The sequence below is a fragment of the Ruegeria sp. YKSE079 genome (assembly GCF_059612845.1).
Window position 1 is genome coordinate 57,672 of the sequence record NZ_JBXWRJ010000001.1, and the last position, 112,624, is coordinate 170,295.

Annotated in this window: 112 protein-coding genes and 1 pseudogene (2 of these 113 only partly in view); 63 read left to right on the forward strand and 50 right to left on the reverse strand. The window is 56.5% G+C overall.

Annotated elements, in window-relative coordinates:
• The 7 genes from AC2FMY_RS00255 to AC2FMY_RS00285 all read left to right on the forward strand — a co-directional run.
• A protein-coding gene (locus tag AC2FMY_RS00255) for an ABC transporter ATP-binding protein (RefSeq protein WP_496748337.1) crosses the window boundary here: on the forward strand, positions 1-1,058 show its 3' portion. The gene continues 4 nt to the left of window position 1, outside the view; only the last 1,058 of its 1,062 coding nucleotides appear in the window; the start codon falls outside the window, past its left edge; the stop codon is at positions 1,056-1,058.
• Position 1,059: 1 nt separating this feature from the next.
• Positions 1,060-2,136: an ABC transporter ATP-binding protein gene (locus AC2FMY_RS00260; protein WP_496748336.1), complete on the forward strand. Its 1,077-nt coding sequence runs from the start codon at positions 1,060-1,062 to the stop codon at positions 2,134-2,136.
• On the forward strand, positions 2,133-2,996 hold the full coding sequence (locus AC2FMY_RS00265; protein ID WP_496748335.1) for a carbohydrate ABC transporter permease: 864 nt from the start codon (positions 2,133-2,135) through the stop codon (positions 2,994-2,996). Before AC2FMY_RS00260 ends, AC2FMY_RS00265 begins: the two co-directional genes overlap by 4 nt.
• Complete coding sequence (locus AC2FMY_RS00270; RefSeq protein ID WP_496748334.1) at positions 2,993-3,790, forward strand: carbohydrate ABC transporter permease; 798 nt, start codon at positions 2,993-2,995, stop codon at positions 3,788-3,790. The genes AC2FMY_RS00265 and AC2FMY_RS00270 overlap by 4 nt, the downstream gene beginning before the upstream one ends.
• Before the next feature lie 8 nt (positions 3,791-3,798).
• Complete coding sequence (locus AC2FMY_RS00275) at positions 3,799-4,206, forward strand: DUF2160 domain-containing protein (RefSeq protein WP_496748333.1); 408 nt, start codon at positions 3,799-3,801, stop codon at positions 4,204-4,206.
• A gap of 69 nt (positions 4,207-4,275) precedes the next feature.
• A complete protein-coding gene (locus tag AC2FMY_RS00280) occupies positions 4,276-4,671 on the forward strand; it encodes a BlaI/MecI/CopY family transcriptional regulator (RefSeq protein ID WP_480751702.1) in 396 nt (131 codons plus the stop codon).
• Positions 4,658-5,758: a M56 family metallopeptidase gene (locus AC2FMY_RS00285; RefSeq protein WP_496748332.1), complete on the forward strand. Its 1,101-nt coding sequence runs from the start codon at positions 4,658-4,660 to the stop codon at positions 5,756-5,758. The genes AC2FMY_RS00280 and AC2FMY_RS00285 overlap by 14 nt, the downstream gene beginning before the upstream one ends.
• Positions 5,759-6,131: 373 nt before the next feature.
• On the opposite strand, the gene AC2FMY_RS00290 is transcribed toward AC2FMY_RS00285, so the two are convergent.
• The 6 genes from AC2FMY_RS00290 to AC2FMY_RS00315 all read right to left on the reverse strand — a co-directional run bounded on the left by AC2FMY_RS00290 (position 6,132) and on the right by AC2FMY_RS00315 (position 13,805).
• Positions 6,132-7,958 (reverse strand): BCCT family transporter, encoded by a 1,827-nt coding sequence (locus AC2FMY_RS00290; RefSeq protein ID WP_496748331.1) that lies wholly within the window; start codon positions 7,956-7,958, stop codon positions 6,132-6,134.
• Positions 7,959-8,046: 88 nt separating this feature from the next.
• The gene (locus AC2FMY_RS00295; RefSeq protein WP_480751658.1) at positions 8,047-9,057 is read right to left on the reverse strand and encodes an Ldh family oxidoreductase; all 1,011 of its coding nucleotides are present in this window, start codon (positions 9,055-9,057) and stop codon (positions 8,047-8,049) included.
• 12 nt (positions 9,058-9,069) lie between these two features.
• Positions 9,070-9,699, reverse strand: a complete 630-nt coding sequence (locus AC2FMY_RS00300) for a DUF3726 domain-containing protein (protein ID WP_496806840.1) — start codon at positions 9,697-9,699, stop codon at positions 9,070-9,072.
• On the reverse strand, positions 9,696-11,384 hold the full coding sequence (locus AC2FMY_RS00305) for a hypothetical protein (protein WP_496748329.1): 1,689 nt from the start codon (positions 11,382-11,384) through the stop codon (positions 9,696-9,698). The genes AC2FMY_RS00300 and AC2FMY_RS00305 overlap by 4 nt, the downstream gene beginning before the upstream one ends.
• 4 nt (positions 11,385-11,388) lie before the next feature.
• Positions 11,389-12,363 carry a membrane dipeptidase gene (locus AC2FMY_RS00310; RefSeq protein ID WP_496806841.1) on the reverse strand — a complete coding sequence of 325 codons (975 nt, stop codon included), beginning with the start codon at positions 12,361-12,363 and terminating at the stop codon, positions 11,389-11,391.
• Positions 12,363-13,805, reverse strand: coding sequence for an aldehyde dehydrogenase family protein (locus tag AC2FMY_RS00315; RefSeq protein WP_496747022.1), 1,443 nt, complete (start codon positions 13,803-13,805; stop codon positions 12,363-12,365). Before AC2FMY_RS00315 ends, AC2FMY_RS00310 begins: the two co-directional genes overlap by 1 nt.
• 123 nt (positions 13,806-13,928) lie before the next feature.
• Between AC2FMY_RS00315 and AC2FMY_RS00320 the strand changes: the two are divergent.
• The 8 genes and pseudogenes from AC2FMY_RS00320 to AC2FMY_RS00355 all read left to right on the forward strand — a co-directional run.
• Positions 13,929-14,039: pseudogene (locus tag AC2FMY_RS00320) on the forward strand (LysR family transcriptional regulator); the annotation flags it as partial.
• A 174-nt stretch (positions 14,040-14,213) separates the two neighbouring features.
• Entirely contained in the window at positions 14,214-14,783 is a 570-nt protein-coding gene (locus tag AC2FMY_RS00325) for a LysR substrate-binding domain-containing protein (protein WP_496747024.1), read from the forward strand.
• Between the two features lie 148 nt (positions 14,784-14,931).
• The gene (locus AC2FMY_RS00330) at positions 14,932-15,105 is read left to right on the forward strand and encodes a hypothetical protein (RefSeq protein ID WP_496747019.1); all 174 of its coding nucleotides are present in this window, start codon (positions 14,932-14,934) and stop codon (positions 15,103-15,105) included.
• A gap of 430 nt (positions 15,106-15,535) precedes the next feature.
• Complete coding sequence (locus tag AC2FMY_RS00335) at positions 15,536-15,793, forward strand: hypothetical protein (protein WP_496806842.1); 258 nt, start codon at positions 15,536-15,538, stop codon at positions 15,791-15,793.
• A gap of 174 nt (positions 15,794-15,967) precedes the next feature.
• Complete coding sequence (locus tag AC2FMY_RS00340; RefSeq protein WP_480751647.1) at positions 15,968-17,098, forward strand: efflux RND transporter periplasmic adaptor subunit; 1,131 nt, start codon at positions 15,968-15,970, stop codon at positions 17,096-17,098.
• 4 nt (positions 17,099-17,102) lie between these two features.
• Complete coding sequence (locus AC2FMY_RS00345) at positions 17,103-20,249, forward strand: efflux RND transporter permease subunit (protein WP_480751646.1); 3,147 nt, start codon at positions 17,103-17,105, stop codon at positions 20,247-20,249.
• Between the two features lie 27 nt (positions 20,250-20,276).
• Positions 20,277-21,968 carry an aspartate-alanine antiporter gene (gene aspT, locus AC2FMY_RS00350; RefSeq protein WP_496747012.1) on the forward strand — a complete coding sequence of 564 codons (1,692 nt, stop codon included), beginning with the start codon at positions 20,277-20,279 and terminating at the stop codon, positions 21,966-21,968.
• 13 nt (positions 21,969-21,981) lie between these two features.
• Complete coding sequence (locus tag AC2FMY_RS00355) at positions 21,982-23,610, forward strand: bifunctional aspartate transaminase/aspartate 4-decarboxylase (protein ID WP_496747010.1); 1,629 nt, start codon at positions 21,982-21,984, stop codon at positions 23,608-23,610.
• Here AC2FMY_RS00355 and AC2FMY_RS00360 read toward each other — a convergent pair.
• The 8 genes from AC2FMY_RS00360 to lpdA form a co-directional block, all read right to left on the reverse strand.
• Entirely contained in the window at positions 23,604-24,533 is a 930-nt protein-coding gene (locus AC2FMY_RS00360; protein WP_480751641.1) for a GlxA family transcriptional regulator, read from the reverse strand. The two genes, AC2FMY_RS00355 and AC2FMY_RS00360, sit on opposite strands and share 7 nt — an antisense overlap.
• 172 nt (positions 24,534-24,705) lie before the next feature.
• Positions 24,706-27,564: an aminomethyl-transferring glycine dehydrogenase gene (gene gcvP / locus AC2FMY_RS00365; RefSeq protein WP_480751640.1), complete on the reverse strand. Its 2,859-nt coding sequence runs from the start codon at positions 27,562-27,564 to the stop codon at positions 24,706-24,708.
• Positions 27,565-27,636: 72 nt separating this feature from the next.
• Positions 27,637-28,002: a glycine cleavage system protein GcvH gene (gcvH, locus tag AC2FMY_RS00370; protein WP_480751638.1), complete on the reverse strand. Its 366-nt coding sequence runs from the start codon at positions 28,000-28,002 to the stop codon at positions 27,637-27,639.
• Between the two features lie 16 nt (positions 28,003-28,018).
• Complete coding sequence (gene gcvT / locus AC2FMY_RS00375; protein ID WP_480751637.1) at positions 28,019-29,116, reverse strand: glycine cleavage system aminomethyltransferase GcvT; 1,098 nt, start codon at positions 29,114-29,116, stop codon at positions 28,019-28,021.
• Between the two features lie 29 nt (positions 29,117-29,145).
• Positions 29,146-29,559: a universal stress protein gene (locus AC2FMY_RS00380; RefSeq protein WP_480751636.1), complete on the reverse strand. Its 414-nt coding sequence runs from the start codon at positions 29,557-29,559 to the stop codon at positions 29,146-29,148.
• Positions 29,560-29,628: 69 nt separating this feature from the next.
• The gene (locus tag AC2FMY_RS00385) at positions 29,629-31,002 is read right to left on the reverse strand and encodes an alanine/glycine:cation symporter family protein (RefSeq protein WP_480751634.1); all 1,374 of its coding nucleotides are present in this window, start codon (positions 31,000-31,002) and stop codon (positions 29,629-29,631) included.
• Positions 31,003-31,027: 25 nt separating this feature from the next.
• The gene (gene lipA / locus AC2FMY_RS00390) at positions 31,028-31,969 is read right to left on the reverse strand and encodes a lipoyl synthase (protein WP_480751632.1); all 942 of its coding nucleotides are present in this window, start codon (positions 31,967-31,969) and stop codon (positions 31,028-31,030) included.
• Positions 31,970-31,980: 11 nt separating this feature from the next.
• Positions 31,981-33,363, reverse strand: a complete 1,383-nt coding sequence (gene lpdA / locus AC2FMY_RS00395) for a dihydrolipoyl dehydrogenase (RefSeq protein ID WP_496746996.1) — start codon at positions 33,361-33,363, stop codon at positions 31,981-31,983.
• 169 nt (positions 33,364-33,532) lie between these two features.
• Between lpdA and AC2FMY_RS00400 the strand changes: the two genes are divergently transcribed.
• A complete protein-coding gene (locus AC2FMY_RS00400; protein ID WP_480751629.1) occupies positions 33,533-34,147 on the forward strand; it encodes a helix-turn-helix domain-containing protein in 615 nt (204 codons plus the stop codon).
• A 90-nt stretch (positions 34,148-34,237) separates the two neighbouring features.
• On the opposite strand, the gene AC2FMY_RS00405 is transcribed toward AC2FMY_RS00400, so the two are convergent.
• From AC2FMY_RS00405 to AC2FMY_RS00430, 6 genes are all read right to left on the reverse strand, one after another.
• A complete protein-coding gene (locus tag AC2FMY_RS00405) occupies positions 34,238-35,335 on the reverse strand; it encodes a flagellar basal body P-ring protein FlgI (protein ID WP_496746989.1) in 1,098 nt (365 codons plus the stop codon).
• Complete coding sequence (locus AC2FMY_RS00410) at positions 35,332-36,333, reverse strand: flagellin (RefSeq protein ID WP_496806843.1); 1,002 nt, start codon at positions 36,331-36,333, stop codon at positions 35,332-35,334. The genes AC2FMY_RS00405 and AC2FMY_RS00410 overlap by 4 nt, the downstream gene beginning before the upstream one ends.
• Before the next feature lie 9 nt (positions 36,334-36,342).
• Positions 36,343-37,794, reverse strand: a complete 1,452-nt coding sequence (gene flgK, locus AC2FMY_RS00415; protein WP_496806844.1) for a flagellar hook-associated protein FlgK — start codon at positions 37,792-37,794, stop codon at positions 36,343-36,345.
• Positions 37,795-37,821: 27 nt separating this feature from the next.
• On the reverse strand, positions 37,822-39,117 hold the full coding sequence (locus tag AC2FMY_RS00420) for a flagellar hook protein FlgE (protein WP_480751623.1): 1,296 nt from the start codon (positions 39,115-39,117) through the stop codon (positions 37,822-37,824).
• A 102-nt stretch (positions 39,118-39,219) separates the two neighbouring features.
• Entirely contained in the window at positions 39,220-40,056 is an 837-nt protein-coding gene (locus AC2FMY_RS00425; protein WP_496746979.1) for a flagellar motor protein MotB, read from the reverse strand.
• Between the two features lie 95 nt (positions 40,057-40,151).
• The gene (locus AC2FMY_RS00430) at positions 40,152-41,489 is read right to left on the reverse strand and encodes a FliI/YscN family ATPase (protein WP_480751619.1); all 1,338 of its coding nucleotides are present in this window, start codon (positions 41,487-41,489) and stop codon (positions 40,152-40,154) included.
• Between the two features lie 87 nt (positions 41,490-41,576).
• Between AC2FMY_RS00430 and AC2FMY_RS00435 the strand changes: the two genes are divergently transcribed.
• Genes AC2FMY_RS00435 through AC2FMY_RS00475 form a run of 9 tightly spaced genes read left to right on the forward strand, consistent with a single transcriptional unit; the run spans position 41,577 to position 46,153 of the window.
• Positions 41,577-41,966, forward strand: a complete 390-nt coding sequence (locus AC2FMY_RS00435; RefSeq protein WP_496748578.1) for a FlgB family protein — start codon at positions 41,577-41,579, stop codon at positions 41,964-41,966.
• A gap of 14 nt (positions 41,967-41,980) precedes the next feature.
• Positions 41,981-42,367 carry a flagellar basal body rod protein FlgC gene (gene flgC, locus AC2FMY_RS00440; protein WP_480751616.1) on the forward strand — a complete coding sequence of 129 codons (387 nt, stop codon included), beginning with the start codon at positions 41,981-41,983 and terminating at the stop codon, positions 42,365-42,367.
• Positions 42,368-42,379: 12 nt separating this feature from the next.
• Positions 42,380-42,670 carry a flagellar hook-basal body complex protein FliE gene (fliE, locus tag AC2FMY_RS00445; RefSeq protein WP_496748579.1) on the forward strand — a complete coding sequence of 97 codons (291 nt, stop codon included), beginning with the start codon at positions 42,380-42,382 and terminating at the stop codon, positions 42,668-42,670.
• 3 nt (positions 42,671-42,673) lie between these two features.
• Positions 42,674-42,946: a flagellar biosynthetic protein FliQ gene (locus AC2FMY_RS00450; RefSeq protein WP_480751613.1), complete on the forward strand. Its 273-nt coding sequence runs from the start codon at positions 42,674-42,676 to the stop codon at positions 42,944-42,946.
• Entirely contained in the window at positions 42,946-43,656 is a 711-nt protein-coding gene (locus AC2FMY_RS00455) for a flagellar hook-basal body complex protein (protein WP_480751611.1), read from the forward strand. Before AC2FMY_RS00450 ends, AC2FMY_RS00455 begins: the two co-directional genes overlap by 1 nt.
• A 22-nt stretch (positions 43,657-43,678) precedes the next feature.
• Entirely contained in the window at positions 43,679-44,464 is a 786-nt protein-coding gene (gene flgG / locus AC2FMY_RS00460; protein ID WP_496748580.1) for a flagellar basal-body rod protein FlgG, read from the forward strand.
• On the forward strand, positions 44,464-44,880 hold the full coding sequence (flgA, locus tag AC2FMY_RS00465; RefSeq protein WP_496748581.1) for a flagellar basal body P-ring formation chaperone FlgA: 417 nt from the start codon (positions 44,464-44,466) through the stop codon (positions 44,878-44,880). Before flgG ends, flgA begins: the two co-directional genes overlap by 1 nt.
• Entirely contained in the window at positions 44,880-45,617 is a 738-nt protein-coding gene (flgH, locus tag AC2FMY_RS00470; RefSeq protein ID WP_496748582.1) for a flagellar basal body L-ring protein FlgH, read from the forward strand. The genes flgA and flgH overlap by 1 nt, the downstream gene beginning before the upstream one ends.
• Positions 45,618-45,625: 8 nt before the next feature.
• The gene (locus tag AC2FMY_RS00475) at positions 45,626-46,153 is read left to right on the forward strand and encodes a flagellar basal body-associated FliL family protein (protein ID WP_496748583.1); all 528 of its coding nucleotides are present in this window, start codon (positions 45,626-45,628) and stop codon (positions 46,151-46,153) included.
• 17 nt (positions 46,154-46,170) lie between these two features.
• Here the strand turns inward: AC2FMY_RS00475 and AC2FMY_RS00480 are convergent, their stop codons facing one another.
• The 9 genes from AC2FMY_RS00480 to AC2FMY_RS00520 all read right to left on the reverse strand — a co-directional run bounded on the left by AC2FMY_RS00480 (position 46,171) and on the right by AC2FMY_RS00520 (position 55,934).
• Positions 46,171-46,599: a hypothetical protein gene (locus tag AC2FMY_RS00480; RefSeq protein ID WP_496748584.1), complete on the reverse strand. Its 429-nt coding sequence runs from the start codon at positions 46,597-46,599 to the stop codon at positions 46,171-46,173.
• Positions 46,596-47,681: a flagellar type III secretion system protein FlhB gene (gene flhB, locus AC2FMY_RS00485; RefSeq protein WP_496806845.1), complete on the reverse strand. Its 1,086-nt coding sequence runs from the start codon at positions 47,679-47,681 to the stop codon at positions 46,596-46,598. The genes AC2FMY_RS00480 and flhB overlap by 4 nt, the downstream gene beginning before the upstream one ends.
• On the reverse strand, positions 47,678-48,451 hold the full coding sequence (locus tag AC2FMY_RS00490) for a flagellar biosynthetic protein FliR (protein WP_496748595.1): 774 nt from the start codon (positions 48,449-48,451) through the stop codon (positions 47,678-47,680). Before AC2FMY_RS00490 ends, flhB begins: the two co-directional genes overlap by 4 nt.
• On the reverse strand, positions 48,448-50,535 hold the full coding sequence (gene flhA / locus AC2FMY_RS00495) for a flagellar biosynthesis protein FlhA (RefSeq protein ID WP_496748594.1): 2,088 nt from the start codon (positions 50,533-50,535) through the stop codon (positions 48,448-48,450). The genes AC2FMY_RS00490 and flhA overlap by 4 nt, the downstream gene beginning before the upstream one ends.
• 7 nt (positions 50,536-50,542) lie before the next feature.
• Positions 50,543-51,259, reverse strand: coding sequence for a transglycosylase SLT domain-containing protein (locus AC2FMY_RS00500; protein ID WP_496748593.1), 717 nt, complete (start codon positions 51,257-51,259; stop codon positions 50,543-50,545).
• 133 nt (positions 51,260-51,392) lie between these two features.
• The gene (gene amaB, locus AC2FMY_RS00505; RefSeq protein WP_496806846.1) at positions 51,393-52,892 is read right to left on the reverse strand and encodes an L-piperidine-6-carboxylate dehydrogenase; all 1,500 of its coding nucleotides are present in this window, start codon (positions 52,890-52,892) and stop codon (positions 51,393-51,395) included.
• A gap of 18 nt (positions 52,893-52,910) precedes the next feature.
• Positions 52,911-54,017: a saccharopine dehydrogenase family protein gene (locus AC2FMY_RS00510; RefSeq protein ID WP_480751603.1), complete on the reverse strand. Its 1,107-nt coding sequence runs from the start codon at positions 54,015-54,017 to the stop codon at positions 52,911-52,913.
• A gap of 114 nt (positions 54,018-54,131) precedes the next feature.
• Complete coding sequence (locus AC2FMY_RS00515; RefSeq protein WP_480751601.1) at positions 54,132-54,560, reverse strand: Lrp/AsnC family transcriptional regulator; 429 nt, start codon at positions 54,558-54,560, stop codon at positions 54,132-54,134.
• A gap of 54 nt (positions 54,561-54,614) precedes the next feature.
• The gene (locus AC2FMY_RS00520) at positions 54,615-55,934 is read right to left on the reverse strand and encodes an MFS transporter (RefSeq protein WP_496806886.1); all 1,320 of its coding nucleotides are present in this window, start codon (positions 55,932-55,934) and stop codon (positions 54,615-54,617) included.
• Positions 55,935-56,133: 199 nt separating this feature from the next.
• On the opposite strand from AC2FMY_RS00520, the gene AC2FMY_RS00525 reads away from it, so the two are divergent.
• The 7 genes from AC2FMY_RS00525 (at position 56,134) to AC2FMY_RS00555 (ending at position 60,917) form a co-directional block, all read left to right on the forward strand.
• On the forward strand, positions 56,134-56,748 hold the full coding sequence (locus tag AC2FMY_RS00525) for a ribonuclease D (protein WP_480751600.1): 615 nt from the start codon (positions 56,134-56,136) through the stop codon (positions 56,746-56,748).
• The gene (locus tag AC2FMY_RS00530) at positions 56,745-57,713 is read left to right on the forward strand and encodes a KpsF/GutQ family sugar-phosphate isomerase (protein ID WP_480751598.1); all 969 of its coding nucleotides are present in this window, start codon (positions 56,745-56,747) and stop codon (positions 57,711-57,713) included. Before AC2FMY_RS00525 ends, AC2FMY_RS00530 begins: the two co-directional genes overlap by 4 nt.
• Positions 57,714-57,722: 9 nt before the next feature.
• Complete coding sequence (locus AC2FMY_RS00535; RefSeq protein WP_480751596.1) at positions 57,723-58,322, forward strand: LPS export ABC transporter periplasmic protein LptC; 600 nt, start codon at positions 57,723-57,725, stop codon at positions 58,320-58,322.
• 3 nt (positions 58,323-58,325) lie between these two features.
• Positions 58,326-58,817 (forward strand): LptA/OstA family protein, encoded by a 492-nt coding sequence (locus tag AC2FMY_RS00540; RefSeq protein ID WP_480751595.1) that lies wholly within the window; start codon positions 58,326-58,328, stop codon positions 58,815-58,817.
• Positions 58,817-59,575 (forward strand): LPS export ABC transporter ATP-binding protein, encoded by a 759-nt coding sequence (lptB, locus tag AC2FMY_RS00545; protein WP_480751594.1) that lies wholly within the window; start codon positions 58,817-58,819, stop codon positions 59,573-59,575. Before AC2FMY_RS00540 ends, lptB begins: the two co-directional genes overlap by 1 nt.
• 252 nt (positions 59,576-59,827) lie before the next feature.
• On the forward strand, positions 59,828-60,391 hold the full coding sequence (gene hpf, locus AC2FMY_RS00550) for a ribosome hibernation-promoting factor, HPF/YfiA family (RefSeq protein ID WP_480751593.1): 564 nt from the start codon (positions 59,828-59,830) through the stop codon (positions 60,389-60,391).
• A gap of 61 nt (positions 60,392-60,452) precedes the next feature.
• On the forward strand, positions 60,453-60,917 hold the full coding sequence (locus AC2FMY_RS00555) for a PTS sugar transporter subunit IIA (protein ID WP_480751592.1): 465 nt from the start codon (positions 60,453-60,455) through the stop codon (positions 60,915-60,917).
• Positions 60,918-60,987: 70 nt separating this feature from the next.
• Here the strand turns inward: AC2FMY_RS00555 and AC2FMY_RS00560 are convergent, their stop codons facing one another.
• From AC2FMY_RS00560 to AC2FMY_RS00570, 3 genes are read right to left on the reverse strand one after another with little or no spacing between them, the layout of a single operon-like run.
• Positions 60,988-62,487, reverse strand: coding sequence for a heme biosynthesis protein HemY (locus AC2FMY_RS00560; protein WP_496748371.1), 1,500 nt, complete (start codon positions 62,485-62,487; stop codon positions 60,988-60,990).
• Between the two features lie 10 nt (positions 62,488-62,497).
• Entirely contained in the window at positions 62,498-63,790 is a 1,293-nt protein-coding gene (locus tag AC2FMY_RS00565; protein ID WP_496806847.1) for a COG4223 family protein, read from the reverse strand.
• A gap of 52 nt (positions 63,791-63,842) precedes the next feature.
• Positions 63,843-64,556 (reverse strand): uroporphyrinogen-III synthase, encoded by a 714-nt coding sequence (locus AC2FMY_RS00570; RefSeq protein WP_496748704.1) that lies wholly within the window; start codon positions 64,554-64,556, stop codon positions 63,843-63,845.
• A gap of 96 nt (positions 64,557-64,652) precedes the next feature.
• Between AC2FMY_RS00570 and tsaD the strand changes: the two genes are divergently transcribed.
• From tsaD to AC2FMY_RS00590, 4 genes are read left to right on the forward strand one after another with little or no spacing between them, the layout of a single operon-like run.
• On the forward strand, positions 64,653-65,750 hold the full coding sequence (gene tsaD / locus AC2FMY_RS00575) for a tRNA (adenosine(37)-N6)-threonylcarbamoyltransferase complex transferase subunit TsaD (protein WP_496806887.1): 1,098 nt from the start codon (positions 64,653-64,655) through the stop codon (positions 65,748-65,750).
• Entirely contained in the window at positions 65,747-66,709 is a 963-nt protein-coding gene (locus AC2FMY_RS00580; RefSeq protein WP_496745217.1) for an NAD(P)H-dependent glycerol-3-phosphate dehydrogenase, read from the forward strand. The genes tsaD and AC2FMY_RS00580 overlap by 4 nt, the downstream gene beginning before the upstream one ends.
• Position 66,710: 1 nt before the next feature.
• Positions 66,711-66,980 carry a YciI family protein gene (locus AC2FMY_RS00585; protein WP_480752200.1) on the forward strand — a complete coding sequence of 90 codons (270 nt, stop codon included), beginning with the start codon at positions 66,711-66,713 and terminating at the stop codon, positions 66,978-66,980.
• Positions 66,980-67,402 carry an EVE domain-containing protein gene (locus tag AC2FMY_RS00590; protein ID WP_496745215.1) on the forward strand — a complete coding sequence of 141 codons (423 nt, stop codon included), beginning with the start codon at positions 66,980-66,982 and terminating at the stop codon, positions 67,400-67,402. The genes AC2FMY_RS00585 and AC2FMY_RS00590 overlap by 1 nt, the downstream gene beginning before the upstream one ends.
• A gap of 300 nt (positions 67,403-67,702) precedes the next feature.
• Here AC2FMY_RS00590 and ahcY read toward each other — a convergent pair whose 3' ends face one another.
• Positions 67,703-69,097 (reverse strand): adenosylhomocysteinase, encoded by a 1,395-nt coding sequence (gene ahcY, locus AC2FMY_RS00595; protein WP_496806848.1) that lies wholly within the window; start codon positions 69,095-69,097, stop codon positions 67,703-67,705.
• 113 nt (positions 69,098-69,210) lie between these two features.
• Positions 69,211-69,525 carry a hypothetical protein gene (locus tag AC2FMY_RS00600; RefSeq protein WP_480750012.1) on the reverse strand — a complete coding sequence of 105 codons (315 nt, stop codon included), beginning with the start codon at positions 69,523-69,525 and terminating at the stop codon, positions 69,211-69,213.
• Between the two features lie 207 nt (positions 69,526-69,732).
• Between AC2FMY_RS00600 and AC2FMY_RS00605 the strand changes: the two genes are divergently transcribed.
• The gene (locus AC2FMY_RS00605) at positions 69,733-70,326 is read left to right on the forward strand and encodes an HD domain-containing protein (protein ID WP_496745210.1); all 594 of its coding nucleotides are present in this window, start codon (positions 69,733-69,735) and stop codon (positions 70,324-70,326) included.
• 157 nt (positions 70,327-70,483) lie between these two features.
• Here AC2FMY_RS00605 and AC2FMY_RS00610 read toward each other — a convergent pair whose 3' ends face one another.
• From AC2FMY_RS00610 to AC2FMY_RS00620, 3 genes are all read right to left on the reverse strand, one after another.
• Positions 70,484-70,756, reverse strand: a complete 273-nt coding sequence (locus AC2FMY_RS00610) for a hypothetical protein (RefSeq protein ID WP_496806849.1) — start codon at positions 70,754-70,756, stop codon at positions 70,484-70,486.
• Between the two features lie 3 nt (positions 70,757-70,759).
• Positions 70,760-71,314 carry an ActR/PrrA/RegA family redox response regulator transcription factor gene (locus AC2FMY_RS00615; RefSeq protein WP_480750014.1) on the reverse strand — a complete coding sequence of 185 codons (555 nt, stop codon included), beginning with the start codon at positions 71,312-71,314 and terminating at the stop codon, positions 70,760-70,762.
• 85 nt (positions 71,315-71,399) lie between these two features.
• Positions 71,400-72,020, reverse strand: a complete 621-nt coding sequence (locus tag AC2FMY_RS00620; protein ID WP_496745206.1) for an SCO family protein — start codon at positions 72,018-72,020, stop codon at positions 71,400-71,402.
• A gap of 89 nt (positions 72,021-72,109) precedes the next feature.
• On the opposite strand from AC2FMY_RS00620, the gene regB reads away from it, so the two are divergent.
• The 12 genes from regB to AC2FMY_RS00680 all read left to right on the forward strand — a co-directional run bounded on the left by regB (position 72,110) and on the right by AC2FMY_RS00680 (position 87,222).
• On the forward strand, positions 72,110-73,507 hold the full coding sequence (gene regB, locus AC2FMY_RS00625) for a sensor histidine kinase RegB (RefSeq protein ID WP_480750016.1): 1,398 nt from the start codon (positions 72,110-72,112) through the stop codon (positions 73,505-73,507).
• Between the two features lie 70 nt (positions 73,508-73,577).
• The gene (locus AC2FMY_RS00630) at positions 73,578-75,092 is read left to right on the forward strand and encodes a PAS-domain containing protein (protein WP_496745204.1); all 1,515 of its coding nucleotides are present in this window, start codon (positions 73,578-73,580) and stop codon (positions 75,090-75,092) included.
• 41 nt (positions 75,093-75,133) lie between these two features.
• A complete protein-coding gene (tsaE, locus tag AC2FMY_RS00635) occupies positions 75,134-75,607 on the forward strand; it encodes a tRNA (adenosine(37)-N6)-threonylcarbamoyltransferase complex ATPase subunit type 1 TsaE (RefSeq protein ID WP_480750018.1) in 474 nt (157 codons plus the stop codon).
• Complete coding sequence (locus tag AC2FMY_RS00640; RefSeq protein WP_496745202.1) at positions 75,604-76,608, forward strand: aminoglycoside phosphotransferase family protein; 1,005 nt, start codon at positions 75,604-75,606, stop codon at positions 76,606-76,608. Before tsaE ends, AC2FMY_RS00640 begins: the two co-directional genes overlap by 4 nt.
• On the forward strand, positions 76,605-77,291 hold the full coding sequence (locus AC2FMY_RS00645) for a nucleotidyltransferase family protein (protein ID WP_496745200.1): 687 nt from the start codon (positions 76,605-76,607) through the stop codon (positions 77,289-77,291). Before AC2FMY_RS00640 ends, AC2FMY_RS00645 begins: the two co-directional genes overlap by 4 nt.
• Entirely contained in the window at positions 77,284-80,211 is a 2,928-nt protein-coding gene (addB, locus tag AC2FMY_RS00650) for a double-strand break repair protein AddB (RefSeq protein WP_496745198.1), read from the forward strand. Before AC2FMY_RS00645 ends, addB begins: the two co-directional genes overlap by 8 nt.
• Positions 80,208-83,570, forward strand: a complete 3,363-nt coding sequence (gene addA / locus AC2FMY_RS00655; protein ID WP_496806850.1) for a double-strand break repair helicase AddA — start codon at positions 80,208-80,210, stop codon at positions 83,568-83,570. The genes addB and addA overlap by 4 nt, the downstream gene beginning before the upstream one ends.
• Positions 83,571-83,630: 60 nt before the next feature.
• Positions 83,631-83,951 (forward strand): thioredoxin, encoded by a 321-nt coding sequence (trxA, locus tag AC2FMY_RS00660; protein ID WP_480750023.1) that lies wholly within the window; start codon positions 83,631-83,633, stop codon positions 83,949-83,951.
• A gap of 162 nt (positions 83,952-84,113) precedes the next feature.
• Positions 84,114-85,481 carry an MFS transporter gene (locus tag AC2FMY_RS00665; protein ID WP_496806851.1) on the forward strand — a complete coding sequence of 456 codons (1,368 nt, stop codon included), beginning with the start codon at positions 84,114-84,116 and terminating at the stop codon, positions 85,479-85,481.
• A gap of 97 nt (positions 85,482-85,578) precedes the next feature.
• Complete coding sequence (locus AC2FMY_RS00670) at positions 85,579-85,929, forward strand: Lin0512 family protein (RefSeq protein WP_480750025.1); 351 nt, start codon at positions 85,579-85,581, stop codon at positions 85,927-85,929.
• Positions 85,926-86,288: a Lin0512 family protein gene (locus AC2FMY_RS00675; protein WP_496745192.1), complete on the forward strand. Its 363-nt coding sequence runs from the start codon at positions 85,926-85,928 to the stop codon at positions 86,286-86,288. Before AC2FMY_RS00670 ends, AC2FMY_RS00675 begins: the two co-directional genes overlap by 4 nt.
• Positions 86,289-86,400: 112 nt before the next feature.
• Positions 86,401-87,222: a class I SAM-dependent methyltransferase gene (locus AC2FMY_RS00680; RefSeq protein WP_496745190.1), complete on the forward strand. Its 822-nt coding sequence runs from the start codon at positions 86,401-86,403 to the stop codon at positions 87,220-87,222.
• A gap of 101 nt (positions 87,223-87,323) precedes the next feature.
• Here the strand turns inward: AC2FMY_RS00680 and AC2FMY_RS00685 are convergent, their stop codons facing one another.
• Positions 87,324-87,518, reverse strand: a complete 195-nt coding sequence (locus tag AC2FMY_RS00685; RefSeq protein WP_480750028.1) for a DUF1127 domain-containing protein — start codon at positions 87,516-87,518, stop codon at positions 87,324-87,326.
• Between the two features lie 198 nt (positions 87,519-87,716).
• On the opposite strand from AC2FMY_RS00685, the gene hslV reads away from it, so the two are divergent.
• The gene (gene hslV / locus AC2FMY_RS00690) at positions 87,717-88,274 is read left to right on the forward strand and encodes an ATP-dependent protease subunit HslV (protein WP_480750029.1); all 558 of its coding nucleotides are present in this window, start codon (positions 87,717-87,719) and stop codon (positions 88,272-88,274) included.
• Between the two features lie 4 nt (positions 88,275-88,278).
• Here hslV and AC2FMY_RS00695 read toward each other — a convergent pair whose 3' ends face one another.
• The 3 genes from AC2FMY_RS00695 to AC2FMY_RS00705 form a co-directional block, all read right to left on the reverse strand.
• Positions 88,279-89,520, reverse strand: a complete 1,242-nt coding sequence (locus AC2FMY_RS00695; protein ID WP_480750030.1) for an MFS transporter — start codon at positions 89,518-89,520, stop codon at positions 88,279-88,281.
• A gap of 124 nt (positions 89,521-89,644) precedes the next feature.
• Complete coding sequence (locus tag AC2FMY_RS00700) at positions 89,645-91,084, reverse strand: adenylate/guanylate cyclase domain-containing protein (RefSeq protein ID WP_496806852.1); 1,440 nt, start codon at positions 91,082-91,084, stop codon at positions 89,645-89,647.
• A 229-nt stretch (positions 91,085-91,313) separates the two neighbouring features.
• Entirely contained in the window at positions 91,314-92,174 is an 861-nt protein-coding gene (locus AC2FMY_RS00705; RefSeq protein ID WP_480750032.1) for a LysR family transcriptional regulator, read from the reverse strand.
• A 116-nt stretch (positions 92,175-92,290) separates the two neighbouring features.
• Between AC2FMY_RS00705 and acdA the strand changes: the two genes are divergently transcribed.
• Positions 92,291-93,511, forward strand: coding sequence for a 3-sulfinopropanoyl-CoA desulfinase (gene acdA / locus AC2FMY_RS00710; RefSeq protein ID WP_496806853.1), 1,221 nt, complete (start codon positions 92,291-92,293; stop codon positions 93,509-93,511).
• Positions 93,512-93,535: 24 nt separating this feature from the next.
• Here the strand turns inward: acdA and AC2FMY_RS00715 are convergent, their stop codons facing one another.
• Together AC2FMY_RS00715 and AC2FMY_RS00720 are read right to left on the reverse strand one after the other, a co-directional pair.
• On the reverse strand, positions 93,536-94,384 hold the full coding sequence (locus AC2FMY_RS00715) for a class I SAM-dependent methyltransferase (protein ID WP_496745182.1): 849 nt from the start codon (positions 94,382-94,384) through the stop codon (positions 93,536-93,538).
• 125 nt (positions 94,385-94,509) lie between these two features.
• Positions 94,510-94,905: a DM13 domain-containing protein gene (locus AC2FMY_RS00720; protein WP_480750035.1), complete on the reverse strand. Its 396-nt coding sequence runs from the start codon at positions 94,903-94,905 to the stop codon at positions 94,510-94,512.
• 191 nt (positions 94,906-95,096) lie between these two features.
• On the opposite strand from AC2FMY_RS00720, the gene hslU reads away from it, so the two are divergent.
• From hslU to AC2FMY_RS00735, 3 genes are all read left to right on the forward strand, one after another.
• A complete protein-coding gene (hslU, locus tag AC2FMY_RS00725) occupies positions 95,097-96,404 on the forward strand; it encodes an ATP-dependent protease ATPase subunit HslU (protein WP_496745180.1) in 1,308 nt (435 codons plus the stop codon).
• Between the two features lie 140 nt (positions 96,405-96,544).
• Positions 96,545-97,651, forward strand: coding sequence for an alpha/beta hydrolase (locus AC2FMY_RS00730; RefSeq protein ID WP_496745178.1), 1,107 nt, complete (start codon positions 96,545-96,547; stop codon positions 97,649-97,651).
• Positions 97,648-98,868, forward strand: coding sequence for an MFS transporter (locus AC2FMY_RS00735; protein WP_496745176.1), 1,221 nt, complete (start codon positions 97,648-97,650; stop codon positions 98,866-98,868). Before AC2FMY_RS00730 ends, AC2FMY_RS00735 begins: the two co-directional genes overlap by 4 nt.
• On the opposite strand, the gene AC2FMY_RS00740 is transcribed toward AC2FMY_RS00735, so the two are convergent.
• The 3 genes from AC2FMY_RS00740 to AC2FMY_RS00750 are packed head-to-tail and all read right to left on the reverse strand — an operon-like array spanning position 98,865 to position 101,148.
• Complete coding sequence (locus AC2FMY_RS00740) at positions 98,865-99,452, reverse strand: Smr/MutS family protein (protein ID WP_496806854.1); 588 nt, start codon at positions 99,450-99,452, stop codon at positions 98,865-98,867. The genes AC2FMY_RS00735 and AC2FMY_RS00740 overlap by 4 nt on opposite strands.
• Complete coding sequence (gene mltA / locus AC2FMY_RS00745; protein WP_496806855.1) at positions 99,452-100,495, reverse strand: murein transglycosylase A; 1,044 nt, start codon at positions 100,493-100,495, stop codon at positions 99,452-99,454. The genes AC2FMY_RS00740 and mltA overlap by 1 nt, the downstream gene beginning before the upstream one ends.
• A complete protein-coding gene (locus tag AC2FMY_RS00750) occupies positions 100,492-101,148 on the reverse strand; it encodes a Tim44/TimA family putative adaptor protein (RefSeq protein ID WP_496806856.1) in 657 nt (218 codons plus the stop codon). Before AC2FMY_RS00750 ends, mltA begins: the two co-directional genes overlap by 4 nt.
• 108 nt (positions 101,149-101,256) lie before the next feature.
• Here AC2FMY_RS00750 and AC2FMY_RS00755 point away from each other — a divergent pair, with 108 nt between their 5' ends.
• Both AC2FMY_RS00755 and secB read left to right on the forward strand, forming a co-directional pair.
• Positions 101,257-101,757 (forward strand): FxsA family protein, encoded by a 501-nt coding sequence (locus AC2FMY_RS00755; protein ID WP_496806857.1) that lies wholly within the window; start codon positions 101,257-101,259, stop codon positions 101,755-101,757.
• A 54-nt stretch (positions 101,758-101,811) separates the two neighbouring features.
• The gene (gene secB, locus AC2FMY_RS00760; RefSeq protein WP_496806858.1) at positions 101,812-102,321 is read left to right on the forward strand and encodes a protein-export chaperone SecB; all 510 of its coding nucleotides are present in this window, start codon (positions 101,812-101,814) and stop codon (positions 102,319-102,321) included.
• Positions 102,322-102,348: 27 nt separating this feature from the next.
• Here the strand turns inward: secB and dnaQ are convergent, their stop codons facing one another.
• From dnaQ to AC2FMY_RS00780, 4 genes are read right to left on the reverse strand one after another with little or no spacing between them, the layout of a single operon-like run.
• Complete coding sequence (gene dnaQ, locus AC2FMY_RS00765; RefSeq protein ID WP_496806859.1) at positions 102,349-103,077, reverse strand: DNA polymerase III subunit epsilon; 729 nt, start codon at positions 103,075-103,077, stop codon at positions 102,349-102,351.
• Positions 103,070-103,663, reverse strand: a complete 594-nt coding sequence (coaE, locus tag AC2FMY_RS00770; protein WP_496745168.1) for a dephospho-CoA kinase — start codon at positions 103,661-103,663, stop codon at positions 103,070-103,072. Before coaE ends, dnaQ begins: the two co-directional genes overlap by 8 nt.
• Positions 103,660-104,493 (reverse strand): shikimate dehydrogenase, encoded by an 834-nt coding sequence (locus tag AC2FMY_RS00775; RefSeq protein WP_496745166.1) that lies wholly within the window; start codon positions 104,491-104,493, stop codon positions 103,660-103,662. The genes coaE and AC2FMY_RS00775 overlap by 4 nt, the downstream gene beginning before the upstream one ends.
• A complete protein-coding gene (locus AC2FMY_RS00780; RefSeq protein WP_496806860.1) occupies positions 104,490-105,089 on the reverse strand; it encodes a Maf family protein in 600 nt (199 codons plus the stop codon). The genes AC2FMY_RS00775 and AC2FMY_RS00780 overlap by 4 nt, the downstream gene beginning before the upstream one ends.
• Before the next feature lie 408 nt (positions 105,090-105,497).
• On the opposite strand from AC2FMY_RS00780, the gene hemJ reads away from it, so the two are divergent.
• The 7 genes from hemJ to AC2FMY_RS00815 form a co-directional block, all read left to right on the forward strand.
• Positions 105,498-105,947 carry a protoporphyrinogen oxidase HemJ gene (gene hemJ, locus AC2FMY_RS00785; protein WP_496745163.1) on the forward strand — a complete coding sequence of 150 codons (450 nt, stop codon included), beginning with the start codon at positions 105,498-105,500 and terminating at the stop codon, positions 105,945-105,947.
• Between the two features lie 124 nt (positions 105,948-106,071).
• Positions 106,072-107,343 (forward strand): transcription termination factor Rho, encoded by a 1,272-nt coding sequence (gene rho, locus AC2FMY_RS00790; protein ID WP_480750050.1) that lies wholly within the window; start codon positions 106,072-106,074, stop codon positions 107,341-107,343.
• A 31-nt stretch (positions 107,344-107,374) separates the two neighbouring features.
• The gene (mnmE, locus tag AC2FMY_RS00795; protein WP_480750051.1) at positions 107,375-108,661 is read left to right on the forward strand and encodes a tRNA uridine-5-carboxymethylaminomethyl(34) synthesis GTPase MnmE; all 1,287 of its coding nucleotides are present in this window, start codon (positions 107,375-107,377) and stop codon (positions 108,659-108,661) included.
• Positions 108,662-108,673: 12 nt separating this feature from the next.
• The gene (mnmG, locus tag AC2FMY_RS00800; protein WP_496745159.1) at positions 108,674-110,542 is read left to right on the forward strand and encodes a tRNA uridine-5-carboxymethylaminomethyl(34) synthesis enzyme MnmG; all 1,869 of its coding nucleotides are present in this window, start codon (positions 108,674-108,676) and stop codon (positions 110,540-110,542) included.
• A complete protein-coding gene (rsmG, locus tag AC2FMY_RS00805) occupies positions 110,539-111,162 on the forward strand; it encodes a 16S rRNA (guanine(527)-N(7))-methyltransferase RsmG (protein ID WP_496745157.1) in 624 nt (207 codons plus the stop codon). The genes mnmG and rsmG overlap by 4 nt, the downstream gene beginning before the upstream one ends.
• Complete coding sequence (locus AC2FMY_RS00810; protein ID WP_480750054.1) at positions 111,155-111,958, forward strand: ParA family protein; 804 nt, start codon at positions 111,155-111,157, stop codon at positions 111,956-111,958. The genes rsmG and AC2FMY_RS00810 overlap by 8 nt, the downstream gene beginning before the upstream one ends.
• Before the next feature lie 21 nt (positions 111,959-111,979).
• Positions 111,980-112,624: the 5' portion of a ParB/RepB/Spo0J family partition protein gene (locus tag AC2FMY_RS00815; protein ID WP_496806861.1), read on the forward strand. 252 nt of this gene lie beyond the right edge of the window; the window shows 645 of its 897 coding nt (coding positions 1-645); the start codon lies at positions 111,980-111,982; its stop codon lies off the right edge, out of view.

Consider the following 112,624-nt stretch of genomic DNA (forward strand, 5'->3'; position numbering starts at 1 on the left):
TTGAACTTCACGACGTCTCCAAGCGTGTGGGTCAGGTGACGCATATCAAACCTACAACACTCAAATTACAATCCGGACACTTCAATGTCTTGCTGGGCGCCACAGGTTCGGGCAAAACTTCTCTGATCAAAATGATGGCAGGCCTCGACCCACTGGCTGGCGGGCGCATCGTGATGGATGGGCTGGACGTAACTCGACTTAACACGCAAAAGCGCAACATCAGTCTCGTCCACCAGTTCTTTGTTAACTATCCGCATTTGACAGTGTTTGAAAATATTGCCTCGCCGCTACGCGTCGCAGGGATGGCAAAAAGCGAAATTGACGCGCGCGTGGAAGAGGCCGCCAACCTGTTGCAGCTACTCCCGATGCTTGGCCGTCGTCCTCAGGAACTGTCCGGGGGCCAACAGCAAAGAACAGCCTTGGCACGTGCAATTGCAAAAGAATCTCGCGCCGTATTTCTGGACGAACCGCTTGCCAACCTTGACTACAAACTGCGTGAAGAACTGCGGGAACAACTGCCAGAGTTGTTTGCTGGCCGCGGTGCGGTGGTTGTGTATGCAACCTCAGAACCGGAAGAGGCGCTGTTGCTTGGCGGGCAGACGGCGCTTATGGCGAACGGTTGCATCACGCAGTTCGGTCCAACTTCCGAGATTTACCGAAATCCGGAAAATCTGGCCGCCGCACAGGTCTTCTCTGATCCACCGATCAACTCAGCCCACATATCCAAACTTGGCTTGGAGGCAATTCTCGATGGCGGGGCGCGCTGGACTTTGGCAGGAGCGGCTGCGGAACTGCCTGATGGAGACTACACGGTTGCCATACGTCCCCATCGTGTAACGCCGAACCGTTCGAATGCGAGCGACGTTGAATTGAAGGGACGGATCATCGTGACAGAATTGTCGGGTTCGGATTCCAGCGCTCATTTTCAACTGAGCGATCAGTCTTGGGTCTCGCTGGCCCCCGGTGTTCACCCTTATCGCGTCGGTGAAGATCACACATTCTTTATGAACCCGTCCCATTGCAGGTATTTCGGCCAGGACGGGAGGCGGGTGGCCTGACATGGCACAGATCAAGCTATCTAACCTGAAACACAGCTACTTCCCAAACCCCTCAGGGCCTCAAGACTATGCGCTGAAGGAAATCGACGTGACATGGCGCGACGGCGGCGCCTATGCATTGCTGGGCCCGTCGGGTTGTGGGAAAACCACTCTACTCAACATCATTTCAGGTCTTTTGACCCCATCCGAAGGTCAGGTTCTGTTCGATGATCAAGACGTAACCATGCTTCAACCGGATCAGAGGAACATTGCACAGGTGTTTCAGTTTCCGGTGATCTACGACACCATGACCGTCCGCGAAAACCTGGCCTTTCCACTGAAAAACAGAGGAGTTGATGCTGCAACGATCGAACGCCGGGTCGGTGAGATCTCTGAAATGCTGGAAGTCACGCATTTGCTGAACACTCGTGCCGCCAATCTCAGCCCGGACAACAAACAGAAGATTTCGATGGGACGTGGCCTCGTCAGGCAAGATGTAAATGTCGTCATGTTTGACGAACCTCTGACGGTGATCGACCCGCATCTGAAATGGAAGCTGCGCTCCAAGCTCAAGGAACTGCATCAAAGAGTCCGGGCGACGATGATCTATGTCACCCACGACCAAACCGAGGCGCTAACCTTTGCTGACGAGGTTGTTGTTATGAAAGACGGAGAGGTTGTTCAGATCGGCACGCCGGTTGAACTGTTCGAGCGGCCCCAACATACATTTGTCGGACACTTCATCGGCTCGCCCGGCATGAATGTCTTGCCGTGTGAAATCACCGGGAACAAAGCCATATTCGAGGGGCATCCGGTCGAACTCGAAGGTCCAGTTATCGGCGGCAGTGGCGATGTCAAACTCGGCATTCGACCGGAATACGTGTCGATAGGAGGCACAGGAATCCCGGCGCAAGTGACAAAAGTTGCGGATGTGGGTCGTCACTTTGTCGTCGATGCCATCGTCGGAGGCTCTACGTTGAAAGCCGTGAGTGATCGTTCTGCCCCGGAACCCGGCTCCGTTATTCACCTTCAATTCCTCCCAGAGAAGACCCGCATCTATCGCGATGGCTGGATCGCCACTACGGAGCGCGCATCATGAGAACGGAAAACCAAAAGGCCTGGTTCTTTGTCCTGCCGGTTCTATTGCTGGTGGCCTTTAACGCACTGGTGCCGATGATGACAGTAGTCAACTATTCGGTGCAGGAGACCTTTGGTAACAATCAGTTCTTCTGGGAGGGACTGGGTTGGTTCGAACAGATTCTGCGGTCCGACAGGTTTCAGGCTGCGCTAGGGCGGCAATTCCTATTCACTGCGCTGATCCTTTCAATCGAGGTGCCGCTTGGGATAATCGTCGCGCTATCCATGCCCCGAAAAGGATTTTGGGTGCCAGTCTGTCTGGTGCTGATGGCCCTGCCGATGCTGATTCCATGGAACGTGGTCGGCTCGATGTGGAACATCTTCACCCTGCCCAAAATCGGTCTTCTGGGATACTTCCTGAATGACGTCCTGGGTATCAACTATGACATGACGCAACAACCGCTTTCAGCCTGGATCACCGTCATCGTCATGGACGTCTGGCACTGGACCTCGCTGGTCGTGCTACTGTGTTATGCAGGCCTTGTGTCGATCCCCGACGCCTATTACCAGGCCTCCAAAATTGACGGTGCATCGCCATGGAAGGTGTTCCGTTACATCCAATTGCCCAAGATGAAGACGGTTCTGACTATCGCCGTCTTGCTGCGGTTTATGGACAGTTTCAACATTTATACCGAACCCTTTGTGCTGACCGGCGGCGGCCCCGGCAATTCGACCACCCTTTTGTCAATCGACCTTGTGAAGATTGCTCTGGGACAGTTCGATCTTGGTCCTGCGGCGGCGATGAGCCTGATTTATTTCGCAATCACGTTGCTTGTCAGCTGGATCTTCTACACTCTGATGACAAAGGATGATGCCCAATGAGAAAGCGGTCCATTGTCCCGATACTCTATATCGCCTTCCTGATGCTGCCGATCTATTGGCTGGTGGCGATGAGTTTCAAGACAACAAACGAAATCCTGTCGGGGTTTTCGCTCTTCCCGCAAACGTTCACGCTGGACAACTACAAGACGATCTTCACAGATCCGACGTGGTATTGGGGCTATATCAATTCCATCCTTTATGTCTCGCTGAATACGATCCTTTCGGTAAGCGTCGCCCTGCCAGCGGCCTATGCCTTTTCGCGCTACAGGTTCCTGGGCGACAAGCAGTTGTTTTTTTGGCTGCTAACCAACCGTATGGCACCGGCTGCGGTCTTTGCTTTGCCGTTCTTTCAGCTGTATTCGTCCCTGCGCCTGTTCGACACACATTTGGCCGTGGCTCTGGCACATACACTTTTCAACGTCCCGCTGGCGGTCTGGATCCTCGAAGGTTTCATGCGCGGCATCCCGAAGGAGCTGGACGAAACGGCTTATGTCGACGGATATTCCTTTCCACATTTCTTCCTGAAGATATTTCTGCCCAACATCAAGGCGGGCGTCGGTGTCGCCGCGTTCTTCTGTTTCATGTTTTCCTGGGTCGAAATGCTGCTGGCGAAAACCCTGACCGCGGTTGAGGCCAAACCCATTGCGGCCGTCATGACACGCACGGCCTCAAGCGCTGGATACGAACTTGGTCTTTTGGCTGCAGCCGGAACTTTGACGATCATTCCAGGCGCAATCGTCATCTGGTTCGTCCGAAACTACATCGCGCGCGGTTTCGCGTTGGGACGAGTATGAGGGACACAATGAAAAAACTTGCCGTTTTTCTCTTCTTTCTCGCACCCGATTTTGCTCGTGCGCAAGCCAAGGCCGGATGGGGGAATGTCGGGCAACAGGAAGAAAAAGGGTTCTCCTGGACGGACCCGCTTTGGCCGGACTTCTGGATGGCTTGGACCCCAGCAACACTCGCCGTCTTCATTGGTATTTTCAGCGCGATCGCCTTGATTGGTATCCTTGAAGTCACCCGCTATCCCGACGGTGTTGAACGGCGCGGTGTGCTGGGACTGACCACAACGCTTGGAGATCGGTTGTTCATTTCTCTATTGGGGTCGTCCTATATATTCCTGTCTTGGCTTGGCCTGTTTGGACAGCCTATCTGGATCCCGCTTTTCATTGCGATTTGCTGGGGTATCTTCGTGTTTTGGAAAGTTTAAGCTTTTTTACCGAAGGAAACGGTGCTTTTCTGAAAGGACGAGCAACAATTGGCGAATAAACACCGATCCATGAGAAAAAGAAAAAGCGGAAACCTTCTTACCGAAGTCGAACTGGAGTTTATGAATGAACTCTGGGGTCTGGGCGAAGGCTCTGTTCGAGATGTGTTGGACCGGCTGCCACCGGAGCGTGATCTCGCATACACTTCCGGTGCGACAATCCTGCGGATTCTGGATGAGAAGGGTTTTGTGGCCAGCCGCAAAGAAGGGAAGTCCCTCATTTACAAACCGCTTTTGGATAAAGACAGATATCAGGCTCGGTCACTTCAGAACTTGTCAAGGACACTGTTCGACAACACACCCGCGACGCTTGTTGCGCGGCTGGTCGACGATGCAGGCCTGACAGAGACCGATCTTGAGGAAATTCGGGCATTGGTGGAGAGGAGACTGCAAAATGACAGCGGTTAGACCGGTTCTCGACGTCTATATCGACTTGAATATCACTCTTTTTCTTGCGTCCATGATTTGGGGCTTTGCCAAGCTGGTGTTCAAACTCAAACCCCTACGATTTGCGTATCCGGCGCAGCTTGGAATCCTCAAAGCGTTGTTCATCTGTGTGCTACTCAGCCCGTTTCTGGCAATCGCTACGGAAATGATAGCGGGCAACTTTTGGTCTGGCGGTTCTTTGGCCGTAAGCGATCTAGCTGTAGCAGCCTATCTACGCGGTGAAATTGCAATACCGGCAACAGATTTCGAAGCATTGTTAAACACTCGCAATCGTTGGATCGAAGGCTTGACTTCGGGCGGTTTTGTCGCTGCGTCACTGTTTCTGACAACCTTGGCGCTAGGGGCAATGCTCATGGCAGCCCGTGCAGTTCGTTCGGCGACTTGTATCCACCAAACAATCCGGGATAGTTTCTTGTGGCGTCGGACCGCACGCGTTGACGTGCGCGTTTCGGATCGCGTCACAATTCCATACGCCGTTCGCGGCATACTACGTCGCCACGTCGTACTGCCGAGCGATTTGCTTTCAAATCCAAAGGAGTTGAAATTCGCGCTTGCGCACGAGTTCCAGCATTTGCGCGAAGGCGATGTGGAGTGGGAACTTGCCTTTGAAATCCTGCGTCCCGTCTTTTTTTGGAACCCAGCTTTCTTGGTATTCAAACATCAGTTCGAAAGACTGCGTGAACTGGCATGCGATCAATCAGTGATCGTCCGGCGCGATCTGGACGCGAGGGACTATTCCCGTTGTCTGCTGAACATCTGCTCGCGCAGCATATCTCAAGATGGACCTAAGGTAATGAATGTGGCCTTGGTAAATGGCAGCAAAGCAAAAAACGCGTTACGCCAACGGGTTCTAGCACTTCATCATGTACCTAGCTCTGTTTCAAGCGGTCACAACGCGGTTTTGTCCATGACATTCCTTTTTGCCATAATTCTGGCGATCGGCACCGCGTCCCTAAAGCCCTCCGAAGATTGGAGTCACGACCGCCTTATGCTCTCGACCATAGTAAACTTAGAGCGGCTTGAAGCCATTCGCGCCAATAGCAACTGAGAACACAATCAGAAGATCAAAACCACTGATCTACATGCGGGTGGAATGTCTGATGAACGAGTGCGTGACTTGGTGAGGCAATCGGATGTTCAAATTGACCTGAGCATCCAAACGGTACCCCGTCATACATGTACAGGAGTTCGGTATCAAAAACCGGCAACAAGTTTGAATCCCGTGCTTTAGTAACCAGGCACTAGGTCCGCCGCGCTGGATACCCGCGACAATCGTTGATCACTGTGAAGAACGAAGTTGAGACGGCGACCTCGAAATTTGCAAAACCAAGCCTAAGAACTTCGGGCGAGACAAATCAAATTAAAAGGTTGCGCTGCCTTAAGGTGCGGACAGCCACGATGTGGCTGTCCGCAATTGTTGATTACTCGGCTGCTGCCGTTGCAATACGGTCTCGTTGGCTATCGCGGAACAGTGCCTTGGCGAGAGCGACGCACATCAACCCCATGACCATCGTGAACGGCAATGCGCCGATGATCATTGCGCTCTTAAGTGCTTCCATGGGGTCCGCGCCACCATTGGTTTTGCCAGCTATCAGCAATGTGCCGATCACCAGGGTCAGGATGACACCCCATACGATCTTGTGCTTGTTGCCAATGTTCTGGTCGCCACCAGACATGATGGTGTTCATAACCAGAATGCCCGAGTCAGCCGAAGTGACGAGGAAGGTCATAATCAACACCACGCACATCACGGTAACGCCGGACAACAAGCCGCCCGAAATGATCTGTTCCAGTGTCACGAACAGTTTCGCGGTGTTTGACGCACCGATGATTGCGCCTTCGGCGACACCCGTAACTTCCATATCGATTGCAGTGCCGCCCAGAACGGTCATCCACGCAAAGCAGACCATCGCTGGTGCGAACACGCAGCCCACGATGAATTCACGCACGGAGCGACCCTTGGAGATGCGCGCAAGGAACAGACCAACAAACGGCGAGAACGCAATCCACCAGGCCCAGTAGAACGTAGTCCAACCCGCTTGCCAGCCGAATTGACGACCTGGCTCACCGGCGGCGTAGGTAGCAGCCAGAACCTCTTCGGGCAATGCAGCGGCGTCGCCTTCAAGGCCGGATTTGAAGCCGTCGAACGAGCCCCAAGCGTTGGTTGCTCCGCCACGCAGCGCGTCAGCGTATGGTGCCGCCTCTGCCGGAAGTGCTGCCGCAAAATCTGCAGAAGATTGCGGACCAAACGCACCGAAACTGAGCGAGACGTAATGCATCAGATAATCGACAAAAGCAGTTGCATAAGTCGTCATCGCAAACAGGAACGAACCGAATACGACAAAGGTCAGCAGCAGCAAAATCGACAGGACTAGGTTGAGGTTCGACAGATATTTCACGCCCCGACCCACGCCAGAAACAGCCGAGATGATCGACAGCCCCATGATGACCAACAGTCCGGAAATCAAACCAACGGTGCCAGGAGCCGGCGCTTCACCGGTCATGTCCATCATCCATTCCATTCCGGTAATGGCATACATACCGTCGATGAACTGCGAAACACCAAATCCGATGGTAACCGACACACCCAAAATGGTGGCAACGACACCAAGAACGTCAACGACATGTCCAAGGATGCCATTCAACATCTTGCCGAACAGTGGTGTCAGCGCGGAACGGATGGTCAGTGGCATGTTCCGGGTATAGGCGTAGTAGGCCAGCGATAGACCAGTCGCCACATAAATTGACCAAGCGTGGAAGCCATAGTGCAGGAACGTATACCGGAAACCAGATTGGATTGCGGCTTCGGTATTGGCTTCTACCTGACCCGCCAGAACAACCGGGTTCGATCCCCAAAGTCCCATCGGTTCAGCGGTGGCGAAAACCATGAGGCCGACGCCCAGACCGGCGCCGAACATCATCGAGAACCATGAGAAATTGGAGAATTCTGGTTTCTCGCCCACAGGCCCCATGATCCGTCGACCCGTTTGAGGCAGCAGTGCAACCACAAGCAGGAAGAAAGAGAAGAAGCCGACGATGACAATGTAGAATGCATTGAAATCTTCAAGCAAACGCCAGTTCAGGCTGCCCAGAACGCCGTTGGCGTTCGCGGGCCAGACGAGTGCCCAGATTACAAGGCCGACCATGATAGCCTTACTCAGCAAAGCGATTTCGACGCTGTGCCCTTCATAAAAACCGCTTGCGGCCCTTTTTATCTGCAAGTCGGTGAAAGGTGGTTTGGATGACATGTGCTCCTCCCTGTTCGCACGTATTTGATAGTTTTATTGTAGGATCGTTCCTTTGGGCGGCGTCCATCCAAGGAGCATGCCGCGCGGCCTAGGTCATCAGGGCCTCAATTTTTTCCAGGGTTGCCATACTTACCGCCACACCCTCTTTTCGCGCAGCCACGCGCTTTGCGCGTCGGCCATCTCCGGGCAAATGTGCTCCGTCTTGATACCTTATCGCTTCCACAAGACCGGCAATACCTGCCGCAAAAGCGTCACCGGAGGTTATGTTTGCGTCAATGGCAATAAAGAACTGGCCGGTTTTGGGTGGTCCGCCCGCAGTTCCAGAGAAGGGTGAAGCGTGTATTCCCAATGTAGCCCCGGTCAGCGCCGCCGCCATGATTTCGGTCAGCAACGCGACTCCCACACCCTTGTAGCCGCCCGAAGGGGCCATCGAGCCCTTGAGGCCGATATTGGGATCGGTGGTTGGGTTTCCTTGGGGATCCAGCGCCCAGCCAACCGGAATCGCCTTGCCTTCACGGGCATGTTTCATGACTTCGCTTTTGGCAATGGTGCTTGCGCTCTGATCGATAAGCAAAGCGGGTTGACCGTCGGTGCCGGGCGCGGCAATGGAAAACGGGTTTGTACCAACAACTGGTTTTGCGCCACCTGACGGGGCGATTGAAGCCGGTGCATTGGTGAACCCAAGACCAACAAGACCCGCCTGCGCCAACCGATAGGTGTGATAACCCAAAACCCCACAGTTATAGCTGTTCCTGATCGCCAGAGCCGCAATCCCCTGCTCTCGGGCGGCCGGGATCAGTGCTTCGAAACCAAGATCAATTGCGGGGTGGGCAAAACCTGTCGCTGCATCGACTGTAATCACACCCGACCTTGGTCGCGCCAAGACAGGTTTTGCCTGACCGTCTACTTTTCCGCACTGCACGTGTTCACAATAGATCGGTATATAGGCAAGCCCGTGGCTGGCAACGCCATCCGCTTCGGTCGCGGCCGTTGCAATAGCGAGCGGACGCGCGTTCTCTTCCGACGTTCCGGCACCCACGAGGGCGCGAAATGATAGTTCCTCGATTTCGGCGATAGTAAGAGCCCTGGTTTTTATCATCTCAATACCTCTTCAGTCGTTGTCGGATAGCCCGGCCCCTGCGCCCAGCAGGCGGGATTCATCGGATGCGGGAGCAAAAGTGCGATGAGCGAAACCGGTCAAAGTTGCCCAGTCCTCCGGATCCGGTTCCACGCGTGTGCATTGTTGTCGGTACGGGACCGGTGCATCACCTTTTGAAACTGTGACTGACCGAGCCCGAGCAGGGATGGCATCTGGTGAGGCCAAATTCACACCGTCCGTCACCACTTGAAGACCGTCGCAGTCAACTATCAGCGAGCAACCCAAAGTGCGCGCAGCAGCAGCGGCAAATGGCAACAGCAGTTCAGGGAGCGCAACGTCTCGCATCTTGATCGAACCAGATTTCAGCAGATGCGCACAATCGGACAAAAACGGCCCGGCTACCAATGGACAAAGATCCTCACTACCCTGCCATGAAGCTTCTATCTGCCGAGGGCTGTGCAAGATTGGATCCGACGCCAGATCCTGTTCCAACAGCCGAGCCAATACGCCAGCGCCATCAGATCCTTTTTCACAGAGCCAACGGGTCGCTTTCGATGCTTCTTCAGCTTGCCCCCAAGTATACCCCGCACCGCGAGTGGCGCGTTTGGCGGTGGCTTCGATTTCGTTCAAGGCGAAACTCATTTCTGCGCCTCCGGATAAACCCACAGGTCGGCGTTTTCAGTACTCAGGTCTTCGGGATAGGGCGCTCCCGCGTACATGCTGATCCGCACCCAGCGATCAGAGCGCGGGTCGAAATGTGTAGCTCCAAAGAAGGATAGCTTTGCCCGAAGCATGTCGATGGGCAACAGATCGGCGCCAATGGTGTTGTCCTGAATCTCGCCGTAAGGCGCGATCTGACGGATTTGAATACGACGGACGGTATGGCGGTGTTCGGGGTGCTCTAACAGAAATTCTGCCACCGGCTTTTTGCCGTCCCATTCTATCAACGCCTTGAAAGCAGCCGCAGCATCCCGGGCGGGGGCCAGAGGTTGCTCATACTCCTCAATCGGTTCCTCGAATCTTTCGCCAAGCCTCGGTTCCAGCTTTTCCTCGGACACATACCATGCGCGGGCACGGTTCTCAGGCACCTCCCAATTCACGGCCAGCGCCCAGTTGAACTGTTCTTCCAACAGTGCGCGCAGCCGCTCTACCGTCATTGACCCATCGATCCGGAAGGCGTCTGGATTGCTATCGGCCATACAATCAGCTAGGCCGTCGACTAGCTGCCCATAAGGCTCCAAGATCAGCGACGCGATCAGCTCTTGCCCTTCTTGACTGAGAACGCCTTCCGACCACTTGACCATCCGATCCCACGGGTACTGCTTGATCAGGCCGTCCTGAGAAAGATAGTCAGTTATCGCCGCAAGATCGCCAGACAATGCGGACAGCTTTTCGATCTGAATTGGATGCTCTGAACGCCACCAGGAAATCAACAATTTACTTCGTTCGAAGATTTCTCGAAAGGCCGAGGCCTCTTCCGCAGTTGCCGTTTCTACCGTACGGACGCGGACGATCGCCTCTTCACGTGCCAAAATCCAATTGTTGAACAGGACCGGATGGTTAATCAGATAGGGCGCCATACCCAATCCCGTGGAGTTACCAATCCCCAACCATTGGGCGATGGCCGGATCAAGATCGGCTGCCTGATCGCCTCCTCTCGAACGCGCCATATGCTGGACAAGATCCCGAACAAAGACGCGCGTCAGATATACTGAGAGCATTTCAGCCTGAAACGGAGCCTGCATTTCCGGTCGGTTGGCGATCTTTTCGCGATCAGCAGCGCCCAGTTTTCCCGAGCCATATACCGCGGTCGTACGCATCAGATATCCGACGGCATAAGTCTTTTCAGGATCGGGCTGCCTCCCGGATGCCAGCGCAGTTACGAAATGCTCCCACAACCGAACTGACCGGTTGGCGCGCGAAACCGACAGTTCGCTTTCTGTAACCCGCCCCGCTTCCTGCAAGGGAATATTGCGAGACAATCGGTCGATGTCCTCGGCGCTGGGGATGCCGTCAAAAAGCGTGAACGTGGCATCCCAGGCTGTTGCGATAACCCGGTCCGAACGCATTTCTGGCGGCAGATCGTGAGCAAAGGCGACAAGTGAATACGCCCTTTCCGGCCCTTGCGCAGTATAAACAGCGCACCCGACACCATTGGCATCAATGTCGAATACTGGTCGCGAAAATGACCAGTTTTCTGCTGCCATGCGACGAGTCAGCTGCCGCATGAAGCTCAGGCGGCATTGATGTAGTGACCCAAGTCGCGAAAGCCGCATGACGATCGCAGGGTCTCGTCTGCTGATATGTGTCTTCGCCGGTGTTTCCATTTGGTTACCCTTTTGGGACGAAGTTGTCGGCAAAGAACCGATACCAGTTCCCGCCCATGATTCCGGCCACTTCGTCTTCGCTCAAACCGGTCGCGCGTAACCCTTGTTCAATAGTTCCGAAATCTCGATTGTCCCGGAACCAGGTTGGCATTGGAGGGAAACCGGGGTTGCTGGCCGAACCCTCGCCATAGTCGATATTCTTGGTCCACCGACCAACACGCATCCACTCGACCACGCTGTCAGGCTGGTCCTGACAAAGATCGGTTCCGATCCCAAGGTGTTCCACCCCGTACTTGTCCGCGGCATTGGCGATCATCTCGCAAAAACTCTCCAACGTGCAGCCGGATTTGTTCTTTAGGTGATGCGGGTAAACAGAAAATCCAAACATCCCACCGTTTTCGGTTACAGCGCGGATCACCGTGTCGCGCTTGTTGCGCAGGGCCGGGGACCATTCGTGCGGATTGGCATGTGTGATTGCGATGGGTCGGTCTGAGAGTTCAGCCGCCTCGATTGTGGACCGGTCCGCCGAATGGCTCATGTCCACCACAAGGCCCACGCGGTTCATCTCTTTGATCACCTGCTTGCCCATTCGGGTGATGCCGGTGTCTTCGGCCTCATAACAACCCGTCGCCAGCAGGGATTGGTTGTTATAGGTCAGTTGCATGAACCGAGCGCCCAGATCGTGCAGGATTTCGACCAGCCCGATATCGTCTTCGATGGGCGACGGGTTCTGAAATCCGAAAAACACGGCAGTCCGGCCCGTTTCGCGCGCGATGTCGATGTCGCTGGCCCAGCGGCCTTTCATGATCAGGTCCGGATATTGCTCGAACCAACGATTCCATTTCTCGAAATTCAAAACCGTTTCGCGGAAATTCTCATGATAGGAGATGGTAACGTGGATCGCGTCCACGCCGCCTTCGCGTAGCTGGCGGAAGATCTTTTCTGACCAGTTGGCATATTGCAGGCCATCGATCCGCATCAGACAGGGCCTGCGCTGACATAGGCGGTTTTGACAGTGGTGTAGAACTCCGCCGCAGCCTTGCCCTGTTCGCGCGGACCGTACGAGCTGTCGCCCCGGCCACCGAAAGGCACGTGGTAATCGGTGCCAGCGGTGGGCAGGTTGACCGTCACAACGCCGGTGCGCGCGTTGCGACGGAAATGAGTGGCGCGGGCCAGCGATTTGGTCACGATGCCCGAGGTCAGGCCGAAATTGGTGTCGTTGACCACACTCAGCCCTTCGTCATAGCTGCTGACCTTGATGACGGATGTCAGGGGCGCAAACATCTCTTCGCGGTTGATGCGCATGTCGTTGGTGGTGTTCAGGAACACGCCCGGCGACATGTAGAACCCGTCATGAGGCATCTCCAGGCGCTGACCGCCACAGGCCAGCTCGGCCCCTTCGGATTTGCCCAGGTCGACATAGGCGAGGTTTTCGTTCAGCTGCTGCTGGCTGACGACGGGGCCCATCTGCACGCCTGCTTCCAGCGCGTGACCCACCTTCATCGCCTTTGCACCAGCGACCAGCTTTTCGACAAAGGCATCGTGGATGCCCGCGTGAACAACCAGACGTGACGAGGCGGTGCATTTCTGACCAGTGCCGCCAAAGGCCCCACCCAGTGCCAGCGTCACCGCCAGATCCAGATCGGCGTCGTCCATCACAGCCAGCGCGTTTTTGGATCCCATTTCCATCTGCACTTTGGTCAGGTTCTGGATTGCTGCGGCGGCGATGCCTTTGCCCACCGGCACCGACCCGGTGAAGGAAATCGCATTGACCTTGGGGCTTTCCACCAGACGTTGCCCGACTGAACGGCCCGAGCCCATCACAAGGCTGAACAGACCTTTCGGAATATCCTGCCGTTCGATGATTTCAGTCAAGGCCACGGCCGAGGCGGGGGTGATGTTGGCGGGTTTCCACACCACCGCGTTGCCATAACACAGCGCCGGGGCAATCTTCCACGAGGCGGTTGCAGTGGGGAAGTTCCACGGGCTGATGATCGCAACTACGCCAACAGCTTCGCGGCGCACATCCACTTCGATATCGGGGCGCACGGAATCGGCGTTTTCACCGATCTGGCGCAGACACTCGGCGGCGTAATACGTAAAGAACTGACCGGCGCGGTAAACCTCGCCCTTGCCTTCGGCCAGCGGCTTGCCTTCTTCGCGGCTCAGCAATGTACCCAGCTCTTCGGCTTGGGCCATCAACTCGTTGCCTATGGCGTTCAGGACGGCCTGTTTGCGCTCCAGTCCATAGGCGGCCCATTCGGTCTGCGCGACGCGCGCCTGATCTAGTGTTGCTTCAAGCTGATCGTTGCTGGCCTGCGCGAACATGCCAACCAAATCGCTCAGATCCGAAGGGTTGCGGTTGTCAATTTCGCTTTCGCCTGCCAGCCATTCGCCGGCAATCAAGTTCAGCTTGGTCACGTCATGCCTCAAATTCTCAAAAAGTCAGATTTGGAACAGTGTGGACTTACGACCGGATATCAGTCAAACTCAATTAACTTTAACAAACTTCAGAATATTTGAAGAATGTCGCTCAAAATCGAAATGCTGCGCTGTTTCTGCACGGTCGCGCAAACCGGAAATTTGGTCGAGGCGGCGGATCGTTTGGGTAGAACCCAATCCGCTGTCTCGATGACACTGAAACAGTTGGAGGATCACCTCGGCAAGCGCCTGTTCGAAGGTGAAAGAAAGAACCAATTGTCGCCATTGGGAGAGCAGGTTTTTGATTTGGCTTTGAAACAAGTGCGTCAATTCGATCAGGCGGTGCAAAATATCGAGGCCGCTGCGGGCGCCGTTCACGGATTGATCCGCATAGTTTCGGTGCCCTCAGTGGCCGCGCTGCTGTTCCCTTCGGTTCTTGATCATATGACCCATCTGTTCCCCGGCCTCAAAATCGAGCTGCGGGACACCGATACTCAACAAGTTCTGGATGCGTTGACTGAGGGCAAGGCAGATATTGGCATCGCCTCAGGCCATCACCCACTCAACGGGGTTCGGGCCACACCGCTATTCCAGGACCGCTTCGGGCTTGTCTGCGCGTCGAACCACCCACTGATTACTCGGGCCGAAGTGCCCACAATCTACGATGTCATCGCCGCAGGATTCATTCGAAACGCTTTGTGCGAACTTATCCAAACACCACGATTTTTAGATGTCGTTGAAACGGCGGACGTCACCATTCAGAACACCCATTCACTGATCACCATGGTTCGAACAGGGAAATGGGTAACCGTGCTTCCGGAAACAGTCGCGCGATTTGTTCCAGAAACCATCGCTTTTCGGCCCATTTCGGACCTGGCCGAAAAACGCCATGTCTACCTTTATCAGAGAGAGAGAACGCGTTTTAAGGAACTGACCGATGAATGCTGCACCTTTGTTCTGTCGCAGCAATTGGTCTAGTGCCCATCCATCGCTTGCCAACTCAGCCCAACAGCCATGCGTTAACTTCATACCGGATTTCCCGGAATATCCATTATCACCACGCAGCAAAAGATCTATGCACACGAGCATGCGGCCAACAGGCCGAGCGACAGAAACAGGCACACCCATGAGTGAATTTGACTACAACAGCCCGTCCGAAGCCGAAATTCGCGAAATTCTTGCTGATGCTCAATGCAAGCGCGCTGAGTACTTTCGCGACAGCATCAAAAGCGCGATCGCGTCTGCAAGATCGCTTTTTCAAATGGAAGATGACGGCCCAATCTATACCGGGGCCAGATAAAACGTTTTCGAACTTTCAAGCAAATTCCGCACAACGAAGCTTGCAGAAATTGACGCGCGTAAGCCGTTTCTGGCATTTGCGCGCTCGTTTTCGATTCCAAAAACTCATGCGGGTCTGAGCGTTGCTTCGACGCATCGGTTTACCGTCTGAATGCCGATAAGCATTTCTTCATGCCATTCACGGCCGTTCAAACCTGATCAGTTAGACAATTAAGAATGATGAGTGATCAAGTTCACAGACAAACACGCAATATAGACGCAGGTTTGCATTCAGGTTCTCCCTGACGGACTTCCGGCGCCTAGGGCGCCGGTTCTTTTTAGATCTAAGTAAGCGCTTGATGCCAAACAGTAACTTGTTGGACAAATTGAAAGTCGTTTCGACAACGACTCGGGGTGCTGACGGAGCAACGAGCCCCGAGTTGGCACAAATCATGCGAACCCTGTCAGGAGCCAAGCAAGATATTGCTGAAAACCTGGATAGTGTGCTTTTGTCTGGCGCGTCGAACATCGCAGCACTCAGGCAACTTATTGGACTGTGTGGCAAGATGGAAGATCTCGCCATAGCAGCCAGAAAATTTGCGGAAACGAATGGCAAACAAGACCCTCTTGTCTTTAAAGCAATGGAGCTTGAAGATTACTTCATCCACGTTGAAGCTCGGTTCATACTCTTCCTGGAAACTGGGCGATAAGGCAGCGACATCCTGCAGGTGTTGGAATGCCGACAACGCGAAGAGCCAGCATCAGCCGCTAGGTGCGCCAGTCTGCCTGAAACCAGCTCAGCTTTTCCTAGACAAAATGTCTTCGTTGTATATCGTTCAGCAATTCACTGATTTTCTGATCCTTTTTGGCAAAAGATGGTGACGATGCGACTGATCCGACGAACATTCACAGGTCTCCTCTACTCTGCCGCTGCAGCCACGATCGCTTTGGCACAAACGCAGACGCAGACTGAAGTTACGCCGAAAGTGACGGTAACCCAGGCCGTATTGGAAGCGGTCGCCAGCACAAAGTCGTTTACCGGTCGTGTGCAGGCCATTAACCATGTCAACCTCATCTCACGGGTACCTGGATTCATTCAATCGATAGACTTTAAGGATGGCAGCAGGGTCGCCAAAGGAGAGGTTCTGGTTCAAATTGAACCGGACGAATACCAGGCCCAGATCACGCAAATTCAAGGCCAGATAAAATCAGCCGAGGCGGAGAAAACGCTGGCTGATATTGAACTGGACCGGCAGCAAAAACTGCTCGACAAAGGAGACGTGGCCGAAAACATCGTACAAAAGGCCCAAGCGGACCAAGGCAAGGTGGATGGACAGCTACTACAACTAAAGGGCAGCTTGCAGGCGGCACAACTCAACTTTTCTTACACCAAGATCACAGCTCCATTTGACGGCCGCGTCGGCCTGACGGACATTTCGGTTGGCGCCTATGTTGCACCCGAAAGTGGAACGTTGGTGTCGCTGTCCAGTATTGATCCTATTTATGTCGAGTTTCCTGTCTCTGAAGCCGCGCTGATCGATTTCAGAAAACAACGCGCCCAAGAAAACAATACGCGACCTTTGACGGTGAAAGTCACGTTGGCAAGTGGGGACGTTTTCAAGGAAACCGGTAAAATCAAAGTCGTCGACACACAGGTCCAAACCGGCACAGATACCGTTATGATCCGGGCGGAGTTTCCGAATCCCGACGGGCAGTTGATCGACAACCAATTGGTGCTTGTGACTGTTGTGGATCATTCCCAAGAAAAGTCACTCGTAATTCCCGCTACGGCGCTGCAAAAGGACCAATCCGGGTATTTTGTTCTGACGGTCGGAAGCGACAACAAAGTAGTTCGGCAAAACGTAGAACTCGACCGCGTCACCGGTACCAGCGCGGTGATTTCCAAGGGCTTGAAAGCAGGCGATCAGGTAATCACTGTGGGGCTTCAACGTGCCCGTCCGGGTCTCGAGGTTGAAGTCGTTCAATCCGAAGATGTGGGCAACGGCAAGGATTGAGACGATGATCTCGCAGCTTTTTATTCACAGGCCGCGCTTCGCCCTCGTCATTTCCGTTATCATTACGCTGGCCGGTCTGATTTCCCTCACGCAGTTGCCGGTTGAACAGTTGCCCGACATCGTGCCGCCACAAGTGCAGGTGTCGACGGTCTATCCCGGCGCAGGGGCCGACGTGGTTGAAGCCACGGTCGCGCAAATCATCGAAGAGCAGGTCGTGGGCGTTAGCGACATGCTTTACATGAAGTCCACCAGTGGCTCGGATGGAAGCTATAGCCTACAGGTGACGTTTGAGCCGGGCACCGACCCCGACATCAATGCGGTCAACGTGCAGAACCGCGTGAGCCTGGCCTTGTCGTCCTTGCCCGAAGAGGTTACACGGGCCGGGGTCAGCACCAAGAAAAAATCGACCGCGCTTCTGGAAGTGATCGCGATTACGTCGGACAACCCAGAGCACGATGCTCTATTTTTGTCGAACTTCGCTACAATCAACGTTCTGGACAGCATCAAGCGTTCAACCGGGGTCGGCGACGCGGTGATCTTTGGTGCGCAGAACTATTCTATGCGCATTTGGCTGGACGTCGACAAGATGACGAGTCTGCAATTGACTGTCGATGATGTGATCAATGCGGTACAGGCGCAGAATACGCAGGCCGCCGTAGGGCGTGTAGGCGCACAACCGATGACCGATGATCCGGTATTTCAGCTCAATATCCAAACGCAGGGCCGTTTAACGTCTGCCGAAGAGTTTGAAGAAATAGTCGTACGCTCCCAAACGGATGGATCGTTTATCCTGATTGGTGACATCGCGCGCGTGCAACTAGGCGCGCAATCGCAGGATTCGGTAGCCCATTTCGATGGGGGTCCGACAGCGATGATCGGCGTCTATCTCGCGCCGGGAGCAAACGCGTTGAACACCTCTGAAGCGGTCGAGGCGGCGCTGAAAAGCTTGTCAAATGCCTTTCCCGAAGGTGTGAAGTGGAGCGCACCGTATAGTTCGGTGAGTTTCGTCAAAGCCAGCATCGAAGAAGTGATCAAAACACTTCTCGAAGCCTTTGTACTTGTGGTCATCGTCGTATTCCTGTTCCTTGGCAGTTTCCGAATGGCACTGATCCCATTGATCGCGGTACCAGTATCCCTGATTGGTGCGCTTAGCTTCATGCTGGCGCTGGGGTTCAGCCTGAACACCGTGTCTTTGCTGGCACTGGTATTGGCGATCGGAATCGTTGTAGACGACGCGATTGTCGTGATCGAAAACGTTGAAAAGGTGATGGCCGAACGCCCCGATCTTTCGGTGTCCGAAGCAACCGGTGAAGCGATGAACCAGATCACCGCGCCGATCCTCGCCATTACGTTTGTATTACTTTCGGTATTTGTTCCCGTTGCCTTCGTTCCGGGCATCACGGGGTCGATGTTTCAGCAATTCGCTGTCGCGGTCTCGTTCTCAATGCTGATCTCGGCTCTAAACGCCCTGACACTTAGCCCGGCCTTGTGCACGTTGCTGCTGAAACGCCATTCCGGGTCCGGCCGCGGTCCGTTGGCGTGGCTGTCCCGTCGCATCGACAACGCGAGGGATGGGTATGCTTTCGTCGTGACGCGCCTGGCCCGACGCGCAGGACTTGCGATCCTGTTTCTCGGTTTGGCGATCTTTGGTACCGGGGCTTTGTTCAAAATCACTCCGTCCGGTTTTCTGCCAGTTGAAGACCAAGGCGCGTATTTCACCGAAGTTGTTCTGCCTGAAGGTGCCTCAGTCAATCGCACGAACGAGGTGATGAACCAGGTTTATAGCATCCTCAAAAGCGCACCCGGCGTACAGGACGTGATGACCGTAACAGGATACAGTTTTGTCGACGGGCTGAACAAATCCAATGGCGGCTTTGCGATTGCCATCATGAAACCATTCGAAGAACGAACCGACCCTTCGCTATCTGTTCGTTCATCATTGAGATATGTACGTGCCCGGTTCGCAGGGCTGGAGGATGGGATTGCTGTACCGTTCAACCTGCCCCCGATCATCGGTCTTGGAACAGGCGCAGGGTTCGAGTTCCAGTTGCTTGATCTACAAGGCAGCGATGTTCTGGACCTTGGCGCGACAACCAAAGGACTAATCACCGCCGCCAACGAAAACCCGCGCCTGACCGGTGTCTATACAACATTCTCGGCTCAAACTCCGCAGCTGCATCTCGACCTTGACCGGAAAAAACTTCAGACTCTCGGAGTGGACGTGGATGCCGTATTTCGTGCAATGCAGGTCACTCTGGGTGGCTATCATGTGAATGACATGAACCTGTTTGGGCGCACTTGGCAGGTCAATCTGCAAGCAGAACAGCAATTCCGTGATCATGTAGATGACATTGCTCGCATCCACGTTCGTAACAAGGACGGCGATATGGTGCCGATCCGAGCTGTGGCGACATCTGACTTGGTCCTGGGGCCACAATTTTTGGTACGCTATAACAACTTCCGCTCGGTTACGATAGCCGGGGGGCCGACACCCGGGCATTCGATGGGCGAGGCGATTGCCGCCATGGATCAGCTGGCAAATCAGACGCTTCCGCAGGGTTATAGTTATCAATGGACCGGCACCGCACAACAACAGATCGAGGCGGCGGGCAAAACCCAGATTGTTTTGGGCCTGGCCGTATTGTTTGCCTATCTGTTCCTCGTCGCGCTCTATGAAAGCTGGACAATCCCACTAGCAGTGCTGTTGTCGGTGACCTTCGCCATGTGTGGGGCGATGGGAGCGCTGTTGCTGCTTGAGCTGGAAAACAACCTATATGCACAGATCGGTCTGGTCGTTCTGATCGCTTTGGCGGCAAAGAACGCGATCTTGATCGTCGAGTTTGCTATGGAGCGTTATGAGCACGGCATGAGTATCGTCGAGGCTGCCATTGACGGCGCAAGGGCGCGTTTCCGAGCAGTCATGATGACCAGCTTCGCCTTTATTGCGGGCCTCTATCCGTTGGTCGTCGCCGAAGGCGCCTCCGAATTAGCCCGACGGGGCGTCGGGACGCCGGTTTTCGGCGGTATGATCGCTGCATCGCTCGTCGGAATTTTCATTATCCCCTCTCTCTACGTAATCGCGCAATGGTTCCGGGAAAAAGTGCATGGCAAGCCGGACCGGCCGACAGCAGGACAGGAGGCGGAAAGCTGACCGCCTCCAATTTTGGAGGAAAACAAGATGCAATGGCTTCTGGATACGCTTCGGGATCATCCTGAGTTGTCGGTTTTTCTGTCAATCGGGATCGGGTTCCTGATTGGTCCAAAAAGCATCAAGGGCTTCAGCCTCGGCACCGTAACGGCCACACTCTTAGCAGCCGTTGTGATTGGCCAGGCACGCATCGAGTTGGCCCCTGAGTTGAAATCGACCTTCTTCATTCTATTCATTTTTGCGGTTGGATATGGTGTCGGACCGCAATTCATGCGCGGTTTCAAATCCGATGGATTCAGACAGATCCTTTTTGCCCTAAGCGTGTTGATCGTATGCCTGCTGGTTCCACTTCTGGCAGCACTAATCGCAGGACTGGATATCGGTTATGCCGCCGGGTTCTACGCAGGTAGCCAGACAATCTCGGCCGCTATTGGTGTTGCGTCCGAACAACTCACTCAAATGGGATTACCGAGCGAGGATGTGTCCAAATACAACAACCAGATTCCTATCGCTTACGCTGTGACCTATATCTATGGAACCATTGGTTCCGCGTTGATCCTTGCCAAGTTGGGGCCTCGCCTGCTCAAGATCGACCTTGTCGCCGCCTGCAAGGAATACGAGCAGCAGATGGGGGGCGGTGCGCAGGAAGATAGCGAAGACATGGGTGACCATTTCGCCTATCACGCGATTGAGGCCCGTGCGTTCGTGATGCCCGAAGGCAGCCCGCTTGTAGGCAGGCCCTTGGACGACTTGCTGCCCGATACCCGCATATTTGTGGAACGCTTGCGCAGGGATGGAAAAGTTATCGAGGCAGATTCCGCTTCCGAACTCAAGGCCGGGGACATTGTGGTTTTTTCGGGTCACCGCGCTGAATTGGTCAAACACCTGGAAAACACGATGCAGGAAGCAGATGTACCTGAGTTGCTGCGCTTCGAGATCGAAAAGCTGGATGTTCTGGTAACAAACCGACGCGCTCACGGTAAGAAGCTTGAAGCACTCGGAAAATCCTCGTTGGCTCGGGGTGTCTATCTAACCAAGATTACGCGGAACATGGTCGAATTGCCAATTCTGCCCAAGACAGAGTTACATCGAGGGGACATCCTGACAATAACCGGCAGTAAGCGGCACGTGGAGGCTGCGGTTAAGGCGCTTGGATACGCGGACAGACCTGTGGAAACAACGGATCTCGCCTTTGTAGGATGGGGGATATTCCTTGGCGGTCTGGTCGGGACTCTAACCTACGTCTTTGACGGTTTGCCCATCAGCCTGTCGACAACTGGCGGAGCGTTGTTGGCGGGATTGCTGCTTGGATGGCTGCGCACTATTCATCCGACATTCGGGCGCATTCCATCGCCTGCACTTTGGCTGATGAACACCATGGGGCTGAATGTTTTCATCGCCGTTGTGGGAATTTCGGCAGGACCCGGCTTTGCCGATGGCCTGCGTCAGGCAGGCATCGCACTTTTGCTTTGGGGCGTGGTTGCTACATCAGTACCGATGATTTTTTCCGTCTATATCGGTTACTATGTCTTCAGGTTTCATCCGGCGATCCTGTTCGGAGCCTGTGCTGGTGTTCGAACCACGACCGCTGCATTGGGCATGATTCAGGAAGCTGCCCAAAGCCGGATCCCTGCACTGGGTTATGGTATGCCCTACGCCATCGGCAACACGCTCTTGACCATTTTCGGTATGATCGTCGTCATCGCGATGGCGCGTTTCTAAAAGGTATTTAACAATGGACCAATTGAATCTGCACGATTTTGAAGCTCTCAGCCCGTTCGAAATCAAGGATGAGTTAATAAAACTGGCCAGCGAGGATTCGCGCCGTTCTAGCCATGCCTTCCTGAACGCAGGTCGAGGTAATCCTAACTGGATCGCCACGCACCCGCGCGAGGCTTTTTTTCTTTTGGGTCAATTCGCAATTACCGAAGCGAAGCGGGTGATGGATGATCCTGCAGGGATTGGCGGCATGCCTGCTCAGCAGGGATGCGCAGACCGCCTGCGCGAATGGCTGGTAGAGAATGCAAGCATGCCGGGCGCGGACACACTGGCAGAGGTGGTTGCGCATGCAATATCTGCCTTTGGATTCGATCCGGATTCATTTGTTCACGAATTGACGGATTCGATCATCGGTGACAACTATCCAGTTCCCGACCGGATATTGCATCATAACGCCGTCGTCGCACATGAATACCTGATGTGGTCTATGTGCGCCGGCCACCGCCCAGACGAAAAGTTCGACTTGTTTGCGGTCGAAGGCGGCACGGCCGCAATGTGCTATATTTTTAAGGCGCTCAAGAACAACCGGCTGTTGAACCCGGGCGACACGATTGCTCTGGGAACGCCGATTTTCACACCCTATCTCGAAATGCCGGAGCTTGAAGACTATAACCTTGTGACTATTCACGTATCCGCCCGCGAAGAAGACGGCTTCCAGTATTCCGACGCCGAACTCGACAAGCTGAAAGACCCAAAAATCAAGGCCTTCTTTCTGGTCAACCCAGGCAACCCATCTTCGGTTGCAATGAATTCGAAAACTCTTGCCAAACTGGATGATCTGGTAACCAACACCCGACCGGACCTGATCGTCCTGACAGATGATGTTTACGGTACGTTTGTTCATGACTTTCAATCAGTTCTCGCGCACCTGCCCCGCAATACAATCGGCGTTTACTCCTATTCCAAATACTTCGGCTGTACCGGCTGGCGCTTGGGCCTGATTGCTGTCGCTCAGGACAACATCCTGGACGAAAAACTGGCTGCGCTGCCGGAAGAAACGAAACTAAAACTGGACAAACGTTATAGAACGCTCAGCCTCAATCCGAGAGAAATCCGCTTCATTGACCGTATTGTGGCGGACAGCCGAGATGTGGCGCTTAACCATACGGCGGGGTTGTCATTACCTCAGCAGGTGATGATGTGCCTGTTTTCTCTTTGCGAACTGGTCGATACCAAAAAGACTTATCAGGCCGCCTGCATGGAAATCGTCCATAGGCGCTTCAACTTACTGACTGAGTCGCTCGGTATAGATGTATCCTTCGGCAATAACTATGACGCCTACTACGGCATCATCGACTTCGAGTACTGGTTACGTCAGTACGTCGGCGAAGACGTAGTTCAGTGGATCAAGCAGAATGTTCACCCGCTGGATATCGCGTTCAAGCTGGCCGAAGATCACGCTATCGTATTGCTGAATGGCGGTGGATTTGATGCACCAAACTGGTCAGCGCGCGTATCGTTTGCCAATCTTCCGGACGAGGCTTATGCGAAAATCGGTCGTGCTGTCAGAGCTGTCGCTCGCGGTTATGTTCAGGCATATCGAGCCGCGCAAAATCAACCGTTGCACGGTAACACCAATCAGTGATTTGAAGCGCGCCTGCCCCGAAATGATCGCCGGCGCACAGATTGAGGTGTTTCACCATATTCCCGGCGAAACCAGCGTGCCAGATTGGAACATGTCCCAAAGCCGGTGGCGACAACGATTTCTGTAAGCGGGAGGCTTGTGTGCTCCAACAATTGCCGGGCACGTTCGATTCGCAAGGCGCGATAGGCCGTAAGCGGCCCCGAACCTGTCAGATCCAGAAAACGCCGCTGCAGTTTTCGAGTGGAGACGCCCAATTGTTCCGCTAACTCGCCTATCTTCAGTGGCTCTTCCAAATGCTGACGCATAATGTCCAGACAACCTGCGATCAATCGATCCCCCTGCGCACGTTGCACCAACGACAACGAGACCTTGCTTTGTTGCTGGCGCGGGTCAGCGCTCAAGCCCAGATAGTCACTCAAGGCGCTGGCGGTGAATTGGCCGTGGTCCTCGCCGACAAACTCGAGTAGCAGCCGCAGGGCAGCAAAACTGCTAACGGCAGTACAGACAGACCCGGACGTTGCAGAATGTGCACCGGGAACACGCTCCACCAATTGCTCTTCAGCCGCAGCCGCGGCGAAATTGGGGTGAATGGCAACGGAATATCGTTCCTGCAATCCGGTGTCGCATAACAAAAAGATCGCACCGCCAATCAAAACTGACCTGTTTGCGAGTCGTAGAATCTGATGTATTCGATTTCGTTCGTCCGAAGTCAGATGCCAGCGATCATGAATATCCCCGAGAAAAATAACTGTGCGATTGGCCCAGTAACGGGCATCCTCCGCAGGTTGTGCCGAAAGCTTTCTCACGGAAATCTCGTATGGCGCGCCTTTTACCAGTTCGTTCGCAGCTCCAAAAAGGTCAACGACAATCTGAGCAGAAGCCTCTGTCGCGCTAGTTGGCACAATAACGTCAATTGCAGTCATTCGAGAACTCGACACCACGAGTCCGCGTACCGGAGCCGAAGTTTGGGGATTTGATGCACAATAGAACACATTGCCCTCCATTTAGCGGAAGTTGCGCGGCGGGTTTGCCGGTTCATTGCAGGTTATTGATGCGTCCCGCCTAGCAACTTAGACGGGACGCCTGCGCAGCAGATTAAGCTGCGTCTTCTTCATAATCCGACATCGGCGGGCAGGTGCACACCAGATGGCGGTCACCAAAGACATTGTCGACCCTGTTCACCGGCGACCAGTACTTGTCGACGACAAAACTGCCGGCTGGGAAGCATGCCTGTTCCCGCGTGTACGGACGATCCCATTCGCCTACCAGATCTCGCACCGTATGCGGCGCGTTTTTTAGTGGGTTGTTTTCGGGATCTATTTTTCCGTCAATAATGTCCTGCGCTTCTTGTCGAATTGACAGCATTGCATCACAGAAACGATCCAGTTCTGCCATTGGCTCGGATTCGGTCGGCTCCACCATCAGAGTTCCGGCAACCGGCCAGGACATTGTCGGCGCGTGGAAACCGCTGTCGATAAGTCTCTTGGCGATGTCGTCCACAGTCACGTTTCCATCTTCTGCAAGCGGTCGTGTGTCGAGGATGCATTCATGCGCCACACGCCCCGATTCTGAAGTGTAGAGAACCTTGTATGCGTCCTTGAGCCTGGCAGCGATGTAGTTAGCGTTCAGGATTGCCACCTTGGTCGCTTGCGTTAGACCCTCGCCGCCCATCAGCAACAGGTACGCCCAGCTGACCGGCAGGATCGACGGTGACCCGAACGGCGCGGCCGAGACAGGACCAATGGCCTGGTTCAACTCAGGATGTCCCGGCAGATAGGGTTCCAGATGCGACCGAACGCCAATCGGTCCCATGCCGGGGCCTCCTCCGCCGTGCGGGATGCAAAAAGTTTTGTGTAAGTTCAAGTGGCTTACATCCCCGCCGATCTTACCCGGCTGGGCCAGACCGACCATCGCGTTCATGTTCGCGCCGTCGATATAGACCTGACCCCCATGATCGTGAACGATCTGGCAAACCGCCTGCACTGTCTCTTCAAACACACCGTGCGTCGAAGGATAGGTGATCATGCAAGCAGCCAAATGATCGGAGTGTTTCTCGGCTTTTGCCTTGAAATCGGCAATGTCGATGTTGCCGTGGTCATCTGACTTCACCGGTACCACTTGATAGCCGACCATATTGGCGGTCGCCGGGTTAGTGCCATGCGCCGAGGTAGGGATCAGGCAGATGTTGCGATGCCCTTGTCCCTTGGCCGCGTGGTAGTTCCGGATGGTCAGCAAACCGGCATACTCCCCCTGCGCGCCCGAGTTGGGCTGCATGGAGATGGCGTCGTAGCCGGTGATCTGACACAGTTTGTCGTTCAGATCCGCTATCATCTCGTGATAGCCCTGTGCCTGATCCTCTGGGCAGAACGGGTGCAGGTTTCCAAATTCCGGCCAGGTCACCGGGATCATCTCGATGGTCGCGTTCAGCTTCATCGTGCACGATCCAAGCGGGATCATTGCACGGTCCAATGCCAAGTCGCGGTCAGCGAGACGGCGCATATAACGCGTGATCTCCGCTTCGGCACGGTTTAGGTGGAAGATCGGGTGGGTCAGGTACTCGCTTTCCCGCAGCGCATAGTCGGGCAAGCGGTACATGCGGTTCTTTTGGCTATCGTCTTTCTTGTCGATGCCGAATGCACCCCAGACGGCTTCGATGGTTTCCGGGCGCGTTTGCTCGTCAAGCGATATGCCAACCTTGGTTTCGCCGACCTTGCGCAAGTTGATGCCACGGGCAACTGCAGACTCCATAACAACCTTCTGCAGGTGACCAACCTCGACAGTGATGGTGTCGAAGAATACCTCCGGTTCGACTTGAAAGCCATGCTCTTCCAACCCGGCGGCCAAACGCGACGTCTTGCGGTGCACCGATTGGGCAATCGCCTTGATGCCATCCGGGCCATGATAGACCGCATACATCGAAGCGATGACGGCAAGCAGGGCCTGAGCGGTGCATACGTTGGAGTTTGCTTTTTCGCGGCGAATATGCTGCTCGCGGGCCTGAAGTGCAAGACGGTAGGCCTTGTTGCCGCGAGCATCGACCGAAACGCCAATGATACGACCTGGCATCGAACGCTTGAGAGCGTCGGACGTCGCCATGTAAGCCGCGTGCGGCCCGCCATAACCCATCGGAACGCCAAAACGCTGGGTCGATCCCACTGCAATATCCGCCCCCATTTCGCCGGGCGACTTCAGAAGGGCCAAAGCCAAGATGTCTGCGGCAACAATGGCAATCGCCTTGTGCTCATGCAGGGCAGCGATTTCCTTCGTGAAATCACGCACGTGACCATAGGTACCGGGATACTGGAAGATCGCTCCAAATACGGCACCCGGATCCAGATCATCGGGATCAGCCACCTGGACGTCGATGCCCAACGGTTGCGCGCGAGTCTTGATTACCGCGATGGTCTGCGGGTGGCAATTCTTGTCAACAAAGAACGCCGCATTGTTGGCCTTGGATCGCCCACCTCGCTTGGCCATCGTCATAGCCTCGGCTGCGGCGGTCGCCTCGTCCAGCAGGGATGCATTCGCGATATCCAACCCAGTCAAGTCGCTGACCATGGTTTGGTAGTTCAGCAACGCCTCAAGACGACCTTGCGAGATTTCTGCCTGATAGGGCGAGTAGGACGTATACCACGCCGGGTTTTCCAGAATATTTCGCAGGATCGGCGCCGGTGTCGTGGTGCCATAGTAGCCTTGCCCGATCAAAGACGTCAGAACCTTATTCTTGGACGCTACTTCGCGCATGTGAAACAGTGCATCGCGCTCGGTCATTGCCGGACCCCAATCCAGCGGCTCTTTCATGCGAATTGCCGGGGGCACCGTGGCGTCGATCAGTTGATCCAGCGTCTTGAAGCCAATCACCTTGAGCATGTCGGCCATCTCACGTGGGGATGGTCCGATATGACGGCGATTGGCAAAGTCATATGCTTCGTAATCGGTCAGTTTGAAGGCCATTTCAGCACTCCTGTTGCGAAACTTGAACCCGGCAGATCCAGCCGCCGGGAAATCTTGGAAATGTCGCGGCGATCAACCGATCAACGCTTTATATGCGTCAATATCCATCAGGTCTTCGAGCTGTGAAGCATCTGTTACCTTGATCTTGTAGATCCACGCGTCGGCTTCGGGGCTTTCGTTGAGCGCGCCGGGATTGTCGGCAAATACTTCATTTACCTCTACGATTTCACCATCTACCGGAGCGTAGAGCTCCGATGCGGCTTTGACGGACTCGATTACGCCGATTTCGCCGCCCTTCTCGAACTCTTCTCCAACGTCACGCTGTTCAACGAAAACTACTTCTCCCAATTGATCCGCGGCGTGTTGTGTAATGCCCAGAGTGGCGACGTCGCCCTCGACCGTGATCCATTCATGCTCTTCCGAGTAATAGGTTGCCATTGCTTTCTCTCCTGGCTTAACGCTTGTAGTTCTGTGTGACGAAAGGCAATGCCACGATTTCCGCAGTTTGCGCTTTGCCACGAATGATGAGGTTCACTTTCTCACCTGGTTCACCATGACCCGCCGAGACATAACCCATTGCGACCGGGCCGCCCACAGTTGGGCCAAATCCGCCCGAGGTGATCTGTCCGATGGGGTTGCCCTCGGCACATTGGATTTCCACGCCCTGGCGTGCTGGCGCTCGCCCTTCCGGTTTGATCCCGACCAGCTTGCGCGTGGCGCCTTCGGCCAGTTCCTTTTGAATGCGCGCAGCTCCCGGAAAGCCACCCTCTTCCTTGCGACGTTTCTGGATTGCCCAGCTCAGCGACGCTTCAATCGGCGAGGTCGATTGGTCGATATCGTTGCCGTAAAGACAAAGCCCGGCTTCTAGTCGAAGGCTATCTCGTGCTCCAAGGCCAGCCGGTTCGCAATCTTCATGTGCAAGAAAAGCTTTGGTGATTTCGATGGCCTTGTCTTCGGGGATCGAGATTTCATAGCCATCTTCACCGGTGTACCCCAAACGAGAAATGCGGCATTCGACGCCGTTGATCTCTCCGAGCGTTGTCTCCATGAACTTCAGGTCACGGGCAGCGGAGCAGAGTGCACCCACCACATCTTCGGCCTTCGGACCTTGCACTGCGACTAGCGCACGGTCGAATAGTTCGGTTACTTCTACACCTTCCAGATTTGCCGCCATATGCGGGATATCTTGGTGGCGCAACGCGGCGTTCACAACGACAAAGTAGTGATCACCTGCGTTCGACACGATCAAGTCGTCCATGATGCCGCCATCCTGGGTGGTAAAAAAACCGTAACGTGCCTTGCCTTCTTTCAGTGTCGCAAAAGCCTGAGGGCACAATGTTTCGAGCTTTTCGCCCACATTTTCGCCCCTAAGGATCACTTGACCCATGTGAGAAACGTCAAAAACTGCTGCCTTTTCTCGGCATTGCTTGTGCTCACCCATAATTCCCATGGGATATTGGACCGGCATTTCCCAGCCGGCAAAGTCGACCATCTTGCCGCCTAGTTCCACGTGCAGATCGTAAAGCGGGGTGCGTTTGGGCGCGTCGGTCATAACAAAAGCCTTTCAATATCTGATCCGGTTCAGCCGCGAACGACCATGACCGAACAATGAGCGTTTCGAACAACGCGGGCAAGGTTTGGCCCGATCTCGAAGTTTGGAAAATCACCCTCTGCCGAAGCCATCACGATAAGATCAAACGCACCCTTGTGGGCAAGCTTGAGGATTTCACGATACACGCTGCCTTCCTCAATATGAACTGTCACGTCGACAGCGCTACCACTAGCCAGTACGGCCTGCACAGCTTTTCTCACGTGCTCTTTAGCGCCGTGACCATAATTTTCCGGAAGGTTAGGCAACTTGATAATCTCGGGAACGACCGAAACAGCATGCAGTTCGGCACCATAAAATTTCGCCTGTTCCAGGGCTAGCGGCAGTGCCTTTTTCCACGACCGTTCATCGGTGTGATCAATCGGCAGCAGTATCTTTGTGGCCATCGGTCATCTCCTCGATAGTAGGAATTCGCTTTAAGGAGGCAGGGGGCCACCACGGCCCCCTGCCGACAGTTATTCGGCAGGTGTTCCGCCGGGTTCTTCCGATTTGCCGCCGCTGGCAAAGAACTCTTTCGTCAACTTGAAGACGATCGGGCTCAGCAGGGCCAGGGCGATCAGGTTCGGAATGGCCATCATGGCGTTCAGCGTATCGGCCAGCAGCCAGATGAAGCCCAGATCCGCAGTTGCGCCGAAGTAGATCGCAATGATCCAAAGGATGCGGTAGGGAAGCAGGGATTTCACGCCCAGCAGGAACTCAACGCATTTCTCGCCGTAGAAAGACCAGCCAAGGATGGTGGTGAAGGCAAAGATCGACAGAGCGATGGCGATGATCGAACCACCGATACCCGGCAATGTGGACTCAAACGCTAGCGAGGTCAGCGCCGCACCGGATTCACCCGATGTCCACGCACCAGACGAGATGATCGCCAGACCGGTAATCGAGCACACGATGATCGTGTCGATGAACGTACCCAGCATCGCAATCAGACCCTGATTGACCGGGCCTTTGGTCTCGGCTGCCGCGTGTGCAATCGGTGCCGAACCCAGACCGGCTTCGTTCGAGAACACACCACGTGCCACGCCAAAGCGAATTGCCATCCACACAGCCGCACCGGCAAATCCGCCTTCGGCGGCCGACGGGGTGAAGGCGTAGGTAAAGACCAGCGACAGGGCGGAACCGATGTTGCCGATGTTGATCAGCAGAACCAGCAGGCCGGCAGCGATGTAGGCAATTGCCATGAACGGAACCAGTTTACCGGCAACCGCGCCGATGCGGGTGATGCCGCCCAGGATAACAGCTGCGGTCAGAACCATCAGAACAACACCCGTGACCGAGGTGTTCAGGCCAAAGTTCGATTCCAGAACCTGAGCCACACCGTTTGCCTGCACGCCGTTGCCGATGCCGAAGGCAGCAATCGCGCCGAACAGGGCAAATGCAACGCCCAGCCAGGCCCATTTCGCGCCAAGACCGTTTTTGATGTAGTACATCGGGCCGCCAACATAGTTGCCCAGTTCGTCTTTCTCGCGGTATTTCACCGCGCAGACAGCCTCGGCATATTTGGTGGCCATGCCCACCAGGGCGGTCATCCACATCCAGAACAAGGCGCCCGGACCGCCCAGGAAGACAGCAGTGGCCACACCGGCGATGTTACCGGTACCGATGGTTGCCGACAGCGACGTCATCAGCGCGTTGAAGGGGCTGATCTGGCCTTCGCCCTGCCCTTCACGGCCTTTGAACAGCAGGCTGAAGCCCGTGCCAATGCGCAGGATCGGCATGAACTTCAGACCGACCTGCAAGAAGAAGCCGACGCCAAGGATGAGAACCAGCATCAGCGGCCCCCACACGACGCCATTGATGGCCCCTACGATTGAATTTAACGCTTCCATGGTTTCCCTCCCATTTGCGTTTGGTTTATGCCCCTTTGGCGATGGCCCGCTGACGGGCCTGCCGGAGAGCAGCGAAATCTTCGTCCGCGTGGAACGACGACCGGGTCAGTGGAGTTGCTGACACGTGCAAAAAGCCCTTGGACCGGGCAATCTGTTCCAGTTGGGCGAACTCGTCCGGTGTCCAGAACCGGTCAATTGGATGGTGTTTCGGAGTTGGTTGCAGATATTGACCAATGGTCAGGAAATCGACCTGCGCAACCCGCAGGTCATCCATGACCTGACGCACATCCGCGAGCGTTTCTCCCAAGCCCACCATCAGGCCGGATTTAGTGAATATTTCGGGTTTGGCACGCTTGGCGTCATCCAGCAACCGCAGCGACGTGTAATACCGCGCGCCGGGACGGACGGTCGGATATAGGTGCGGCACGGTTTCCAGATTATGGTTGAACACGTCCGGCGCGGCGTCAAAAACTGCCTTGGCGGCGTCGCCCTTGCCCAGAAAATCGGGGGTCAGAACTTCGACTGTGGTGCCCGGGTTCTGGTGGCGTACCGCCCGAATGGTCTGGGCAATATGCTCGGCCCCACCATCGGCCAGATCGTCGCGATCGACCGAAGTGATGACGACGTGGCGCAGGCCCAGCTTCTTGACCGCCGCCGCAACACGACCGGGTTCAAAGGCGTCCAGCGCGTCGGGACGGCCAGTAGATACGTTGCAGAACGAACATCCGCGTGTGCAGACCTCGCCCATAATCATCATAGTTGCGTGCCGTTTGGACCAGCATTCGCCGATATTGGGGCAAGCAGCCTCTTCGCAAACTGTTGCCAGTTCATGATCCCGCATCAGGCGGCGGGTTTTATAGTACTCGCTGCCTTCGATCTTTTTCTTGCGAATCCACTCCGGTTTGCGCGGAATCGCGCTGTCAACCTTTCTGGCTTTCTCGGGATGGCGCAAACGGGGAACATTCATCGATCAGGTCCTCACGCGTGGATGGCGCGGCCCATGGCGTCAAGGCATGCTTCCTTAACTGCCTCACCCATCGCCGGATGAGCGTGGCAGGTTGCCGCCACTTCGGCCACCGTCACGCCCTTAGTCATCGCTAGAACGAGCTCGGCAATCAGGTCGCCTCCGTGCGCACCACAGATATGGGCACCCAGAATTCTGCCATCCGGTCCGGCCAAGATCTTGACTGCTCCGTCCGTTTCACCCGTTGAACGCGCGCGAGAATTGGCCATGAATACGAATTTGCCAACACTGTATTCTGTACCAGCTTCTTTCAGTGCTTCTTCGGTCTGGCCAACGGATGCGACTTCGGGATCGGTATAAACCACTCCGGGAACCTTATTGTAGTCCACATGCGCTTCCTGCCGCGCCATCATTTCAACGCAAGCAACGCCGTCTTCTTCCGCCTTATGGGCCAGCATCGGTCCAGGCACACAATCGCCAATGGCATAAAGTCCAGGAACCGAGGCTTCAAACGCATTGTTGACCTCAATGTAGCCACGCGCGTTTGTTACAACGCCTAGCTCCTCCAGCCCCAATCCGCGCGTTACGGGACGGCGGCCAACCGCGATCAGAACCTTGTCTGCTACCAGCTCTTCCTGCTTGTCCTTACCAACCCTCTCTAGGGTCAAAGTCAAACAATCGCCAGTCTTCTTAACCGACTTCAAAGCACGACCCAGTTGAAACTTAAGGCCGCGCTTGCTTAACGCTCTTTGTGCCAACTTTGCAATTTCACTATCGACACCTGGCAAAACCCGATCCAGGTATTCGACAACAGTGACTTTGGCACCCAGACGCGCCCAGACCTGCCCCAACTCCAACCCAATGACACCCGCCCCGACAACGACTAGGTGATCTGGAATTTCTTCGAGCGCTAACGCCCCGGTCGAACTGAGAATATCCTGCTCGTCGATTTCGATTCCCGGCAACGGCGTCGGCTCTGATCCGGTTGCTATTAGAATTCTATCTGCGTGGAAGATGTTTCCTCCGACGGATACCTGTCCCGGCGCCGGAATCGAGGCCCACCCCTCAATCAGGTCGACTCCGTTCTTCTTGAAAAGAAAAGCGATCCCCTTGGTTAGATCGTCAACAATCTTATCTTTGCGCCCCATAAGCACCCGCAAATCAATACTGACCTCCTCGACCGCAATACCGTGGGAGGAGATATGCGAGAGTTCGGCATATTTGGCCGAAGAGGTCAGCAACGCTTTGGAGGGAATACATCCAACGTTAAGGCAAGTGCCGCCCAATGCGCCCCGACCTTCAACGCAGGCGACCTTCATTCCCAACTGTGCGGCACGAATTGCCGCCACATACCCGCCGGGTCCGCCGCCGATGACCACTAGATCGTAAGTGCTCATTGTTTTCCCTCCGAAAACAAGGTCTGAATTAGGGATTTCATCACTGTATGCGATGGCATGTCTCCTATAGGAAACTTTTTTCTTGAAATCAACATTTGATTTCATCAGGAAATTTTGACTGGCGCATACATCAAAGCTAAAGTGATGGTGAGAAAAGGGGATTTTGACAATGGAACCCGTTCAAACCGAAGAAACCGGCATCGTAACCGAAGCAATTGAAGCGCCAGATGGCGAAACACTTGGGAAAATGATTCGCGATGCCCGAAAAGAAAAAGGGCTGACTCTGGAAGAGGCGGCTAAGGCGGCTGCGATCGGGCGATCTACTCTGTCGAAGATCGAAAACAACCAAACACGCCCGAGTTTTGAAATCATCCGACGGCTGATGCAGACACTGGAGTTAGAAACACCTCAGCTCTTTGTTCAATCCGCCCAAAGCGATATCTCGGGCCGGCGCGATTTCACTCGCTCTAGAGGCGGGGAGCATCAGGAAACCCGAACCTACGACCACGAGTTGCTGTGCACGGAGCTGACCAGCAAACGAATGCTGCCCTATATCAGTACGATCAAAGCCCGAGACGTGACGGAATTCGACAACTGGGTGCGCCATCGCGGTGAGGAGTTTATGTTCGTTCTCAGCGGCGAGGTGACGCTCTACACTGAACACTATCGCCCTCTTCAAATGAAAGCCGGGGATTCCGTTTACTATGACAGCGGCATGGGACACGGCTGCGTGTCGACCAGCAAAGAGGATGCCCGTGTTTTATGGGTTTCGCTGGCAGATTGACCGCAAGATGTCACTTTTGGGTCATTGGGGCCACAGCAGGAGACGACGGTCGCCGTTTTCGCCTATTGAGCCACGCGAATGTCGGCAACTTCAGCGAACCACGAATTCCGCATGCAACGCGCCCGCTGCCTTAATGGTTTTCAAGATATCAATCATGTCCCGCGGCGAGACACCCAATGCATTTAATCCTGTAATCACATCCGTTAGCGAAGTAGTGTCAGGAACTTCAGCTAGCCGCGTACCTTCATCCTCTTCGATGTCGGCCGTCGTACGCGGCACGATTACGGTTTGGCCGTCCGCAAAAGGGTTTGGTTGCACGACAATCGGCGATTCCTCGACGCGAAGTGTCAGATTTCCCTGAGACACCGCGACACGCGAAATCCGAACGTCATCACCCAAGACGATTGTTCCGGACCTCTGATCGACCACGACACGTGCCTTACGCTCCGGTTCCACAAGGATGTTTTCTATCCGACCTATGGCATGGGCTGTGGATAAAGTCCGCGTTGCGGAAATATCAAGTTGCACTGTGCCGGAATCGCGCATGATCGCAACTCTGTTGTTGAATTCGCGGTTGATAGCTACCTCAATCCGTCCCGCGGTGGTAAAATCAGGTTCGCGTAACGCCAATCGAAGCTGCGTCAGAGTGTTCAGATCAAACTCAATCTCTCGCTCGACCCGCGCGCCAGCGGGAATAACACCAGAAGTGGGCACACCCTGAACAATGGAGGCCGCCTCTCCTTCTACAGCCGCCCCACCAGCTAGAACAGTACCCTGGGCGACTGCATATATCTGACCATCTGCGGCATTCAGCGGCGTCATGATTAATGTGCCACCCAACAGACTTTTGGAATCTCCAATAGCTGAAACTGTCACGTCGATCTGGCTGCCGACCCGCGAAAATGGGGGCAGGCTTGCTGTTACCAAAACTGCCGCCACGTTTTTCGGGCGAAATTGCTCACCGGTTACATTGACACCCAGACGCTCGAGAATGTTCGACATGATTTCTTCGGTAAAGGGCGAGTTCCGCAACCCGTCACCTGTGCCATTCAGTCCAACCACCAGTCCGTATCCGATCAAATCGTTTCCTCGAACTCCATCGAAATCAACCAGATCCTTGAGCCGGATCGAATTCGCCCCAGAAAGATCTGGCATCAGCAAAACTATAAGAAATAGAAGAAGCCTCATCTCAGAAAATTCACCAGTGAAAGATTGGAATTTCGAACCGTGACCGAATACAAAGCCTCAAGCTGAAACTGTGCTTCTCGAAGTCGTGTTGCAGTTTCATATGGATCCGCACCAATCAAATTGCCCTTCGTGTATTCTAAGCTGGCTTGAGTAACGGAGTTTCTGATCACAGCTTGTTCCACGCGTGCCTCGGCTGTTCCGATCTCTGCTCGCGTGTTCAGGACGGCATCATTCGTGTTGGTCAAGTCTTCTCCCATGGACTTGAGAAGCTCGGCTTGCTGACCCTTCGGCAACCCCAAAGCTGAGTCGGACGCCAATGCGGCTAAAGCCATCGCGCGCAATACACCCCGAAACACCTTGTCATCCGCCGTTGAGGAAAGACTTATCTGATCGGTTTCCGATACGCGCATCGGTGCCAAGCTGTTTTCAGATCCACGATACATAACGGCCCGAAAACCGGCAGGGTCATCAAACCAATCGCTCGCGGCCTGCTGGACTTCATGAGCAGTCGCCGATCCGGAGACTTCGGCGCGCAGCGCTGACAGAAGTGTTTCGGTCGCTTCAAGCGGTACCGTGTCCGTCGCCATTCCCGAAAAAAGAGAACGCCCACCGGCCTGCGTATTAAGTGTCGATATCACAGTTTCCAGATCATTCCGCGCCTGAACACTTGCCTGTTCGTAAGTGACAGCTTGATTGGAAGAACCAAAAGAAAGGAGTGACGCAGATAACCTAGATACACTATCATTGATGACCGTCAGGCTTCCCTGCATTCCGGCGGCAAGCAGTCCAGCTTCAGATGTGACAACTCGAAAGCCATCAAGTCGCTCCAGCATGCGGTCGAGGTCCACGATCTGCGAATAGTCACCCCTTAGCTTTGCGGACAGATCCGATACCCGGCCCGATGACAACTCGTAGGAGAGCGTTTCAATCTGCTGCTTTATCACGGTGCTGCGGGATTGCAGCGACAACCCTCGGGCAAGATCACCAATCGTGTTCATAACCATGCCTTACAACCTCAAAAGAGTTTCCATTAATTCATCCAAAACCTGGATCATCCTCGCATTGGCCGAATAGGATTGCTCGATCCTCATCAGATTCTGCAGTTCCGCATCGGTGTCCACGCCTTGCTCACTCTCAATGCGTTGCATCTCGAGTTTCGAGGCCGCAAAATATGCAGCTCGAGCGCCAGTTGTATGGACGCTTTGTCCGGTTTTTGACAACAAGGCTGCGCTGATCTCGGCGGCGGACATTTCGCCAGTGCCGAACCGGGAAGATGGAAGGACCCGAGGGCTGCTCAGTGCATCCGAAAATCTGTGCAAAAGCCTGGCATCGCCTTGCTCTCCTGGTACTGCGGCATAGAGGCCATCTCGCAGCTTCCAGCTGTGGCCGCCAATGACGGGGTCAACGACGGGGTTCAATTGAATTCGACCGGCCAAACCGGTTTCAATTGCGGCGTCGAACCTGCTGCCATTGTCGGTGAACAGCCCCGGATCGGTTACGCCAAGTGTCGAATCCAGCCCTGGTGCCTCGAACCGCTCAATCAGGTCGCGAGCCAAAATATCCAGATCCGCCTGCGCCTCGATGGCGATATCGTCACGAATTTCGAACAATGCCGCAAGGCTGCCGCCGGGAATCGAGGAGTTCTCCCCCGATATCCGAGCCTGAGTGCCATTGATCTCTAATCCCGACAGCAAATCATTCTCGATTGTCATATGTGAAAGAGTCGCCCCTGTAACTGAAAAGGAAAACTCAGCTGCATGACCTTCCAAAAGAATTGCCCCCCCATTCGAATAGAGAGAAACCTGCTCGTTTTCCCTATTGATGACCCTGACAGGAATTATTTCGTTGACCGTGTCAACTAATGTCTGCCGCTGATCGAGAAGACCCGAAATGCGTCCTCCGGAGTTCAGTATTGCGGGGATTCGCGCGTTGAGCGCTTCGATCCCCTTGAGCGCCGAATTTAATCTGTCAACCTGTTGCCCTATACGCCGGTCTGCATCCGATCGAAGAGCCTGTATTCCGGCAGCAGCGCGATTTATGCCATCGCTCAGATTACGAGCGTTTATCACAACCTGATCAAGACGGGTCGCGGAACCGGGATCACTGGCCGCCGCGATAAGGCTGCTTTCCAGATTCGCTAGCCGGTTCGCAATAGAGTAAGAATCATCCCCCGTTCCAACAAGTTTCTCGAAGGAGCTGAAGAATCCACCAAGAATGGATGAACTGGCATGGCTGGCGTCAGCCATTCTTCGATTTGCCGTCAAGACTGGATCGCTGTGCCGCGTAATGCCAACAATCTTAACCCCATTACCAGATATTGAACTGCTCTCCAGCTCTACTGATTGTCGAGAGTACCCAGGAGTCAGGGCGTTCGAAATATTGTCCGAGACAACTGCAGCCCCGCGACTGGCGGCGGTTAGGCCACTAAGCGCGCTCTGAAATGCCGTGGAAAGATTCATTTCTAAGTTCCTTCATGCTCACGGGCTTCAACGCTTGATATTCGTCGTCTCCTGCAACATTTCGTCGACCGTTTGAATGACTTTGGCGCTGGATGAATAGGCTCGTTGCGTCTGGATCATGGCGGTCAGCTCAGTCGCCACATCGGTGGTCGATTCTTCACGCGCAAAGGAAATGAGGTCTCCAGTGGGGCCTTCACCTGCATTCCAAAGAAAGTACGTGCCGCTCTCGCGAGACGGAGAATAGGTCTGACTGTCTAATGCGTTCAACCCGTTTGGATTTGGTACGTCAACGAGCGGGATCTGAAAGACGCGGCGGCTGACGCCAGTGTCATAGAAGGCATAGACAAATCCGTTTTCATCTACCTCCACGCTGGTCATCGTGCCTACGGCGGATCCGTCACGAGTAATCGAAACAGGTGCGAACGTATCGGACAGTTGGGTGATCCCATTCGAATCTCCCAACTGTCCGATGTTGATCTCCATCGGCCCGCCGGCAACATTTACCAAAACACTGCCTGTCGACGGGTCGTACGCACCGCCCGACACTGTGGTAACACTGGCAAGCGTCCCACCAGTCGTGCGACTATCATCGAACGTCAGCGTGTATTCTCCGATCAACGCCCCACCCGACCCAGAATCGCGCAGGAACATAGTCCACTCGTTGCTGACACCCGATGCGGGAATGGTTGGAATCAGCTCGATGTTGACGTTTTCCGATTTACCAAGGTTATCGTAATACTCCACTGACAGCGGCTGCGTGTCGCCTGAAGAGCCCGCCTCGGTTCCAGTTGCGGGCAAATTCATTCTAAGTGTCATCTGCGTCGTCGGAGAGCCTGAAAGCTGGTTTACACTCAATTGCACGGGTCGCAAGCCAGCAGGGGTGTCCCGTGGAAGGTTCGGAATCGACCCATCTGGGGCAGCGGGCCAGCCCAACAATACAAGCCCCGATTCCGTGACCAGATACCCTTCCTCATTAGTTCGGAACGAACCCGTTGTTGCCAGCAACATTTCAGTCGCGTCCGACGAAATCTGCGAACTTGGTGCGACGGGCAACATACCGCGCCCACGCACTGCCAAGTCCGTGGAATTGTTGGTTGTGACCAGTGAACCTCGCTGATCGATCAACCGTTGGCTCGTCGTGCGAACACCACCAGCAGAATAAGCGCCACCGGAACTCGAAGTAACCATGGAGTGGAAATCTGTTTCGACCCTTTTGTATCCAAAGGTCGAAGAATTCGCAATGTTGTCGGAAATGGTGGCCAGCTTATTGGCGTTGGCTTTCAGCGCCGCGACACCAGCATTCAGTGAAGAGGAAATGGTCATCAGGGCGCCTTTCTGCTTCCGTTTGTTGGACTGTGATGCAACGTTTAGCGCACGGGAACTTAACAACGCGCTAATAGGAAAAATGCGTGCTATCCCGAGCTATCAGTGTCGTAGGAATATGATTTCGATCCTATTGTTGCGTGCAGCCATCGGGTTTTCTTCCACCGGTTTTCTGTCAGCATGCCCGATGACTCTCTGAATGCGCTCAGGTTTAACGCCGAACCGTCCCAGAATTAGTCGTGTCTGACTGGCGCGCGTCGAGGACAAATCCCAAGTCGGATTGTTAGCGAGGGTCACAGGATAGGCCCGAACGTGGCTGCCAACGGCAATCTCATTGGTTACTACGTCAGACGATCTTGCCACCGCTCGGATCAGATCTCGCATCAACTGGGTCGGCTCATCCGTATCTCCATCAAACAACGGAGCGCTTTCCGTGGCGAACAACTCGACGACCAGCCCCTCGTCAGTGACTTTCGTCACGATATGTTCCAACTGTTTCTTGGATAAAAGGCTTTCACCGCTTCTTCCCATCAACCTGGCTTGAAGCGTGGCGAAATCTTCGGTGTTCTTCGGGTCGGCGCCCATCCGGTTCACGCCGCTCGAACCGCGCGCGCGCATTGCGTCCGCCGGATTGCGGCGTGTTGCGCCCGACCCATCCATGACAAGGGTCTTCTCTGAAAACATGCTTTCGCCACCAAAAGCGCCATCACCTCCGCCCGATATGGGGTTTACCTGGATGGTTGGCGAAAAATAGTCCGCCAGACCTTTTCGTTGTTTTTCAGTTGTTGCATTCAACAGCCACATCAACATGAAGAAGGCCATCATAGCCGTCACGAAATCCGCGTATGCGACTTTCCACGCGCCTCCGTGGTGACCTTCGCCACCTACGCTGCGCTTCTTCTTGATGATGATTGGCGCCGTATTTGATCGCGCACCCATCTCCACCACCTTGTATCACCCAACGGAAGGGATAGCAGCGCGAACATTAATGCCATCATAATATTTAAAAATGTCAGTAAACTGTTTGGACGGATCTACCTTGCCTGGCCGGATCTGGAGCGCCTCAAAATCAGCGAAAGCCGCTCGAAGCTATCATTGGGATCGTTGGCGTCGGCCTTGGCAAAAAAAGCATCAAGCTCGCCATGAACTCGAATGGCTTGATCCAGTTGAAGGTCGGAACCTTCGTTATAAAGGCCCGCCTTGACCAAGACTTCGGATTGCTCGTAACGACCAAGCAGTTTGCGTACTTCGGCAATGATTTCGTTCTCTTCAGGGCTGGCTGCCTCGGGCAGGCTGCGGGAGATTGAACGAGAGACGTCAATGGCTGGGAAGCGTCCGCGTTCCGCGATATCGCGACTGAGCACAACATGGCCATCTAGAGTGCCCCGTAGGATATCAGCAATGGGTTCATCCATATCCGATCCCGCAACAAGCACGCTGAAAACGGCGGTGATATCCCCTTGCTCAGATGTCCCCGGCCCTGCACGTTCGCATAACCCCGCAATTAATGAAGTTACCGATGGGGGATAACCCCTCAGCGCGGGAACTTCTCCGCTTGCTGTTGCGACCTCACGGTGTGCTTCGGCGAACCGGGTCACCGAATCGGCAAGGAACAGAACACTCAGCCCCTGATCTCTGAAAAATTCGGCAACCGACATAGCCGCCCAAGCACAACGCCTGCGCGCCAAAGCCGGTTGATCTGACGTAGCCGCAACGACAACGGTGCGAGCCATACCTTGAACCCCGAGCGCCTTTTCTACGAATTCATTGACTTCGCGGCCGCGTTCTCCAATCAGCGCGACTACCACTACATCGACCTGCATGAATTTGGCCAGAGTGGCCAGCAACGTGGATTTTCCAACACCAGACCCCGCGAACAAACCGATCCGTTGGCCACGCACTATCGGCAAAATCGTATTCAGAACCGCCAAGCCGGTCGCCATGCGTACGCCCAACGCCTTACGCTCAACAGCTGGTGGCGGCGCCGGTATCAAGTTTCGAGCCTGAATGCCGCGCAAAAGTGGCCTGCCGTCCAATGGCTTTCCATAAGCGTCAATAACACGGCCAATCCAGTGCTGGCCCGGCGCAAATGACTTGGCGGGTTTCAGCGAAACTCGATCGCCAAGGCTAACCCCCTCAGGCGCGGCATCCGGCAACATGTGACACGTATCACGCCCGACATAAAGGACTTCCCCCGTCAAGGGCGGCCCGGATTTGCGCTGTACACAGAGCCGATCACCAACGCTTGCCGAGTTCGCAATATTCTTAATGTCGATGACACCGCGTGCAACACTGATTACCCGCCCCACGTGACGTACATAGCTCAGTTCCTTGAACTCTGCGTCCAACATCCTTGGTTCAGGTGCATGCATCGAAATTTGCTCCTCTGGTGCTCGACAACGGTTTCTAAAGGAATCGGGGTTAAGCCTTGATTGAAATTGATCGAGGGAGAAACCCCGATGTTCACTGATCTGAACGTCTTTAAGACAGCGTACGCAATGGCAACGCATGCCGGGCAACGGCAATCTGTCACTGCTCGTAATATGGCGAATGCTGATACGCCCGGATACCAGGCCCGCGATATTCAAGCATTCGAAAAGGTGTTCGAACAGTCGTCCTCAGGCGTCGAGATGCGGGCGAGTCGAGCGCTCCATTTGAATGGTCAAGACTCCGACAACTACACCTGGCCGGAGACTCTGGCCAACGGACCAGAGGAACTGAACGGCAACAACGTTTCGATCGAAGAAGAGATGTTAAAGGCCGTAGATATCAAGCGGCAACACGACCGGGCTCTGGCCATTTATCGGTCTTCTCTCAACGTGTTGCGCATCAGCCTCGGAAAATCGTGAGGCTGGGGTGGACAATGAGTGAGTTTTCAAAATCCCTCGCCACTTCGGCCAGCGCATTGCGCGCACAGGCAACTCGGTTGCGACACGTTTCAGAGAACATCTCGAACGCCGACACACCCGGATATCGCCGCAAGACCATTCCGTTTGAGACAGTAAATTCGGATGCAGGCAGCCTCGTCCAAGCAGGTCGCGTTCGCCTTGATCGCCGCGACCTCAGTCGCGTTTTCGATCCCGGCCACCCTATGGCGGATGAAACCGGCCACTATGAGGGTTCGAATGTCGATCTGATGATTGAAGTCGCCGACGCCCGCGAAGCTCAACGCAGCTATGAGGCCAACCTCAAGTTATTCGACCAGGCCCGACAGATGTCGGCTAGCCTGATGGATTTGTTACGAAAATAAAGGACAGCCAGAATGGATATCCTCACCTCTACAGCAGCACAAAACTACGCCTCGGCCCGCCCAGCAACACGACCCGACTTGACTCAAGACAGTGCCGCCCAAAACCTGCACAAGGCGGGTTTGGATTTCGCCACCGCTTTGAAACATAGTGAAGAGCTGGTCCAATCCTCCATGGTGGGACAGGTTGATCCGCATTCGCTAGTTCAGGCGCTGGCGCAAACTGAACTGGCAGTCGAAACCGCAGTAACGGTTCGCAACAAGGTTGTCGAAGCCTATCAGGAAATTCTGCGCATGCCGGTTTAATCCATGCTAAGCGAAGGGTTGTTTTTCGACATCGTGCGTCAGGCACTTTGGATAGCGGTCATCACTTCCGTGCCCATTCTTGCAGTCGCACTGGTTACTGGCCTCACTGTTGGCCTGTTTCAGGCGTTGACCTCCATTCAGGAAATGACGCTGACTTTTGTCCCGAAGCTTATCGCTATTGTGGCAGTGTTCTGGGTCTCGATGGGGTTCATGACCCAAACGCTCGTGTCGTTTTTTCAAGCTACCCTAGTTCCCCTTATCTCGGGAGGTTATTGATGGACACATCGTATGTCATCCTGTCCCGGCAATCCGGTTTGATGAATGAAACCCGCATTGTTGCAAACAACATCGCAAATGCGAACACTACCGGGTACCGGCAGCAGGGTCTCGTGTTTTCGGAGTACGTTCACAGTGGCGGTCGCTATCCGTCAACATCAATGGCTCGTGCACAGGCTCATAGCACAGCAACAAATCCGGGCGTCCTGACCAGAACCGATGGGCAATTTGACTTTGCAATCGACGGCGAGGGATTCTTTATGGTGGAGACGCAATCGGGCACACGCCTGACCCGCGCCGGAGGTTTTTCTCCGAACGCCGAGGGCGATCTTGTTTCGATCAACGGTGGTCGAGTTTTAGATATCAACGGCGCGCCGATTTTCATACCTCCTGATGCAGCCTCGATCAGCGTGGGAAATGACGGAACTCTCAGTGTCAACGGACAGCCTCTGGCACAAATCGGAGTTTACCGGGCGACGAGTCCGGCCACCATGTCGCGCGAAGGGAGCGTGACATTCAAAGTTGAAGGGGAAGTGGAGCTCGTTAACGAGTCAAGAATCCTCCACGGATTTCTCGAAGGTTCAAACGTCAATGCTATAGAGCAGATAACCCGCCTGATAGAAGTCCAGCGCGCCTATGAACTAGGGCAGAGTTTTCTCGAAACCGAAGACGAACGCGTTCGCGGCGCAATCAAAACCCTGATGCGTTGAACCCTACAAGGAGAAAAATTCTATGCGCGCCTTGAAAATCGCGGCCACCGGCATGACCGCACAACAAATGCGGGTTGAGACAATCTCTAACAACCTCGCCAATATGAACACCACAGGCTACAATGCGCGGCGGGCCGAGTTTTCGGATCTTCACTATCAGCAGATGGCACGGGCCGGCACCGTGAATGCAGCGGATGGCACGGTTCTGCCGACAGGCATCCAGCTTGGCCTCGGCGTAAAGCCTGCCGCAGTGACGGTTGAACTGGCTCAAGGAACATTGTCCGCGACAGGCAGCGATCTGGACATTGCCATCGACGGAAACGGGTATCTTGAGGTGACACTGCCAAACGGCCAATCAGCATATACGCGGGATGGCAGTTTGAAACGATCTGCCGAAGGGTTGATTGTCACATCCGACGGGTTCGCGATATCGTCAGATATCACAATTCCAAGCGACGCCCGTTCGATTTCCATCAATCCTTCCGGACAAGTCTATGCCTATTTCGACGACTCTACCGAAGCTCAGCTACTGGGAGAGTTCACGCTTGCCAGTTTCTCAAACGCCAAAGGACTTGAAGCGCTCGGAAGCAACCTTTTTCGAGAAACCGAAGCCTCAGGTGCACCTGTCATCGGCGTGCCCGGTGAGGATGGGCTAGGCACGTTGCGGCAGGGGTATCTCGAGGATAGTTCCGTTGACGCTGTGCGAGAGGTCACAGAACTGATCGAAGCGCAACGTGGATATGAGATGAATGCCAAGGTAATCTCTGCAGTCGACCAGATGATGGGCGCGACCACCCAGGTGCGCTGATGCGAAACCTCATTCTTTTATTGGCGCTCTCCCTTGCCAAAATCGGTTTGGCCGACACCGTGGCTCCCACACGAACGATCCGGGCCAAACAGATCATCCAGATGGATGATCTCGCGACACGACCTGGTGAAGTCGATGGAATGATCACCAGCCCCTCCGAAGCGATCGGCAAAGAGGCGCGGGTGGCCCTATATCCCGGCCGTCCTATCCGTATTGCCGATATCGGCCCGCCAGCCATCGTTGACCGCAACGATCTGGTAACTATCGTTTTCGATCGCGGAGCTCTTTCCATCAGTGCTGACGGGCGGGCGCTTGGTCGCGGGGCCGCAGGCGAAGTCATCCGCGTCATGAATTTATCATCCCGAACAACGTTAAGCGGTCTGGTTCGACCAGACGGAAGAATTGAGGTAAAATAATGGGCATCCACCCTTCTTGCACAATCATTCTGTTTTCCGCTCTGGCTGTCTCGGCCTGTGGTCGATTGGACCACCTTGGCAAACCACCCAGCTTCACGTCCTCAAATGAAACTCCTGAACATGTGGCGATGTTGTGGCCAGGTCTACCGACACATAGTCACCCCCAAAGGTCGGTCGACCGGTCTTCGCTTTGGAGTGGGGGGCAAAGCTCTTTGCTTGGCGATCAGCGTGCCATGAAAAAGGGAGACATTCTTACAGTGGTCATTGAAATCGACGAAAAAGCCGAGATTTCCAACGACACGAACCGGTCTCGAACCGGGTCCGAAAGCTTGGCTGTTCCACAGCTTTTAGGATTGCCGCAAAGAGCGACAGACAAGTTACCAGACGGCTTTTCCTTCGACGAGGCGGTGTCAGTCGACTCCGAAAGTTCGACCAAGGGAAAGGGGTCGATCAAACGGAAAGAGAAACTGACTTTGCGAGTGGCGGCTACAGTTGTCGACGTACTTCCCAACGGAGTTCTGTCAATAACCGGTTCCCAAGAGCTGCGAGTGAACTTTGAAATGCGCGAGTTGCTGGTCTCGGGTTTTGTCCGCCCCGAAGACATCTCTCGCCAGAACGAAATTACTTACGACAAGATTGCATCAGCGCGGGTTTCTTATGGAGGTCGCGGACAAATTACCGACGTCCAGCAACCGCGATATGGTCAGCAAATCCTGGACACATTACTTCCATTCTGAGGCAACGAATGATCAAAAAATTTCTGCCTATCGTTTTCCTCCTCGCAGGGCTTGGTGCGGGCGCTGGTGCCGGCTTGATCTTGGGTTCCCCAACTCATGGCGGCGCGCCAAAAGAGGCAACTCGTGCGAGTCGCGATCCTGCTCCTGAGTCTGATCGCTCAAAACACACACAAGAAAAGATTTCGTTCAAAAACGAACACAGTGTTGCTGGCGAAGCCGAATACTTGAAGCTGACCAAGCAGTTCGTCGTTCCGGTAGTAGAGAGGGACAGGATTTCTGCCTTGGTTACGATTTCTCTTAGTCTTGAAGCCCGGCCTGGTATCAGCGAAAAACTCTATGCCCTAGAACCCCAACTGAGGGACGGGTTTCTGCAGATTCTTTTCGATTTCTCAAACAAGGGCGGGTTTGACGGAACCTTTACGGAGTCCAGAAATCTTGACCAACTCAAGAACACGTTGCTGGTCGCAGCCAAGAAGAATTTTGGCAATGATGTATCCCGAGTATTGATCACGAGCATCGCCCGGCAGGATAGCTGAACGTTGAGTAATGTGTCCTATTCCAAAGCTTTCCTCTTAATCAACTCATACTGGACAAGCTCTTCAAACTGCTTGGTTTGTCGAGACTGCCTCAGTTCTCGTTCCTTTTTTTGGTTGAGCTCTGCCAGAACTTCTTTCTTCCCGATTGCGTCGCGCAATTGATCCAACGCGGCCAATTTTTTTGCCCTGGTACGCGCCAAGTCCATATTCAACTTTCGCCGCGTCCTTGATTCCCAACCTGTCCAAAGCAGATCGGCACCTATGGCACGGTAATCCGATATATGAAACCGCGTCTCTCTAACTTCCGCCTTTTGCGCATCAAGGCGCTCTAACTGGCGCAATGATTTCTGTTCTTCTTCCAGCACGGGCCGAATCTTTTCCAGTTCAAGCAAATACAGCGCGTGGCTGGCAGTTTCCGCCTTCTTCATCTGTTGCAGTTTCTTCATGCCCGTCCTTTTGCCTTCTTGCGCATTGCCTCGGCAAACCGAATAGCTGCGGCAACCGGTTTGTAGTGCTCCTCAGAGATCTCCTGCCCTATCTCAACAGAAGCATGCAAGGCCCGCGCGGTGGGAGGATCGGGATGGATTGGAACACCCGATTCACTTGCCGTGGCGCGGATCGATGCTGCAATTTCATCAACACCTTTCGCCACGCAGACTGGCGCAGAACCGGGTGTACGTGACCACTTCAGCGCAACCGCAAAATGAGTTGGGTTGACGATCACCACATCTGCAGTCGGAACATCCGCCATCATCCGATTCATGGCAATCTCTTGCCCACGTTGCCGGCGCAGCTGCTTCATGTGCGGATCGCCCTCGGCGTCCTTCATTTCGTCCATTATCTCTTTTCGAGACATGCGGTTCTTGCGGATGTGTTCGGCATGTTGCCAAAGATAGTCAACCGCCCCAATGAGCAGTGCCACTGCCACCACAATGGACAGGAACTCCGTTAGCTTCTCGGCCATTAGAACCAACGAGGCCCAAACCGGAACAACGCTAGACCCAACGATTTCCACAAAGTTCACCCGCAAGAAAACCGTCAGACAGACCGAGTAGATAAGTAATTTGAAAAAACTCTTGATAAACTCGAACAAACCACTCCGACCGAATTTGTTTTTGGCATTGGAAACTACTGAGACACGCGAGAGCCTGGGTTTGATTTTGTTTGGCGCCACAACAAATGCCCGTTGAGCGACAATACTCAGCAAAACGGCCAACGCCGGAAACAGAAACAAGAATGAACCAGCCAAAGCAATACGCCTCAGGATACCCCCAATCGGTGCCTGCAAGGAGCCAGATACCAGCGATTCTGACAAAAGCTCGGATTGATCAATGAGCACCACAAACAGAACGCCAAGCTGTTCGACCGATACTTTGCCAAAAGCCGCCAGGGCAAGCAGCAGACCAGCATAGCCTGCCACGGTCGAGATGTCGGTAGATTTTGCAACTTCACCCTTTTCACGCGCCTTCAGAAGCTTTTGCGGCGTTGGGTCAAAAGACTTTTCAGTATCGTCATCCGAACCACTCATGGATTGCTGCCAATCGGTATCGATAGGAACGCAAACAAAGACCCAGACCATTCCGTCAAAATTAGTGGCGCGCTTAGAAACAAAAGAATTAGTCCGCCAAAAGTGAGGGCAGGCGCGCCAACGAACGCGACCATCAACTGCGGCATGGCGCGGTTAATGACACCCAAAGCCAGATTGTAGGTTAGCGAAGTGATTACAAAGGGTGCAGCAAGTCCAAGTGCCCGCGAAAAGCTTTGCGATATCTGTTGTGTTCCCCATGATGCAAGGTCCGGAGCTTTGGGCAATACCCCAACAGGAAACACTGAATAGCTATCAATCAGAAACAGGGCAGCCCTTACGTGAAGCCCCATGATTGTAGCTAGTGCGAGACCTGCGATTACTAGTAGATACCCCATTGCCGGAACCGGCTCGGCGACCGCGTTGCCAAGGATCTGTGACAACGATGTCGCCTGCGCCGCAATTGAACCTGCTGTTTGAAGCGTCAACACGAACAGGCGCAGGACAATTCCCAGAGCAAGGCCTATTGCAATCTCAACCAAGATGACAGCGACCAAACTGCCGAAATCTGATCGGCCCGACGAGGCCTCAACGGCAGGGGCCACAATCAACGAGAAAGCAACAGCGATGCCCAACTTGACACGCATAGGGACCATTCGTTCCCCAAATGCCGGCATCATCGAGACGGCGGCAGATACCCGCAGGAAAACCGAGAAAACATGCCAGATCTCATCCCCTAGTTCAGGCAGTATCCCCGGCACCATCGTAATCATGCAGCCACCATACCGACCAATGCGGGCCGCGCTTCAAATCCGATTTCCTCGAAAGAAAGTACCGGGTTGGTAACTCCCCGCGCCCGGAGGATGGTCCGCAGCAATCTCCTTCGGTGAGAGGAAGTCACCAACGCCGGATAGAGGCCCTGTTCCGAAGATCGTATCATCCGGTCAGCCACACCGTCCGCGAGTTTGTTGAATAGTTCCGGCGGTAGGGCAACATCCAGACCGGACGGGTTTGCGTCGATTTGATATCTGGAAAACGTGTCCTCCCAATCTGGCGCAAGCTGAATCAGGGGGATCGTCCCGTCGTCGCGCTTCATTTCTGCCACCAATTGGAACCCCAGCCGCTGGCGGACATGCTCGCAGATCGATTCAGCTTGCGTGGTCAACAAGCGCGCTTCGGCGATGCTTTCCAGGATTAGTGGCATATTGCGGATTGAGACACGCTCCTCTAGCAACAGCCGCAATACTGCATGCAAGGTGTCGATCGGCACTTTGTCTGGTATTAGCTCATCAAGTAGCTTCCTGTTAGCCTCCGCCCGGGCATGATCACTGAGGCGCGTCATTTCCAACAGCGTGCGCCGGAGAGATTTCAAGGTCAGTAGCCGGGCAAAATTCCTCTTTATGATTTCAAGCAAGTGGGTGGCAAGAATTTCTGGCGGCGTCACTATGGTTGCCCCTGACATGGCAGCTTCTTCGCGGTCTTGCGGCCGCAACCAACGGGCGGGGGCGCCATATACCGGTTCGGTTACGTCCTTGCCATCCGGCAACACCTCCGATCCCTCTTGCACCAGCGCCAAAACGAGATCCGGGTTCAGAACACCACGGGCCTGTTCCACCCCATGTACACGAATGACGTAGGTGCCGGTCGGCAGTTCGCTCTGATCGGTTAGACGGATTTCGGGCAGAATCAGACCAAAAACCGTAGCGACATGGATGCGCATATTGGCGATCCGGGCATCCAACCCCGTTCCAGGATCCAGAACCATCGCAACGAGATCGGGTGCAAATTCAAGATGTACGTCATCAAGTTCCAGAACATCGCCGATTGCTTGAGCCATGGGCTGCTGCTGCGAAGAGGCAACTTGATTGGCGTCCTCAGCTTCCGCCCGACGTTTTTTTTGAATCGAAAAGGCGAAAAACCCTAGAACCCCGGCCCCTAGCATGAAAGGCACGAAAGGTAGACCCGGAACCAGGGCGAACAAGGCCATCAGAACACCAACCGTGGCCAGTGCCGGGGGGTGGCGGCCAAGTTGCGAGAAGATGGCGTTGTCCGTAGCCCCTTGTGCACCGCCACGCGCCAACAACAGAGCGGATGCAATTGAAATGATCACTGCCGGGATTTGCGAGACGAGACCATCGCCCACTGTCAAAATTGCATAGGTTTCAAGAGCTGCGGACAGTGGCATACCATGTACCGCGACGCCCATTATCAATCCCATGACGAGGTTGAGGAGTGTTATTAGAAGGCCCGCAATAGCGTCTCCCTTGACGAACTTTGATGCCCCGTCGAGCGATCCGAAGAATGTGGTTTCCTGTTGTTCAGTCTCGCGCCGTTCCTTGGCCTGATTGTGATCGATTGCACCGGCTGACATGTCGCTGTCGATGGCAAGCTGCTTTCCTGGCATCCCGTCCAATGCAAACCGGGCACCAACTTCAGCCATACGTGCGGCGCCTTTGGTGATCACCATAAAGTTGACGATCAACAGAACTCCAAACACGACGAGACCCAAAAAGATGCTGCCACTCATGATGAATTGGGCAAAGCCCTCGATGACCTCACCAGCAGCATTTGGCCCCGTATGCCCTTGCCCGATGATCAATTTGGTCGAGGATACATTCAGCGACAGACGCAACATCAGCGAAGCAAGAAGAATGGTCGGAAAGGACGAAAAATCTAACGGCCGCTCGATGAACAGTGTGAGCGTGAAAATCAGGATTGCCAGCGCGAAAGAAGCGGCCAGACCCAAGTCCAACACCCAAGCCGGCATTGGCAAGATCATCATGACGATAACAGCCATGAGCGCTAGCGCCAGCAATACAGTTGGGGAAAAAAGGGAACGGGGGTCGAGTTTTTGCATTTGCAACCTAGTTAATTCGGATAAAGGCCTTTTGCCTGTCTGACACCGGCACCAACGACCCCATTGCGGTCGCGCCACCACCCGAACCGGGGATCACGAACAACGGGATGGCCATGCGGGTGAATGGGTCGGCATCTACTTTTGTTGGCTCCGGCTCAGGGGTGGCGTCCAAGGCGGCCAAGGTCGCTTCAAAGCGATTGGAATAGGCCGCAGCCAGCGATTCGGTTCTCGAGTGATATGCCCCGGCCGCCGCGCGCCACGAACCAAGCTCTGCACGCAAGTCCTTCAAGAAACGAGCTGCATATCTGGCGTTTTCCTGCGGATCGAACATGGCTTCAGCTGATCGAAACGCGTGCCCGTGCCAGCGATAATTGATCTGAAAACAACCGACATCGAAACTGCGCGCACCGGTTTTGACCGCCTTGGTAACGTACGCTTTGGCTTCAGCTTCGGTATCGAACCAGAACCCTCTACCTTCAAGGTTCACAGTCCAAGGCCAAGGCGTCCGCCGGCCATTTCGCGTTCTTCCGGTTTCGACCCGCGTGATGGCACGAAGCACATCAAGCGGGACACCTTCTGTCATCGCGGCTCGCTGCGCCGCCAAATCGCAGATTGCGGTGAATCGTTCATCGGTTGCCGCCTTTCCGAACGCCGCCCCGAAGATCATCCCAACCGAGGCAAACAACAAAGTCGTAAGCGGACGTAAAGCGATTTCATATGGCATTCTGCCGATTCCAAGAACTCTCAAGATCCCCGGAAGGCTAGTCAACTATCTGTTGACAGACAGTTATCACGAACAAAAAAGAAAATCCGCACCGACGGCTTGTCGGGGCGGATCGTTTCGAGTTAGGCGATGATCAGATGTCGAATTTAACGCCCTGTGCCAGCGGCAACTCCGCGGAATAGTTCACCGTGTTGGTCTGTCGACGCATGTAGGATTTCCAAGCATCCGAGCCACTTTCACGACCGCCGCCGGTTTCTTTCTCGCCACCGAAAGCGCCACCGATCTCGGCACCGGAAGGACCTATATTGACGTTGGCGATACCGCAATCAGAGCCCGCCGCCGACAGAAATTGCTCCGCCTCGCGCATGTTCAGAGTGAATACGCAAGATGACAAGCCCTGGGGCACGCCGTTCTGGATCTCTAGCGCCTCTGCGAAATCTTCATACCCCAGCACATAAAGGATCGGCGCAAAGGTCTCTGTTTTGACTGTTTCGGTCTGACCCGGCATCTCGACAATCGCCGGTTCCACATAGACGCCGCCTGCGGGAACACCTTTGGTCACGCGGGATCCACCGAACACGGTACCCCCTTCTGCCTTGGCCGCGTCAAGTGCCGTGGCCATCGCCTTGGCTGAGGCCTCATCGACAAGTGGGCCGACCAGAGTACCTTCGTCCAACGGATTGCCGATGGGCAAGCCAGCATAGGCTTTTTTCAACCGAACCACCAAGTCTTCTTTGATCGAATCATGCACGATCAGGCGGCGCAAGCTGGTGCAACGTTGCCCGGCGGTCCCGACGGCCGAGAACACGATCGCACGTACCGCCATCTCAAGATCCGCCGATGGGCCGACAATCATGGCGTTGTTGCCGCCCAATTCCAGAATACACTTGCCAAATCGGGCCGCCACGATGGGCGCCACAGCACGACCCATGCGAGTAGAACCGGTCGCCGAAATGATTGGTACGTCCTCCGATTCGACCAGTATTTTTCCAAGTTCGACCCCACCGATCAGAGTTTGTAGCAATCCTTCTGGGGCGTCTCCGAACCGAGCCACCGCTCGCTCGAAAATCTTCTGGCAGGCCAACGCGGTCAGCGGCGTTTTCTCGGACGGCTTCCAGATCACCGGATTGCCACATACGATCGCCAACGCCGCGTTCCACGACCAGACCGCGACAGGAAAGTTAAATGCCGAAATCACACCAACGGGACCCGCCGGATGCCAGGTTTCCATCATCCGGTGACCAGGGCGTTCGCTGGCAATTGTCAGCCCATACAATTGGCGCGACAATCCTACCGCAAAATCGCAGATGTCGATCATCTCCTGTACTTCACCCAGACCTTCGGACGTGATCTTGCCTGCTTCCCAACTGACCAGCGCACCCAGGTCTTCCTTGGCGGCGCGCAGCTCTTCTCCCAAAAGTCGAATCAACTCACCCCGGCGAGGCGCAGGTACGGTTCGCCACGTTTTGAACGCAGCTTTTGCCCTGCCGATCACGGCACCCATCTCCGCCGCCGGCATCTCGTGCACTTCAGCCAGAAGGCTGCTGTCGATCGGAGACGTCACTTTCAGCGTTCCTCCGGTGAGCTCGGCGGTGCTTAGCCCCAGTTTCGAAAGAATGGTTTCTGCGGTCATGACAATGTCTTTCATTTCTCAGGCTGCCTTGTTCTGTTGCGTTGCGTCCCCCGCCCGATAGAGGCGGCCAAATTCGGTATTCATGAAGTCGGAAAGCAGCACTTGTTCTTGCCGGACAAAGCCCTGACCGAGCAACTCACCGGTGCGCATCAGGTCAACCACTCCCAACACACCCGAGGCGGTGGTGACTTGAATTGCGCTCCAGATTTGGCCATCGATCATCCGCGAGTAGGACTTGTTGATGTAGGACTTTTCGCGCAGCTGTCCGTCTATCGTGCCCTTGGCGGTACAATAGACCAGGACCACATCCTGATCAGTACGTGGGAGAGCGGACTCAAAAATTTCTTTCATCAGATCCCGCCTGCGCTCCAGCCCCAGATCGTTTAGAAGCAATTTGAGGATGTCACGATGCCCCGGATACCGGATCGAACGATAGGAAACGGAGCGCGCCTTACCGTCAAGCGTTTCCGGCAAGGTTCCAAGCCCTCCGGACGTGTTGAAGCACTCGTATTCGACACCATCAAGACCAAGCAGTTCATAGTCTTCCAGCGGCGCAGTCTTGACCCGCATTCCGTTCACAATGGCATCACAGGGATTGCAGTACTCGTTGATCAGCCCGTCGGTGGACCAGGTCAGATTGTATTTGAGCGCATTGGTCGGATAGAGAGGCAAGGCTCCGACGCGCATATGCAGAGTGTCGATGCTATCGAACTCAGCTGCCAGGGCCGCCCCGGCGATTCCAACAAATCCGGGCGCCAATCCGCATTGCGGCATGAACGCGGTTTTACTGTCCACGGCCAGTTCCCGCACGGCGTTGGTGGCCGCTACATCTTCGGTCAAATCGAAATAATGCGCGCCCGCCTTTTTTGCGGCCTTGGCAATCACTTGCGTCAGGAAAAATGGCGCTGCCGAGATGACGGCGTTAAAGCCCTTGAGGCCTTCGGCCAAACCCACCTCGTCCCTGGCATCAATCTGTTTTGTGGCGACGCCCATCTTTTTCAGCACCGACAAGGCAACCAGATCGTGATCAGCCACGGTGACGGTGTAGTTGGGCGAGGTTTTGAGTAACGTCGCGATCATCTGGCCGATCTTTCCGGCCCCGACTACGCAAATATTCCAGCGCATGGCACATCTCCTTCTTTGTCAGAAAGTGTGACCTATTCGCTGTCCGATCTGTAGAGTGCGGATTGACGAAACGACTCATGTTTTCGTCGTTATGACGTAGATTCTGACGATATGTCAGCCTCGGTCAATTCGCCGTCCGAAGACGACGCTTGTATTGGTGCGAAGGACACCCGGAATTTCCGCAAGCTCGTCCACCAGAACATCCAGATCCTCGATCCTGGGAGCCTCGGCCGACAGAAGCAGATCGAATTCACCATTGATCGACAGGCACAACTTAACCTCAGGATAAGCCTCCAGCCGTTTGATGATCCTGGACGTCTCTTTTTGCTGAACCTCCAACAGAACCACGACCTGAACCGTGCTTTCGTCCTGCGGTTCGCGCAGAACCACGGAATATCCTGCGATCTCACCCCTCTTTTCCATTCGAGAGATGCGCTCGTGGACGGTCGTTCGGGCAACGCCCAGTTTGGCCGCAATCTTGGTAGTCGATTCCCTCGCGTTGTACTGCAGGGCAGAAATTATTCGGCGGTCCAGCTGATCCATTCAGGCTCCCACGGCGTCTTGTCGTTCAGAGTTAGACAATCTCTATCCCTGGCCTCAAGGCTGTTTAGGATATCTTGGATGAAATTCATCGATTATCACAGCATGACTGTGCGGGGTCCCGCTCGCCAGATGAGGATGATCCGGTGGCAACTCGGGATGGTTATGCGGAATCGGCGCCATGCCGTTGCGTGGCCAAAGAGAAAAAGCCATTGTCACGCCAACCACAGATGCCAAAGTCAAAAACGTAGTGACAACGCTCAATCCATAAACGGTCATCAACCAGCCTGACAGCGGATAAAAGATCAGCCAACAGGCATGAGAAAGAGTAAACTGTGCCGCAAAGACGGCGGGGCGGTCCACCGCATGAGCAGAGCGTGTGAGCAAACGACCTGATGGCGTGAGGGTCACCGAATACCCAAACCCTACAAATGTCCAAAGCAAGGAAAGAACAGGCAGGCTTAGCGGAGACAGCATGGACCAAACAGACGTTACTCCCATGGCCCCTGTTGCAATGGTTGCGCCCGTCAGCATGACGCCGCGGTCCTCTAAGCGATCCAGAACGCGGGGCAAAATCAGAGCTGCGACCATAGACCCGCCGCCAAACCCCGCCAGTGCAAGGGCGACTGCATTTTCCGGCATTCCTAAGCCAGATCTGACAATCACAACCGTATTCACGATTACCATCGAACTCAACGACGCAGCCACCCAATTCAAAGCCAGCAACCCCCGCAGCCTAGGGGTTTTCAGATAAATCCGAACACCTCGCGTTGTCCGGTCAAATATACCGCGGCGCGCCGTCGGCTTCGGCGTCGGCAGAACCACCGATACAACCAGCAAGGCGGATGAGGCAAAGCCGATCCCCGTCCCCCAGAACAGATTGTCGAAGCTCACTAGCGTCAGCAATACGGCGGCTAGCATCGGGCTAACCAGACTTTCCATGTCAACCGCCAACCGCGACAACGACAGGGCGCGCGTATAATCGCGCTCATCCGTCAACACATCGGGAATAGTGGCTTGAAACGCCGGTGTGAATCCGGCCGAAGCGGATTGCAGAGCGAATATGAGGACATAAACCTGCCAGATTTCGGTGACGAAAGGCAGGCAGATCGCGACGGCGGCGCGCACCAGATCCAATGCCACAAGCATGCGTCGGCGATCGACTCGTTCAGCAAATGCCGCGGCAATCGGGGCAACCACGACATAGGCAATCATTTTGATGGTCAACGCCGTTCCCAGAACCAGGCCAGCTGCTTTTCCGGCAAGGTCATACGCCAGCAATCCCAACGCCACGGTGGCCAGACCGGTTCCGGTCAGCGCCACGATCTGAGCAGCAAACAGGTGACGATACACTCGATTTTTCAGGATATTCAGCACACCTGCCTCCAGACGAGAAAACCTCTGCACCATTCCTAGTCCCAGATTATGGCTCCGAAAACACAATTCGCGGGTGGGATTTTGGCGTGTCTTCTCTGGTCGCGTCGATTGTTCCGCATGAAGACTCCCGCGCTGCCCCAGTTGAGTTTGCTCGACAAACCGCCTATCTCGGGTCCAGTACGGCACAAAGGACTTTCGCGTGGCTAATCACCTTTACAAAAACGATCTTCCAGATGGTGTGAATTTGGGCCCAATCGTGGCCATCGACTGCGAAACCATGGGGTTGAATCCACACCGCGACCGGCTGTGCGTGATCCAGATGTCCGGTGGAGATGGCGACAGCCACATTGTTCAGATTGAAAAGGGTCAGACCGAAGCACCCAACCTTTGCGCCATGCTGGAAGATCCCGATGTTCTCAAACTGTTCCACTTCGGCCGCTTCGACATCGCCGCTATGTACCACGCTTTTGGCACGTTGGCGGCACCTGTCTATTGCACCAAGATTGCCAGCCGCCTAGTCCGGACCTACACTGACCGCCACGGCCTCAAGAACTTGTGCCAAGAACTGATCGGCGTAGATATTTCGAAACAGCAGCAGATGAGCGATTGGGGCGCGGAAACGCTGACCGACGCGCAACTGGAATATGCAGCCTCCGACGTACTGTACCTGCACCGCTTGCGTGAAGAACTTAACCAGCGCCTGCATCGCGAAGGTCGATCTGAGATTGCCAAAGCCTGTTTCGATTTTCTGCCCATGCGCGCCAAGCTGGATCTCGCGGGTTGGCCCGAAACGGATATATTTGCTCACTCATGACCAACCCTGACGCATTTCTGAGCACTGCCCGACAAGTGGTCACCGACGAAGCCAAGGCGCTAGAGGTGCTGGCCGACAGCTTTGACGACCAATTCGTCGAGGCGGTCGAACTGATCCTCAATGCCCGCGGCCGTATCATTGTCAGCGGCATTGGAAAATCCGGTCATATCGGCCACAAGATCGCCGCGACGCTCGCAAGCACCGGAACGCCCGCCTATTTTGTGCACCCGGCAGAAGCCAGCCACGGCGACCTAGGCATGCTGTCCGAGGGCGATGTCGTTCTGGCAATCTCGAACTCGGGCGAGGCACCGGAACTGGCCAACTTGCTAGCCTTTACACGCCGATTCCGAATCCCATTGATCGGTTTGTCCAGCAAGCCCGAAAGCACGTTGATGAAACAAGCCGATGTGCACCTGCTGATCCCGTCGATGGGCGAGGCCTGCGGTTTTGGCATGGTGCCTTCGATCTCGACTACACTGACGTTAGCCATGGGCGATGCGCTGGCCATCGCGCTTATGAAATACCGAAACTTCCAGCCGGAAAATTTCCGCGATTTCCATCCGGGCGGCAAGCTGGGTGCCCGTCTCAGCAAGGTTTGTGACCTGATGCACTCAGGAGGCGCCCTGCCATTGGTTTCCCTGGACACCCCAATGAGCGAAGCGCTGATCGAGATCAGCCAGAAAGCTTTTGGCGTGGCCGGTGTTCAAAACACCAGCGGGGACCTGGTTGGCATCATCACCGACGGCGATCTTCGCCGACACATGGACGGATTGCTGAGCCAAACCGCTCAAAACGTCATGACTGCCAACCCAACGACGATAGCGCCCCAAGCCATGGCCGAAGAGGCGGTTGCAGTTATGAATCAACACAAAATTACCTCGCTCTTCGTTGTTGAGGAAGAGGGGCCGACCAAACCGCTGGGTCTTCTTCATATTCACGACTGTCTTCGCGTGGGTTTGGGATAGGAGAAAGAAGTGGACAGCTATTCCCGCAAGGTGCAGTTCTTCAAGGTACTGCTGCCGCTTGCGGCAATTGCTTTGCTTTCTACCGTTTTCCTGCTGTCGCGCAGTATCGACACCAATGTTTCGACCCCATTTTCCGGGCGCGAGATGGATGAACGGTTAAGCGGTCAGCAGGTCACGCGCCCGTTTTTTTCGGGTGTGACTGAAAAGGGAGAAGAAATTCTTGTGTCGGCAAGCGCTGCTCGACCTAGCTCTGACGACAAGCCTGCCGAAGCCCAAAATCTGCGCGCGCGATATCGGCTGGTGAATGGAAACGAACTGACTTTGACCGCTGAACTCGGTACTTTGCGTCCAGATCAGGGCAGCGCCACGTTTTCCGGAAACGTAATTATCACAACTTCAGATGGTCTTAGAGTCTCTACGGAACAGCTGAACACATCATTGGACGAGATCCGTGGAAACTCTCCGGCAGAAATCGCCGGCGCTGGACCAATCGGGGAATTCACCGCCGGCGCCATGAATTTCGGGGCTGAAAAAAAGGAAGCGCCCCTCCATATTCTTTTTACAGACGGGGTCCAACTGATATATGACCCTCAAAAACCGGAAAGATAACCCGTGAATGTTTTTCGTGCACTGACCCTTTGTTTTGCTCTGATCTTTGGGGCAGTTCCCGTATTCGCGCAAGGGGCCAATGTCGCATTCGGGTCGGTCAAGGCTGACCCGTCGCTGCCAGTTGAAGTCACTTCAGACACCTTGGATGTCAATCAGGAAGACGGATCGGCGGAATTCAAGGGTAATGTCTTTATCAGGCAAGGTGAGATGCGGCTGTCCGCACAGCAAGTCCTTGTGATATACAATCAGGAAAAGTCAGGTATTGAGCGGCTTGAAGCTATAGGTGATGTGGTTCTGGTAAGCGGTCCGGATGCAGCACAGGCGCAGCGCGCTGACTATTCCATCGATACCGGAGTCATCGTGATGAGTGGCGACGTGCTGTTGACACAGGGTGAAAACGCGCTGACATCCAGCAAGATGACAGTGAACCTCAAGACCGGAACAGCTCAGATGGTTGGCCGGGTCAAAACCATCCTGAACACAGGCAACAATTGATGAATCGCCCAAACCTTACAGTTGCCGAAGGTTCTTCCGGGCTGAAGATCGACAAGCTACGGAAATCTTATCGCAAGAAGACAGTTATCCGAAACGTCTCGATGACGCTTGATCGGTCCGAAGTTGTTGCCCTGCTTGGCCCGAACGGATCAGGTAAGACTACAACGTTCTATGCTGTGGCAGGCCTGGTTTTTCCCGAAGGGGGTACAGTGACCATCGACGGTCAGAATGCGACGACGCTGCCAATGTACCGGCGGGCCCGGATGGGGATAGGGTATCTTCCTCAGGAAATGTCGATCTTTCGTGGCATGAGTGTCGAGGACAACATAGCCGCGGTTCTGGATATCACCGTCAAGCACAGCCATAAGCGCAAGGAGCGTCTTGAGGAATTGCTTTCGGATTTCTCGATAGAGCATTTGCGACGTGCCCCCGCCTTGGCGCTTTCAGGCGGTGAACGTCGCCGCGTCGAGATTGCGCGCTGCCTGGCCGCAGACCCCAAGTACTTGCTCCTTGACGAGCCCTTTGCTGGCGTGGATCCGATCAGCGTCGGCGACATCCGCCACCTTGTTTCGGACCTGAAAAAGCGGGGAATTGGCGTTTTGATAACCGACCACAACGTGCGAGAAACGCTGGAAATCGTGGATCGCGCCTATATCCTGCATGACGGTCAAGTTCTGATGTCCGGCACACCCACCGAAGTGGTCGAAAACGAGAATGTTCGCCGGGTCTATCTGGGTGAAAACTTCCGGATTTCCTGACCGGCGACTGTTCGTCGCTGGGCGCATGGCGGATTTCTTGAAAGAACACGTCTGTTTTGATTGACTCTCCGCGCGTCTCTTGCCTCAATTGACTCATGACAATTCTTCGGTTCCAGTCTGGATCTCGATGTCCCTTCGCTGAAGGGTATGATGGTAGACTATCCTTGGAAATGTCTTTACCCCACACCCGATAAAAACAGGCACGCCGACTTGTGTGGCGTCAGAACGGGTGCGAATTGTGAAGGAGATCACATGCGTTATCAAATCAGCGGTAAACAGATCGACATCGGTGAGGCATTGCAGACCCACGTGCAGACCGAACTGGGCGAAGTCGTGGGCAAGTATGCCCAAAGACCGACAGACGCCAACGTCGTCTTTTCCCGTTCAGCGCATGAATATGTGTGCGAGACAACTGTACACCTATCAACTGGGCTGACGGCGCAGGCCAAGGCGCACGCCACCGAAATCTATGCGGCATTCGAAGGATGCTGCGATAAAATGGAAACGCAGCTACGCCGCTACAAGCGCCGCCTAAAGGATCACCACCGCGACCGCGCCGAGCCGGTTGAACTTTTTGGAGCATCATCCTATATCCTCGCGTCGAACGACTCGGGCAATTCTGAGGAACCGGAGTCGCTTCAGCCGATAATTGTGGCGGAAATGGAAACCAAGATCCCGTCGTTGAGTGTAGGCGAGGCTGTAATGCAGATGGAACTCGCGGGGGCCCCGGTTTTGGTGTTCCGGAACGAAAACAAGGACGGACTGAACGTCGTGTATCGCCGTGATGACGGCAATATCGGCTGGATCGACCCGTAATAGGCAAGACAACAGAGATGTGCCATCGGATATCCGGTGGCACATCCATGGAGCAAAATCGATGGAGCTTTCGAGCATCCTTTCACCCAAAGCGGTCCGGGTTCTGTCAGCCGCTTCCAGCAAAAAGCGCCTGTTTCAGGAAATAGGAGACGTAGCGGCTTTGGCACTTGGGCTGGACGCTCAGACTGTCGTCGAATCTCTGCTCGAAAGGGAAAGCCTGGGGCCGACCGGAGTCGGGCATGGTGTTGCTCTACCCCATGCTCGGCTGGAAGGCCTGGAAAAGGTCGCAGGCGTATTCGTCATGCTTGAAAAGCCGATTGATTTTGGCGCAGTCGACAGACAACCGGTCGACCTTGCCTTTTCACTCTTTGCGCCGGAAGAGGCCGGTGTTGAACACCTAAAAGCGCTGGCGCTGGTCTCGCGTACGCTCAGAGACGCTTCGGTTTGCACGAAACTCCGGTCAAATCCTGATCCGGTCAAGCTCTATACCATCCTGACCGAACCTCATTCGGTTCAGGCGGCCTAAAGCCGCGAACACGAGAAACCCAAAAAAAAGAACTCTAGCAAAACCGGGGCTGTCCACAAATGACGACACCTCATGTTTTGCCGTTGGTATCCATCAATTCAACATCAGCATCGATGATCCGGGGCGGAGTGGCCTGTTCGCCCGAGTTTTCCTCAAGTTCCTCTTCATGGACGTCTTTTTCGCTCTGGTCTTCCAGGGCTCCGATGATCAGTGGCAGCATGTGTACACCTGTCGCCGAGGCAATCTCAGGGGTGTCGGGCGTTTGCCAGCTTAGCGTATCGAAACTGTTGCAGTTCTTGCAGACAGGTCTCCATTCCACGTGAATGTCGTGACAGTTCTCGCAAACCCAGTGAGGACCACGCGGCGCATTCAATGCCTTTGCGAGCCAACCCTGCACAATCGCGTCCGACGCTCCCTCACCCCGTTCGATCGCAGCCATCAGGGTATAGGCCCGTGCATCCGCTTGTTTTTCCACAACATCGCCCAGCGCACGGCGAGCTTCGGGAAAATCCTCGGCCACAATGTTAAGCTCCGCCTGAATCAGGCGGGTCTCAGGGTTATCCGGGTGAATGCGAGTCAGTGCCGAAAACCGCTTGACCCGTTCAGTCGGAGATTCGTCGGGTTCGATTTCGGCAAACGCGTGGGCCAGATCCGGGTGCGGCCGGACCTCCCACGCCTTCTTCAGGATCTTGGCCGCGTTGCGTGGCTTGCCTTTGGCGATGTGCGCGCGCGCCGCCATCGCGGCCGCAGGCACCAGATCGGGGGACAAGCGATTTGCCTCGATCGCGCGTTCCTGTTGCTCGATAGCGGCAGTCTCGTCCAGCAGCCCTTTGGCTTCGGACAGCGCCAGCACAGCATCCCTTCTCTTGTAGACGTCGCGCGGCAACGTTCCTGATTTCAGCTTTGCCGTTAGGGTCGACCGCGCCCCGGCCCAGTCCTGCGCCTTGGTCTGAAGCTTAAGCAGCACATCCTGCGTTTCCTCGTGCCGCGGTTTCAGGGCCAACGCCTTTTCCGCAAGCTTGCGCGCGGTATCATCATCGCCCTCAGCCAACTTTTGCTTCATTATCCCGCGCACACCGACAAACCGGGTCGATTGCTCTGTCACCAGCTTCTTGTACGTTTCCGAAGCTCTTTTGGTATCCCCGGTCATCTCGGCGGCTTGGGCTACTAACAGATTTGTCAGTTCCGGCTTTTTCAACAGCTTTTCTGCTTTTGTGGCCTTGGACATCGCAATACGCCCTTCCCCTGAAGCCAAAGCCATCAGTCCCTCTGACAGGGCCTGATAACCGCGCCGTTCCCGGCCCCGGTCAAAATAGCGCGACAAGGCGGTTTCATCTCCGTTGAGGAACTTCAGCGTAGCGATCAACAGGCTTAGCAGCTTGAAGAACAGCCAAACGGCCGCGACCAAAATCACAAGCCCTATAGCGGACTGCAGCGGCCCCAACGTATATTCGGTGCCCGCAACGGTGATCTGAACACCGCCGCTAGCCTCCATAAGAAAGGCGGCACCCATCGCCAGAAGGCCGATGATGGCGACAAAAACCAGTATCTTAAGCAATGACCAAAACATGGCGGGCCTTTCAGTTCGAATTCACGCTTTGCACAAGCGCATCTGCGGCGGATACGGCGTCTTGGCGGGTTCGCGCGCGTTCAACCCACGCCGCCATTGCAGGTTGCGCGGCCTCTGGCAGAGTGCCGATCTCTTCCAATGCCTTGCCCAGGTCACCAGCTGTCAAGTCGGCTTCTGCGCGTGACAAGATAGCATCCGGATCAGTGCCATCCCGAGGAGTGACAGACCTGGCGCCAGTCTGTCGTTCGAGAAATGCAAGAATCCCGGAACCTTTTTCGGTTTCACGGATGTCCGCCAATGCATTGCGAGCCGCCGACGGAAAGCCATTCCGTAAGCTTGCCATTGTTGCAACACCTTCGGCCGCAGGGCCAACCAAGGATTGAGGAACCTCTACGCCACCGTTCTTGAGTTGGGAAACTTGAATCTCAAACGCGGCACCAGAATCCAGCTGACTGCGTAGACCTGATGCAGCCGCGCGGTTGGCCGCCGCCAATGCCTCAGCCGAAGCTTTCACCTCCAGTGCTTTGGCCTGATTCACCATCTTTTCGATCTCGGCCCGCTGTACTGAAAGGGAGTCGCGTAGCTTATCCAATTCTGTCAGATACGCATCTGGAACCTCTCGCGTATCTCCATTTTGTACTGGGCGTTTTTCCAGATCAGCTATGCGGGATTCGAGCGGGGAAAGTACCGAACTCAAAGATTCAATCTGAGTTTTCAAGACGTCCAATTCCGAAACCACCGGTGCTATTTGCCCAGACAGTCCGGACACCTGTTCGGAAAGAGTCGACAGGTCAGCCGCTTCGCTGCCGTCCATCTGCTTTCCAAGCGAGTCGAACAACTGGGCGTGTTGCTCGACCTTCGCCTCAATTGTCGAAATGGTTTGATCGATTTCGCCCTCTGTCGAGCTGAACAATCCGGTTTGGCCGACAAAAAAACCAATAGCTGCTGCAACCGCGCCCCCAAGCGCCGTAGGCCAGAACCCATTTTGCCTTTTTTCCTCTGGAAATTGCGTTCTTTCTGCAAAAACAGTCGAAGGCTTAGCTTCGGCTTCGGCTTCGGCTTCGGCTTCGGCTTCGGCTTCGGCTTCGGCTTCGGCTTCGGCTTCGGCTTCGGCTTCGGCTTCGGCTTCGGCTTCGGCTTCGGCTTCGGCTTCGGCTTCGAAGGTCAAATCTTCCGAGGCTGTAGCATCGTCAACGGTGTTTTCAGTCGCACCTGCCGAAAAGTGCGAACTCTGGTCGTCGGTTGCGTCATCTGTTGCAGGGATCGCGTCGTGGTCTTCATCAGTCTTCTTTTTGCCGGCCACCGTCAGCTCCCCCTTGATTCTCAAATACTTAAAACCCACAGACCAATGCAGGTTAATCCGCGTTCCGAGCGCTCTCAACCCGCATACGATCACTCACAAGTTTTTTAATCGCGGCGCGCATTCCTTCGGCGTTTGGATTCTTGCTAATAACCAGGCCCAGAATATTCAACGATTCCATTGGCTTCGCGGCTGCTTCACTTATTGCCGCCGCCCATAGCGGGGCCGTGCCTTCCCAATGATCGGCAAAATGTCGCGCGGTTCTTGGGGAGAAGATCGGGGCCAGCACGGGTTGATCATCAACCATCGCCGCGCGTGCCGCATCAGAGAATCCAAGCTGTATTTGTCGGTAAACAACCTGCTCCTCCGTTGGCAATCCGGAATTGGAAAGAGTTACGGCGACATCGCCGAGACCGTGTTCGCCTCTCAAATGCAACAGTGGTCCTTTGGGTCGGCGGGAAACCAGGTCCGCGATCAACTCTTCTGCCGTTTCGCCGGCCATAATTGCCTGCCACCCTTCTTTGTTTGCGGCGTCAGTTGTCGCCGGGCCCACGCAGAAAGCCGGACATTGTCGGTCACCTGACAACCGCGCCGTAGCGGCGACACCGTTTGAAGATGTGAAGATGACACCTGCGAAACGGCCAAGGTCAATATCCTGGCCATGTGGTTGGATATCGATAAGCGGAGAAATAATGACGTCTACATCCGCCGACAAAACCGGAAGCAGTTGCGCTGCAAACTTTTCAGAGGCGGCGCGGGGGCGGGTCATCAACAGGCGTATGGGCAAAGCGATCAGTCACGGGATTGTTTGAATGCGCCCGGGGTGATACCCCGGCTTTCGATCATGATGCAACGGTTCGGGTCGATGGCGCAAACTTTAACGATACTTGGGCTGGAAAGCAGCTGCGACGATACTGCAGCGGCCGTCGTGCGTCACACCGAGGGAGAACCTGCGCAAATCCTGTCTTCAGTCGTTTATGGCCAGACCGAATTGCATAGCGCCTTTGGCGGCGTTGTGCCTGAAATTGCAGCTCGGGCACATGCAGAGAAACTGGATGTTTGCGTCCGTCAAGCCCTGGAGGATGCTGGTCTATTTCTAACAGATATGGATGCAATCGCGGTGACTGCCGGACCGGGGCTGATCGGTGGCGTCATGTCAGGAGTGATGTGCGCCAAGGGCCTGAGCGCTGCTACCGGCCTGCCGCTGATCGGAGTAAACCATTTGGCCGGACATGCGCTTACGCCGCGCCTGACCAATGGAGTGGACTATCCTTATTTGATGCTTCTGGCGTCCGGAGGACATTGCCAATATCTGATCGCGCACAACCCGGACAGGTTCACCCGTCTGGGTGGCACGATCGACGACGCGCCGGGCGAGGCCTTTGACAAAACCGCCCGTCTGCTGGGACTGCCGCAACCCGGTGGGCCTTCGGTCGAGGCCCAGGCTAAAACGGGAGATCCCAAGCGTTTCCGCTTTCCCCGCCCCCTGCTTGATCACCCGGATTGCAACCTGTCCTTTTCCGGCCTCAAGACTGCCCTGATGCGGATGCGCGATCAGATCGTTGGAGAAAAAGGCGGGTTGACCCGGCAAGACCGCGCCGACCTGTGTCGGGGTTTTCAAGATGCTGTTGTCGACACATTGGCCGAAAAGACACGACGTGCCTTGGCCCTGTATCTGAAAGAAGGCCCGGCGGATCCCGTTGTCGCTGTGGCAGGGGGTGTTGCAGCGAACTGCGCGATTCGCGCTGCGTTAGAGACCGTTTGCCTAGAGCATAGTGCCCGTTTTATCGCTCCACCCCTGCATCTTTGCACTGACAACGCCGCCATGATTGCTTATGCCGGGATGGAGCGATTTCGGGCAGGTGTGTGCGACGATCTTAGTTTGACCGCCCGCCCGCGATGGCCCTTGGATCAATCCAGCCCTGCCTTGCTGGGCAGCGGCAAAAAGGGGGCCAAGGCATGAGTATTGCTGTGCTGGGTTCGGGGGCGTTTGGAACAGCGCTTGCGATATCGCTTTCCGGTAATGGTCGGGTAACCCTGTGGTCCCGTTCGGAAGAACAGGCGGATTTGATGCGAAAATCCCGCGAAAACGCCCTCCGCCTTCCCGGGGTGTCGTTACCCGACACGCTGAACATCACCTCGGATCTTTCCGAAGCGGCGGCCAATAAAACCCTGTTGTTGGCGATCCCCATGCAAAGACTGCGTCAGGCGCTGACCGACCATGCCGAATGTCTTTCCAGTCACCTGTTGGTTGCGTGCTGCAAGGGAATCGAACTGAACACCGGTGTGGGTCCGCTTTCGGTCATTACCCAGACGTTACCCAACGCCCGCCCCGCCCTGTTGACCGGCCCAAGCTTTGCCCGTGACATAGCAAAGGGCCTGCCAACCGCGCTGACACTGGCCTGTGTGGATGCGGATTTGGGAGCAACACTGCAATCCGAACTCACAACCTCGAATCTGCGGCTGTATCGCACGACGGATACGGTCGGCGCGGAGCTCGGCGGTGCATTAAAGAACGTTATGGCGATCGGTTGCGGCGCCTGCATCGGAGAAGGCATGGGAGAAAGCGCGCGCGCAGCTCTTTTGACACGCGGCTTTGCCGAGATGCAGCGGTTCGCCAGCCTGAAAGGCGCCCGTCCCGAAACTCTCATGGGGTTGTCCGGTCTGGGCGATTTGGTGCTGACCTGCTCTTCGGAACAATCCCGCAACTATCGGTTCGGCCTGGCCCTTGGCCGCCACGAAACATTCGACAGCGCAACAACGGTCGAAGGCGTCGCAACCGCCCGCGCCGTGGCGCAGCTTGCAAGCGAACAAGGCCTCGACATGCCTATCAGCACGGCCGTAGCCGAACTAAGCGGCGGTGAATACAGCGTCGCCGAAGCCATTCGATATCTACTCAACCGACCCCTCAAGGAGGAATGACATGCTGATTGCCCTGATTGCCCGGGACAAGGATGGTTCCCTGCAAACCCGGCTTGACAATCGCGCCGCCCATCTGGCCTATATCGAAGAGACCGGTGTGGTGTCGCAGGCCGGTCCCTTGCTGAACGGTGACCAAATGGTCGGTTCGCTGATCGTTCTGGATGTCGAAGATTTGGCCGAAGCCCAAAGCTGGGCCGACAACGATCCTTATGCCAAAGCCGGGCTGTTCCAATCCGTCGAATTGATACCGTGGAAAAAGGTGATCGGCTGATGGCCTATTGGTTGTTCAAATCCGAACCCTCGACCTGGAGCTGGAATCAACAATTCGCAAAGGGCGAGGCGGGCGAAGAATGGGACGGCGTGCGCAACTATCAGGCCCGCAATTTCATGCGCGAGATGAAGTTGGGCGACCGGGGCTTCTTCTATCACTCACAAACCGAAAAAGCGGTGGTCGGCATTGTCGAGGTTTGCGCCGAGGTTCATCCGGATAGCAAGGCCGGCGATCCACGCTGGGAATGCGTCGACATCAAGGCGGTACGTCCGTTTGAAGCCGCGGTTACGCTGGATCAGATCAAGGCAGATGAGGCTTTGTCGGATATGATGCTGGTAAAAAACTCACGACTGTCCGTGCAACCTGTAACCGAAGCGGAATGGCGACGGGTCTGTGCGTTAGGGCAGACGATGCCGGATTGACGCACTTCGCTGATGGCACGGATCGACTGGTAGCACGAACTTAATTTTCGCCCGAACAGCGCTACTCGAGAATTTGGGAAGGTCCTGACGCATCAGAACCTTCCCCACCCCGCGTGCTCCCATTTCACCACACGCGTTTTGAAAACTCTGGTCCTGACCGTCCTGGTCTTAGTTCACTTCATAGCCGATCCAGTGCCACTTGGGCAAACCTTAAGTATCTAAAATATAATCCAAATTCTCCAATAAACGCGAAACGCCGCCGAAATGCTCCGGCGGCACTCAAAGTCGATTTCTGTCGGATCAATAGCGGTAGTGGTCTGGTTTGAACGGGCCTTCCGGCTTGACCCCGATATAGTCCGCCTGATCGGCGCGCAGTTGGGTCAGCTTGACACCAATCCGATCCAGATGCAGACGCGCAACCTTCTCATCCAAGTGCTTGGGCAGAATATAGACCTGGTTGTTATAATCCTCGCCTCCGGTCCAGAGCTCGATCTGGGCCAGAACCTGGTTAGTGAACGAGGCCGACATCACAAACGACGGATGGCCGGTTGCGTTTCCAAGGTTCAGCAGGCGGCCTTCGGACAGCAGGATGATGCGATTGCCCGAAGGCATCTCGATCATGTCCACCTGTTCCTTGATGTTGGTCCACTTGTGGTTTTTCAAGTTCGCAACCTGAATTTCGTTGTCGAAGTGACCAATGTTTCCGACGATGGCCATGTCTTTCATCTCGCGCATATGCTCGATGCGGATCACGTCCTTATTGCCTGTCGTCGTAACGAAAATATCGGCAGATGCAACTTCGTCTTCCAGCAGAGTCACCTCGAAACCGTCCATCGCCGCTTGAAGCGCGCAGATCGGGTCAACCTCGGTCACTTTCACCCGGGCACCAGCTCCGCGCAGCGAGGCGGCAGAGCCTTTTCCAACGTCGCCATACCCGCAGACGACGGCAACCTTGCCCGCCATCATTGTGTCGGTGGCGCGGCGGATACCGTCGACCAGCGATTCCTTGCAGCCGTACTTGTTGTCGAACTTCGACTTGGTCACGCTGTCATTAACGTTGATCGCCGGGAACGGCAGATGGCCTTTTTCCATCATCTTGTACAGGCGATGCACGCCGGTAGTGGTCTCTTCGGACACGCCCTTGATCATATGGCGTTGCTTGACGAACCAGCCCGGACTTTCTGCCAAACGCTTCTTGATCTGCGCGAACAGCGCGACTTCTTCTTCCGATTGCGGATTTTCGATCAGGTCGGTCTCACCTTCCTCGACCCGTGCACCCATCAGAATGTACAGCGTCGCATCGCCGCCATCGTCAAGGATCATGTTTGCGCCGCCCTCGGGGAACTGGAATATCTGGTCGGCATAATCCCAGTATTCCTCGAGCGTTTCGCCCTTGACGGCGAACACCGGCGTTCCACTTGCAGCGATCGCAGCAGCAGCATGGTCTTGTGTCGAGAAAATGTTGCATGATGCCCAGCGCACATCCGCGCCCAGCGCAACCAGCGTCTCGATCAGAACGGCAGTCTGAATGGTCATATGTAGCGATCCGGCAATACGGGCGCCTTTCAATGGCTGGCTTTCACCGTATTCTGCCCGCAAGGCCATCAGCCCCGGCATTTCTGTTTCGGCGATATCCAGTTCTTTGCGGCCATATTCGGCCAACGAAATATCCTTAACGATATAGTCTGCGGGCATCGGTTGCTCCATTCCGACAAAGCTCATCCGCGCATCGCATAACATCCACCGGCGGGCATGGCAACTTTGTCAACCTGACAACCGATCTATCCCACAGTGTTCTTGTATCCAATTCAGCTTGGTGTGCCCTGAGCCTCGATTTTTGGAATGGCTTCGAAGAAATCCGTGCCTGCGGCGACAACACAGGCAATCCCGTTGGCCTGAGTCAAAAGCACGGTATATGTGCCTGTTTCCTTCGAAGACCAGACTTCCATGACGGATTGCGCACCACTGGTCTTTTGCAATCCGCCAAATGTCAATTCTTCAGCGAATTTTTCTTTCAGGTTGGCAACAATGGTATCCCGCATCGCACAACTGGCGGCAAAGGCGGGTGGCGCGGTTGCTGCCATGCCGAATGCAAGGGTAAGGCCCAACAAGCGCTTGAACATGACGTTCTCCTTTCGATACACGTTTCGATCTGAGGAGGACGCGCCGGGAGGAATGCACGCCCCCCTCTGCACTTGATATCGTGATCCACGCGCGCCGGTTCAAAGCACGTCCCTTCAAGAAGGTGTTGGCAGCATGTGATCAGGATGAAATACAGGCTACGCTGCAATTGTGGCATCACCACGGCAAGGCAAAAGGGGCATGGCAGAATGGCAACACAACCCAGAGCGTGGCAAAGAATGCTGTCGGGCCGCCGCCTGGATCTGTTGGACCCGACGCCAGTCGATATCGAGATCGAGGATATCGCCCACGGCCTCGCCTTCGTTGCACGCTGGAATGGTCAGACGGATGGCGATTTCGCCTATTCCGTGGCCGAACATTCGCTGCTGGTCGAGGAGCTTTTTGGCCGCATCGCACCGAAGGCTCCGGTCAAATGGCGCTTGGCCGCGCTGCTGCACGACGCCCCAGAATACGTGATCGGCGACATGATCTCGCCTGTTAAATCCGCCGTTGGGCCGGATTATGGTGATCTCGACGATCGCCTCGCCGCAGCCATTCACATCCGGTTCGGCTTGCCCGCCGTCATCCCCGCAACGATCAAGAAACAGATCAAACGCGCCGACAAAATCAGCGCCTGGATGGAGGCAACCCAGATCGCCGGCTTTTCCGAGACCGAGGCGACGAAGTTTTTTGGGCGACCAGATAAAGCCGTGATGGAAGGGTTGGAAATCAAGTTAAGACCACCGATTGAAGTACGGGAGGCGTATACCGATCGGCATGCGGAGTTGTTGGGAAAACTCTAGTCGCTTGGTTTATGAAAAGCGTTTGCGGATAATTCTGCTGCCTGAGTTACCTAGATGAACTTCCAAGCACGTCGATAATAAGCGAACAATCATCACGATTGGAAATGGGATTGCAGGGCAAACTCGAGTAGTCATCTTTTGACAGCTCAACTCCATCTCATATGACAAAAAACTCATCGTCTTCGTCACCGATTTCATTGAACACTATTCGGAAAAGCCATTCGCTTTGGCCTGTTTCAAACTCTTGCGCCAAGTAGCGGACGTTACCGCAATCTCTCGTCAGCAAGGCGGTCTGGCAATCGCCTTCAACGCAATGACCAACTGTTCGCGGATACTGAGCAAAGGTTGGATTTCCCGCATCAATACATGCCGCGCGTACTTGGAAAACTGATCCGACCAATACCACAGTAAATAGAAGCGGAAGTTTCAACTCTCACCGAGGGCTACGCTTCGCCAAAATTCTCTGCAGCGTCCGGCGGTGCATGTTCAGGCGGCGGGCGGTTTCGCTGACGTTCCGGTCGCACAGTTCGTAAACCCGCTGAATATGCTCCCACCGCACACGGTCCGCGCTCATTGGGTTTTCCGGCGGCGGCGGCAACTCGTCGCCCTTGGCAAGCAGCGCGTTGGTGATGTCGGTCGCATCGGCCGGTTTCGACAGATAATCCGTGGCACCGATCTTGACGGCCGCGACGGCGGTCGCGATGGCGCCGTATCCGGTCAGCACCACGACCCGGCAATCCGGGCGCTTTTCTCTCAGCACTTCAACGACATCCAGACCATTGCCATCCTCCAGCCGCAGGTCAACGACGGCAAATGCGGGCGGCCGAGCAGTTGCGATGGCGCGGCCTGCCGCAACCGACGCCGCGGTTTCAATTTCAAACCCGCGCTTCTCCATTGCTTTGGCCAAACGCCGCAGAAACGGTTCGTCATCATCTACCAGCAAAAGCGACTTGTCGGGTCCGATTTCAAGCTGGGAAGTGTCGGCCATGCTCTTTCTTTCTGCGATTATTCGGTCTTTGCCCTATCGGCGAGTATTACCAGCCCCTCGGCAAAGGTCAAACGCCCTATCGCACTTACATGTTACCCAGAAAACAGCCGATCTTGTCGGCCATCTGCTCAGGAGTCTCATCGCGCTTGAAGAACTCGACAAAACCGTGCTCGGGTAAAACCAGGTAAGAGAAGGTCGAATGATCGACGAGATAGTATTCGTCGCTCTTGTCATGCGCCTTGTAATAGGTCTTGTAAGCCTTACTGGCTGCCTTGACCTGTTCCGGCGAACCCGTCAGGCCGATCATCCGCTCGTGCAGATTCAGGGCAAAATCGCCGACCACCTCTGGTGTGTCCCGGTCCGGGTCGATCGATATGAAGACCGGCGTCACTATTTGGCCGCGCTCTGAAAGAATGTCGACAGCCTCGGCGTTACGTGAGGTATCAAGCGGGCAGACGTCCGGGCAAAACGTATAGCCGAAATACAAAAGCGACGGTCCGGTTAACACATCCTTATCGGTCACGGTTTCGCCCTTGGCGTTGACCAGTTCGAACGGGCCGCCGATCGAACCTGCACCCCCGGCAATCTGGCTGGAGCGGCACTGAGCAAATTGATCATCCGATCCGCGCCCAAGCGTCAAAACCCAAGTGGCGCCCAGGACGACAAGTAAAATAGCGGCGGCAATGATGGCATAAAAACGGGTCATGGAGCGGTACCTGAGGTATGGGTTGTTGATCGTCTTGCGGCAGACACCTATCAAGGTATTCAGCCGTTGCAACAGGACATAATCAACCGATGCCGAATTCCAATATGAGCCTTTGGCGCGGACAAGAGCGCAGCAGCTGGATTCGCCTGCGAACGCTTATTCTGTTGCGCTGGGTGGCTATCGCCGGTCAGATCATCGCAATCACCGTCGCACAGCGGTTCTATGACCTCCAACTGGAACTGGGGCTTTGTTATTTTGCCATCGGAATCTCGGTCATGGGCAACCTGGTCGCGATTTTTCTGTTTCCCGAGAACAAACGGCTGTCAGAGTTCGAGAACTTTCTGATGGTATTGTTCGACCTGCTGCAACTGGCATTCCTTTTGTATCTCACGGGAGGTCTGCACAACCCGTTTGCATTGTTGTTGCTGGGTCCGGTGACCATTTCGGCCAACGTGATGAGCTTGCGTTCGACCATGATCATTGGCGCGGTGGCGGTCATTCTAGTGACGCTTTTGGCTATTTTTCACCTGCCCCTCAGAACCGACATGGGCTTTATCCTGCGAATCCCCGACATATTCGTGTTCGGCAACTGGGCCGCCATCGTTATCGCGATCGTGTTTCTGGGAGGATACTCCTATCGGATCAGTTCCGAGGTTCAATCCATGTCCGAGGCACTGGCAGCGACCCACATGGCGCTGGCGCGGGAACAAAAGCTGACCGATCTCGGCGGTGTTGTTGCCGCTGCAGCACACGAATTGGGAACACCGCTGGCAACCATCAAACTGGCGAGCTCTGAACTTATCGAAGAACTTGATGACCGGCCAGAGCTGCGCGAAGACGCGGTTCTAATCCGCGAACAGGCGGACAGATGCCGGGATATCCTTCGCAACATGGGGCGAGCGGGAAAGGATGATCTGCATCTGCGTCAGGCGCCTTTGTCGACGGTGATCCACGAATCCGCCGAACCGCATGTGAACCGTGGAAAGATCGTACATTTTCACGAAGGCCCAAGTGCTGGTGGCGATGTGCAGCAACCCTCGATCCTGCGCAAGCCCGAGATCATTCATGGGCTTCGAAACCTGATCCAGAATGCGGTGGATTTTGCACGCAAGAATGTCTGGGTCGAAGCGGAATGGACCGACAATTGGATCATCATCAACATCATGGATGACGGACGCGGTTATCCGCACCACATGATAGGTCGAATCGGTGATCCTTTCGTGCGCAAGCGCCGCGCGGAATCCGACCACAAGGAGCGCCCGGAATATGAAGGCATGGGTCTGGGATTGTTCATCGCGAAAACATTGCTGGAACGCAGTGGTGCCGAACTGAAATTCGCCAACGGCGCTGATCCGTATCAAACTCTCACCGACTTGTCCGACCGCCGCGGCGCCATCGTTAAGGTTATCTGGCCGAGAAACCTGATCGATGCACAAACCGGAGATCACCCGGTTCCGTCCGGGCACAATCAGCAGATCCCGATTTGAGTTAACGAACCATTAACCATTCCTGCCCAAGGATCACTCATGGTCGTACGGAATTTCGCAGCATTCACTCATGGTTGATTGGCTCCTGCTGGCAGGGCTTTGCACTGTGACTTCGGTCCTTGCCGTCCTGTGGCTGGCACCGCGAAAGCGGTCCCGAAATATGGCCTATGGGCTTTTGTCGCCCGACATGCTGCACAATTCGGTTTTCCTCTTTGCGGGGAATGATCTGGTTACGCATTCCGACATTTCGCTGGCTGGGCACGAAGACGTCACGGACTGGGGTGGTCTGAGGCGATTGTTAAGACGCAATTTTCCCGCGTTTCCGGAAAGTCCCGAAGATGTCTGCGTCGCAGGTACGATCGTGGTTCCCGCAATCAACAGCATCTTGATGCAGGACGTTTTGTGCGAATGGATAGACGGGATCGTGCGCGTGCAAATCCGTGACCTGCCCGAGCAGCACGAAGGGCGCCAAGTGCAAGACAGCTCTAATACGCCTCTGCGGTTGACAATGGACAAGGCTCCCTATCCGGTCTGGCTGACAGATCACAAGAACACGGTAAGCTGGTGCAACACCGCCTATGTGTCGTTGGCCCGCAAGATTCGCGGCAAAGACACCGACCTGACCGCGCCTATGTTTCCAGACGCGGACGAGGATATGCAGCCCGGGAAGAAATACCGGTTCTCGCTGACGGCCGGTGATACCGAGAGAAAGCTGTGGTTCGACCTTTCGATCGTTCCCCATGACGAGGGAACTCTCTGTTATGCCGTCGATGTCAACGCAATCGTGGAGGCCGAGGTCGCCCAGCGCAAGTTCGTACAAACATTGGCAAAAACCTTTGCACAACTTTCGATCGGTTTAGCTATCTTTGATCGCAACCGGCAACTGGCCCTGTTTAATCCAGCTTTGGTTGATCTGACCTCGCTGCCTGCGGATTTTTTGAGCTGCCGGCCAAAAATCTCTACTTTCTTCGACCGCTTGAGAAATCAAAACATGATGCCGGAACCCAAGAATTATGGCGGGTGGCGAAAGCAAATGAACGATCTTCTCGAAGCGGCCACTGATGGCAGTTTTCAGGAAACTTGGTCCTTGCCTTCTGGGTCGGTCTATTGTGTCAGCGGCCGGCCACATCCCGACGGCGCTGTTGCGTTCCTGTTCGAAGACATCACCGCCGAGATAACCCTGACGCGACAGTTTCGTGCCGAACTGGAACTGGTCCAGGCGATATTCGACAAGCTTGCTGACGCAATCGCTGTATTCTCACCGGATGGGTCGTTAGCTTTTTCCAACTGCGCCTATTACCACCTTTGGGGTACCGAACCGGACGCAGGATTAATCCAACAGAGCGTCCAGGAAATAACCCGAACTTGGCAAGATCAGTGCCTTGCCACACCGGTCTGGGGAGAGATCCGCAACTTCGTCACCGACAGCGACAAGCGTGCCGAGTGGTCGGCGTGCGTCAGTCTGCGGGATGGAACGCCGGTGTCTTGCACGGTCAGCCCCATTCAGAATGGCGCGACCATTGTTCGGTTTGCTGTTATGGCGGACCCGCCTGACATATCTGTACCGGAGCAAGCCTGCACCTGAACCTGCTTGCAGCGGGGTCCCGCCGACGCCATTGTGGCGCCATGACGCCTGCCCCGTACCAAATCACTCTTGCGACCGCGGACGACACTGCCGCGTTTGCCGCCCTGTTGGGGGCCGAACTGACGCGCGGCGACGTTTTGTTGCTGGCCGGCGAGATTGGCAGTGGCAAGACTCATTTCGCCCGCAGCCTCATCCAGTCACTGCTGATCGAAACTGAAGATGTCCCTTCGCCAACTTTCACCCTTGTTCAGACTTATGACACGCAGAAAGGTGAAATCTGGCACTCGGACTTGTATCGATTGACCGATATCGACGAGCTTGAGGAACTGGGATTGACCGACGCATTTGAAACCGCGATCTGCCTTGTCGAATGGCCGGAAAAACTGGGTCCGCTCGAACCTGCCGGCGCATTGAGGCTGCTGTTTGAAACGGACCCGGAAAACGAGGAAACCCGGCACCTGAGGGTCACATGGTCTGATCCGAAATGGAACCTGCTTTTGGAGATACTTGAATGACGAACAGAAAGGTTCTGGCCGAAACCTTCATTGCCCAGACCGATTGGGCAAACGCGACTTCTGCACCGCTGGCCGGGGATGCCTCCAACCGCGGATACAAACGCCTGACCGATCCCGAAACAGGTCGCACCGCGGTTCTTATGGATGCTCCTGCGGACATGGGAGAAGACGTCCGCCCATTCGTCTCAATTGCCAACCACCTGTTGTCCGTGGGGTTGAGCGCGCCCCAGATCTACGCCGAGGATTCCGAAAACGGCTTTCTTTTGCTCGAAGATCTGGGTGACGACCTGTTCGCGCGCGTTCTCGAACGGGAATCGGAGCTTGAACCCGAATTGTACGAGGCCGCGACGGACGTACTTGTACAATTGCATCAGGCACCGCTGCCGCCGCTCGACAGCTATGACCCGACACTGATGACCGAACTTGCAGCGCTGGCTTTCACAAAATATGCCTTTGGCATCATCCAAGAGGTAAACCAGCATACCCAGGAACGGTTCGAAAACCGGTTTTCGGACATACTGCTGCGCGAGACGCAAGGTCCCAAGGTTCTTATTCAACGAGACTACCACGCCGAAAACCTGATCTGGCTGCCGGATCGTGAAGGCGTGCGTCGCGTTGGCTTGCTGGACTTCCAATGCGCCATGCTGGGCCATCCGGCGTACGATCTCGTGTCCCTGCTTCAGGATGTTCGCCGTAAAGTTTCAGCAGGTGTCGAGATGAAGATGATCAATCACTATGTCGAGGCCACCGGATCGAACGATCATGATTTCCGAACTGCCTATGCCGTTTTGGGCGCGCAACGGAACCTCCGGATCCTTGGCGTGTTCGCCCGATTGGCAACCGAAAACGGCAAGCCGAGATATGTTGATCTCATTCCTGCGACATGGGCGCTCTTGATGCGCGATCTGGAGAACCCTGCGCTGGCTTCAGTCGCCGGTTTCCTGCGCGAAACGCTCCCGCCACCGACACCGGAAAACCTCGAAAAGTTGCGAAACAAATGACCTACGGCCCGGATGCAGCGATGCTATTTGCGGCAGGGTTCGGCACGCGCATGGGCGCGCTGACCAAGCACACACCCAAGCCGCTCATCAAGGTCGCAGGCCGCCCGCTGATCGATTACACGCTGGATCTGGTTCGGGCCGCGGGTCTGAACCGCATTGTGGCAAACTTGCACTATTTACCGGATCAGCTGGCTGCGCATTTGGTACCCCGTGGCGTTTTGTTGTCGCGAGAAGAGCCCGAGATTCTGGATACCGGTGGTGGTCTTCGGGCTGCGTTGCCATTTCTGGGTGCCAATCCAGTATTCACTCTGAACACCGACGCAATCTGGGCCGGCCCAAACCCGCTGGAAATGCTGCGCACCGCGTGGAACCCTGACATCATGGATGCGCTATTGATGTGTATACCGGTGGCACATGCGCTGGGGCATTCCGGCGCCGGAGATTTCATGGCTGACGCCGAGGGTCGCATTCGGCGCGGCCCTGGCCTTATCTATGGCGGCATACAGATCACCAAGACCGAAGGGTTGGCACAGTTCACGGAGTCTTCCTTTTCATTCAACAGGTTATGGGACGTGATGCAGCAGCAGAACCGCCTGTTTGCGCTCCGATATCCGGGTCGTTGGTGCGACGTCGGCCATCCTGTGGGCATTACCCTGGCCGAAGAGTTGCTCGCCGATGTTTGAAGCCAACGCCAGCCCGCGCGTATTTGCTGTCGCGCCCGGCGTGGATTTCCCAAAGGCGCTTGTGACCGGGCTGATGGCGCGCACCGCACATCTGCCACCCGAAACGCTGGCGCGGGCGCAAGTGGTCGTCAACACCCGCCGCATGGCGCGTCGCGTGCGCAACCTGTTCGACGCGGGTCCAGCCTGTCTGTTGCCACGCATGAGTTTGATCACTGATCTGGGCGAAAGCGCGGATCTGTCCCGATTACCGCCGGCAATCCCGCCGCTGCGACGCCGGTTGGAATTGACGCAACTGATCGGCAAGCTCTTGGACCAACAACCGAATCTAGCGGCCCGCGCCTCGCTTTACGATCTGGCCGACAGCCTTGCGACGCTGATCGACGAAATGCAGGGCGAAGGTGTATTGCCCCAAGCCATCCAACAGTTGGATGTCAGCGACATGTCCGGGCACTGGGCGCGGGCTCAGACTTTTATCTCGATCGCCGACCAGTTCATCACTTCCGGGGACGACGCGCAGGACGTTCAGGCGCGGCAACGGCGGGTTGTTGAAGACCTGATTGACCGTTGGCAGGCAGATCCGCCGCGCCATCCGATAGTACTGGCTGGATCGACCGGCTCGCGCGGGACCACGCTGATGCTGATGCAGGCTGTGGCTCGCTTGCCGCAAGGCGCTTTGGTTCTGCCCGGGTTCGACTTTGACCAACCAGATTACGTCTGGTCTGGTCTGGATGACGCGTTGTTGTCCGAAGATCACCCGCAATTCCGGTTTCGCAAATTGATGCGTGGATTGGGGATCGAACCGCACCAAATCACCCGTTGGACGGATGACGCGCCCCCATCGCCTGCCCGCAACCGTCTGGTTTCCTTGGCTTTGCGCCCTGCCCCGGTCACTGACGCCTGGATGGCCGAAGGCCCAGACTTGGCCGACCTGGTCCCCGCGACAACCGACGTGACGCTGGTCGAGGCGCAATCTCCCCGTGCCGAAGCGCTGGCCATTGCCCTGCGTCTACGACAGGCGGCGGAAACCGGTCAGACGGCAGCGCTGATCACGCCCGACCGGATGCTGACACGACAAGTCAGCGCCGCGCTGGACCGCTGGGCCATTGTGCCTGACGACAGTGCCGGTTTACCACTTCAGCTTTCGCCGCCGGGACGGTTCTTGCGACATGTTGCCGGGCTGTTTGTCAATCGGCTGGATGGTGAAGCGCTTCTGACGTTGTTGAAGCATCCCCTGTGTCACGCCGGTGGTGAGCGTGGCGCGCACCTGTTGCACACCCGTGATCTTGAACTCGACCTGCGCCGCAATGGCCCGCCTTATCCTGACAGCGCCAGCCTTACCGGTTTCGCGATCCGCAAAGAAATGCCCGAAGGTTGGATGCAATGGCTGACCACGCATTTCTGCGATCAGCAAGTGACCGTTGAGCTGCCGCTGGCCGACTGGGTTCACCGCTTGCGCGGGTTGGCCGAGAAGATTTCGTCAGGAAGCACAGGTGAGGGGGGAACTCTCTGGGACATGAACGCCGGTCAAAAGGCGCTTGCTGTGATCACGTCGCTGGAGGACGAGGCCGCGCATGGTGGTACCATGGTCGCTCGCGATTTTGCCGATCTTCTTGGCGCGCTGCTAGCGGGCGAAGAGGTGCGCGACCGCGACGCGCCTCATTCCAGCATCATGATCTGGGGTACGCTTGAGGCGCGGGTGCAGGGGGCCGACCTGCTCATTCTCGGCGGCCTGAACGAAGGGAGCTGGCCCGAGGCCGCCACCCCTGACCCCTGGTTGAACCGTCAGATGCGCGACAAGGCGGGGTTGCTGCTGCCCGAACGGAGGATCGGCTTGTCGGCCCACGATTTCCAACAGGCCATCGCCGCACCCGAAGTCTGGTTGACCCGTGCCAGTCGCTCGGACGACGCCGAAACGGTGCCTTCGCGCTGGCTTAACCGACTGATCAACCTGTTACAGGGTTTGCCAGACGCGGATGGCCCCGACGCTCTGGACGCTATGCGTGCTCGCGGCCGTCAATGGTTGGATTGGGCGGCAAAGCTGGAAGAGGCACCGCGTCTGGATCCGGCCCCGCGCCCCTCTCCGCGGCCGCCCGTATCGACGCGCCCGACGCAGCTGTCGGTCACCGAAATCAAGAAGCTGATCCGGGATCCGTACGCGATCTATGCCCGTCACGTGCTGTCGCTGAAACCGCTCGATCCGCTGGTTCAGGCGCCGGATGCCTTGCTGCGAGGGATTGTGATCCACGAAATTCTCGAAGCATTCATCCGTGACAGCGTTCTGGATGGCGCGCTTTTGACACGTGATGCGTTTCTGAAACGCGCAGAAACCTTGCTGTTGGAACATGTAGCCTGGCCAACGGCGCGAAAGCTATGGCTGGCGCGTCTGGCGCGGATTGCCGACGCGTTTCTGGCCGCCGAGATCACCCGCCGCAGCGATGCCGGGCCTGTTGCGTTCGAGGCCAAGATGAAAAAACGCCTCGATCCATTGGATTTCACGCTCGTAGGGCGGGCCGATCGGGTTGATCAGACAGCGCGGGGGTCGTTACGGATATACGACTACAAGACCGGTATGCCCCCAACCGAAAACCAGCAATCGAAATTCGACAAACAGTTGCTGATCGAGGCCGCGCTGGCAGAAGAGGGCGGGTTTGAAGGGTTCGATCCGATGCCGGTGGCTCAGGCCGTTTTCATCGGCATGGGCGGGACGTACAAGGAAGTTCCGGCGCCCTTGGAAAAAGAACCGGCCGATAAGGTTCTTTCGGAACTCAAACAACTGATTTCCGCTTACTTAGAGCCTGATCAGGGATATTCCTCGCGCCGAATGCTGCACAAGGATTCCGACACTGGCGACTACGATCACCTGGCCCGTTTCGGTGAATGGGACCGAACCGCAAATCCCGTCCCGGAGGACCTGACATGACCCCTCGGAACGAAGCGACCGAGCGGCAGGTGCAGGCGGCGCGGCCCAATGCCTCGACCTGGTTGGCGGCCAACGCAGGGTCGGGCAAGACGCGGGTACTGACCGATCGTGTTGCGCGACTTTTGCTGAGCGACGTGCAACCACAGCACATCCTGTGCCTGACCTATACCAAGGCAGCGGCCAGCGAGATGCAGAACCGGTTGTTCAAACGGCTGGGGAAATGGGCAATGCTGGACGACGACAAGCTTTTGTCAGAGCTGACAGAACTGGGTGTCGAGCATGCGATCGATCCTGCCCGTCTGGCACACGCCCGCACGCTGTTCGCCCGCGCCATCGAAACACCGGGTGGCCTGAAGATCCAGACCATCCACTCTTTCTGTGCCTCGCTCTTGCGCCGCTTTCCGCTTGAGGCAAGGGTCAGCCCTCAGTTTACCGAGATGGAAGATCGGGCCGCCGCCTTGCTGCGCGAAGAAATCGTCGAGGATTTTGCCGATGGCCCGCAAGCACCGCTGATCGACGCGGTTGCGCGTTTTGTCACCGATACCGGTTTTGACAAGCTGACACAGGCAATCACGACAAACCGTAACCTGTTTGCCAATCCTTGTACTTGGGACGATCTGCTGCGCCTGTTTGACCTACCCGAAAGCTTCAATGAGCAACGCCTGCTGGATCACGTGTACCTAGGCGGCGAAGTTGAATTAATTCGGTCGCTACTGCCTGCGCTGACCGAAAGTGGCGGCAACAACGCCAAGGCTGCGTCGAAACTTGCCGGATTCACAGACGCAACGCTGGCTGGGCTGCCTATTCTGGAAGACGTGCTGTTGACCGGCGCAGGTGCGAAAGAACCTTTCACGGCAAAGATAGGCGGCTTTCCCACAAAAGCCATGCGGGAAGGAGCACTGACTGACGCGATGCCGGCGCTTGAGTCGCTGATGCTCCGGGTTGAGAACGCGCGAGAAAGGCGGCTGGCGTTGGTTGCGGCGCAGAAATCATTGGCCCTGCACAAATTCGCCACCGCGTTCCTGCCGGAATACGAGCGGCGCAAGCAGTTGCGTGGCTGGCTGGATTTCGACGACTTGATCCTGAAAGCACGGCAGCTGTTGAACGACCCCGCGGTCGCGGCCTGGGTGCTGTATCGTCTGGATGGCGGTATCGACCACATTCTTGTGGACGAAGCACAGGATACCAGCCCGGAACAATGGGACGTGGTCGAGAAACTGGCGCAGGAGTTTACCAGCGGAGAGGGCGCGCGCTCGGACGTGGAACGCACGATTTTCGTCGTCGGCGACAAGAAACAGTCGATCTATTCCTTTCAGGGCGCCGATCCGCAGGCCTTTGACCGGATGCAGGGTGCGTTTGGCCGAAAACTTTCAGAATCAGGCTCTAACCTGGATAATCTGACGCTTGAATTCTCCTTCCGCTCATCCACGGCCATCCTGCAACTGGTGGATCTGGTGTTCGACAATCGCGCTGATGCCGGATTTCACAAAGACGCTCTGCATCGCGCGTTCAAGGCCGACTTGCCGGGGCGGGTGGACCTATGGCCGGTGGTCGAAAAGGTCGAGGATGAAGAGGATGGCGATTGGACCGATCCGGTCGACCGGCCCAGCGCGCGGCACCATACGGTCGTACTTGCCGAGCAGGTGGCCCAGTCGATCAAGGCGATGATCGAGCGTGGTGAAACCATCCCCGAAGACGGTGACACACCCGGCACATTCGTTCGCCGCAAGGTGCGACCGGGCGATTTCCTGATCCTCGTGCAGCGCCGTTCGGACCTCTTTGCCGAGATCATTCGCGCCTGCAAATCCGCAGGCCTGCCGATTGCGGGCGCCGACCGTTTGAAAGTGGGCGCGGAACTGGCCGTAAAGGATCTGGCAGCGCTTTTGAGCTTTCTTGCCACGCCCGAGGACAGCCTGTCTCTGGCCACTGTGCTCAAATCACCGTTGTTTGGCTGGTCCGAGCAGCAGCTTTTCAATCTGGCGCATGCACGCAAGGAAAAATACCTCTGGGCCACACTGCGCCAACGCGAAAGCGAGTTTCCGGGAACGCTCGCGGTGCTCAATGATCTGCGGGGCCAGACCGATTTTCTCAGGCCCTACGATCTGATCGAGCGCATCCTCACGCGCCACGACGGGCGTCGAAAACTGCTGGGGCGGCTGGGGCCCGAGGCCGAGGACGGAATCAACGCGCTGCTCAGTCAGGCGCTGGCTTATGAACGGACGGATATCCCAAGCCTGACGGGTTTCCTTGTCTGGATGCAAACCGACGACCTGGAAATCAAGCGCCAGATGAGCGGAGTGGGTGACATGATCCGGGTGATGACGGTTCACGGTGCCAAGGGGCTGGAGGCGCCGATCGTAATCCTGCCGGACACGGATGCGCGCAGGGCGCCAACGGATGACGAAGTGATGCGGGCCGAGGGCACACCGCTTTGGAGGGTGTCTCGGGACGCTTCGCCAAGGATCGTCGCGCAGGCACGCGAAGAGGCGCAGGCTAAACAGATGGCCGAACGGTTGCGTCTTTTGTATGTGGCTCTAACACGGGCGGAAAAGTGGTTGATTGTTGCGGCGGCGGGCGATGTCGGCAAGGACGGGACTAGCTGGTACCAGATGGTCGAAGCGGCAATTGATCGGGCTGGCGCCACTATCGTCGAGGGTTCCGGGATCCGGCGGCTGTCACATGGCGATTGGGATGGGTTGCCCTTTGCGGATATTGTCGCTTCACCGGAGGAAGCCAAAATTGAATTGCCAGAGGTTTTCCGGCGTTCCGCGCCTTTGGTCGAAATGGCGTCGGAAACCATTAGCCCTTCGGATCTGGGCGGCGCAAAGGCGCTGCCGGGGGATCTGGGGCTGGATGAAGAGGCGGCCAAATTGCGGGGGACCCGGATCCATTTGCTGCTGGAGCATCTGCCGGGAATCGCCCCTGAAAATCAGGCCCGGCTATGCGCTCGTTTGTTGCCCGATATGCAAGAGGCCGAACGCGAGGAGTTGAGAGCCGAGGCCGCGGCGGTGCTGAACGCACCGCATCTTGCACCGGTATTCGCGCCGGACACACTGGCCGAAGTTCCGGTGACCGCAAAGCTGTTTTCGGGCCGGATGCATGGCGTTATCGACCGGCTGATCGTAACGGAAACCGACGTGCAGGCCATTGATTTCAAAACGAATGCGACAGTTCCGGATGCCCCGGAATCCTGCCCCGAAGGCCTATTGCGACAGATGGGGGCCTATGCCCAGGCGCTGGCGCAGATCTATCCCGGAAAGACGATCCGCACGGCAATCCTGTGGACCCGCACCCCCAGTCTGATGTGGTTGCCCCACGATCTTGTGAGTGATGCACTTGGGCGCACCAAGATATCTTGACCTCCCATAGTGGCGGACCTACTTTCATTTCCCAAGCGCATTCCATTCAGGAGACAGAATATGTCCACCGTAGCCGTCACTGACGATACCTTTGATGCCGAGGTCAAGAACTCGGATGTTCCCGTTGTCGTAGATTTCTGGGCCGAGTGGTGTGGTCCCTGCAAACAGATTGGCCCCGCTCTGGAAGAGCTGGCGGTTGAATATGGCGGCAAGGTGAAAATCGCCAAGGTCGATGTCGACAGCAACCCGAACTCGGCTGCTGCAATGGGTGTTCGCGGCATTCCGGCGCTGTTCATTTTCAAGGATGGTCAGGTCGTGTCGAACCGCGCCGGCGCTGCGCCGAAAGCGGCACTGCAGAGCTGGATCGACGAGTCGATCTGAGCCCGGCCAAAACCCGAATTAGGTGAAGCGCCCAACCGGGCGCTTCTTTTTTGTACGAATTGTACCGGGTTTTCAGGGGGCCTTGTCCATTTTGTACAATTCATTTGCGGGCTTTCACGTTGCAACGGCCGCCCGCATTCTCGTGCTATAGTCGCTTTCATCATGGCAACGCACGACAACAGACGCTGGTGGATACTTGGGGCGATGGGTGCCATCCTTGGGGTGGTGCTGCTGGATGAAACCGTCATCGGCGTCGCGTTGCCGACCATCCGGCGCGACCTTGGCCTGTCCCAATTGCATGCGCATTGGGTGGTCAATGTCTATCTGCTGATGCTTGCGGGTCTGGCCGCTGCTGCCGGGAAAATCGGGGATATCATCGGAGCGCGAGTTCTGCTGAACTCGGGGTTGCTGTTTTTCGGAGCGCCGTCGATCCTTGCCGGGTTTGCCGAAAGTGGCAGCGCGTTGATCTTTGCGCGGGCTGCACAGGGCGTTGCGGCGGCGATGATCTTTCCGCTTTCGCTTGTTCTGGTCACGCATTCCTTTCCGAAAAAAGAGCGTGGTATGGCGTTGGGGCTGTATGGCACCATCGGCACCTGCTTCATGGCGCTGGGGCCGATGGTCGGGGGTCTGCTGACCGAATATCTGTCGTGGCGATGGATTTTCTGGATCAATCCTCCGATCGTGCTGGTCGTGTTTGCCATCGTCTGGGCGTTCTGGCACGACACGCCGAACGCTAAGGACACCCGCTTTGACCTGGTCGGGTTCCTGTTGTTGATTGCCGGCCTGGTGTTGTTGATCTTTGGCATCATGGAGGGGCCCGATCGCGGATGGTCACAGCCGGACACGCTGATCCCGCTTTTCCTTGGAGCGGTTTTGCTGGTTCAGTTCGTGCGTCACGAAAGGCGGGCCGAGTCCCCGCTGATTGCGGTCGAACTGTTTGCAAGCCCGAATTTTCTTGCGTCGAATCTGGTTATCTTCACCGCCCAGTTCGTGAAGATCGTGATGCTTGTTTTTGGGGCGATGTATTTCCAAACGGTCATGGGATTCTCGCCGTTCAAGGCGGGGGCCGCCTTGTTGCCCGCCGTGGTGCCGCAGATCATCGTGGCGACGGTTACGGGGAAGTTGGCGGACAAATACGGATCGCGGATGCCATCACTGGTTGGTGCGTCGGGGGCATCCATTTCCATGTCGGTTCTTGCCATCGGCCTTGCCCTGCAGGATTTCTTGCTGATCATGTCCGGGTTGTTTTTCTGGGGCATGGTCGTGACCTTTCTGTTCGTTCCGCCCCGGCGGGCGGTCCTGCTTTCGGTGCCGGAACACATGCATGGGCAGGTGAGCGGTGTCACCATGACCTGTCAGCTTATGGGCGGGACAATCGGGATCGCGGCATGCAGCACCGTTTATACGTCCACCGGTTCGATAACATCGGTGTTCACGGTGTCCGCCATGCTGGCGGCGGGCGTTTTCCTGTATGGATTGATCGCGCTGGATCGCGCCACACCGGCGACAGACGAACCGGAACCCGGGTGAGCGTTTGAAACTGGACCGATCAAGCCGCAAGGTCTGGCCCCTTGAGGATGCCGGATGAGCGTGCATTGTGGCCCGGCAACAGAAGGCAGGAGCAGGCATGGCCAAGACACGGGTGCTGGTGGAATTCGGGATGGGTACATCGCTGAGGCGTGAGGACTATACCGAGGCGGCGAAACGCGCGCTGAAAGACGCGCTGTGGCACAACTCGGTCAACATGGCCGAACTGTTCGGCTTTGCGAAAGAGGCAATGATCATCGATGCCGAGATCGGCGTGCAGCGCCCCGATCTGGTCGATGTTGCGGTGCTGAAGGCGGTGTTTCCCTATGGCCAGCCCAGCATCACCGTGACCGAAGGCGGTCTGGATATCGACAAGCCGCATACTGACGGGCGCACCGTGATCGCAAATGCGGCGATTGTTGTCTCGTTTGACATGGAGCCTGCGGCATGACCGAAAGACGTATCATTTTGGAAATGGGAACCGGCAACGACCTGTATGGTCAGGACTATACCAAGGCCGCGCGCCGGGCGGTGCAGGACGCGCTGCATCATTCCTCGATCACGCTGTTTTCGAAGCTGGGCGTGGATCATGCCGAGATGCGGGTTCAGGTGACCATCGGCGTGCAGGAACCCGGCAAGGTGGATTGCGACCTGGTTGCGTCCGACCTGCCACGGGGCCGGGCCGAGGTGCGGGCGGTCAAGGGTGGTCTGAATGTCAGGGATGCCGGGGCCGGAACATGCCACGTGGTTGCCACCGCCGCGGTCGAGGCGTTTCTGCCGGACATGGCGGGGAAGTATCGGCTGAGCTGATCGGGGCCGTGTGGTCGCGGTGCAGCAAATACGATCAGGTTGAGCTAAAATGGGAAAGATTCCCGCTTTTGATCGGCTGGTATCGGGTGACTTTTTCGGAAAGGGCCAGTGCATGACAGATCGAGTTTCAAGCCACTACGACGGCGGCGGCGGTCTGGCCGGGAAGATCGCCCAAGGTTTGCGGCGGAACGGATTGGAGCCGCATGAATTGAGGCCATCGGACCTTGAATCCGTCGATGAGTTTCACTTTCGCGGCCGGGCGGCAACTCTGGAGCTGATTGACCGCATGACACTGACCGAAGAATCGAAGGTTCTGGATATCGGCTCGGGGCTTGGGGGGGTGTCACGCACGATTGCCGAGGTTGTCGGTTGTCCGGTGATCGGTATCGACCTGACTCCGGAATTTTGCGAGGCGGCAACCGAGCTGTCGCGCTGGGTTGGGCTGTCGGGCAATACCACGTTTCAGCAGGGCGATGCGCTGAACCTTGCGTTTGATGATCACGCGTTTGATGCCGTCGTGACCGTGCATGTCGCTATGAACATTGAAAACAAGATGCGGATGTACAAGGAGGCCCGCCGGGTTCTGTCGGCGGGAGGGACATTCGCGGTTTATGACATTCTGCAGGGAGATGGCGGGGACATGCTGTATCCGGCGCCCTGGGCGCGGGACCCCTCGATCAGTCATCTGGCAACCCCGGACGAGATGGAAGCCCTGCTTGCCGGTGCCGGGTTTGAAATCGTGCAGGCGATCGATTCAACCAAAGAAAGCCTTGAGTGGCTGGAGGACAGAACCGCGCAATCCGACATGGCAAAGCCGCTGCCTGTTACGACGGAGCTGTTGTTCGGGGCGGAGTTTCGGGACATGACGCGCAACCAGCTGCGCGGGCTGAAGGAGCGGCGGATGCTGACCGTCAGCTATATCTGCAAGGCGTGATCCGCGCCGGCCGATTGCAGGTTTGGATCTGGCGGATTGGCAAAAGAAAAAGCCGCCCGGTTGCGAGCGGCCATTCTAGCTGTATCCAATCATGATGCAGATCAGATCTTGGCGATGTCTGCACGGGTCAGACCGATGTCATCCAGCTGGGCGTCGGACAGTTTCGTCAGTTCCCGGCGGGTCTTACGGGTTTCGTTCCATTCGACGATGGTGTTTTTAACGTCGATCAGTGCGTCCACTACGTGGAGAACGGTGACTGCTCCGAGCGGCGCATGGATATTTGCGGTGGTTGCCATTTGCGCGATCCTTCTAAGTGAAACAGCCGATCCTTCATCGGTTGTGATCCCCATCTAGGATCATGGATCGAGATTCACAAATGCCCGCTCGTCAGCCCCGAATTGCATTTTGTGCATATCTTTGACGCGCGTGCCATGACGGTTGCGCCCAATCGCCGACCGGCCCATATACTGCGGGCAAGAGATACGGAGGCATTCATGGCAGACAGCGACTTTCCCGGCTGGCACGGAACCACGATCATCGGCGTCAAGAAGGGCGGCGAAATCGTCGTTGCGGGGGACGGTCAGGTCAGCCTTGGGCAGACCGTGATCAAGGGCACCGCGCGCAAGGTGCGGCGGCTGAGCCCGGGCGGATTCGAGATTGTCGCTGGCTTTGCCGGGTCGACGGCGGATGCGTTCACGTTGCTGGAACGACTGGAGGCCAAGCTGGAGGCGACGCCGGGCCAGCTGGCGCGCGCCTCGGTCGAGCTGGCCAAGGACTGGCGCACCGACAAGTACCTGCAAAAGCTTGAGGCGATGCTGATCGTCACTGATGGCAAGGATCTGTTCGTGATCACCGGGGCCGGGGATGTTCTGGAGCCCGAGCATGACGTGGCCGCGATCGGGTCGGGCGGCAATTTTGCGCTGGCGGCCGCACGCGCGATGATGGACAGCGACAAGACCGCCGAGCAGGTCGCGCGCGAAGCGATGGCGATCGCCGCCGATATCTGCGTTTACACCAACGGCAATCTGACGGTCGAGACGATCTCGAAATAGGTGCTCAGGCCAGCAGCGCCTTGACGTCCTTGGTTTTCCATTGGCGGTACATGCCGATAAGGCCCAGCCCGGCGGCGACGATCACGATGTAGTAGGGCAGGCGGATATCGATGCTCATCAAGCCGCCGCCGATCAGGGACATGACGCCACCGGCCAGACAGAAAACGGCGGTTCCGACGCCCATCACCCAGCCCTGATCGGACTCGCTGACGCTGGAGGACAAAAGCCCCAGGAAGGTCGGATACGACACGCCAAACAGGAAATAGAATCCAAAGACCGGAACATAGACCAGAATGGCGGACGGGATAAAGGCAAAGGCCAGCCCGCAGATCATCATGACCACCAGCGAGGTTCGGACGATGGCGTGCTTGCTGAACCTTTCCTGTGCCGGTTTCACCAGGAAGGTCGAGGAGAAGGCCAGCGCAAAGCCGATGACGACCATCGCCATGCTGCCGCCAAGCACGCCGTATCCGAAGGCGCTGGTCAGGAAATTGTCGACGAAGACGTAAAAGGTCACGTTCGCGATCATGAACAGCGAATAGACCGGCATGAGTTTCAGCAATAGCGGGTGTTTTCCAATCGCCAGCAGGCTGTCGGTGATGTCGCGCGGGCGAAACACGAAGGGCGCGCGTTCGGCGCGGGTGTCCTTGAAGAAGGCAAGAACCAGAAAAATGGCGATCAGCACCAGAACGAAAGCGCCGTAAAACGGTGTCTTGAAAGTTGCAGCGCCGCCCAGAAGCGCCTTGTCGGACAGGATCGCACCGATGATCGGACCACCGACGAGGCCAAAGCTGACACCGGTCACGATATAGCCCATGTTGCGGTCACGGTCGGCGGCATCGGTGCTGCCGTCGATCATCGCGGCCTGCGCGATGGGCTGGTTTCCGGCGGTGAAGCCGGTGACACTGCGGCCGATGATCAGCAACAGCAGGCTGTTGAGATAAAGCGACAGGATGGTCAGGGCATAACCCAGCAATGCGCCGCCAAGACAGATGAGCAGCGCATTCTTGCGCCCGATGGAATCGGACACCTTGGAGACGTAGACAACACCAAGAAACCACGCGAGAAAGAAGCACCCGATGACGAGGCCGTAATAGAAATGGCGGCTGCCGGTGGGGGTGTCATGAGGCAGGAAGCTTGATGTCGGTTCCATGATCATCGAGTTGATGATCGGGAAGACAAGGCCCTGACCGATGAGATCGACAAACACAACAAACAACAAGGTAATCTTGGCAATGGTTGACATGCTGCCCCTCCGGTCTGAAGCCCTGATGGGCAGTGTAGCAGCACCGGTTGGTTTCACCTAGCGGTCAGGCCTGGCCGTTGCATGTGGCGGTGAATGGCCCGCAAAGATGCCGCCCGGCAAAGGGTCAACCATCCAGTTCGGAAAGCAGGCGCCTAAGCGCTGCCAAAGCTTGTTGTCGGGAATCCAGGCCCATCCGGCTGCGATCAACGGTAAAGTCGTAACCCTTGCCTTCGTGATGGAGGACATTCGAATTCGGTTCGTCAAGTTCGTGGAGCCCCCGCACCGCGTATATGCGTATGGGATGGCGAAAGCCCTTGACCGTGATCGGCTCGCGCTCTTCGACAGGCAGCCAATCTTTCACAAGGGAATAGGTTTCCGCGGCCAGCAGTATCCCGCCCGGATCGGCCTCGGCTTCCAGCCTTGCGGCCAGATTCACCTCGTATCCGATGATCGTGTGGTCCATTCGGTCGTCAGAGCCGAAATTGCCCACGGTGCAATATCCGGTATTGATGCCCATGCGGGCCTGAAATGGCCGGTCGATCAGGCCCCGTCGATGCCAGCCGGCCTGCAATTCAGCCAATCGGCGCTGCATGGCAATGGCCATTCTGACACAGGCCGATGCGTCCTCTTTGGCCCCGCGGCTTTCCGGATCGCCAAAATAGAACATCATTGCGTCGCCGATAAACTTGTCAAAATAGGCCCCGTGATCCTGCGCAACCAAGGACATCTCGGACAGGTATTCATTCAACAGGGCGGTCAGCTCTTCGGCTTCCAGCTGGTCGGTGATTTCGGAAAAATCGGCAATGTCGGAAAAGAAGATTGTCAGTTTCTTGCGGCGGGATTCGAGCACGACCTGTTGCCCTCCGTCCAGTATCGACTGGTAGAGCTGCGGCGGCATGTATTTGGAAAGCTGGCTCGACAGGTGTTGCAGCGCGGCGTTGGCCTGCTGCATCCGGGTCACCAGATGGGTGTTTTCGACGGCGATATTTGCCTGTGCGACAAAGGTTTGCAGTATGTCGAACTGCTCGGTCGTGAGCCCGCCTGTCGTCAGTCGAAGAACGGCCAGAGCACCGACTGTCGTGTCGCCCTGGGCAATCGGCATCATCGTGACGGCGCGATAGCCGGAGGCCAGAAAGTTGCCCGCACCCATCGGAAACATGTCCTGCGCATCGGCGACGTCGGCAATGTCGATGGCCTTGCCGTTCAGGATCACGTGGCCGTGGATTGTTTCGGGATGAAGCGGCGCCGGAAAGCGGCCGCGCCATGCCTCGACCCCCGCCTGATCGGGGCCGGCGATTGCAGCCGCTTTGACTTCGTTGCCGTCGCGAAGTGCGATGCTGATGGTGGCATCGGGAAAAAGTTTCAGACCGGCGCGGACTATGGCGTTGAAAACGGGCTGCGTATCGGTCGGCGAGCGGCTGATCACGTCAAGGATTTCCGACGTGGCGGCCTGACGATCAAGAGCGTCCCTCAGCTTTTTGTTCAGAGTGTCGTCTGCGAGGCCTGGCTTGATCAGGTTCTGCCTGTCGCCTTTGGAGTTGTCTGATGTCTCATGCCGCGGCATCGCGCCCCCCAAGAATGAACACGGATCGAGTTTCAACCAGTGTATACGAGCGTCGGGGGTTTTCCCAATTTTCGGGAATGCGCGGCGACATCGCGGGCCGCATCAACCGGTATTCGTTGCCCGCCAAACGTTGAAGCAGCCAGGTATTCTGGTGCTGTCGGGCCGAATATTGTCCATTTCAGAACCGAAACCGGGCTTGGGCAAACTGACCGTTCCTGATTGACACCCATCATTCACGGAACAAGGCCGCGAGACGAGCAGAGCGCCGGGCCAGGACACTGTCGCACGCGGTGACGAGGACCAGCCTGCGCTGAAGCGTTGCTGGTGCCTTGAGCGTTTTCACTTCGGGGATGCGGTAGCGTTCCACGTCCGGAACGGGAAGCAGGGTAAAGCCAAGCCCGGCCGAAACACATTCCATGATGGCTTCGAGGTTATCCAGAACGATTGTCCTTGCATCGGTGGGACGCTTTTGTTCCAGCATGGCTTTGGCAATCAGCTTTCCGATCCCGGTATCGGGCATGAAGTGGAAGAAAGCGCTGTCGGACAAGAGACCGGGAAGCCCGTCTGCAAGCAGTGAGCCGTGGGCGGCAAAGACAAAGGGCTCCTGCCGCAGGACGTGTGATGACAACTGGTCGGGAAGCCCGTCGGCATCGGTTATGACGGCGGCATCCAACTGGCCCGAGACAACCTTGCCCTGCAATGTGGCGGACAACCCGGTTTCAAAATCGAACGCGGCGCGCGGTACGTCCCGATTGGCCATCCGCAGAAACCCCGGCAGCAATCGGACGGCTGCCGTGGTGACAAACCCGAGCCGGAACCGACCAACCAGATCGTCGCTGGGACGGCAGATTTCGATCAGTTTCTCTTCGTGCCGCAGGAGGGGCGTTGCTTCTTCGACGATGGCGCGGCCGATCGGGGTCAGGCGCGGCGGTCTTACCGAACGGTCGAACAGATCCACGCCCAGCGCCTCTTCCAGAGCTTTCATCTGCATGGAAAGGGCGGACAGCGTCATGCCGAGTTGTTCCGCTGCTTCGCTGAAGGAGCGAACCTGCGAGATCCTGGTTAGGCTTCTGAGGGATCGTGTGTGCATTATTTCAATATTCTTGAATTACTAGTCCACTTTTATACGATAGGAATGAAATAAAAGGTCTGCTAGGTTGAGGCAATCACATTTCCGTGAACTCGATGCTCGCAGGAGCCGTTTCGATGACCCACCCGCTTGTTGCAACCGCCAGAGAACTGACCTTGGAATTTGAACGCCACGCGTCCCATTGGGACAGGGCGCGCAGCTATTGCTGGAGTAACGTCTCGGCCCTGTCGGATGCCGGCATCATGGGCATGACGATCCCGACGGAACTGGGCGGCCAAGGCGCGAGTTTCCTTGACGTGGTCGAGGTGGTCGAGGAAATCGCGAAGGCCTGCACGCTGACGGCGCGCGTGGTGGTCGAGGCCAACATGGGCGGCATAAGCGCCGTCATGGCCTATGGCTCGGAAGAGCAGAAAGCGTTCTGCGCCCGGCATGTTCTGGCGGGCGACAAGCCGGCGATCTGCATCACGGAACCCGAAGCCGGCAGTGCGGCAACCGAGATGCGGACAACCGCGCAAAAACGTGGAGACACCTATGTTCTGAACGGGCGAAAGCACTGGATCACGGGCGGCGGCGTGTCGAAGCTTCACCTGATCTTTGCGCGCGTTCTGGATGAAGGCGGCGAGTATCTGGGTATTGGCGGGTTCATCGTGTTTGCCGACCCGATCAAAGCGGACCTGCCGAGGGGATTCCAGATCGTCGGTCGCGAACACACGCTTGGACTTTGCGGGATGCCCGAGGCAGAGTTGCGGTTTGACGATCTTGAGGTGCACGAAAAGTGGCTGTTGAAACCGCCCTCTGGTCTAAGGCGCGGGTTTTCGGATCTCATGAATGCCTATAATTCGCAGAGGGTCGGCGCCGGGACCATCGCGATGGGCGTTGCCGCTGGCGCCTTGGGTCGCGCAAAGCAATACCTTTTGCAGCGGGAGCAGTTCGGCCGCCCATTGGCCGAGTTCCAGGGGTTGCAATGGATGGTGGCCGACATGGATACGCAGATCCATGCCGCACGTCTTTTGCTGCATGACGCCGCGCGTTCCTGCGGCCCGGACGGGAACGGGTTTCCCGATATGGCAAAAGCGGCGCGGGCAAAACTTTTTGCCACGGAAATGGCAATCAAGGTTGTCAACGACGCGCTTCAGATGTTTGGCGCGCGGGGGTACAGCGACAGGGAGCCGTTGGAACGGATGTACCGGGATGTTCGCATGTTCACGATCGGTGGCGGAACCGCACAAATCCTGCGCAACCAGATCGCCAGCTCGGCCTTGGGCATCAAGTGCCCGCAAACCCGCGGCGGATATCAAAGCGCGGGCATCACAGCTCAGGGTTTTGCCGCAGAATAGGTTGGCGGGTTTTGGCGACGTGGTTCACCCGGTATTCGTTGCCTGAAAGAAGTTGAGGCGGGCCGGTATGTTGACGCTGTCCGGACCCTCGAAGGCGCGAAAATTCTCAAGCACCTGTGCCTGAATGACCTGAATGTCCTTTGGGCCGCCGTTGTATTTCTTCAGTATCCGCGCAGCGGGACCAATGTTGGAGGCCAGCGCGGCCACCTGCGCCAACGATCCCGGATAAGCCAATGTGGTCTCGGCAACCTCGCCCGTTGCGTCCTCGAAACCCGCGCGTTTCAGGATGTCGAGCACGTGACCGATGTCCTGAAATCCAAGCGGCCCCGGTGCGTTCGGAACGGATGGATCGGGCGGGCCAAGCTGACTGATCGCGGCCTGGCACGGGGCCTGAAACCAGAGGTTGTCTTTCATCGGCGCCCAGGCCGCGACCACCATCCGGCCACCTTTGCGCAGATGGGCGCGGATATTGGCGAAGGCCGATACCGGGTCGGAAAAGAACATGACCCCGAACCGGGACGTCACGATATCGAATGGCGCGCCGGGGATCGTATCGGATTGCGCATCCAGCAGGCTGTATTGCGATTTTACAGCTGTTCCACCCGCCCTGGATTTTGCGTGGGCCAGCAGCGGTTCGGAGATGTCCAGCGCCGTGATGGCGCCGCCGGGGGCGAGATGTCGCGAAAATGCTCTGGCGGTTGCGCCGGTTCCACAACCGATGTCGAGCGCACGTTCACCCGGTTTCGGACGCAGGCGGTGGATGAGTTCCCGGTTCACGTTGTCAAACACGGCGTCCAGTTCTTCTTCGAACCTTATCCATTTCAGGCCCGAAGCCGAGCTCCAGTAATCTGCCTGTTCCTTGTTGTCAGCCATCACGCACCTCAAACCCTGCACCTGAGCCAACATAACACAGGTTCGTTTTGCGTGTGCCGCCAATGAAAAGGGGCCGGGCCAAGGCCCGACCCCCCCAGGGCGTCATGATGTGAGTGGCGGCGCCCTTAGTGGATCGCGGCAACGCCCAGAGGAACACCGGCGACTTCGCACCAGATGTAGACCTCGTTGAACTTGGAGACATCCAAGGTCGGCGGCACGGCATAGCGCTGTTTGCCCGTGAGCTTGAGCAGCGCGCCCAGCTTGGTGTCGGGGTCATAGTGACCGTCCTTGCCGAAGGCCACGCGCGGATCGGGGCCGCCATCAAGCGAGAAATCGCGGCCCAGTTCGACGATATAGCGGTCGTCCTGCTTGATCAGTTTCACCGAACCGGATGTTTCGTGGTTGGAACGGCCTTCGAATTTGCCCTTTGCTTCGGCGGCCAGGGCGGAGGTCGGGGCGGCAACGGTCAGTGCCACGCCGGATGCGGCGGCGGCCATAAGCAGTGAGCGGCGATTCATCATTGGATACTGTCTCCCTTGGTTTCTAGCAGGCTGATATTGCCTTGAGCGCAAATTGGATATTTCGTCGGCGGATGTAAGGGGCAGTCACCATTCGGTGAAAACCGGTGTTTTTCCGTGATCTGTTCGTGATCGGCTTGCGTTTCCGCGCCTCATGCTTAGGTTCCGGGGCGCAACAACCGGATTGAGAGCAGATGACCGACCTGACCCCGCGCGAGATTGTTTCGGAGCTTGACCGTTTCATCATCGGACAGAAGGACGCCAAACGTGCCGTGGCGGTGGCGCTGCGCAACCGCTGGCGGCGCAAGCAGTTGCCCGATGACCTGCGGGAAGAGGTTTATCCAAAGAACATCCTGATGATCGGACCCACCGGTGTTGGCAAGACCGAGATCAGCCGCCGACTGGCCAAGCTGGCGCGCGCGCCCTTCATCAAGGTCGAGGCGACCAAGTTCACCGAAGTGGGATATGTCGGCCGCGATGTGGAACAGATCGTGCGCGATCTGGCCGATGCCGCCATCCTGCAGACCCGCGAGCACATGCGCGAGGACGTCAAGGCCAGCGCCCACAAGGCCGCCGAAGAGCGGGTGATCTCGGCGATTACGGGCGAGGATGCGCGCGAGGGCACCCGCGAGATGTTCCGCAAGAAGCTGAAGGCCGGAGAGCTGGACGACACGGTGATCGAGCTTGAAGTCGCGGATCATTCAAACCCGATGCCGATGTTCGACATTCCCGGCCAGCCGGGCAGCCAGATGGGCATGATGAACCTGGGCGACATTTTCGGCAAAGCCTTTGGCGGCCGCACCACCAAGCGGCGCATGACCGTGGCCGAAAGTTACGAGGTGCTGATCGGGGAAGAGGCCGACAAGCTGCTGGATGACGAGGCGGTGACCCGCGCCGCGCTGGAGGCGGTCGAGCAGAACGGGATCGTGTTTCTGGATGAGATCGACAAGGTCTGCGCCCGCACGGATGTGCGCGGCGGCGATGTCAGCCGCGAGGGCGTGCAGCGCGATCTGCTGCCGTTGATCGAGGGTACCACGGTGTCGACCAAGCACGGCCCGGTCAAGACCGACCATATCCTGTTCATCGCCAGCGGTGCGTTTCACATCGCCAAGCCGTCGGACCTGTTGCCGGAACTGCAGGGCCGCCTGCCGATCCGGGTGGAGTTGCGGGCGCTGACCGAGGAGGATTTCGTGCGAATCCTGACCGAAACCGACAATGCACTGACCCGCCAGTACACGGCGCTGATGGGCACCGAGGAGGTCGATGTGTCTTTCACAGAGGATGGTATCGCGGCACTTGCCCGGATTGCGGCGGAGGTCAACCAGAGCGTCGAGAACATCGGCGCGCGGCGGCTTTACACGGTGATGGAGCGGGTGTTCGAGGAACTGTCCTTTGCCGCGCCGGATCAGGCGGGAACGCAGGTCACCGTGAATGCGGAATTTGTTCAGAAGAATCTTGGCGAGCTGACCAAGTCGACCGATCTGAGCCGCTACGTTCTTTGATGCCGCAATGGGGGGCGCTGCCCCTCTTGCCCTGCGGGCAATTCACCCCGGGGTATTGAAGACCAGAAAGAAGCGCGACCCGGGGCGGGGGATGGACGCCGGTCATTTTTCGGCTAGCGTGGCGCGCAAGATTCGGGAAAGTGAGTCCTGTGCGGCGGCTGGCGATTTATCTGATAGTTCTGACCCTGTCGGCCTGTTCGGACCGAACCGTTTCGGTCATTGTGCCGGATGCGGTGGAGATCGGGGCGCCGCGCACCGTTTTCGCGACCTCGACACGGGCGCGGGAAAGAAACGGAACCTATGGGTTTCGCAGGGCCGAGCGGTTGCAATATCTGGAAATGACGGTGACGGTGCCCCCGTCACACAAGCCGGGGCAATTGGTTTATTCCTATGACGAGCCTGACGCGCGCACGCAATTCGTGCTGGCTGGCCTTGAAGAACTGGACTCGCCCGCCGAGTTGGGCAGGCGCATCCTTGAAAAGCGGAATGGGTCCGGCAGGGATGTGACCATTTTCGTGCACGGCTATAACGCCACCCAGACCGAAACGGCGTTTCGGGCGGCGCAACTGGCGGAAGATATCGGGATGCCCGGATCGCTGCTGATCTATTCCTGGCCCAGCCGGGCAAGCGCGTTCGGATACGCCTATGACATCGACAGCATGCTGTTTGCGCGCGACGGTCTGGAAGAGACCATTCGCCAGCTCGACGCGCAAGGCGTCGGCAAGATCGGTATCGTCGCGCATTCGATGGGATCGGCATTGACGATGGAGATGATGCGACAGGCGGAGCTGAAGGAGCCGGGATGGGCGGCGCGCACGCTTGACGGTGTTGTCCTGATCTCTCCGGATCTGGATGTGGATGTGTTCAAATCGCAGATGGACCGGATACCCAACCCACCCAAGCCGTTTGTGGTGATGGTGTCCAAGAAGGACAAGGCGCTGAACATCTCGGCGCGTCTGCGCGGCACCAACGACAGCAAGCGATTGGGCAATCTGGCGTCGGTCGATCAGCTGGCAGATTATCCGGTCGACATCATCGACACGACGGCCTTTAGCGACGATGCGGAGTCGTCTCATTTCGTGGCGGCGACCTCTCCGGCGCTGATATCCATCCTGAGTTCCGCGCGCCGGTTGAGCGATACGTTCGGTCCCGAGGAGGCAACGATCGGGTTCCTGACCCCGGCGGGAAAACGGCGGCGGGGGCAAGCGACAGAGACTGTCCTGGCCCCGGTGGATGACGGCGGATGAAACTGTCGTCGCTGTCAGGCTATCTTGCCGAGAATGCGCGGTGGCTGGCAGCCGGGGTTTTGCTGACCTTTCTGTCGAGTTTCGGGCAGACCTTTTTCATTTCGATCTTTGCCGGCGAGATCCGGGCCGAATTCGGCTTGAGCCACGGGCAATGGGGCGGGATCTATTCGCTGGGGACCATGGTGTCGGCGGCGGTCATGGTCTGGGCGGGGTCGTTGACGGATGTCTTTCGGGTGCGCGTATTAGGACCGGCGGTTCTGGCCGGGCTGGCCATGGCGGCGGTGGCAATGGCGCTGAATCCGGTGGCTGCGCTGTTGCCGGTGGTGATCTTTCTGCTGCGCCTTTTCGGGCAGGGGATGAGCAGTCATATCGCCATGGTCGCCATGGCGCGCTGGTTCACCACGACGCGAGGCCGGGCGATGGCCATTGCCACCACCGGGTTCGCGGTTGGCGAGGCGCTGTTGCCGCTGCTTTTTGTGGCGCTTATGGCGGTGATCGACTGGCGGTTCCTGTGGCTGGGCGCCGCGCTGGTCGCGCTGATGGGGGCGCCGATCCTGATCCGGCTGCTGGCGCAGGAGCGCACGCCGCAGAGCATGTCGGACAGCTATTCCGCCGCCGGGATGGAGGATCGTCACTGGACCCGGCGCGAGGCGCTGACGCATCCGCTGTTCTGGTTCATGGTTCCGGCGCTTTTGGGGCCGGGAGCGTTTGTTACGGCGTTCTTTTTCCACCAGGTGTACCTGGCCGAGATCAAGGGGTGGCTGCATATCGAGCTGGTGGCGCTGTTTCCCTTTTACACCGGGCTGTCACTGTTTTCGATGTTCGGGGCGGGTTGGGCGCTGGACAAATGGGGCACGGCGCGAATGATGCCCTTTTATCAGCTGCCAATGGCGCTGGCCTTTCTGATCCTTGCATCTGCCCAGAGCATTGGCGGGGCGTTGGTGGGCCTGTTCTTTCTGGCGCTGACGACGGGCGCGAATACCACGCTGCCGGGCGCGTTCTGGGCCGAGTTTTACGGCACCCGTCACATTGGTTCGATCAAGGCGGTGGCGGCGGCGGTGATGGTGCTGGGGTCGGCCATCGGACCGGGCGTGACCGGGGCGCTGATCGACCTTGGCATCGGGCTTGAGACGCAGTTTGTCGGGATCGCCGCCTATTTCGTCTTTGTCTGCGTCATCACCCGGGTCGGCATTCACCGCGCGGTGCGTTCGTTTTAGCGGCTACGGCGCAAATACACGTAGTAGGCGCCATCACCACCGTGGCTGATATGGGCCGGTGTTACCTGCATGACGGCCTGCGCCAGCGGCGGCAGTCGCAGCCATTGCGGCACCTGGTTGCGCAACACGCCGCGCGGCGTGGGAATGGGGCCGGGCTCATCCCGGTCCTTGCCTTTGCCGGTAATCACCAGCACCAACCGCTTGCCCGACGCCTGAGCGCCGAGAATGAACCGGACCAGTGCCGGATGGGCGGCGTCGACGCGCATGCCATGCAGATCAAGGCGCCCCTCGGGCTTGAGTTTGCCACGCTTCATTCGGGCGAATGCCTTACGGTCCATCTGCGGCGGCGCGGCAGCCAGATCCTCGGTGATCGTGGGTTTCAGCGCGTGCCGCTGTGGTTTTGGCGTGGCGAACTGGCCCAGGTCGAAGGGTTCGACCCGCGCCGGGAGCGGTTTTGCGGGTTTCGGTTTGGGCAGGGTCCGGGGGTGGACCGAGTGCGGTATTTCGGGGTGCAGACGCTCTGTCTTTTTTGCGACCCTGCGCCAGAGCTCAATCTCTTCTGCCGTCAGTTTGCGCCGGGTCATCAGAAATCGTCCGGCAGCAGGGCATAGGCGCGCTGGATTGGCAGCAGAACCACCATCCGGCCCGGATCCTTGAGGGTACCGGCGGCCTTGCCAGCCTCGTCACCGGTGCCAAAGAAGATGTCCGCCCGCTGCGCGCCCTTGATGGCCGAGCCGGTATCCTGCGCAATCATGAGGCGGCGGATCGGGTCCTTGCCGTCCTTTTCCAGCCAGACGGGCGAACCCAGCGGTGTAAAGGCGGGATCGGCGGCAATGGTGCGCATCGCGGTGACCGACCGGTTCATCGCGCCGAGCGGGCCAAGGTGCGGCGCGACACGGTTCAGCTTGCGGAAAAACACATAAGACGGGTTGTGATACAGTAACTCGATGCCTTCAGCCGGGTTCTTTCTGACCCAGCTCTTGATCATCTGCGCGCTGACCTGATGAGCAGCAAAGATGCCGCGCTTTACCAGTTCCATTCCGATGGAGCGGTACGGGTGCCCGTTTGCGCCGCCATAGCCAATCCGCAGTGAGTTGCCATCCGGCAGGCGGATGCGACCGGACCCCTGAATTTGCAGAAAGAACAGCTCGACCGGGTCATCGACCCATGCGATTTCCAGCCCGCGCCCTTCGAGGGCACCGCTGGTCAAAAGCTCGCGGCGGCTGAGCCACGGAGAGGTTTCGCGCGCCTCTGGCGGCATCCGGTAGATCGGATAACGGAACCTGTCGGTTCGGTGCAGCGAGCCGTCGAGTTCGGGTTCGAAATAGCCGGTGAACAGCGCGTCCTTACCGTCCCGGATCAGGATCGGGCGAAAGAACAATTCGAAGAAGGACCGCGCCGCATCGCCCTGATGCATCTGTGCAATCGAACACAGGGTCTGCCAGTCTGGATCGCCCAGATCCTCGCAAGTGTTGAGAAACACGGACAGGGCGGCGGCGTGATCGTCCTGCGCCCAGCCGTCAAGATCGTCGAAGGACAGGACGTCATATGTCGGCTCGGCCCCGGTACCGCTGGCCGCGGTCATGAGGGCACCTGCCAGAACAAATGACCGGAGGCCGGCAATCATGCGTCCGTGGCGACCAGCATCCAGTTCGGGTCGTCGCTGCCCATCACGCGGGCAAAGGTCCAGCTGTCCTTTTGCCGCTTGACGGTATTCGGGCTGCCTTCGACGATGTCACCGCCCTTGTCGCGCACGACCGAGGTCAGTTCGCCGACGAAACGCATTGTGATTTCGGCGCGGTTGCTATCCTTGTCGAATTTCGCATCCGAAAGCGTGGTTTCGCGGACACCCACGAATTCGGCCTCGATCGTCAGGCCCTTGTCTTCGCGGTCGGCCACCACCGAGACGAAGGTGTCGAACACCTCTTCCGACAGGAAGGGCTGAATCTCGTCGAGATTGCCGCGCTCGAACCCCATGACGATCAGTTCGTAAGCGCCGCGCGCGCCCTGAACGAATTCGCTGACCGAAAACGAAGGTTCGACCCGTTTCATCGCTGTCAGTTGTTCCGCCTCTGGGCTGTCTTCGGGGACATGGTCGATGATGTCCTGATCAGGGCCGCCTTCGATCACTTCGAAATCACGGCGCGACTTGCCCGCAGGTTGGCGCGGCACAGGCGGTTTTTCAAAGCCTTCCCGCGTGCCCAGAACACTTCTGAGTCGCAAGATCAGGAAAACGGCGATGCCGGCCAGCACCAGAAGCTGGATCAGGGGTGAATTCATTTTGTCCTCATTTCGGAACAGAGACTTTGTGCACAGGGCCTTAAACCACTATGTAGGGGACACATGGCGGCAAGTCCACCACCCGCCATGTGGGAAAGGACGTGACAAATGTATCTGTTTTTGGCCTTTTTGCTGGTGCCAATCATCGAGATCGCCCTTTTTATCAAAGTCGGCGGTTGGATCGGGCTGTGGCCGACGCTGGCAATCGTGGTGCTGACGGCGATTATAGGTACCGCCCTTATCCGAGCACAGGGTCAGGAAATGATGGTACGCGCGCAAAACGCCTTTACGACAATGTCCGACCCAACAGAACCGATCATGCATGGGATCATGATCATCATCGCGGGCGCATTCCTGATGACGCCGGGGTTTTTTACTGATGCCATTGGTATTGCGCTGTTGATCCCGCCGGTCAGATCTTTGGTTTTCAACTATCTGCGCAAAGTCACTCAACCCTCACGAATACACCCTCAATCCCGGACGCATTTTCGTTCGAGAGGCGCGCGTTTCAATCGAGAAGACATAATTGACGGAGAGTTTACCGAGGTTCACCCACAAAACACCGCAAATGACCCAATTTCGCAGATTCGAGACAGCCGGCGGCATTGAGTCGATAACGGTTACTTGATAAGCAGCGGTGATCAAAAAAACCGGAGTACTTCAATGACCGAGAACAGTGCCGAGGGCGGCCAGCCCGAAGGCGTACAAGCCCCGCAAACCCCTCAGGTCCAGATGCGCGTTCTGGGACAGTTCATTCGCGACATGTCCTTTGAAAACGTGATGGCACAAAAGGGCGTGTCAGGCGAAGTGCAGCCCGAGATCCAGGTGCAGGTCAATCTGGATGCCAAGAAACGGCAGGCCGACCATCAGTACGAAGTGTCGATCAAGCTGAAGTTGACCTCGAAGGTCAAGGCGATGGACGAGGTTCTGTTCCTGTTCGAGATCGACTATTGTGGTCTGTTCCATGTCGAAGGCGTGCCGGAGGATCAGATGCATCCGTTCCTGCTGATTGAATGCCCGCGCATGCTGTTCCCGTTCCTGCGCCGGATTGTCAGCGACGTGACCCGCGACGGTGGTTATCCGCCGGTGAACCTCGACAATATCGACTTTGTGCAGCTTTATCGCAACGAGTTGCTGCGTCGCCAGGCCCAGACGCAAAAGGCCGACGCCTGAGTTCGGATTGTGCGCCTGGCCTGCCGGTCAGGCGCGTTTCCACAGGGCGTTCTCGCCCAGTTTTTCCAGAAATGCCTCGTGGGCCTGTTGCTCGGCCTCGGTGATCCGTCCAGCCAGAGGGGTTGGACGGGCCGTCGGACGCCATGCCTCGGTATCGCCTGCGCGTGGGTCATTTGTGCCTGTGGCTGACAGGCCGAAATCGGGCTGCCGCCCGCCGATCAGTTCCAGATAGACCTCGGCCAGGATTTCCGAGTCAAGCAGCGCGCCGTGCAGGATTCGGTTCGAATTGTCTATATTGAACCGGCGGCACAGCGCATCCAGCGAGGCGGGCGAGCCGGGAAACCGTCGGCGGGCGATGGCGAGCGTATCAATGGCCTGCTCCCACGGGATGTGCGGCAGGCCTATCCAGCCCAGTTCGGCGTTGAGAAACTTCATGTCGAAGGCGGCGTTGTGGATCACCAGCTTTGCATCACCCACGAAATCGCGAAACCCTTGGCCAACCTTGGAAAAGATTGGCTTGTCGCGAAGCGTGATCTGCCCGGGTTCGGGGTTCTGCGGCGGTTCCAGAAGGTCGGGGCCGATGCCGTGAACGCCGAACGCCTCGGCAGGCATGGACCGTTCTGGATTGATATAGACGTGATAAGTCTCGCCGGTAGCGACGTGGTTCCACAACTCGATGGCACCGATTTCGACGATCCGGTCACCGCTTTCGGGATCGAACCCGGTGGTTTCGGTATCGAGTACAATTTCACGCATCTGCCAGCCCCGCCCGTATCTGCCTGACGACATCCTGCACCTGAGCGCGCGCGTGGTCCAGTGTGTCGGTGACGATGACGAAATCGGATCGCGCGCATTTTTCGTCATTGGGCATCTGTTTCACCCGTATCTGTTCGAATTGCGCCTCGGTCATGGTGCCGCGCTCCATTACCCGCTGTTTCTGCACCTCGGGCGGGACCGAGACGCAGGCCACGGCATCCATCGCCGCGTCACCACCGGTTTCAAAAAGCAGGGGGATGTCGAAGACAACGATATCGGCCGTTGCCTGCGCGCGAAACTCTGACCGGTCGGCGGCCACGAGGGGGTGGACGATCTGTTCGATGATCTTCAGCGCGTCGGGGTTTTCGCCGATGATCCGTTTCAGGGCGGCTCGGCTGACTGTGCCGTTTTCGATGGCGTCGGGAAAGGCCCGGCGCATGGGTTCGACGGCCGCCCCGCCAGACGCATAGAGCCGGTGCACGGCTGCATCCGCATCCCACAGGGCACAGCCCTCGTCCGTGAACATCTGGGCCGTGGTGCTTTTGCCCATGCCGATGGAGCCGGTGAGGCCTAGCGCAAAACTCATGCCAGCGCCGCCGCCCGGGTGGCGGCATCGACCTGAGGCCGTTTTCCGAACCACTGTTCAAATCCGGGAACCGCCTGATGCAACAGCATGCCAAGCCCGTCGACAGTGGCGCACCCGGCCTGTTCCGCCGCTTCGAGCAAACGGGTTTTGAGCGGCGCATAGACGAGGTCGGTCACCAATGTACCGGTCCGCAACCCATCCAGCGGCACGAGCAGGTCCGGCTGGCCGACCATGCCGAGTGACGTGGTGTTCACCACCAGCCCCGCGCCACCGATCACATCACCGGACCTGTTCCAGTCCGCCACGCTAACGCGGCCACCGAAATCGGCTTGCAACTGTTCGGCACGGGCGCGGGTGCGGTTGGTAAGGATGAGTTGCGGTACTCCGGCCCCGAGCAAGGCCGAGATGACCGCGCGGGCGGCCCCGCCAGCACCAAAGACAACCGCCGGGCCGCTTTCCGGGTTCCAATCCGGTGCACCGGCACGCAGGTTCGCCATGAAACCATAACCGTCGGTGTTGTCAGCGTGAATGGTGCCATCCGCTTGAAAGACAAGCGTGTTTGCCGCACCGATCTGGCGGGCGCGGTCGGTTACGTGATCGGCGATCCGCAACGCGGCCTCTTTGTGCGGGACGGTCACGTTGGCGCCCACGAACCCGGCCTTGGGCAGGGTGCGCAACACCTGTTCCAGATCTTCCGGCGCCACGTCCATCGGGATGTAGTGACCGGGCAATCCGTAGGTTTTTAGCCAATGACCGTGCAATTTCGGTGAGCGGGAATGCGCGATGGGGTGTCCGATCACACCAGCCAGAGGTATCCGTGTCTTGGTCATCGGTCGATCAGCCCCCGCAAGGTCAGGAAATTGAGCAGCTCCAGCAGGGGCATACCCAAAACGTTAAAATAGTCGCCGTCAATGGCGGTGAAGAGGCGCACGCCTTCTTCTTCGAGTTTGTAGGCTCCGACAGCATGGCGGATGCTGTCCCAGTTCCGGGTTACGTAGCTTTCCAGATAGGCATCGGAACTGTCACGCATCCGCAACCGCACCTGACCGACATGCCGCCAGACCGGTTCGCGGTTCTGATAGATGACGGCGGCCGACAACAGCATGTGCCGCTGACCGCGCATTTCCCTGAGTTGCGCCAGCGCGTCATCGGGGCTTTCGGGCTTAGACAAGAGACGACCTTGGAAATCCAGCACCTGATCGCAGCCCAGAACCATCGCATCGGGGTTTTTATCGCTGATCTTGCGCGCCTTCATCTCGGCCAGGGCATCGGCGATATCGCGGGGCGAGGCCTGTTCCGCCAGAAGGGCGCGTTTCATGGTATCTTCGTCAACGCGCGGCACATCCGCGATGAATGGCACGCCCGCGTTCCTGAGAAGCTGCGCGCGGATTTGAGAGCCGGAGGCAAGGACGATTGGGATAGTCATGTGGAAAACCCCGTGGGAAAAGCGATGAGTTCGTTTGAATGGTTTGTATGGTTTTCCGGTTGACACGCAACCCCGGGATTTCCGGTTAGAAGATCCGGGATTCGCGCTTTTTCTATCCAACCGGGACAAGGATAACTCGGGACCTCTGGACAACCGGGATATTCCGGAATTTTACGTGGTTTACCCTCAGGTGGATCACCAGAAATTTTACTATAAACATCTGTAATATAAACAAAATATTCGTCTTTGTACTGAGCCTGTGGAAAACCGGAAAAGGCCCGATCCACTTGGGGAAAACCGCATGGGAAAACAAGTAATCCACGGATTTTCAACCCCCTTCAAAACCATCATCCTTTCTCTTTACATTCTTTTTTATTAGGGAGGGCCAAGCGAGCGGCGAGGACCCTGATGACCGATCTTCTTTACACGCTGTACCCCTGGGCCAAGTCCCTGCACATCATGGCAGTGATTTCCTGGATGGCAGGATTGTTCTATTTGCCACGGCTGTTCGTTTATCACGTGGAACAGGCACAGGACGTGGAAGGGGCACCCAGGATCTTCCTTGAGATGGAAGACAAGCTTTTGCGGGTTATCATGCGACCTGCGATGGTCGTGGCCTGGGTGGCAGGGCTGGTCATGGTGTTCACTCCGGGTGTAGTGGCCTGGGATTGGGCGTGGCCCTGGGCCAAGGGGGCTGCGGTGATCGCGATGACCTGGTTTCACCACTGGCTGATGGCGCGGCGCAAGGATTTCGCAGAAGGGCGAAACAGGCTGACCGGGCGGCAGTACCGGATGATGAACGAGGTTCCGACTGTTCTGATGGTGGTGATCGTTCTGGCGGTGATCCTGAAATTCTGAAGCCGGTTTGACTCCGGCCCGGAAGTCACATATCTAGAGCACAACACGCCCGTCCGGGCGGAGTGTCTTCCTGTTTGAAAATCATATCTGTGCCACGCTGATGGTGGCCAAGGGTCGTATAACCATGACAACCGAATCCCTGAACCTTGCCGATCTCAAGGCCAAGAGCCCCAAAGACCTGTTGTCGATGGCTGAAGAGCTTGAGATCGAAAACGCCTCGACCATGCGTAAGGGCGAGATGATGTTCCAGATCCTGCGCGAGCGCGCCGATGAGGGCTGGGTCATCGGCGGCGATGGTGTGCTGGAAGTGCTGCAGGACGGGTTCGGCTTTCTACGCTCGCCCGAAGCGAACTATTTGCCGGGCCCGGACGACATCTATGTCTCTCCCGATATGATCCGCCAATACTCGTTGCGGACAGGTGACACGATCGAGGGAGATATCAAGGCGCCGGACGAAAACGAGCGTTATTTTGCGCTGACCAACGTCACCAAGATCAACTTTGAAGATCCCGACCGGGCAAAGCACAAGATCGCGTTTGACAACCTGACGCCGCTTTACCCCGATGAGCGACTGAAGATGGAGATCGAGGACCCGACGATCAAGGACAAGTCGGCCCGTGTGATCGATCTGGTCGCTCCGATCGGAAAAGGCCAGCGGTCGCTGATCGTGGCGCCGCCGCGGACCGGTAAGACAGTGATCCTGCAGAACATCGCGCATTCGATCGAACGCAATCACCCCGAATGCTATCTGATCGTGCTGCTGATCGACGAACGCCCCGAAGAGGTGACGGACATGCAACGTTCGGTGAAGGGTGAGGTTGTGTCCTCGACCTTTGACGAGCCGGCGACGCGCCACGTGGCCGTATCGGAAATGGTGATCGAAAAAGCCAAGCGTTTGGTCGAGCATAAACGAGATGTTGTTATCCTTCTCGACTCTATCACAAGACTTGGTAGAGCTTTTAACACCGTGGTCCCATCCTCGGGTAAGGTTCTGACCGGTGGTGTTGACGCGAATGCGTTGCAACGACCCAAGCGGTTCTTTGGTGCGGCGCGGAATATCGAAGAGGGCGGTTCGCTGACCATCATCGCCACCGCGCTGATCGACACCGGCAGCCGGATGGACGAAGTGATCTTTGAAGAATTCAAGGGTACCGGCAACTCGGAAATCGTTCTGGATCGCAAGATCGCCGACAAGCGGGTGTTCCCGGCCATCGACATCCTCAAGTCGGGTACACGGAAAGAGGACCTGCTGGTCAACAAGGGCGATCTGGCCAAGACCTTTGTGTTGCGCCGTATCCTGAACCCGATGGGCACAACGGATGCGATCGAGTTCCTGTTGTCGAAGTTGAAACAGACCAAGACAAACTCGGACTTCTTCGATTCAATGAACACCTGATCCGGTCTCAGGACAGACGCGAGGCCTTCGAATGGACACGATATTCGCTTTGGCCAGCGCACAGGGTAAGGCCGGGGTGGCGGTCATCCGCCTGTCCGGGCCCTTGGCGCATGACGCGGCGCGGTTGCTGACGGGTGGCGACCTGCCGCCACGCGGAATGCGGACGCGTGTTCTGAATGCTTCGGATGGAGAGCGGCTGGACGAGGGGCTGGTGCTGACCTTTCAGGGGCCGGCCAGCTTTACTGGCGAGGACGTTGTCGAGTTCCAGATCCACGGCAGTACGGCCGCGGTGAATGCGGTGCTGCGTTGCCTTTCAGATATGGAGGGGCTGCGTCTGGCCGAGCCCGGAGAATTCACGCGCCGGGCGCTGGAGAACGGCAAACTGGACTTGTCGCAGGTCGAGGGGCTTGCCGATCTTATCGATGCCGAAACAGAGGCGCAGCGCAAACAGGCGCAGACGGTTCTGGCCGGAGAGCTTGGACAGCTGGCGGAACGCTGGCGACGCAATCTGATCCGGGCGGCGTCGTTGTTGGAAGCAGTGATCGACTTTGCCGACGAAGAGGTGCCGACCGATGTTACGCCTGAAGTGCGGGCGCTTGCATCTGGTGTGATTGCTGATCTGGAAAAAGAGGTTGCGGGCGTCAGAATCGCCGAGCGTATTCGAACCGGGTTCGAGGTGGCGATTGTTGGCCCGCCGAATGCAGGCAAATCCACACTGTTGAACGCACTGGCGGGGCGGGAGGCGGCGATCACCTCGGAATATGCGGGTACAACACGGGATGTCATCGAAGTTCGTATGGACTTGTCGGGTCTACCGGTGACGCTGTTGGACACAGCCGGATTGCGCGAAACAACCGATCACGTGGAAGGTTTGGGAATTGCTCTTGCCCGCCAACGGGCGGATTCGGCGGACTTACGGGTTTTCCTGACCGAGACGGTTGATGGGCTGGGTATTCCGTTTCAGGCCGGTGATATTCACGTCTTGCCCAAGGCGGATGTTCGTGGGGACGAAACAAAGGGCGTTTCGGGGAAAACCGGACAGGGTATCGACCGGCTGATATCCCAGATTTCGTATGTATTAGTAGATCGAACTACCAGTGCTGGTATAGCCACGCGGGAACGGCATCGGGTTGCAATGAAGAAGGCAGCGATAGCGCTGACTGAGGCGTTGGCTATACTGGACTCTGGCCCCGACCTTTATGATATAGCGGCTGAGGAACTGCGCACGGCAATCCGGGCCTTGGAATCACTTGTTGGTAGAATAGATGTCGAGAACTTGCTGGACGAGATTTTTGCAAGTTTCTGCCTTGGAAAGTAGGGAGTGTTTCACGTGAAACATTCACAATTTGATGTCGCCGTCATCGGCGCTGGTCATGCCGGGACCGAAGCTGCCCATGCCGCGGCGCGGATGGGTGTGCGTACGGCTTTGATCACCTTGTCCGAGACGGATATCGGGGTGATGTCCTGTAACCCGGCGATTGGTGGGTTGGGTAAGGGCCATCTGGTTCGCGAGATCGATGCACTCGACGGTGTTATGGGGCGTGTTGCCGATCAGGCAGGCATTCAATTCCGGCTGCTCAACCGCCGCAAAGGTCCGGCAGTTCAAGGACCGCGCGCTCAGGCGGACCGCGCGTTGTACAGGGCCGCTATGCAGCGTGAGACATCAAGGCAGGAAAACCTTTCGGTCATCACCGGCGAAGCCGTTGATTTTCTGATGGAGCAAGGGCGGGTTAAAGGCGTCATTCTGGCAGATGGATCGGAAATACCTGCGAAATGCGTAATCCTCACGTCTGGCACGTTCCTGCGAGGCATCATTCATATTGGCGATGTTTCGCGCCCTGGTGGCAGGATGGGGGACCGCCCTTCGGTCAAGCTGGCAGAGCGACTGGACTGTTTTGAGCTGCCGTTGGCGCGTTTGAAAACCGGGACACCGCCGCGCCTGGATGGCCGGACGATTGACTGGTCCATCCTTGAGCGCCAGGACGGAGATGATGAACCGACGCTGTTTTCGTTCCTGTCGAAATCGGTAACGGCGCCACAAATCGCCTGTGGGATCACACACACCAACGCGCGGACCCATGAGATCATAGAAAAAAACCTATCTCGCTCGGCCATGTATGGTGGGCATATCGAGGGTGTCGGCCCAAGATACTGCCCGTCGATCGAGGACAAGATCGTGCGGTTTGCGGACAAGGACTCGCATCAGGTCTTCCTTGAACCCGAAGGGGTAAATGATCACACCATTTACCCGAATGGTATTTCGACATCGTTGCCCGAAGAAGTTCAGGTGGCTTATGTGCGTTCGATAAAAGGCCTTGAGAATGCGGAGATCCTGCAGCCAGGTTATGCCATCGAGTATGACTATGTCGATCCACGGGTTTTGAGCCCGCGTCTTTCCCTTTCACATGTGCCGGGGTTGTACCTTGCCGGGCAGATCAATGGTACCACCGGATACGAAGAGGCCGCTGCACAGGGTTTGGTCGCTGGTTTGAATGCGGCGCTGGAGGTTCGGGGTGAGGAGCCGCTGAATTTCACCCGAGCAAACAGCTATATTGGGGTCATGATAGACGACCTTACTACCCGTGGTGTTGCTGAGCCGTATCGGATGTTCACTTCGCGCGCCGAATTCCGGCTGTCCCTGCGCGCGGACAATGCCGATCAGCGCCTTACGCCGATTGGGATCGCGACGGGATGTGTGGGGGAAACCCGCAGGCTGGCGTTTGAGGATAAGCTGGAGAAGCTGGAAAGAACGAAGGGACAGTTGACCGAGACAACCTTTACCCCTCGGGAAATCCGGGGTGCGGGGATCGACGTCAATCAGGACGGCAACCGCCGGGACGGCATGGCGATCCTGGCCTTTCCGAATGTCGGGTTTGACGACCTGTTGCCCTTGATAGGTGGGCTGAGAGATGTACCGGAAGAGATCCGACGGCAGATAGAACGCGATGCGCTTTATGCGAACTACATCGTGCGTCAGCAGCGCGATGTCGAAGCCATGAAGCGGGATGAAGCGCATGAAATTCCGGATGGGTTCGATTATTCTGCGCTGGAAGGGCTGTCGAATGAATTGAAACAAAAGCTTGCTGCGGCCCGTCCAGTCAATATTGCCCAAGCCTCTCGGGTCGAAGGGGTGACACCCGCCGCGCTGACGCTGATTTTGGCACGCCTGAGGCGTGATCTGAAAGTTCGCGGCGCATGAACGGGACTACACCGGAGTTTGCGGACAAGCTGAATGTTTCACGTGAAACAATGGAGCGGTTGGAAATCTTCTCCAACCTGTTGAAACGTTGGAACCCGAAAATCAATCTGGTGTCAAAGAACAGCCTGAGCGAGCTTTGGGACAGGCACATTCTGGATTCAGTGCAGGTCTTTCGTTGCGTCGATGTGCAGGGACATTGGGTGGATCTTGGCAGCGGTGGTGGGTTTCCTGGTATGATTTGTGCGATCTTGGCCAAAGAATCGTCCCCTGAAACAAGGTTTACGTTTGTCGAAAGCGATCAACGCAAGTCAGCATTTTTGCGCAATGCAGCGCGTGAATGCGGGGCCAGTTGCACCGTGCTTAGCCGAAGAATCGAAGCGATTGACCCGTTGAACGCAGATATCCTGTCGGCGCGAGCGCTTGCCGACCTAAAAACGCTTTTGTCGTTTTGCAACAGGCATCTGCGGCAAGACGGAACGGCGCTGTTACCGAAAGGCGAGAATTGGAAAAAAGAAGTTTCCGACGCCCGCAAAGAATGGAAATTTGAAGCGGAGCCGATTACTAGTATTACTGAGCCTCAGGCAGTTATCCTGAAAATCAAAGGAGTCTCACGTGGTTGATCTGTATCGTCCAGCAGGCCCTCGGATCATTGCGGTAGCAAATCAGAAGGGTGGGGTAGGAAAGACCACAACGGCAATCAATCTGGCAGCAGGTCTGACCGAGATCGGGTGTCGTGTTCTGGTGGTCGACCTTGATCCTCAGGGGAATGCGTCAACGGGGTTGGGCGTCGATAGCCGCGACTGGACCACCTACGATCTGTTGATAGACGAGGCCCCACTGGAAACAGTCATTCAGGAAACGACGATTCAGGGGCTTTATATCGTACCGGCAACGGTGGATCTGAGCTCTGCCGATATCGAGCTGATTTCGAATGAAAAACGCAGTTTTTTGTTACATGACGCCTTGCGGCAGACCGCGATGGATCGGTTCGGGTTCGACTATGTCCTGATCGATTGCCCACCGTCGCTGAACTTGCTGACCGTGAATGCGATGATTGCGGCGAATTCCGTTCTGGTGCCGCTACAGAGCGAATTCTTTGCGCTGGAGGGGTTGTCACAGTTGATGCTGACAATTCGAGAGGTCCGCCAAACTGCGAATCCGGAGCTCAGAATCGAAGGTGTTGTGTTGACCATGTATGACAACCGCAACAACTTGTCCCGCCAAGTGGAAAAGGACGCGCGTGACAATCTGGGGGATATGGTATTTAAAACCAAGATACCCAGAAATGTTCGGGTCAGCGAAGCGCCATCATATGCGCTTCCGGTGTTGCAATATGACTCTGGCTCTCTGGGGGCTATGGCATATCGGCATCTGGCTCGGGAAATGGTGAGCAAACACAAAAAGGTCGCCGCATAGCGAGCAGAGAAGGAGGGTCAGATGAACGTCAAGAAAAGCAAGCCCCGGGGCTTGGGGCGTGGATTGTCTGCCCTGATGGCGGATGTGTCGCATGACAGTGCTGGTCATTCCTCGACCGAGCTGCGTCGTCCAGACATGCGGGTGCCGATCGAAAAGGTAAGGGCCAATCCCAATCAGCCCCGCCGGACGTTTTCGCAGGAGCAGTTGAACGAGCTTGCGGCCTCGATCAAGGAGAAGGGCATTATCCAACCCATGATCGTGCGGCCAGCCGGCGACGGTGGGTACGAGATTGTTGCCGGAGAGCGTCGCTGGCGCGCTGCACAGCTGGCGCAATTGCACGAAGTTCCTGTTATCGTTAGAGAATTTGACGATACTGAGGTTCTGGAAGTCGCCATTATCGAGAATATCCAGCGGGCCGACCTGAATGCGGTGGAAGAAGCCGCCGGGTATCGGCAGTTGATGGAGAAATTCGGTCATACGCAGGAGAAGATGGCCGAAGCGCTGGGTAAAAGCCGCAGCCACATTGCCAACCTCTTGCGGTTGCTGTCGCTGCCAATGGATGTTCAGACACTGGTGATCGAAGGAAAGCTTTCGGCTGGTCATGCGCGGGCTCTGATCACGGCGGAAAACCCATCCGAGTTGGCGCGGATCGTTGTGCGGGACGGA

What these genes read in the sequence shown, in the direction of transcription:
- AC2FMY_RS00310 (WP_496806841.1), bottom strand. Translation starts at nt 12,363, where the DNA reads ATGCGGATCGATGGCCTGCAATATGCCAACTGGTCAGAAAAGATCTTC.
- AC2FMY_RS00680 (WP_496745190.1), top strand. Translation starts at nt 86,401, where the DNA reads ATGACAGATCGAGTTTCAAGCCACTACGACGGCGGCGGCGGTCTGGCC.
- AC2FMY_RS00510 (WP_480751603.1), bottom strand. Translation starts at nt 54,017, where the DNA reads ATGCGCTGGAATATTTGCGTAGTCGGGGCCGGAAAGATCGGCCAGATG.
- tsaD (WP_496806887.1), top strand. Translation starts at nt 64,653, where the DNA reads ATGGCGCAAACTTTAACGATACTTGGGCTGGAAAGCAGCTGCGACGAT.
- rho (WP_480750050.1), top strand. Translation starts at nt 106,072, where the DNA reads ATGACAACCGAATCCCTGAACCTTGCCGATCTCAAGGCCAAGAGCCCC.
- AC2FMY_RS00360 (WP_480751641.1), bottom strand. Translation starts at nt 24,533, where the DNA reads ATGACTGCAATTGACGTTATTGTGCCAACTAGCGCGACAGAGGCTTCT.
- AC2FMY_RS00430 (WP_480751619.1), bottom strand. Translation starts at nt 41,489, where the DNA reads ATGCATGCACCTGAACCAAGGATGTTGGACGCAGAGTTCAAGGAACTG.
- AC2FMY_RS00500 (WP_496748593.1), bottom strand. Translation starts at nt 51,259, where the DNA reads ATGCCATATGAAATCGCTTTACGTCCGCTTACGACTTTGTTGTTTGCC.
- hslU (WP_496745180.1), top strand. Translation starts at nt 95,097, where the DNA reads ATGACCGACCTGACCCCGCGCGAGATTGTTTCGGAGCTTGACCGTTTC.
- hpf (WP_480751593.1), top strand. Translation starts at nt 59,828, where the DNA reads ATGCGTTATCAAATCAGCGGTAAACAGATCGACATCGGTGAGGCATTG.
- AC2FMY_RS00560 (WP_496748371.1), bottom strand. Translation starts at nt 62,487, where the DNA reads ATGTTTTGGTCATTGCTTAAGATACTGGTTTTTGTCGCCATCATCGGC.
- AC2FMY_RS00435 (WP_496748578.1), top strand. Translation starts at nt 41,577, where the DNA reads ATGTTCACTGATCTGAACGTCTTTAAGACAGCGTACGCAATGGCAACG.
- AC2FMY_RS00380 (WP_480751636.1), bottom strand. Translation starts at nt 29,559, where the DNA reads ATGGCCACAAAGATACTGCTGCCGATTGATCACACCGATGAACGGTCG.
- AC2FMY_RS00330 (WP_496747019.1), top strand. Translation starts at nt 14,932, where the DNA reads ATGAGTGAATTTGACTACAACAGCCCGTCCGAAGCCGAAATTCGCGAA.
- AC2FMY_RS00405 (WP_496746989.1), bottom strand. Translation starts at nt 35,335, where the DNA reads ATGAGGCTTCTTCTATTTCTTATAGTTTTGCTGATGCCAGATCTTTCT.
- secB (WP_496806858.1), top strand. Translation starts at nt 101,812, where the DNA reads ATGACCGAGAACAGTGCCGAGGGCGGCCAGCCCGAAGGCGTACAAGCC.
- regB (WP_480750016.1), top strand. Translation starts at nt 72,110, where the DNA reads ATGCCGAATTCCAATATGAGCCTTTGGCGCGGACAAGAGCGCAGCAGC.
- AC2FMY_RS00450 (WP_480751613.1), top strand. Translation starts at nt 42,674, where the DNA reads ATGCTAAGCGAAGGGTTGTTTTTCGACATCGTGCGTCAGGCACTTTGG.
- AC2FMY_RS00275 (WP_496748333.1), top strand. Translation starts at nt 3,799, where the DNA reads ATGAAAAAACTTGCCGTTTTTCTCTTCTTTCTCGCACCCGATTTTGCT.
- AC2FMY_RS00615 (WP_480750014.1), bottom strand. Translation starts at nt 71,314, where the DNA reads ATGGCCGACACTTCCCAGCTTGAAATCGGACCCGACAAGTCGCTTTTG.
- AC2FMY_RS00305 (WP_496748329.1), bottom strand. Translation starts at nt 11,384, where the DNA reads ATGGAAACACCGGCGAAGACACATATCAGCAGACGAGACCCTGCGATC.
- addA (WP_496806850.1), top strand. Translation starts at nt 80,208, where the DNA reads ATGACCCCTCGGAACGAAGCGACCGAGCGGCAGGTGCAGGCGGCGCGG.
- AC2FMY_RS00335 (WP_496806842.1), top strand. Translation starts at nt 15,536, where the DNA reads ATGCGAACCCTGTCAGGAGCCAAGCAAGATATTGCTGAAAACCTGGAT.
- AC2FMY_RS00570 (WP_496748704.1), bottom strand. Translation starts at nt 64,556, where the DNA reads ATGACCCGCCCCCGCGCCGCCTCTGAAAAGTTTGCAGCGCAACTGCTT.
- AC2FMY_RS00425 (WP_496746979.1), bottom strand. Translation starts at nt 40,056, where the DNA reads ATGGGTGCGCGATCAAATACGGCGCCAATCATCATCAAGAAGAAGCGC.
- AC2FMY_RS00585 (WP_480752200.1), top strand. Translation starts at nt 66,711, where the DNA reads ATGCTGATTGCCCTGATTGCCCGGGACAAGGATGGTTCCCTGCAAACC.
- AC2FMY_RS00515 (WP_480751601.1), bottom strand. Translation starts at nt 54,560, where the DNA reads ATGGATCAGCTGGACCGCCGAATAATTTCTGCCCTGCAGTACAACGCG.
- trxA (WP_480750023.1), top strand. Translation starts at nt 83,631, where the DNA reads ATGTCCACCGTAGCCGTCACTGACGATACCTTTGATGCCGAGGTCAAG.
- flgC (WP_480751616.1), top strand. Translation starts at nt 41,981, where the DNA reads ATGAGTGAGTTTTCAAAATCCCTCGCCACTTCGGCCAGCGCATTGCGC.
- gcvT (WP_480751637.1), bottom strand. Translation starts at nt 29,116, where the DNA reads ATGACCGACGCGCCCAAACGCACCCCGCTTTACGATCTGCACGTGGAA.
- addB (WP_496745198.1), top strand. Translation starts at nt 77,284, where the DNA reads ATGTTTGAAGCCAACGCCAGCCCGCGCGTATTTGCTGTCGCGCCCGGC.
- flgH (WP_496748582.1), top strand. Translation starts at nt 44,880, where the DNA reads ATGGGCATCCACCCTTCTTGCACAATCATTCTGTTTTCCGCTCTGGCT.
- ahcY (WP_496806848.1), bottom strand. Translation starts at nt 69,097, where the DNA reads ATGCCCGCAGACTATATCGTTAAGGATATTTCGTTGGCCGAATATGGC.
- AC2FMY_RS00280 (WP_480751702.1), top strand. Translation starts at nt 4,276, where the DNA reads ATGAGAAAAAGAAAAAGCGGAAACCTTCTTACCGAAGTCGAACTGGAG.
- flgG (WP_496748580.1), top strand. Translation starts at nt 43,679, where the DNA reads ATGCGCGCCTTGAAAATCGCGGCCACCGGCATGACCGCACAACAAATG.
- gcvP (WP_480751640.1), bottom strand. Translation starts at nt 27,564, where the DNA reads ATGGCCTTCAAACTGACCGATTACGAAGCATATGACTTTGCCAATCGC.
- flhA (WP_496748594.1), bottom strand. Translation starts at nt 50,535, where the DNA reads ATGCAAAAACTCGACCCCCGTTCCCTTTTTTCCCCAACTGTATTGCTG.
- AC2FMY_RS00705 (WP_480750032.1), bottom strand. Translation starts at nt 92,174, where the DNA reads ATGCACACACGATCCCTCAGAAGCCTAACCAGGATCTCGCAGGTTCGC.
- AC2FMY_RS00670 (WP_480750025.1), top strand. Translation starts at nt 85,579, where the DNA reads ATGGCCAAGACACGGGTGCTGGTGGAATTCGGGATGGGTACATCGCTG.
- AC2FMY_RS00675 (WP_496745192.1), top strand. Translation starts at nt 85,926, where the DNA reads ATGACCGAAAGACGTATCATTTTGGAAATGGGAACCGGCAACGACCTG.
- AC2FMY_RS00715 (WP_496745182.1), bottom strand. Translation starts at nt 94,384, where the DNA reads ATGGCTGACAACAAGGAACAGGCAGATTACTGGAGCTCGGCTTCGGGC.
- AC2FMY_RS00665 (WP_496806851.1), top strand. Translation starts at nt 84,114, where the DNA reads ATGGCAACGCACGACAACAGACGCTGGTGGATACTTGGGGCGATGGGT.
- AC2FMY_RS00605 (WP_496745210.1), top strand. Translation starts at nt 69,733, where the DNA reads ATGGCAACACAACCCAGAGCGTGGCAAAGAATGCTGTCGGGCCGCCGC.
- AC2FMY_RS00410 (WP_496806843.1), bottom strand. Translation starts at nt 36,333, where the DNA reads ATGAACACGATTGGTGATCTTGCCCGAGGGTTGTCGCTGCAATCCCGC.
- AC2FMY_RS00300 (WP_496806840.1), bottom strand. Translation starts at nt 9,699, where the DNA reads ATGAGTTTCGCCTTGAACGAAATCGAAGCCACCGCCAAACGCGCCACT.
- AC2FMY_RS00340 (WP_480751647.1), top strand. Translation starts at nt 15,968, where the DNA reads ATGCGACTGATCCGACGAACATTCACAGGTCTCCTCTACTCTGCCGCT.
- AC2FMY_RS00685 (WP_480750028.1), bottom strand. Translation starts at nt 87,518, where the DNA reads ATGGCAACCACCGCAAATATCCATGCGCCGCTCGGAGCAGTCACCGTT.
- lipA (WP_480751632.1), bottom strand. Translation starts at nt 31,969, where the DNA reads ATGAATGTTCCCCGTTTGCGCCATCCCGAGAAAGCCAGAAAGGTTGAC.
- AC2FMY_RS00480 (WP_496748584.1), bottom strand. Translation starts at nt 46,599, where the DNA reads ATGAAGAAACTGCAACAGATGAAGAAGGCGGAAACTGCCAGCCACGCG.
- AC2FMY_RS00475 (WP_496748583.1), top strand. Translation starts at nt 45,626, where the DNA reads ATGATCAAAAAATTTCTGCCTATCGTTTTCCTCCTCGCAGGGCTTGGT.
- acdA (WP_496806853.1), top strand. Translation starts at nt 92,291, where the DNA reads ATGACCCACCCGCTTGTTGCAACCGCCAGAGAACTGACCTTGGAATTT.
- AC2FMY_RS00285 (WP_496748332.1), top strand. Translation starts at nt 4,658, where the DNA reads ATGACAGCGGTTAGACCGGTTCTCGACGTCTATATCGACTTGAATATC.
- AC2FMY_RS00720 (WP_480750035.1), bottom strand. Translation starts at nt 94,905, where the DNA reads ATGATGAATCGCCGCTCACTGCTTATGGCCGCCGCCGCATCCGGCGTG.
- mltA (WP_496806855.1), bottom strand. Translation starts at nt 100,495, where the DNA reads ATGATTGCCGGCCTCCGGTCATTTGTTCTGGCAGGTGCCCTCATGACC.
- dnaQ (WP_496806859.1), bottom strand. Translation starts at nt 103,077, where the DNA reads ATGCGTGAAATTGTACTCGATACCGAAACCACCGGGTTCGATCCCGAA.
- AC2FMY_RS00780 (WP_496806860.1), bottom strand. Translation starts at nt 105,089, where the DNA reads ATGACTATCCCAATCGTCCTTGCCTCCGGCTCTCAAATCCGCGCGCAG.
- flhB (WP_496806845.1), bottom strand. Translation starts at nt 47,681, where the DNA reads ATGAGTGGTTCGGATGACGATACTGAAAAGTCTTTTGACCCAACGCCG.
- AC2FMY_RS00420 (WP_480751623.1), bottom strand. Translation starts at nt 39,117, where the DNA reads ATGACCATTTCCTCTTCACTGAATGCTGGTGTCGCGGCGCTGAAAGCC.
- AC2FMY_RS00630 (WP_496745204.1), top strand. Translation starts at nt 73,578, where the DNA reads ATGGTTGATTGGCTCCTGCTGGCAGGGCTTTGCACTGTGACTTCGGTC.
- AC2FMY_RS00295 (WP_480751658.1), bottom strand. Translation starts at nt 9,057, where the DNA reads ATGATAAAAACCAGGGCTCTTACTATCGCCGAAATCGAGGAACTATCA.
- AC2FMY_RS00740 (WP_496806854.1), bottom strand. Translation starts at nt 99,452, where the DNA reads ATGACCCGGCGCAAACTGACGGCAGAAGAGATTGAGCTCTGGCGCAGG.
- AC2FMY_RS00490 (WP_496748595.1), bottom strand. Translation starts at nt 48,451, where the DNA reads ATGATTACGATGGTGCCGGGGATACTGCCTGAACTAGGGGATGAGATC.
- AC2FMY_RS00270 (WP_496748334.1), top strand. Translation starts at nt 2,993, where the DNA reads ATGAGAAAGCGGTCCATTGTCCCGATACTCTATATCGCCTTCCTGATG.
- AC2FMY_RS00555 (WP_480751592.1), top strand. Translation starts at nt 60,453, where the DNA reads ATGGAGCTTTCGAGCATCCTTTCACCCAAAGCGGTCCGGGTTCTGTCA.
- lptB (WP_480751594.1), top strand. Translation starts at nt 58,817, where the DNA reads ATGAATCGCCCAAACCTTACAGTTGCCGAAGGTTCTTCCGGGCTGAAG.
- AC2FMY_RS00530 (WP_480751598.1), top strand. Translation starts at nt 56,745, where the DNA reads ATGACCAACCCTGACGCATTTCTGAGCACTGCCCGACAAGTGGTCACC.
- AC2FMY_RS00640 (WP_496745202.1), top strand. Translation starts at nt 75,604, where the DNA reads ATGACGAACAGAAAGGTTCTGGCCGAAACCTTCATTGCCCAGACCGAT.
- AC2FMY_RS00385 (WP_480751634.1), bottom strand. Translation starts at nt 31,002, where the DNA reads ATGGAAGCGTTAAATTCAATCGTAGGGGCCATCAATGGCGTCGTGTGG.
- mnmE (WP_480750051.1), top strand. Translation starts at nt 107,375, where the DNA reads ATGGACACGATATTCGCTTTGGCCAGCGCACAGGGTAAGGCCGGGGTG.
- rsmG (WP_496745157.1), top strand. Translation starts at nt 110,539, where the DNA reads ATGAACGGGACTACACCGGAGTTTGCGGACAAGCTGAATGTTTCACGT.
- AC2FMY_RS00750 (WP_496806856.1), bottom strand. Translation starts at nt 101,148, where the DNA reads ATGAATTCACCCCTGATCCAGCTTCTGGTGCTGGCCGGCATCGCCGTT.
- AC2FMY_RS00580 (WP_496745217.1), top strand. Translation starts at nt 65,747, where the DNA reads ATGAGTATTGCTGTGCTGGGTTCGGGGGCGTTTGGAACAGCGCTTGCG.
- hslV (WP_480750029.1), top strand. Translation starts at nt 87,717, where the DNA reads ATGGCAGACAGCGACTTTCCCGGCTGGCACGGAACCACGATCATCGGC.
- amaB (WP_496806846.1), bottom strand. Translation starts at nt 52,892, where the DNA reads ATGACCGCAGAAACCATTCTTTCGAAACTGGGGCTAAGCACCGCCGAG.
- AC2FMY_RS00345 (WP_480751646.1), top strand. Translation starts at nt 17,103, where the DNA reads ATGATCTCGCAGCTTTTTATTCACAGGCCGCGCTTCGCCCTCGTCATT.
- gcvH (WP_480751638.1), bottom strand. Translation starts at nt 28,002, where the DNA reads ATGGCAACCTATTACTCGGAAGAGCATGAATGGATCACGGTCGAGGGC.
- AC2FMY_RS00735 (WP_496745176.1), top strand. Translation starts at nt 97,648, where the DNA reads ATGAAACTGTCGTCGCTGTCAGGCTATCTTGCCGAGAATGCGCGGTGG.
- AC2FMY_RS00400 (WP_480751629.1), top strand. Translation starts at nt 33,533, where the DNA reads ATGGAACCCGTTCAAACCGAAGAAACCGGCATCGTAACCGAAGCAATT.
- AC2FMY_RS00590 (WP_496745215.1), top strand. Translation starts at nt 66,980, where the DNA reads ATGGCCTATTGGTTGTTCAAATCCGAACCCTCGACCTGGAGCTGGAAT.
- flgK (WP_496806844.1), bottom strand. Translation starts at nt 37,794, where the DNA reads ATGAATCTTTCCACGGCATTTCAGAGCGCGCTTAGTGGCCTAACCGCC.
- AC2FMY_RS00355 (WP_496747010.1), top strand. Translation starts at nt 21,982, where the DNA reads ATGGACCAATTGAATCTGCACGATTTTGAAGCTCTCAGCCCGTTCGAA.
- tsaE (WP_480750018.1), top strand. Translation starts at nt 75,134, where the DNA reads ATGACGCCTGCCCCGTACCAAATCACTCTTGCGACCGCGGACGACACT.
- AC2FMY_RS00775 (WP_496745166.1), bottom strand. Translation starts at nt 104,493, where the DNA reads ATGACCAAGACACGGATACCTCTGGCTGGTGTGATCGGACACCCCATC.
- aspT (WP_496747012.1), top strand. Translation starts at nt 20,277, where the DNA reads ATGCAATGGCTTCTGGATACGCTTCGGGATCATCCTGAGTTGTCGGTT.
- hemJ (WP_496745163.1), top strand. Translation starts at nt 105,498, where the DNA reads ATGACCGATCTTCTTTACACGCTGTACCCCTGGGCCAAGTCCCTGCAC.
- flgA (WP_496748581.1), top strand. Translation starts at nt 44,464, where the DNA reads ATGCGAAACCTCATTCTTTTATTGGCGCTCTCCCTTGCCAAAATCGGT.
- AC2FMY_RS00695 (WP_480750030.1), bottom strand. Translation starts at nt 89,520, where the DNA reads ATGTCAACCATTGCCAAGATTACCTTGTTGTTTGTTGTGTTTGTCGAT.
- AC2FMY_RS00600 (WP_480750012.1), bottom strand. Translation starts at nt 69,525, where the DNA reads ATGTTCAAGCGCTTGTTGGGCCTTACCCTTGCATTCGGCATGGCAGCA.
- AC2FMY_RS00620 (WP_496745206.1), bottom strand. Translation starts at nt 72,020, where the DNA reads ATGACCCGTTTTTATGCCATCATTGCCGCCGCTATTTTACTTGTCGTC.
- AC2FMY_RS00260 (WP_496748336.1), top strand. Translation starts at nt 1,060, where the DNA reads ATGGCACAGATCAAGCTATCTAACCTGAAACACAGCTACTTCCCAAAC.
- lpdA (WP_496746996.1), bottom strand. Translation starts at nt 33,363, where the DNA reads ATGAGCACTTACGATCTAGTGGTCATCGGCGGCGGACCCGGCGGGTAT.
- coaE (WP_496745168.1), bottom strand. Translation starts at nt 103,663, where the DNA reads ATGAGTTTTGCGCTAGGCCTCACCGGCTCCATCGGCATGGGCAAAAGC.
- AC2FMY_RS00290 (WP_496748331.1), bottom strand. Translation starts at nt 7,958, where the DNA reads ATGTCATCCAAACCACCTTTCACCGACTTGCAGATAAAAAGGGCCGCA.
- AC2FMY_RS00700 (WP_496806852.1), bottom strand. Translation starts at nt 91,084, where the DNA reads ATGCCGCGGCATGAGACATCAGACAACTCCAAAGGCGACAGGCAGAAC.
- AC2FMY_RS00645 (WP_496745200.1), top strand. Translation starts at nt 76,605, where the DNA reads ATGACCTACGGCCCGGATGCAGCGATGCTATTTGCGGCAGGGTTCGGC.
- AC2FMY_RS00755 (WP_496806857.1), top strand. Translation starts at nt 101,257, where the DNA reads ATGTATCTGTTTTTGGCCTTTTTGCTGGTGCCAATCATCGAGATCGCC.
- AC2FMY_RS00455 (WP_480751611.1), top strand. Translation starts at nt 42,946, where the DNA reads ATGGACACATCGTATGTCATCCTGTCCCGGCAATCCGGTTTGATGAAT.
- AC2FMY_RS00265 (WP_496748335.1), top strand. Translation starts at nt 2,133, where the DNA reads ATGAGAACGGAAAACCAAAAGGCCTGGTTCTTTGTCCTGCCGGTTCTA.
- fliE (WP_496748579.1), top strand. Translation starts at nt 42,380, where the DNA reads ATGGATATCCTCACCTCTACAGCAGCACAAAACTACGCCTCGGCCCGC.